The following is a 113,716-nucleotide window of genomic DNA, read 5'->3' as shown; positions in this document are numbered from 1 at the left end:
AGCGGCAAGCGGTAAACAACAACGGACCTGCTTTTAACTTGCAGCTTCAGGCTTGAAGCTTGAAGCTGGGGCACATCCACCACCGTCTCCCAAACACCCCGGAGCCCCCATGAACTTCCACACCCGCAAATGGGTAAAACCCGAAGACCTCAACCCCAACGGCACGTTGTTCGGCGGCAGCCTGCTGCGCTGGATCGACGAAGAAGCGGCCATCTACGCCATTGTTCAGTTGGGCAATCAGCGCGTCGTGACCAAGTACATTTCCGAGATCAACTTTGTCAGCGCCTCGCGTCAGGGCGACATCATCGAACTGGGGATCACCGCCACCGAGTTTGGCCGCACCTCCATCACGCTGACCTGCCAGGTGCGCAACAAGATCACCCGCAAGAGCATTCTCACGGTCGAGAAAATGGTCTTCGTGAACCTGGGCGAAGACGGCCTGCCGGCGCCACACGGCAAGACCGAAATCACCTACGTGAAAGATCAGTTCAAGGAAGATGTGATCAACGAGTGATGGGGCAGAGGGTGAACGCAGGGGGCAGTTGTCTGTAGGAGCCGGCTTGCTGGCGAATGCGCCGGGTCAGCGATGACGATGTTGACTGAACCGACGTGTTCGCCAGCAAGCCGGCTCCTACAATGATCTGCGCATCCCGCCCCCCCCCCCAGGGAACCAGACCCTGTAACACGCTAGGCCGGATGACGCGCCTGCCAGTCCCGCAGCCACTGCAGGCCTTCGCTGGTATCGCCTTTCGGACGGTACTCGCAGCCGACCCAGCCGGTGTAGCCCAGGCGATCAATTTCCTCGAACAGCCACGGGTAGTTCACTTCCCCCACGCTCGGCTCATGGCGGTCCGGCACGCCCGCGATCTGGATGTGGCCGATGCCGGCGAAGTCGCGGCGCAGTTTGCTGGTGACGTCGCCCTCGACGATCTGGCAGTGATAGCAGTCGAACTGCACCCGCAGATTGTCAGCGCCGACTTCTCTAAGCACCGCCTGGCCCTGATCCTGACGGTTGAGAAAGAAGCCCGGAATGTCCCGGGTGTTGATCGGCTCGATCAACACCGTCAGCCCGACCTTTGCCGCCTGTTGTGCGGCGAAGCTCAGGTTTTCCAGGTACACCGCGTGATGCTTCTGGCGCAGGTCTTCACTGGGCAGCAGGCCGGCCATGACGTGAATCCGGTCGTTGCCCAGCACCGCTGCGTAATTCAGTGCTTTCTGAAAGCCGTCGCGAAATTCGCTCTCCCGGCCCGGCAACGATGCAATGCCGCGCTCGCCCTTGGTGAAGTCGCCGGGCGGGGCGTTGAACAGCGCCTGGGTCAGGCCGAAGTCGTCCAGACGCAGCTTGATTTCCTCGGCCTTGAAGTCATACGGAAACAGGTACTCCACGCCCTTGAAGCCGTCACTCGCCGCAGCCGAGAAACGCGCCAGAAAGTCGTGTTGCGGATACATCATGCTGAGGTTGGCAGCGAAGCGAGGCATGGTTATCTCCTAATTGAAGCCGTTAGACGAAAGGCCAGAGCAGCAGCGTCATCAAGAAACCGAGGGTGCCCAGAATGGTCACCAGAAAGGTCCAGGTGCGCAGGCCATCGGCAACGTTCAGGCCCGCCAGTTTGGTGAACATCCAGTAACCGGCGTCGTTGATGTGCGACATTGCCAGACCGCCACCGCCCATGGCCAGGCAGAGCAGGGCCATGTGGTTGGCGCTCAGGTTCAGCGTGGCGATCAGCGGGCTGAGAATGCCGGCCGTGGTCACCAGCGCCACTGTGGTCGAGCCCTGCACGGCACGCAACAGCAGCGTCAGCAGAAAACCCAGCGCGAGGACCGGCAGGCCGGTGTTGCGCAGCGCTTCGGACACGACCGCGCCAATTCCGGTATCCACCAGCACCTTGCCGAACACGCCGCCTGCGCCCGCAATCAAAATCACCATCGCCACGCCCGGCAATGCCGAACCCACGACGTCGGACACCTGATTGCGGCTCCAGCCACGGCGCGAGCCCAGCAACCAGGCGCACAGCAGCGTGTCGATCAGCAGTGCCACCAGCGGCGCGCCGAGAACGGTCAGCACGTTGCGCAGCATTGAGTCGGCCGGCAACATCGTGGTCGCCAGCGTGCCCAGCAGAATCAAAATGATCGGCAGCAAAATCAGCGCGATGATGATGCCTGCCCCCGGCGCCGGCGCTTTTGGCAGGCGTGCCGCCAGGCTGCTGGCGTTTTCTTCAAGACCCAGCTCTTTGGTGTGGGTCGCTTCAGACACCCGCGAGTAATCGTTATTGGCCCAAGCCACCAGGTCTTCGTTGGTAACGTGGGAGCCATACACTTCGCTGCGGATATCGTCGGTCATCGGGTAGACCCTGCGGGTCATGCGCCCGGCAATCAGGTAACCGATCAGGCACAGAATGCCCACCATCGGCAGCCCGAACATCAACACGCGACCCAAGTCCGCACCCAGCTGGCCGGCGGCTGCAACGGCGCCCGGATGCGGCGGCAGGAAGGCGTGTACCGACAGCAACGCTGCGCACATTGGCAGCGCATAAACCAGCAGCGGTTTGCGAGCCGCCCGGGCGACACCGTAGGCTAGTGGCATGAGGATGATCACGCCCACTTCGAAAAACACCGGAATACCGACCATGAAACCCGCGACAGTCAGGGCCAGCGGCGTGCGCCGATTGCCGAAGCGGTTGATCAGCGTCTTGGCCAGCGCCTCGGCGCCGCCGGACAGTTCGATGATGCGGCCGATCATGGCGCCAAGGGCAATGATGATCGCAATGTGGCCGAGGGTTTTGCCCATGCCGCCTTCGATCGTAGCCACCAGGTCGCTCGGTTTAACCCCGGCCACCAGCGCCACGATAATGCTGACCAGCATCAGAGCCACGAACGGTTGAAACTTGTATTTCAGGACTAGAAGCAGCAACAGCGCAATGCCGGCTCCAGCGACGAGCATGAGGAATAAAGGAGTCATGTTGTGTCCCGTTGTTATTGTTTTCCGGCCAAGCCGGTCCGCCGAAAACCGGGAGTCCGGTTTTCGATCCAAACGCCGTTGGGGTTACCAGTTCACGCCGAACGTCTGGCGCAGTTCTTCCAGAGCCGCTGCGTCCAGCGGTTCAGGTTTGGGGTTGCTCATCAGCCAGAGGCGTGCGGTCTCCTCCAGCTCTTCCAGCGCATAAGAGGCCTTGGCGACCGAGCTTTCCCAGATCACCGGGCCGAGTCGTTCGAGCATTACGCCGCGCACGCTGTTCGCCAGCTTCGCCACCTGATCGGCGACGTTCGGCGAGCCGGGACGCTCGTAGGCAATCAAGGGAATGTGCCCGACTTTCATCACCTGATACGGCGTGATGGGCGGGAGGATGTCATCCGGTTTCCAGACGCCGGCCAGTGTCAGCGCGACCAGATGCGTCGAGTGGGTGTGCACCACGCCGCCAACGCCGGGATTGCGGTCGTAGACCTGACGATGCAGGGCCAATGTCTTCGACGGCTTATCGCCGGACACCCATTCGCCGGCCAGATTGACCTTGGCGATGGCATCAGGATCGAGGCGCCCCAGGCACGCGTCCGTTGGCGTGATCAGCCAGCCATCGTCGAGACGCGCACTGATATTGCCTGCGCTGCCCACGGTATAGCCGCGTCCGAACAGCAGACGGCCGATGGTGCAAATCTCTTCACGCTGCTTGTTTTCGGCGCTCACTGAAGGGCTGGTTACGTTGCTCATTGGGCACTCCCTGCCAGTTGCTTGAGGGCTTTGTCGAAAAAGTCGCGGCCACCGAAATTCCCGGACTTCAGCGCCAGGGCCAGAGGCATCGCACCGCTGCTGATGGTCGCTGGAACACCCGGGTCGATCTGCGCGCCGATCTTCAGCAGGCTCACACCCAAGGCCTGAACCACGGCACCGGAGGTTTCACCGCCAGCGACGACAAAGCGTTTCACGCCCGCGTCCAACAGGCCGCTAGCGATCTGCCCCAGCGCGTCTTCGACCAGCGCGCCGGCACGTTCGACGCCGAGCTTTTGCTGCACGGCTTTAACGTCTTCCGGGCTGCTGGTCGCGTAGAACAGCACGGTTTGCCCAGCGTCGCGGGCGAAGGCCAAAGCGTCTGCCACCACCGGTTTGCCTTCAGCGAGTGCCAATGGATCGATGCGCAGAGCCGGCCGGTTAGCCTCAAGCCAGGCGGCAACCTGGCCGTTGGTAGCCACCGACGCGCTGCCCGCCAATACGACTTCGCCGCCGTCGACGTGCTCAAGCTTCGCGGCATCAATGTCACGCAGCTTGCCCGCTTTACGGAAATTGCCTGGCAGACCCAGCGCCAGACCCGAGCCGCCGGTGAGCAGCGGCAGGTCGGCGCAGGCTTCGCCCAGCGTGTACAAATCAGCGTCAGACAGCGCGTCGGCAATCGCCATGACCACGCCGTCTACCCGTAACTCTTTGATGCGAGCACGCACGCCGTCGACGCCTTTGGCGATGCTGTCATAACGCAGCAGGCCAACTTTCTGCGTGGTTTGCGATTGCAGCACGCGCACCAGATTGGCATCGGTCATCGGCGTCAGCGGGTGGTTTTGCATGCCACATTCGCTGAGCAGTTGGTCCTGCACGAACAAATGACCACGGAAGATCGTGCGACCGTTCTCCGGGAACGCGGGGCAGGCCAGGGTGAAGTCGCTGTTAAGCGCCTTGAGCAGCGCTTCGCTGACCTGGCCAATGTTGCCTTTGGCGGTGGAATCGAACGTCGAGCAGTACTTGAAGAAGACCTGCTCACAGCCGCGATCACGCAGCCACTGCAGCGCGGCGAGGGATTCTTCCACCGCTTCTGCAGCGGGCGTGGTGCGGGATTTCAGCGCGATGACGATGGCGTCGGCGTCCAGTTCGGCCAAGCTTTCGGCGCTCGGGATGCCAATGCTCTGCACAGTGCGCATGCCGCCCCGCACCAGCATGTTGGCCAAGTCGGTGGCGCCGGTGAAGTCATCGGCGATGCAGCCCAACAGAGGGCGCGGAGTCGTGGTGCTCATCAGCGTCATCTCAGTTGTTTTCAGGCTTGGCGGTCGGCAGTTCGATGCCCGGGAAAATCTTGATCACGGCAGAATCATCCTCGCGACCAAAGCCAGCGGTAGAGGCTTGCATGAACATCTGGTGGGCGGTGGACGACAGCGGCAGCGGGAATTTGCTGGCGCGGGCGGTATCGAGTACCAGACCCAGGTCTTTGACGAAGATGTCCACGGCCGACAACGGCGTGTAGTCCGCCTTGAGAATGTGCGGCACGCGGTTCTCGAACATCCACGAGTTACCGGCGCTGTTGGTGATCACTTCGTACAGCGCATCGGCATCGACGCCTTCGCGCAGGCCCAGGGCCATGGCTTCGGCGCTGGCGGCAATGTGGACGCCCGCAAGCAGCTGATTGATGATTTTGACTTTGGAGCCCAGGCCGTGGACGTCGCCCAGGCGATAGACCTTGCCCGCCATGCCGTTGAGGATCGCGTCGGCCTTGGCGTAAGAATCAGCCGGGCCGGAGGTCATCATCGTCATCTCGCCAGCAGCTGCCTTGGCCGCGCCCCCGGAGATCGGCGCGTCGAGGTAGAGCAGGCCTTTTTCGGTGAGGCGCTGACCCAGTTCGATAGCGAAGGTCGGTGCGACCGTGGCGCAACCGATGATCAGGCTGCCCGGGCGCAGGGCGGCGACTGCGCCGTTGTCGCCAAACAATACGGTTTCGGTCTGCTCGGCGTTGACAACGACGGTGATGATCACGTCGCAGGCCGCCGCCATGCTTGCAGGAGATTCACAGGCAACGCCGCCTTCGCTGGCGAATTGCTCTGTCACGGCGGCGCGCACGTCACAGGCATGAACGTTGAAGCCGCTGCGCAGCAGGGAGCGCGCTATGCCCAGTCCCATTGCACCCAGCCCAATGACGCCGACATTCTTGTTATCCATGAATCTCTCCTCGGGTGAGCGCCGAAGTTCATCAGCACTCGAACGGTGTTTGTTCTGATCTGTTAAAGATAGTGAACCCGTGATCGGATAATGTGAAGTGCTTTTTTGAATTAACAAAAATTAACATCGACGTGGCTGCACATAAAAAAGCCCTGGCTGGCTGCCAAGGCTTTGATAGGACTACTGGGACGAGGATGGTTGAGTCTGTAGGAGCCGGCTTGCTGGCAAACACGGCTTGTCAGTCACCTTTGCATCGGCGGGTTCAACCACTCGCCAGCAAGCCGGCTCCTACGGATTGAGGGCAATGCCGGTCAGCGAGGCGTGTCCACCGATGCCAGCATCAATTCGACCCCCAGCCCGCGAATGCTGTCCGTAGCACCATGGGCAAGTCGGTCGTCGCTGATGATCGTGTCGAACTGCTCCAGGCCCGCGACCTTGTACATGCCGAACGTGCCGTATTTCGTGCTGGTCGTCAGCAATACCGTGCGCGACGCTGACTGCATCGCCGCTTGCTTGACCTCTACCTTCAGCGCGGAAGGCGTGGTCGTGCCGCGTTGCAGGTCCCACGAACTGGTCGACATGAATGCCACGTCGGTTGCCAATTGCCGCAAGGTTGCGGCGGCCAGCCCGCCGACACAGGATCGATTCGGATGATCCAGCAGCCCGCCGGTGTGAATCACATCCACATGGGTCGCATCGGCGAGGGCGTTGACCACGCCAAAATCGTTGGTGACCACGGTCATGCCCGACAGTGCGACGATGTACGGGACGATTTCCAGCGTGCTGGTGCCGGCGTCCAGGTATACCGTCATCTCAGGGTGCAGCAGGCTGGCGGCCAGTTTCGCCATCGCCTGTTTGTGCGGCAGCTCGACCACGGCCTTGGACTGGTGACTGGGCTCGCTGTGAACCTGGCTGGCGATGCGCACCCCGCCGGTCACCGAATAGGCACGGCCGCTTTGCTCAAGCAGCGCGATGTCGCGGCGAACAGTCATGTGCGAGCAGTCGAACATTTCCATGAGCTGATGCACGCTCAGCACCTGATGCTTGCGCAACTGGCGCAGCATCAACTCCCGGCGCTGATCGGGAATCATCGGCGCTGCGCCACTGAGGGTGGCGTCTTCTTCGCTGGACATGCAGGCTCCTGGGCAACGAAATACAGCCGAGGTCGGCCGCGTGGCTGGCATCTTAGCCAATCGGGATGGCGGTGGCAGTAACGACGAGCAAACTGCGCGCCGGTTGGTTTCAGTGGGACGTCACAGCCAGTTCCACTGAGTGCATGCGATACCTTAGTGGGACCGGCTTTAGCCGGGAAGAGGCCGGAGTGAACGCCGTCAGATTTGCGGTGTACACATGACGCCTTCCCGGCTAAAGCCGGTCCCACGGAGTGCGCGTGATCTAGTGATCCTCACCAGCATGCTGGACCTGCAAGAACCTTTCGACGGGCCGTGGCTCTTAGGCTGTAGATGGGCGTTTTCTATTGAAGCTCAAATTCTAAAAAAGGATGCAGGTATGACCGTCGCGTTTTGGTGTGTGTTGATCGTGATTCTGTTGCCGATAGGGTGCGCTGGTGTTGCCAAGTTCAGCAGCGGCAAGTTCAGTGCACGGCACAATCATGATCCCCGGGACTTTCTCGACCGCCTCGAAGGTCTCCCGCGGCGCGCCCACAACGCGCAGCTCAATAGTTTTGAAGCGATTCCAGGATTTACTGCCGGTGTGATCATTGCCCACGTCGCCGGCGTGGCGCAGTTGGTGACGATCGACGTACTGGCCGTGCTGTTCGTGACCAGTCGCCTGCTCTACATCATCTTTTATCTGGCGGATCTCGCGGCGTTGCGTTCGCTGGCCTGGATCGTCGGTATGGGGCTGGTGATTGCGCTGTTTGGCGTCTCTGTCTGACCGCTCACTATTTCTAAGTTGACGCGATGTGGCAGCAAACACGCGACCTGTGGGAGTGAGCTTGCTCACGAAGAGGCCAGTACAGTCGCTGAGTATTTCGGACTGAACGCCACTTCCCGAGCAGCTCACTCCTCCAGAAAGCAGTAATTGCGCTTAATCGTCGTCCTCGTCCGGCTTGACGTTTTCCAGCTTCTCCTGCTCTTCCTGCAACTCCTTGCGGGACTCGGCCAGCTTGTCTTTACGCTTGTCGATTTTCTCGGGATCGCCCTTGCTCATCGCCTTGTTCAAATCCGCCTGACGACGGCTGACTTCGCGCTTGGCATCCAGCACCTTCTGCTCCTGCTGCTTGAGCAAGTCGGCGTCGGTGCAGTTCGCGGTCACTTCACTCAACGCTTTTTCCAGCCCTGCCTGCCGATTGGTATTGCCAGCGGCCTTGGCGTTTTCGAGCTGAGTGGTGATGTCCTGGCGCTTTGCGGCGCATCCGGACGGCTCCGACGCCTGCTCGGCTGCAAACACCGGCGCGGCCAGAAACCCGCACGCAGTGAATGCAAAAAGGGATGACAGGAATTTCATGAATACTCCTTGAATACAAATAGCCATACGCTCGACACAATCATGTGGCCCTAAAAAGACTAAAAACCTTTGATGCCTTCGTCCCGCAATTGCTTGCTCAAAGCCTGCACCTGCGGGTCTTGGAAAAATGCATGCAGTTGCTGCGCACGTCCCGAGCCAATACCAGGTTCGATTTGCCATTCCTCCACACTTCGTGAGGCCAGGGCCGCCCAGGACTCACCCAGATCAACGCCTGTAGCCGGCGGCAAACCGATGGCCTTGAGCCAGACGACAAACGGCTTTTCTCGTGCGCCCTGGAAACTTGTCAGCAGTTTAGCGCTGCTGCGTTCGCCCAGACCGGGAATGTTAGCAAGCTGCGCACTGTCGAGGGTCATCCAGTCCAGCAAACCATTTAATTGTCCTGCCTGAATCAACTTATCCCACGTGCCCGGTCCTACGCCGTTGAGCACCAACCCCTTCTTCCCACTCAACCATTTCAACCGTTCACGGAACTGGCTTTCGCAGCCCTCAACGGGCTGCCAGCAACTCAGCGAATGAAAATCCTCCACTCGCGGCACATCCAGCGGCGCACGATCAACGCTGCGCGATATCACCTCATCCAGACGCGGAATCGTCAGGCCGGCGAGGCTGATCGCGACCTGATCGCCAGGCCGAATGTCCATTTCCTGCCAGCGCTTAAGCGAGCCCACGCTGATGCGGGCGATCATCCGGTCATCCAGGCGCACCGGTTCGATGTCCAGCACGGGCGTGATCTTGCCACTGCGCCCGACATTGAAATGAACCTTGCGCACCTCGGCCAGCGCCTGCGCAAACGGGTACTTCCAGGCCGCGATCCAGTACGGCGCTTTCGCCTGCCAGCGCTCGGCCGACGGGCGCTCGCCCTGCCGAATGACTACGCCATCGGTGGCAAACGGGAGCGGCGAACGGTACCAGTGCTCGCGCCAGTTCTTTGCCTGAGTGAAGCCCTCCAACGGCTCACTGAAGCGCGCGCTGTCCTCGAAACCCATGGCTCTCAGCCCTGCCAGTCGCTCGGTCATGGCCGACGGACCTTCCGGCCAGTCCCAGACGAACAGCCCGATATTCGCGCCTTCCTGCTCGCTAATCCCGTGACGCGCCAGCAACCCGGCCACTTTGCTGCGAGCGTTCAGACTGCCGGCGTTCGCCTGAACGTGATCTGTCAGCCTCCAATACAGCTCACCCTGCAGGATCACGGTCTTTTCCCACGCGAGATGGCGAGGAATCGCTTCGATCTGGTGAGCATGTCCGGTCCAGTCTTGGCCGAAAACCCCGTCGCCCCGGCTGATGGCGCTCACTAGTTTGCCGTCGACATACACCAGCGTGACCGCCACGCCGTCTACCTTTGGCTGAATCCACAGATCGGTTCGTTCTTTGAGCCACGCCTGAACGGCGGCCTCACCCGGTAATTTGGTCAGGCCGGTGTGAGGGATGGGATGGGCAACGGGACCGCGCGCGGTTTTCAGCGGGTTCAAGGGCGAGGCTGGCATCGCGGCGAAACAGCCGCGCAGATCGGCGAGCCGTTGAACAGATTGGTCGTACAGCTCATCGGCCACCAGAGACACGCCTTGGCGGTGATAGCTGTCGTCCCACTGGGTGATCTGGCTTTGCAGCGCAAGGATCTCGCTTCGGGCTTTTGCCGGTGGCCAGTCGGGGCATGAGGCGGCATTGGCAGCAGTGGAAACGAGGGCGATTAAAGCGCAGGTCATCGCGCGGAGGAGGGGCAGCATCGGAGCGTCCTTGCCGGGGGAGGGACTGCAAGGCTAGGTTTTCTCGATGGGCGTTTCATTGCGCCTTGGTTACCGCGTTTGTCTCGCACCGGTACAGCCAGACCTTTTTTACCACGCCCGGCTGTGTCTTGAGCTAGCTCGTCACGAGTGCAAAATGATGTTTCATCCCAGCACCAGGAAGAGGCACTGCCATGGACCTGTCGACCCTCGCTCTATTCATCCCCGCCTGTTTCGCCCTGAACATGGCGCCGGGCCCGAATAACCTGCTCTCGATCAGCAACGCGTCGCGTTATGGGTTTGGCCGCGCCTGCACCGGTGGGCTTGGTCGGTTGCTGGCATTCGCGATCATGATTGCGCTTGCAGCGGTCGGGCTTACAGCAGTGCTGCATACGTCCGAGTGGCTGTTTCATACGATCAAGATTGTGGGGGCGGCGTATCTGTTCTATCTGGCGTTACAACTGTGGCGAGCGCCATGCGAGGCGCACGATGTCGAAGCCGGCGCGCAGGCCGGCGTGACGAGGCTGGCACGCCAGGAGTTTCTGGTCGCCATTGGCAACCCCAAAGCCATTCTGTTGTTTACGGCGTTTCTGCCGCAATTCGTCGACCGCTCCGGCGTAGTCACTGCTCAGTTCGCACAATTGGGGGCGATGTTTCTGGTGCTGGAATGTATCGCCATCGCGCTTTATTGCTGGATGGGGGTGCATGCGCGTCGGCTGTTTGCCAAGCCCAGTGGCAAGCGTGTGTTCAATCGAGTGTGCGCGGGGTTGTTGGCCAGTGCGGCGTCGTTTTTGCTGGTGGCGCGCCGAAGCTGATCATTCCGTCAGTCGAATGCAAAAAGCCCCTGACGACTTTCATCGCCAGGGGCTTTTCGTTGACTGGGTGCCGCTAAGCGCAATGTACCCTGCGGGTATTACAAACCGGCAGCGGCGCGCAAGGCGTCGGCGCGGTCGGTTTTTTCCCAAGTGAACGTGGTGAAGGTGTCGTCGCCCACGGTCTTGGTTTGCGGCGTGCGGCCGAAGTGGCCGTAGGCTGCGGTTTCCTGGTACATCGGGTGCAGCAGGTCGAGCATGGTGGTGATCGCGTACGGGCGCAGGTCGAAGTGCTCGCGAACAAGCTGGACGATCTTGTCGTCGCTGATCTTGCCGGTGCCGAAGGTGTTCAGCGAGATCGACGTAGGCTGTGCAACGCCAATCGCGTAGGAAACCTGAATCTCGCAGCGCTCGGCCAGGCCGGCAGCGACGATGTTCTTGGCGACATAACGGCCAGCGTAGGCTGCCGAGCGGTCGACCTTGGATGGATCTTTACCGGAGAACGCGCCGCCGCCGTGACGGGCCATGCCGCCGTAGCTGTCGACGATGATCTTGCGACCGGTCAGACCGCAGTCGCCCACGGGGCCGCCGATGATGAACTGGCCAGTCGGGTTGATGTGGAACTGGGTGTCTTTGTGCAGCAATTCGGCCGGCAGCACGTGCTTGACGATCAGCTCCATCACGCCTTCGCGCAGGTCTTTGTACGACACTTCCGGGTTGTGCTGGGTCGACAGAACCACGGCGTCGATGCCCACCACGATGCCGTTTTCATAGCGGCACGTGACTTGGGATTTCGCGTCCGGGCGCAACCATGGCAACAGGCCGGATTTACGGGCTTCGGCCTGGCGGTGTACCAGCTGGTGCGAGAACGCGATCGGCGCAGGCATCAGCTCGGCGGTTTCGTTGCTGGCGTAGCCGAACATCAGGCCTTGGTCGCCAGCGCCCTGATCTTCAGGTTTTGCCCGGTCGACGCCCTGATTGATGTCAGGGGACTGCTTGCCGATGATATTCATCACGCTGCAGGTGGCGCCGTCGAAACCGACGTCGGAACTGGTGTAGCCGATCTCGCAAATCACATCACGAACGATCTGCTCCAGGTCAACCCACGCGCTGGTGGTGACTTCGCCGGCAACAATGGCTACACCGGTCTTGACTAGGGTTTCCACGGCGACGCGCGCCTGCTTGTCCTGGGCAATGATGGCGTCCAGCACCGCATCGGAGATCTGGTCGGCGATTTTGTCCGGATGTCCTTCAGACACGGACTCGGAGGTGAAAAGGGAGTATTCGCTCATCTCGACGGTTTTCCTGATTATTACCGATGGTGAGTGTCGCCAGCCGGTCGCTGAAAATGGCGGACCTGGATCTGGAAACCATTACGTAAGCCTATGTACAGGCTTTCCCCGGGGACCAGCCCCGCAGCGATGGCCCAACGGGCCAGATCTTCCTGTTCGAAGCCTAACCAGAGATCGCCACAGGCCTCCTTGGCCCAGCTCTGGTCATGACTGCACAACTCTGTCACCAGCAGGCTACCGCCCGGTTGCAACAGATTGGCCAATTGTTTGAGCGCTTCGGCGGGCGCGGCGAAATGGTGCAGCACCATATTCAACACCACGCAGTTGCCGGAGATATTAGCGTTGGTCAGTGCATCGGCCAGTTTCAGCTCAACGTTACCCAACGCCCTTTGCGTGCAGATCTTGCGCGCCAGATCGAGCATTTCCGGGCTGTTGTCCAGCCCTGTAACGTGCCGAAAACGCCGCGCCAGATCCGGCAGAAAACCGCCATCCCCGGGCCCGACTTCTATCGCCGTGGCATCGGCGGGAAAGCTCAACTTGTCCAGCAATGACAGCAGGCTGTCGCGGTACTGCGGCAGTCCTGCGATCAGGTCCTGTTGGGCCCGAAATTTCTCCGCAGTGCGTGCGAAGAAGTCCTGACTGGCATTCGCCCGCTGGCGATGCACCAGCCCGATCCGGGTTTGTACATCGTCGGGCAGGCGCAGATTGTCGGCTTCTTCAAGCATCGCCGCGTGCAGCTTGCCGCCGGTGTGTTCGGTGTGGGGCAGGGCGCGTCGATAGAAAATCGCGTTGCCTTCACGCCGCGTCGCCACCAGGTCAGCCTGGGCCAGTACCTTGAGGTGATGGCTCATGCCGGACTGACCGATTGCGAAAATCTGCGCCAGCTCCAGCACGCCAAAGGAATCATTCGACAGCGCACGCAGGACATTCAGCCGCAGCGGATCGCCGCCGGCTTTGCACAGGGCAGCCAGCTCGTCGCATTCATCATGGCTAATGGCAGGCACGCGAAGATTCATAAGGCAGGCAGTCTAGTTATCGACCAAGCTGGTCGCAAGGCCAATATCAAAAAGTTTTGATATTGGTCGATCAGTGGCGACCTCCCGGCGCCGTGATTCTGCCGTTTGCCGTCAGGCGTTGGGTGTGGCGTACGAAAACACGTCAGCGGCAGAGGAAAACACCGATGGCGTGTGATCTGTCATTGCCCCCGGAGGGTGCCTGAGGGAAAATGGCCGCCTTTTTCCGGTCCCACTTTTATCTGCCCCAGGAGATCAGCGATGCCAAGCCGTCGTGAGCGAGCCAATGCCATTCGTGCCCTCAGCATGGATGCCGTGCAAAAGGCCAATAGCGGCCACCCGGGTGCCCCGATGGGCATGGCGGATATCGCTGAAGTGCTTTGGCGCGATTATCTGAAGCACAACCCAGCCAATCCGATGTTTGCTGACCGCGACCGGTTCATCCTGTCCAACGGTCACGGCTCGATGCTGATCTACTCACTGCTGCACCTGACCGGTTACGACCTGTCCATTGAAGACCTGAAAAACTTCCGCCAGCTGCACAGCCGCACCCCGGGTCACCCGGAATATGGCTACACCCCAGGCGTTGAAACCACCACCGGCCCACTGGGTCAGGGTTTCGCCAACGCCGTCGGTTTCGCCGTCGCCGAGAAAACCCTCGCTGCCCAGTTCAACCGTCCAGGCCACAACATCGTTGACCACCACACCTACGTGTTCATGGGTGATGGCTGCATGATGGAAGGCATCTCCCACGAAGTCGCTTCGCTGGCCGGCACGCTGCGCCTGAACAAGCTGGTCGCGTTCTACGACGACAACGGGATTTCCATCGACGGCGAAGTCGAGGGCTGGTTCACCGACGACACCCCGAAGCGCTTCGAATCCTACGGCTGGCTCGTCATCCGCAACGTCGACGGCCATGACGCCGACGAGATCAAAACCGCCATCGATACCGCTCACAAGAGCAACAAGCCGACGCTGATCTGCTGCAAGACCACCATCGGTTTCGGTTCGCCGAACAAGCAGGGTAAGGAAGACTGCCACGGCGCTCCGCTGGGCACTGAAGAAATCGCCCTGACCCGCGCTGCGCTGAAGTGGACCCACGGCCCATTCGAAATCCCGGACGACATCTACAGCGAGTGGAATGGCAAGGAAAAAGGCCTGGCCGTTGAAGCCGAGTGGGACCAGCGTTTCGCTGCCTACTCCGCTGCCTTCCCGACCGAAGCCAACGAGCTGATCCGCCGCATGAGCGGTGAGTTGCCTGCTGATTTCGCCGAGAAATCCGCCGCGTACGTGGCAGAAGTCAACGCGAAGGGCGAAACCATCGCCAGCCGCAAGGCCAGTCAGAATGCCTTGAGCGCCTTCGGTCCGCTGCTGCCTGAATTCCTCGGCGGCTCCGCTGACCTGGCAGGGTCCAACCTGACCATCTGGAAAGGCTGCCGCAGCATCACCGGCGAAGACGCCACCGGCAACTACCTGCACTACGGTGTGCGTGAGTTCGGCATGGGCGCAATCATGAACGGCATCGCCCTGCACGGCGGTTTCGTGCCATACGGCGCGACGTTCCTGATCTTCATGGAATACGCCCGCAACGCCGTGCGCATGTCCTCGTTGATGAAGAAACGCATCATCTACGTATTCACCCACGACTCCATCGGTCTGGGCGAAGACGGCCCGACGCACCAGCCGATCGAGCAACTGACCAGCCTGCGCACCACGCCGAACCTGGACTGCTGGCGCCCGGCTGATGCCGTTGAGTCCGCCATCGCCTGGAAACACGCCATCGAACGTGATGACGGCCCATCGGCGCTGATCTTCTCTCGTCAAAACCTGCAGCATCAGGCACGTGATGCCGAGCAACTGGAAAACATCAACCGCGGTGGCTACGTGCTGCGCGACTGCAGCGGCGAGCCGGATCTGATCCTGATCGCCACCGGTTCCGAAGTCGGCCTTGCTGTTCAGGCTTACGACAAGCTGAGCGCGGACGGCAAAAACGTGCGTGTGGTTTCCATGCCGTGCACAAGCGTTTTCGAAACTCAAAGCGCCGAGTACAAGCAGTCGGTTCTGCCGCTGGAAGTCAGCGCGCGCATCGCCATCGAAGCGGCTCACGCCGACTACTGGTACAAATACGTGGGCCTGGAAGGTCGCGTGATCGGTATGACCACCTTCGGCGAGTCGGCCCCTGCCAACCTGTTGTTCGAAGAGTTCGGCTTCACGCTGGAGAACGTTCTCTCCACAGCTGAAGAGCTGCTGGAAGACTAAGCACCATTGCGTTGCCCTTGTCGGCGCGTGCCTTGTCCTGCGATCTGCTGCCTGTATCTGGCAACAGATCGCGAGGCGCGCCTGCAGGTTCTCTGTACCACTCAAGATTTTGAGAACCCCATGCCTCAGCCACGCCCTTATAAAGTCGCCCTCAATGGTTACGGTCGTATCGGCCGCTGCGTGCTGCGCGCGCTGTGCGAACGAGGTGCGAAGGCTGGCTTCGAAGTGGTGGCAATCAACGACCTGGCCGACATGGCCAGTCTCGAATACCTCACGCGCTTTGACTCCACACATGGTCGGTTCCCCGGCGAAGTGCGGGTCGAAGGCGATTTTCTGCACATTAACGATCACGTCATCAAAGTGTTTCGCAGCGCGACACCGGAAGGCATCGACTGGGGCTCGCTCGATGTGGATCTGGTACTTGAATGCTCCGGCGTCTACAACACGCGTGCCGACGGAGAGCGCTTTCTTTCCGCCCGTGCGCCGCGGGTGTTGTTCTCCCAGCCCATGGCCAGCGAAGCCGATGTCGACGCCACCATCGTCTACGGCATCAATCAGGAAACCCTGACGGGCGAGGAGCGGCTGGTGTCTGCCGCGTCGTGCACCACCAACTGCAGCGTGCCGTTGCTCGACCTGCTGAACCGCGAGCTGGGTCTCGAATACGTGACCATCACCACCATTCACTCGGCAATGAACGATCAGCCAGTGATCGACGCCTATCATCATGAAGACCTGCGCCGTACGCGCTCGGCCTTTCAGTCGATTATCCCGGTGTCCACTGGTCTGGCGCGCGGCATCGAGCGGCTGCTTCCGGAACTTGCCGGCCGAATTCAGGCCAAAGCAGTTCGTGTGCCGACGGTGAACGTCTCGTGCCTGGACATCACGCTGCAGGTCGCCCATGACACCGATGCCGTCGAGGTCAACCGTATCCTGCGCGAGGCCGCTACCCGCGGCCCGCTGAAGGGGCTGCTGGCATACACCGAATTACCGCATGCCAGTTGCGATTTCAACCACGACCCGCACTCGGCCATCATCGATGCCAGCCAGACGCGGGTTTCGGGCCCTCGGCTGGTGAACCTCCTGGCCTGGTTCGACAACGAGTGGGGCTTTGCCAATCGTATGCTGGATGTCGCCGATCACTACCTGCACACCATTCATAAACAATAGTAAAAACAGGGAATGCCCCATGACCGTGTTGAAGATGACCGACCTCGATCTGCAAGGTAAGCGTGTACTGATCCGCGAAGACCTCAACGTCCCGGTCAAAGATGGCGTGGTGACCAGCGATGCACGCATTCTCGCGTCGTTGCCCACCATCAAACTGGCGCTGGAGAAAGGCGCAGCGGTCATGGTCTGCTCACACCTTGGTCGTCCAACCGAAGGTGAGTTTTCCGCCGAGAACAGCCTGAAGCCGGTCGCGGACTACCTGAGCAAGGCGCTCGGTCGTGAAGTGCCGCTGGTCGCGGAATACCTGGACGGTGTCGACGTCAAGGCGGGCGATATCGTGCTGTTCGAGAACGTGCGCTTCAACAAGGGCGAAAAGAAGAACGCTGACGAGCTGGCGCAGAAGTACGCCGCTCTGTGTGATGTGTTCGTGATGGACGCTTTCGGCACCGCCCACCGTGCAGAAGGCTCGACTCACGGCGTTGCCAAATTCGCCAAAGTCGCTGCAGCTGGTCCTTTGCTGGCAGCTGAACTGGACGCACTGGGCAAGGCCTTGGGCAACCCGGCCCAGCCAATGGCGGCCATCGTTGCAGGCTCCAAAGTCTCGACCAAACTGGACGTGCTCAACAGCCTCAGCGAAAAGTGCAATCAGCTGATTGTCGGCGGTGGCATCGCCAACACTTTCCTTGCTGCGGCCGGCCATCCGGTGGGCAAGTCCTTGTACGAGCCGGATCTGCTCGATACCGCTAAAGCCATCGCCGCCAAGGTCAGCGTGCCGTTGCCGGTCGACGTGGTGGTTGCCAAGCAGTTCGCCGCCGATGCCGAAGCCACCGTCAAGCTAATCGCCGATGTGGCCGATGACGACATGATCCTCGACATCGGTCCTCAAACAGCTGCTCACTTCGCCGAATTGCTGAAATCTTCCAAGACTATTCTCTGGAACGGCCCGGTTGGCGTATTTGAGTTCGATCAGTTCGGCGAAGGCACCAAGACGCTGGCTCACGCCATCGCCGAGAGCTCTGCTTTCTCCATCGCCGGTGGCGGCGACACGTTGGCCGCCATCGACAAATACGGTGTAGGCGACAAAATCTCCTATATCTCTACAGGCGGCGGTGCGTTCCTCGAGTTTGTCGAGGGCAAGGTTCTGCCTGCCGTGGAAGTTCTGGAACAACGCGCCAAGGCCTGACCGGCCAAGGTGAAGGGGAGTGAAATGGTCAAGCCATTACCGCTGTTGATCATGGCGGGTTTGCTGGTCGGCTGCGCAAGCAAGCCTGAAGCGGAGACGGCATCGACCGCGGCGCCGGGTTTGCTTCAGGTCAGTTGCTACCAGGCGGGCTGGCAGGCGGAAACCGTACCGATCGTTTACAAGCGTGGCGGGCCTGAAGTCTGGGAAAAATACGAATTCATGCCTGCCGTGGGACCAGTCCCCTGTCATTGATTCTTGGTTGACGGTGTGCCGGAATACAGGAACAGCATTGCCCCTGCCGTGATCGACATCTGTCACGCGATGCAGGGGATTCGGGAGTAGTAATGAAAGGCTTGTTAGCCCTTGCGACACTGATGCTGCTGAGCGGTTGCGCCAGCATGAAGGCTTCGGAACCGGCAGCCCCCTGGACCCATTGGGTCTGCGACAGCAAAGCCGAGATTTTCTGGAAGTATGCCGATGCCGCGAAGAAGGAGGTGGATGTACGCCTCAATCAGAGCGAGCAGGTATTCCGTCTGCAAGCGTCGCCCGGAGCTTCCGGGTCGCTTTACAGTAACGGCGTGCTGGCGTTCGACAACAAAGGCAGCGAAGGCCTGGTCTACTGGGACGCTACCAACGATTTGATCGGTCGTGGCTGCAAGGCGCCGTAAAGGGCCGAGCAGTTCGAGCGAGGCTGCACCGGGGCGATGACTGAACAATCGACCCCTATAATTTGAATAGCCGCCAATACGGCACGCACGATTAACGACCCCACCGGGAGAGAAACAGACAATGGCACTTATCAGCATGCGCCAGATGTTGGACCACGCAGCCGAATTCGGTTACGGCGTCCCTGCATTCAACGTAAATAACCTGGAACAAATGCGCGCCATTATGGAAGCGGCCGACAAGACTGACTCTCCGGTGATCGTTCAGGCTTCGGCCGGTGCGCGCAAATACGCAGGCGCCCCGTTCCTGCGCCACCTGATCCTGGCGGCAATCGAAGAATTCCCGCACATCCCGGTGGTCATGCACCAGGACCACGGCACCAGCCCGGCCATCTGCCAACGTTCCATCCAGCTGGGCTTCAGCTCGGTCATGATGGACGGTTCGCTGCGCGAAGACGGCAAAAGCCCGGCTGACTATGAGTACAACGTTCGCGTGACGCAGGAAACTGTCGCCATGGCTCACGCCTGCGGCGTTTCGGTTGAGGGTGAGCTGGGTGTTCTGGGCTCGCTGGAAACCGGCATGGCCGGTGAAGAAGACGGCGTTGGCGCAGAGGGCATGCTGGATCACAGCCAGATGCTGACTGATCCGGAAGAAGCGGCCGATTTCGTCAAGAAAACCCAGGTGGATGCCTTGGCCATCGCCATCGGCACCAGCCACGGCGCGTACAAGTTCACCAAGCCGCCTACCGGCGACATCCTGGCGATCGAGCGGATCAAAGAGATCCACAAGCGCATCCCGAACACTCACCTGGTAATGCACGGCTCTTCTTCGGTTCCGCAGGAATGGCTGAAAATCATCAACGAGTTCGGCGGCGACATCAAAGAAACCTACGGCGTGCCGGTCGAAGAAATCGTTGAAGGCATCAAGCACGGCGTGCGCAAGGTCAACATCGACACCGACCTGCGTCTGGCGTCCACCGGTGCCATCCGCGAGTTCATGGCGAAGAACCCGAGCGAGTTCGACCCGCGTAAATACCTGGCCAAAACCGTATCGGCCATGCGCGACGTGTGCATCGCCCGGTACGAAGCATTCGGCACCGCTGGCAACGCCTCCAAGATCAAGCCGATCTCTCTGGAGAAGATGTTCGAGCGTTATGCCAAAGGCGAGTTGAACGCCAAAGTGAATTGATCGTTTTCTGATCGATTGCTGAAATGAAGAAGCCCGCAGCGATGCGGGCTTTTTTGTGGCTGTGATCTGCGTTTCTACACGGTATGTCGCCGGCCGGGCAGGGCGATGATCCGCCCGACATACTTTGGCGCCGACTGATCAAGTTGAGCTTCCGAGAGCAGGCGCAACGCCTGCATCGACACTTCACTAAACGGCGCCGATTTCGGCCCATCCGCGAGATCCACATGCAGCAGCATCTGCTCGCTCGCTGCCAGCTCGACATCCCCGTCTGCCTTGTACAGACCGTGGTAAAGCTGCACCCGCTTGCCATCGTGTCCGACGATTTGCGTACGCACTTCCACGGCTTCACCGAGTTTCACCTCGTGCAGGAAGTTGATGTGCGCTTCGAGCGTAAACAGCGAGTGGCCACTGGCATCCCGATCGTCATTGGCAAGGCCGATGCGGTCCATGAAGGCGTCTGTGGCGAAGCTGAAAATCAGCAAATAGAAGGCGTCGCGGAGGTGACCGTTGTAGTCGACCCACTCGGCGAGGACAGGGGTTTTGTAGGTAATGAGCGCGGGCATGGGATCAGTCCAAAGTTATTCGTGGTCAACCGGCGACGTGGCTCTCGCGTATCAATCCTCAAACGCCATTCCATGTTTGGCCTTGGTGGTTTTCACCGCTTCAATCACCGCCAGCAGGCAGTCATCGCGATACCGCTCCAGCGCTGCAATGCTTTGGCTACCGAGCTGATCCGAGGTGCCATCAACCACGTCATCGATCAACTTGTCGGTCAGCTCGGGCGCCGGAAGGTAGGTCCACGGCAACTGCAGCGCCGGGCCGAATTGCGCCATGAAGTGACGCATGCCTGCATCGCCGCCGGCCAGGGTGTAAGTCAAAAATGTGCCCATGAATGACCAGCGCAGGCCGGCACCGAAACGGATCGCGTCGTCGATTTCGCCGGTGGTCGCCACGCCATCGTTGACCAGGTGCAGCGCCTCACGCCACAGCGCTTCCAGCAAGCGATCCGCAATAAAGCCAGGGACCTCTTTGCGCACATGCAGCGGGCGCATGCCCAGTGATGCATAGACTTGAATCGCTGCCTGCACCGCTTCGGGCGCGGTGTTCTTGCCGCCGACCACTTCTACCAGCGGCAGCAGATAAACCGGGTTGAACGGATGGCCCACCACGCAGCGTTCCGGGTGCGTGGCACTTTCGTAAAACTCCGACGGCAGCAGGCCGGAGGTGCTGGAACCAATGATCGCGTCAGGCTTGGCCGCCGCGCTGATCTTGCTGTGCAGATCCAGCTTGAGGTCAAGGCGCTCCGGGGCGCTTTCCTGGATGAAGTCGGCCTCGCGAACGCACTCTTCGATGGTGTCGACGAAGCGCAGACGTTCCTGGGAGGCGCCCGCCGTCAGGCCCTTTTGCTCAAGCGCCGGCCAGGCGTTGGCGACGCGTTTGCGCAGCGCTGCTTCTGCCCCCGGCGCCGGGTCCCAGGCCACGACATCCAGGCCATGAGCCAGCGCGCGCGCCACCCAACCGCTGCCGATGACACCGCTGCCCAAGGCTGCGAATGTTTTAATGGTGGTGATAAAGGTCATATCGGAAACTCGAAAAAGTGTCGGGGACCTTGTGGGAGTGAGCTTGCTCGCGATAGCTGGTTATCTGTGCCAGATGTGTGAATGACACACCGTTATCGCGAGCACGCTCACTCCTACATGGGAGGATTTGCGTGGGGATCAAAACCGCTTCTTCAGCCCCATCTTCACGCGGCCCTCGGCCGGGGTTAGAACCCGGGCGCCCAGGCGGCTGAGGATCTCGCTGGCGCGTTCGACCAGCGCGCCGTTGCTGGCGAGCACGCCTTTGTCGAGCCAGATGTTGTCCTCCAGACCGACCCGCACGTTGCCGCCGAGCAATACCGCCTGCGCGGCCATCGGCATTTGCATGCGGCCGATGCCGAAGGCAGCCCACACCGCGTCGGCGGGCAAGTTGTCGACCATGGCTTTCATCGTGGTGGTGTCCGCCGGCGCCCCCCACGGAATGCCCATGCACAGCTGGAACAGCGGGTTGTCGAGCAAGCCTTCTTTCATCATCTGCTTGGCAAACCAAAGATGGCCGGTGTCGAAAATCTCCAGCTCGGCTTTCACCCCCAGCTCTTGAATTCGCTTGGCCCCGGCCCGCAGTTGCGCGGGCGTGGACACGTAAATCGTGTTGCCATCGCCGAAGTTGAGGGTGCCGCAATCCAGTGTGCAGATTTCCGGCAGCAGCGCTTCGACATGCGCGAGCCGGTTCAGCGGACCGACCAGATCGGTGCCGGGACCGAAATCGGTTGGACGTTCGCCCGGGCCGATTTCCAGATCGCCGCCCATCCCGGCGGTCAGGTTGACGATGATGTCGATGTCGGCTTCACGGATGCGGTCCATGGTTTCGCGGTACAGCTCGACGTCACGGCTGAACTTGCCGGTCTCGGGGTCGCGAACATGGCAGTGCACGACGGTCGCCCCGGCCTTCGCGGCCTCGACTGCGGCAGCGGCAATCTGCTTGGGCGTGATCGGGACCAGGTGGCTTTTCCCGGTCGTGTCGCCAGCACCGGTTAGTGCGCAGGTGATGATGACGTCATGATTCATGGGGGAGGTTCCTTGCAGGCCAGACAATGACGCGGACGTTTGCGGCCCGCTTTTGAGGTGCAAAACTACGCAGCGGCGAGCTTTTCAAAACGCACAGCGGCGACACGGTCTTGCACAGCAGCGACCTGTGCTGTTGCTGCCCATCGGCAAGAGGTGTATTTGATGATCGGGCCCAAGAGGCATGATCATTTCTGAACTCACGTCTCCACCCCAATCGCCCATCTGCTCCGATCCCTAGGAACGCGCCAACGATGTCCCAGGATTTCTACTTTCTGCTCATGCCCGGCTTTTCGATGATGGGCTTCGTGTCGGCGCTGGAGCCGCTGCGCGTCGCCAATCGTTTTGGAGGCGAGCTGTTTCGCTGGCACATCCTGAGCGTCGACGGTGGTCCTGTGATTGCCAGCAACGGCATGTCGGTAAACGCCGACGCCGCGCTTGAGCCGCTGAAAAAGGATGCGACACTGTGGGTGATGGGCAGCGTTGATCCATTGAAGTTTTACACCGGGACACTGGAACACTGGCTGCGCCGGCTGGACCTGGAAGGCGTGGTTCTCGGGGCGATCGACACCGGCAGTTTCGTCCTCGCCCAAGCCGGTCTGTTGGAGGGGTATCGCCTGACCCTGCACTGGGAAGCGCTGGACGCCTTCAAGGAAACCTATCCCCGGCTGCAAGCGACGCAGGAGCTATTCGAGATCGACCGGCGCCGCATCACCTCCGCCGGAGGCACGGCCTCCATCGACATGATGCTTGACCTGATTGGGCAGGCCCATGGCGCGGATATGGCGATCAAGGTGTCCGAGCAGTTCGTCCTCGGGCGCATACGCCAGCGCAAAGACCACCAGCGCATGCAGATCGCCACCCGTTACGGCATCAATAACAAGAAACTGGTACAGGTCATCGGGGTCATGGAGCAGCACACCGAGCCGCCGCTGAGCACGCTGGAACTGGCGGAAGGAATTCAGGTGACGCGGCGTCAGCTGGAGCGGTTGTTTCGTCTGCACTTGAATGACACGCCGAGCAACTTCTACCTCGGCCTGCGGCTGGAAAAAGCCAGGCAACTGCTGCGTCAGAGCGATATGAGCGTGTTGGAAGTCAGCATCGCCTGCGGGTTTGAATCGCCGTCGTATTTCACCCGTAGTTACAGAGCAAAATTTGTGCTGTGCCCGAGGGAGGATCGAGGGCGCACACGCGAGGTGAAGGCTGTTTGATGCTCAATTATGGTGAATTATAGTCGCGACTATAATTCGGTATAAATGACCCGGCGGGCGGCTTTCGTCTTCTTCTTCAGGCTCCGGCTCGTTCAGTAGGACCGGCTTTAGCCGGGAATAGGCCCGGTTGAGCACCCTCAGTTTAAGGTGGTGGCGCCTGACGCCTTCCCAGCTAAAGCCGGTCCTACAGTCGGATTTAACCCCGGCCCACCACCGAGCAAGCGATCGGGTGCAGACCTTTCTACTTGGTCTTCATCAACGCCGAACACGCCGCTTTGTACGCCTCATGCTGATATTTGTTCAACGCCGTCGGCAATTCAAAGCTGTGCTTCTTCATCTGAGCATTAATCGTCTGAGGCGACAGCAGGATGACCTCGCAGTCTTCCAGCAGCTGAAAGATAGTCTCGATCTTGAACGTCGTCGGACCGCCGGCGAACTCGCCTTTCTTGCTGCGCTTTTTGATCGCGATGTGACCAATGCCGTTATCGCGCACGAAGGCCTCGATCTGGCGGGCGAACGCTTTCACGTTGACGGCTTCATCGTCGTCTTCGAGTGCGATCTTTTTGGTCGGCAGTGGAAGGTGTTCGAGCGCGCCGGACGCGCGAGTGGCGACAGCGAAGATGGCCTCGCTGCCTTTGATTTCTACGCCGCAGATGTTCATGTGCATACCTTGAGCTCGGGAAGGGCGTCAGGGTAGCGCATTCGGGATCACTCAGACTGCGCGACGGTGTCCAGATACTCCGATCGTTCGTCGCTGGCGCGGGTCAGGCAATCGTTCTGGTCGATGTTGAACTCTTTGGTGCCAGGCTTGGCCGGGAACACTTCCACTGCGCAGTCCGCGTCACGCAGTTTTTTCCAGGCTTCCTGGGCGGCCTTGAGTTTGGTGGCGAATTCTTCGGCCTGGGCCTTGTTCGCACCGAACTGCGTCTGCACACGCTCAAGCACGTTCTGAACATTCTCTGTCAGCAGCTTCTCCGCCGTGTCGCGGCTGTACACCGAGCACTCAAGCGTCTGCTGATCTTCTTCAACGCCGTCACAAGGGTTCGCGGCCGGGTTGGATGCAGCGTGTGCGCCTGTCGCGAATAGAGCCAGAGCCAGAAACATGGTTTTCATTAGGGCTTTCCGAGTCAGAGATGGATTGGATTCTCGCCCAAGCGCGAGGCAAAGAACAGGTATCAAATGCGGGCTGCAAAAAGCCATGTCGTCCCTTTGTCGTTTCTTGACGCTTTCGGCAATTCCCCTGTCGTTTTTGCACCCGGCTCCTCCAACCCTCAGGCATATGCTGACCCCAAAGCGCCGGCAGACCTTCCGGCCATTAAAGAACCCCAGGGGACCGCCTGATGAGCCCAGCCGAATTACACGCCGACAGCATCGTCATTGACGGGTTGATCATTGCCAAATGGAACCGTGAGCTGTTCGAAGACATGCGCAAAGGCGGCCTGACCATGGCCAACTGCACAGTTTCGGTGTGGGAAGGTTTTCAGCAGACCGTCAACGGCATCGCGTCCAGCCAGAAACTGATTCGTGAAAACAGCGACCTGGTGATCCAGGTGCGCAACACGGCTGACATCCGCAAGGCCAAGGAGCAGGGCAAGACCGGCATCCTTTTCGGCTTCCAGAATGCCCACGCCTTTGAGGACCAGATCGGCTACGTCGAGATCTTCAAACAGCTGGGCGTGGGTATCGTGCAGATGTGCTACAACACCCAGAATCTGGTGGGCACCGGCTGCTACGAGCGCGACGGCGGCCTGTCGGGCTTCGGTCGTGAAATCGTCGCGGAGATGAACCGTGTCGGCGTCATGTGCGACCTCTCCCATGTCGGCTCGAAGACTTCCGAGGAAGTCATCCTCGAATCGAAGAAGCCAGTGACCTACTCCCACTGCCTGCCTTCGGGCCTCAAAGAACACCCGCGCAACAAATCCGACGCCGAGCTGAAGTTCATCGCCGATCACGGCGGCTTTGTCGGCGTGACAATGTTTGCGCCGTTCTTGGCCAAGGGCATCGATTCGACCATCGACGATTACGCCGAAGCCATCGAGTACGTGATGAACATCGTCGGCGAAGACGCCATCGGCATCGGCACTGACTTCACCCAGGGTCACGGCCAGGAATTTTTCGAATACCTGACCCACGACAAAGGCTACGCCCGCCGCCTGACCAACTTCGGCAAGATCATCAACCCGCTGGGCATTCGCACCGTCGGCGAATTCCCGAACCTCACCGAAACCCTGCTCAAACGCGGCCACTCCGAGCGCGTGGTGCGCAAGATCATGGGCGAAAACTGGGTTCGCATTCTGGGCGACGTCTGGGGCGAATAAGCCTCCGGCCACACGCGCCGAGCACTGAATTTTCCCTCTCCCCCTCGCGGAGATGGCATCCACTCGAATTTTTCGGAGTTAAGTTTCCATGGCCAAGATCGCCCCGCAATTGCCAATCGAAGTCGACAGCGAGACCGGTGTCTGGACCTCCGACGCCCTGCCGATGCTGTACGTGCCGCGGCATTTCTTCGTCAATAACCACATGGGCATCGAAGAAGTGCTGGGCGCCGAGGCGTATGCCGAAATCCTCTACAAGGCCGGCTACAAGTCCGCCTGGCACTGGTGCGAGAAAGAGGCCGAATGCCACGGCATCGAGGGCGTCGCGGTGTTCGAGCACTACATGAATCGTCTGTCCCAGCGCGGTTGGGGCCTGTTCAAGATTCAGGACATCGATCTGGAAAAAGGCACCGCCAGCGTCAAGCTCGAGCACTCGGCCTTCGTTTACGTCTACGGCAAAGTGGGTCGCAAGGTTGATTACATGTTCACCGGCTGGTTTGCCGGCGCCATGGACCAGGTCCTGGAAGCCAGCGGCAGCAAAATCCGCACCGTGGCCGAGCAGGTTTACGGCGGATCCGAAGAAGGCCATGACGACGGCCTGTTTGTCGTCAAGCCGTTGTAAGTCGAGGTTTCCGTCATGGCTTTCGAAGCGATGTTTCAACCGATTCAGATCGGTAAATTGACCATACGCAACCGCGTATTGAGTACCGCACACGCCGAGGTCTACGCCACCGACGGCGGCATGACCACCGACCGTTACGTAAAGTACTACGAGGAGAAAGCCAAAGGCGGCATCGGTCTGGCCATTTGCGGCGGCTCGTCCAGCGTGGCCATCGACAGCCCGCAAGGCTGGTGGAAATCGGTCAACCTGGCAACCGACAAGATCATTCCGCACTTCCAGAACCTCGCTGACGCCATGCACAAGCACGGCGCCAAGATCATGATCCAGATTACCCACATGGGCCGTCGCTCCCGTTGGGACGGCGATCATTGGCCGACGCTGATGTCGCCCTCGGGCATCCGCGAGCCTGTACACCGTGCGACCTGCAAGACCATCGAGCCGGAAGAAATCTGGCGGGTGATCGGCAACTACGCCAGCGCGGCAGCGCGCGCCAAGGCCGGTGGTTTGGACGGCGTCGAGCTGTCGGCGGTGCACCAGCACATGATCGACCAGTTCTGGAGCCCACGCGTCAACAAGCGTACTGACGAGTGGGGCGGCAGCTTTGAAAACCGCATGCGTTTCGGCCTGGAAGTGATCAAGGCCGTGCGCAAGGAAGTCGGTCCGGACTTTTGCGTGGGCCTGCGCCTATGCGGCGACGAGTTCCACCCGGACGGCCTCAGCCACGAAGACATGAAGGAAATCGCCAGGTACTACGACCAGACCGGCATGATCGACTTCATCGGGGTGGTGGGATCGGGCTGCGACACGCACAACACCCTCGCCAACGTCATTCCGAACATGAGTTATCCACCGGAGCCATTTCTGCATCTGGCGGCCGGGATCAAGGAAGTGGTCAAGGCGCCGGTCCTGCACGCGCAGAACATCAAGGACCCGAATCAGGCGACGCGCATCCTCGAAGGCGGCTACGTCGACATGGTCGGCATGACCCGCGCGCACATCGCCGACCCGCACCTGATCACCAAGATCAAAATGGGTCAGGTCGACCAGATCCGTCAGTGCGTCGGTGCCAACTATTGCATCGACCGTCAGTACCAGGGTTTGGATGTGCTGTGCATTCAGAACGCCGCGACGTCCCGCGAATACATGGGCGTGCCGCACATCATCGAAAAGACCACCGGTGTGAAGCGCAAGGTGGTGATCGTCGGGGCAGGGCCTGCGGGGATGGAAGCGGCGCGTGTCTCGGCCGAGCGGGGCCACGACGTCACTTTGTTCGAGAAGAAAGACGCCATCGGCGGCCAGATCACCACGGCATCGAAAGCGCCGCAGCGCGATCAGATCGCCGGCATCACGCGCTGGTATCAGCTGGAGCTGGCTCGCCTGAAAGTGGATTTGCGCCTTGGCACGGCGGCAGACATTGCGACCATCATGGACCTGCGTCCGGACGTGGTGGTGCTGGCGGTCGGCGGTCATCCATTCATTGAGCAGAACGAGCATTGGGGCGCGGCCGAAGGGTTGGTCGTCAGCAGTTGGGATGTGCTTGACGGCAAAGTCGCGCCGGGCAAGAACGTGCTGGTCTACGACACCATCTGCGAATTCACCGGCATGTCCGTGGCAGATTTTCTCGCCGACAAGGGTAGCCAGGTCGAGATCGTCACCGACGACATCAAGCCGGGTGTGGCCATCGGCGGCACGTCGTTCCCGACCTACTACCGCAGCATGTACCCGAAAGAAGTGATCATGACCGGCGACCTTATGCTGGAAAAGGTTTACCGCGAGGGCGACAAGTTGGTGGCCGTGCTGGAGAACGAATACACCGGCGCCAAAGAGGAGCGGGTGATTGATCAGGTGGTGATCGAGAACGGCGTGCGTCCTGACGAAGCGCTCTACTACGGGATGAAGGAAGGTTCGCGCAACAAAGGCCAGATCGACATCGACGCCCTGTTTGCGATTCAGCCGCAGCCGTCGTTGAGTCAGCCGGGTGACGGGTATCTGCTGTTCCGCATTGGCGATTGCGTGGCTCAACGCAATACCCATGCGGCGATCTATGACGCACTCAGGCTGTGTAAAGACTTCTAAGATCAGCCTCAAGCGGCAAGTTTCAAGCTGCAGGCAAGAGCAATGGGTGACCGGCTTTTGCTTGCAACTTGTGGCTTGAAGCTTGCAGCTCGAGGGTACCTCGATGTTAAACACCCTTCTTCCCATCCTGCTTTTCGCTGCCCTGGCCCTCGCGGTCCTTGGCGCGCTGCGGCGGGTGAGTCTGTGGCGCAACGGGCGTGCCGCCAAGGTCGATCTGCTCGGCGGATTGCTGGCGATGCCCAAGCGCTACATGGTCGATCTGCACCACGTCGTCGCGCGGGACAAATACATCGCCAACACCCACGTGGCCACGGCCGGCGGCGCGGTGGCGTCGATCGTCCTGGCGATTCTGGTACACGGGCTTGGGTGGCATAACCGGGTCCTCGGTTACGCGCTGCTGCTGGTGTCAGCCGTCATGTTCGTGGGCGCAATCTTCATGTGCCTGCGTCGACGCAATCCGCCGAGTCGGCTGTCGAAAGGCCCGTGGATGCGTCTGCCAAAAAGCCTGCTGGCGTTCTCGGGTTCGTTCTTTATCGTCACGCTGCCCGTTGCGGGCGTACTGCCGGTGAACTTCGGGGGCTGGTTGCTGGCGATCATTCTGGGGATTGGCGTGCTCTGGGGCGTCTGCGAATTGTTCCTCGGCATGACCTGGGGCGGCCCGATGAAACACGCCTTCGCCGGCGCATTGCACCTGGCGTGGCACCGGCGCCCCGAGCGCTTCGGCGGTGGCCGCTCCACAGGGTTGAAGCCCCTCGATCTGGCGGACAACACCGCGCCGTTGGGCGTAGAAAAACCCAAGGATTTCACTTGGAATCAGCTCCTCGGTTTCGATGCGTGCGTGCAGTGCGGCAAGTGCGAAGCTGCCTGTCCTGCCTTCGCCGCCGGCCAGCCGCTGAACCCGAAAAAACTGATACAGGACATGGTCGTCGGTCTGGCGGGCGGCACCGATGCCCACTTCGCCGGCAGCCCTTATCCGTCCCTCGGCGGCCAGGGCAAGCCTATTGGCGAGCATGGCGGCAATCCCCATCAACCTATCGTCAACGGGCTGGTCGACGCCGACACCCTGTGGTCGTGCACGACCTGCCGGGCCTGCGTGGAAGAGTGCCCGATGATGATCGAGCACGTAGACGCGATCGTCGACATGCGCCGGCATCTGACCCTCGAAAAAGGCGCCACCCCCAACAAGGGCGCCGAGGTTCTGGAAAACCTGATCGCGACCGACAACCCAGGCGGCTTCGCGCCGGGCGGACGCATGAACTGGGCGGCCGACCTGAACCTTGACCTCATGAGCCACAAGAAAACCGTGGACGTGCTGTTCTGGGTCGGTGACGGCGCATTCGACATGCGCAATCAGCGCACCTTGCGCGCCTTCGTCAAAGTACTGAAAGCCGCCAAGGTCGACTTCGCCGTGCTGGGGCTGGAAGAACGCGACAGCGGCGATGTGGCCCGTCGTCTGGGAGATGAGGCGACGTTTCAGATGCTCGCCAGACGCAACATCCAGACGCTGGCGCAGTACGAGTTCAAGCGCATCGTCACCTGCGACCCGCACAGCTTTCATGTGCTGAAAAACGAATACGGCGCGTTCGACGGTCACTACGTCGTACAGCACCACAGCACGTATCTGGCCGAGCTGATTGGTAACGGCGCGCTGAATCTGGGCCAGCACACAGGCACCAGCGTCACCTATCACGACCCGTGCTACCTCGGCCGTTACAACGGCGAGTACCAGGCGCCGCGCGATGTGCTGCGTGCGCTGGGCATCGAGGTTAAAGAAATGGTCCGATCCGGATTCCGCTCACGTTGCTGCGGCGGCGGCGGCGGCGCGCCGATTACCGACATTCCCGGCAAACAACGCATCCCGGACATGCGCATGGACGACATTCGCGAGACGGGCGCCGAGCTGGTGGCGGTGGGTTGTCCACAGTGCACCGCAATGCTCGAAGGCGTTGTGGAGCCACGGCCGATGATCAAGGACATCGCCGAGCTGGTGGCTGACGCACTGCTGGAAGATACCGCGCCGGTAAAACCGGCGGCGGCCCGACGTGAACCTGCGGAGGCGCATTAATGAGCGACATTATCCGCCGCGACCCACGTGCTGAATGGATCGCACGAAACCGGCTGCATCCGCTGCACGCTGTCATGCAACCGGCGCAAGCCAGCTGGATGGGCCCGAACGGTGTCCTGCGTAAAAACATGCATGGCGTCGGTTTCATCGGTCCCAACGGCGTCAAACGCATTGATCGAAGCGGGGCTCAACAAGGTGGCGCGACCAAACGCGCCGTAGTTGTTGACGTGCAGTTACCACTGCATCGGATCGCAACGCCTGCTTTTTATGTCGCTGTCGTCCCCGACATGGTCGGCGGCCGGTTGAGCAGCCACGACCGAGACCTGCTGGGCTTGGCCCATGGACTGGCTGGCAACGAGGGCGCTGTCCTGGCGGTGATTTTTGGCGAGCACAAAGAGACGGCGTTCGATATTACGGGCGTTGATCGTCTGTTGATACTGGAAGGCAGTGCGTTCAGTGGTTATTCGCCCGAGCAACGGGTGCAGGGTTTGCGGGCTGTGGATAACCAGTTCGACCCGCATCACTGGTTGCTGCCCGACAGCCGAAACGGTGGGGGAGAGTTGGGACGCCGTTTTGCGGCGAGCCTGGGAGAGCGGCCGTCGACGCGAGTCTGGCAAGTGGCTGGCGAACAGTGCATCGGGCGCGCCGGTGCTGGAGCGCAAGACCTGTTGCGCCCCGTGTCACGCCTTATTCTTGCGGAAGCGGAATGTGCCGAACCTGTCAGTGAAACACGGCATGAAGCGCTGCCCGTGGAGTTATCCACAGCAGTCGCACGCAGCTTGCCGCGCATCGAAGACCTTGGCGCAGTGGCGGTCGATCCGGCACTTATCCCCATGTCTGAAGCTGAATTTATCTTTTCAGGTGGTAATGGGGTCAAGGACTGGCCGCTGTTTCACCGCACCGCCGTCGCATTGGGCGCCACTGAAGGCGCATCCCGGGTGGCGGTGGACGATGGCTTCATGATGCGCGATCGCCAAGTGGGTGCGTCGGGCACCTGGGTCACTGCCAGGGTTTACGTGGCGGTCGGAATTTCCGGCGCGATCCAGCATTTGCAGGGGATCGGCGCCTGCGACAAGGTGGTGGCCATCAATCTCGACCCGACCTGCGACATGATCAAGCGTGCTGATCTGTCGGTGATCGGAGAGAGTTCGTCCATTCTCGAAGCGCTTATGGAAGCGGTCGACACTTACCGAAATGGGGCGAAGCGCGATGCAGCCTGAAATGGGGAGCTCTGTGGATAAAGGCACGCTGCACGTCATCAGCCTCGTCTCCGTCGGCGCGCACCCGACGTCAGGGCGTCCGCGTCGCGCCGAGCAGGACGCCCGCGCGGTTGAATTGGGCTTGCAACTGGCTGGGGATAACTTGCACGTGTTGCATGCGGGTAATGCCGAAGAACCCGCCTTGCGTGGCTACCTGGGTATGGGCGTGGACGAACTCCATGTGCTCGCCCAGCCGCCAGGCGCGGACGCAGTGCCTGGACTAACGGATTACATTCGTGAGTCGGGCGTGCAACTGGTGCTGACCGGCAGTCAGGCCGAGACGGGCGAAGGGTCCGGCATGCTTCCCTATTTGTTGGCCGAAACGCTCGGCTGGCCGCTCGTGGTGGGCCTGGCCGAGGTCGAGTCCATGAGCAATGGCAGCGCCCAGGTGCTGCAGGCGCTCCCCCGAGGTCAGCGTCGCCGACTCAAAGTGCGACTGCCGTTTCTGGCGACTGTGGATAACGCCGCACCAAAACCTCGTCAAAGCGCATACGGCCCGGCGCAACGGGGTCTGCTGGATGTAGAAGAGATCGAGGTGGTCATCGACGAAGTGTTCACCGGCGCTGAACTGACGCCCGCAAAGCCACGGCCAAAACGCTTGAAGGTTATCAAGGCGAAGAGCGGCGCTGATCGCATGAAAGCTGCAACGGCGAAAGCGAGCGGAGGTGGCGGGCAGGTGCTGAAGGGAGTGAGCGCTCAGGAAGGTGCTGCGGCGATTTTGAAGTTGTTGGTGGAGGAGGGGGTGGTTCGTTGAACACGGAAAGGCGCCGCGCTGGCGCCTTTTCTCTGTTCACGTCTGAGGCCTATCCGGTTGCATTTTTCGATTCCTGGCATCTGCATCAACAATCACGACGTCGAAAACCTGCTTAATGACCTGACGTGGTCCCTGTTTCAAACTCCATGCGAAGAACACAAGACACCCAACCAGCAAAGTGAACAAGCCCGAGCCAACGAGGCTCTGCGCGGCTCCCTTCCAGAACCCGGGCCGCGCCATGCGGATGTCGTTGGCGGCTCTGGGAGAGTAAAACGCCGCCAACTCGTCCGTTTCGGTACTTAGCGAGGACTCCAAAAAGTTTGTCGCCAGCCGGGTCGCCTGGGTTCGATAGGCTTCAAGTTGCGAACTGCTATTGCTGATATCGTGAAACGCAGCGAGATCGCAATCTAGCGGATCAGTGCCGTTTCTCTCTTTGAACGCGTGGATATACTCGATTTTTTGCCGTTTATATACCGAGTAGGCCAGTTGGCCGAGTATGTCGTCTTCATCGTTCACTAACTCACTGAAGATGTAGTTGTAGCGCTCTTCGGTCATGTGCAGTCACTCCTGCCGGAGCCTGCGGGAGGCCGATCGGAATGCTTCCCTGATTTCTTCCGTGGTCTTGGGTTTGAAGCTGATAATGCCCAATAATTCTTTGGGCAGAGCAAACGAGGCCCCTTGCTTACGTTTGGATAGCCTGTTGTTCGCCTCAATAACGACTTTGTGTGAGAACGGTGCCCAGCGATCCATAAGCGTGCTCCTTCCTGCCGGGTTGATGTGCGATGAGTGTACCGGGCGGTCCGGGGCTTGGATGTCAGACACTTCCTAAACGTACTCACCCAAATGTCTGTGGAAACATACCCACAATCGCTGTTGATCCGCCTGTGGATAAACTGTTCGCGTATTGCTCCAGCCCTTTGCTGGCGTCGCTCTCAGCCGGCTGGTTGATTTTTGATCGCTCTATCTAGCGGATTACTATGAATTTTTTCCACAGGCCAGTCCTGTTGGCGCGTGCTCTTACCCACATTGTCTGTGAGCGTTCGTGTGGATAAGATGTTCGTGATTCGCTGCAGGCCTTGTAATTCAGGGCGTATAGAGCTCTGGTCGAAATTTAACCAATAACAGCCATCCAGAGCTAATCCGCGCTGCTGGTCAGCTTTAATGAGCGCTTTTCATGCTTTTCCACAGCACTCGGCAGACTTACACACATATGCTGTTGGCGCTTCTGTGGATAACATGTTTGCGGTCGAGGTTTAACCCCTGAATCCGGTCGGTTGAGTGATATGATCAAAAAATGATCATTTATTTTTTTGCTAGCTATCAAAGCAGGCCAGATTGCATGCGGACACGGCCAGCCTCGAACCGATTCCTGTCGCCCAACCAAAACGCATTGCGGGCAAGCGCGCTCCTACAGCTCGAATGTCTGTAGAAGCGCGGTTGCCCGCGACAGTGTCAGTCTAAATCGGACAGAAAAACCCTACTCGTGATTAACCGCCACGCCCTTCAGATAGGAAGCAGGCTCGGCGCCCATGTTTTCCAGCAATTTGGCGCTGTACCAGTCGATAAAATTCACCACGCCGAATTCATAGGTTTTCGAGTACGGCCCCGGCTGGTAAGCGACTGAGTTGATCCCGCGCTGGTTTTCTTCGGCCAGTCGACGGTCCTGGTCGTTGGTGGCGTCCCAGACTTCACGCAGGCGCGCGACGTCGTAGTCCACGCCTTCGACAGCATCCTTGTGCACCAGCCATTTAGTGGTAACGAGGGTTTCTTGCGCGCTGACCGGCCACACGGTGAATACGATGACGTGGTCGCCCATGCAGTGGTTCCACGAGTGGGGCAGGTGCAGGATGCGCATCGAGCCCAGGTCTGGGTTCTGGATGCGGCCCATCAGTTTTTTGCTGCCTTGCTTGCCATCCAACGTCATCGAGACGGTGCCTTTGAGCAGCGGCATGCGCACGATCCGGTTGCGCAGGCCAAAGCTGGCGTGGGCGAACGGGATCTTTTCGGCCTCCCAGGCGGCGGCGGATGCCGCGACGTGGTCCTTGAAAGCCTGGTCGGCGCGCGGGTCAGTGACGTCGTCCCACTCCAGCAAGGTGTTCAGCAGTTCGGGGTGTGAAGCATTGCAGTGGTAGCACTCGCGATTGTTTTCCAGAACCAGCTTCCAATTGGCTTTTTCGACCAGGGTGGTTTGCACCGCCACCTTGGTGTTCTCCATGTCGTACGGTTCCATGTAGTGGTTCAGCGTCTGCAGGAACGCGTCGATGGCGGGAGGGTTGCTGGCCATGCTGATGAAAATGTACCCGCCCGCCACTTTGCAATGCACCGGCTTGAGGCCGAACTGCTTCATGTCGAAGTCCGCACCCATTTCGGTACCGGCATACAGCAGGCGACCATCGAGTTCGTATGTCCACTGGTGGTAAGGACAGACCAGCTTGGCAACCTTGCCTTTTTCCTTGGTGCACAGGCGAGAACCGCGGTGGCGGCAGACGTTGTGGAACGCATTGATCGAGCCGTCCGGTCCGCGCACGACCAGGATCGGGTTCTTGCCGATCTGGAGGGTGAGGAAGTTGCCCTTGGCCGGCACTTCACAGCTCATCCCCGCGATCAGCCATTCTTTCTGAAAAATTTCCTGCATGTCGATTTCAAACAGCCGCTCATCGCTGTAGAAAGGCTGCGGCAGCGAGTAAGTGCGCTCGCGGGTGTGCAGCATCTCAGCAGTCGCCTTGCGCGCGGGTTCCAGCGGATCGCCCAGGCTCAGAGTTGCAGTGACGTCCATCTTTCAAGTCCTCAGGCCGCGCTTGGCGCAGCCTACGAATGTGGCTGATACGGTGGGTGTGTAGCGAATCAAGTGAGGCGGCAAGGTTTCTGACGCGCCGGCCGACAGATAAAAATTCTGTAACGAATTGATGGCGAGTGTGGAGCCGGGCGCGACCTGAACCTTATCCATGGGCGACATGGCCGAATCCGTTTCCGACGGCCCGGCCCCTATAGACCGGGGCTGGTCGCCATAAGTATGTGAATGTCGCTGATAGGTAAATAGGCGGCTCGTGCGTTACGCAGAATCGCCACCATAAGAGGCCGACCGTCGGCCGTGGAGAGTGTGTATGTCCCAGAGTTTCCTCAGCCCGGTCAACACCCAGACGTGGGCCAACGGCCGCCACCTGGTACGGGTCGTCAAAGTGATCCAGGAAACCTGGGACGTGCGCACGTTCTGCTTCATGGCCGACCAGCCGATTCTGTTCTTTTTCAAGCCCGGGCAGTTCGTCACCCTTGAGCTGGAAATCGACGGCGTGCCGATCATGCGCTCGTACACCATCTCCAGTTCGCCCTCGGTGCCCTACAGTTTCTCGATCACGATCAAGCGTGTGCCCGGCGGCAAGGTTTCAAACTGGCTGCACGACACATTGCACGAAGGCCAGGAGCTGGCGGTGCACGGGCCGGTGGGTCTGTTCAACGCCATCGACTTCCCCAATCCGAAAATCCTCTACCTCAGCGGCGGTGTCGGCATCACGCCGGTCATGTCCATGGCGCGCTGGTATTACGACACCAACGCCAACGTCGACATGGTCTTCGTCCACAGCTCGCGCTCGCCCAAAGACATCATCTACCACCGCGAGTTGGAGCAGATGGCGTCGCGAATCAATAACTTCGCCCTGCACATCGTTTGTGAAAAACACGGCCTGGGTGAGCCGTGGGCGGGTTATCGGGGTTATCTGAACCAGAAGATGCTCGAGCTGATGGCCCCGGATTTCATGGAGCGCGAGGTGTTCTGCTGCGGGCCGACGCCGTACATGAGCGCGGTCAAGCGGTTGCTTGAAGCCAACGGTTTCAACATGGCGCAGTACCACGAAGAGTCCTTCGGCGCGACGCCGCCTGAAGCCCGCGCCGACGCAGTGGAACAGGCCGAACAGGCGGCCGATGCGCCGGATGTGGATGTCGCCGACCTGCATCAGGTGGAATTCACCGACACCGGCAAGAGCATTCGCGTCGCGCCGGGCGAAACCGTCCACGCGGCGGCGGCCAAGCTCGGCCTGATGATTCCCAAGGCGTGTGGCATGGGCATCTGCGGGACCTGCAAGGTGATGAAGCTGAGCGGGGAGGTCGAGATGGAGCACAACGGCGGCATCACCGATGACGACGTAGACGAAGGCTACATCCTGGCGTGCTGCAGCGTGCCGAAGGGCGATGTGCGGATTGAGTATTGAGGTCGCGTTCCGTTCCGAGGCGCTGGTGTGATCCAGAGCGAATCGTGACGTGCGGGTCGTGTCATTCACCGATGTGTCTGACACGCCCGAAAGATTGCGGATGTGTTCACGTTTGATCAAAGCCGATGGGTGATCATCAGATCGATAAAAATGTCGTCGTATTACCGCACACCGTTGAATCCAGGCTTTTTGAGATACAGAGTGTTGGCGGAAAAATACAGCATGCTACCGCGCCTGTTTCGTATGACGAAAGAAACAGACAGCGTTTGTTTTTCATCATTCAGTTTCGGTTTCGCGATGTGATGGATATATTCGGTCTTCCCTGATTTTATTTCAACGGTTTCCTCATAGGGTTCTTGTGTTTGAATCCACAGCGTCAATAGATGGCCTGCCGCCCCTTCGGGTAACTGAACAACCAGCGTGGCGAACTCGTGCTCAAGTTCCTCAATCTTTAATATTTTAATAGGAGAGTTTTCTAGCACTTGCGCTTCGCTGACGATGGGGCCTTTAACGCGCTCTGGCTCGAACGCAGTTTTGAGATAGACGCCCTCCTCGGACACGCCGACAATGTCTCCGGCGCTGTTCAGAAGGATATACGTATATGCCAGAGCGATCCCTGCATGGAAAAACAACTCCTTGGGGATATTGAAACGCAGAATTTCGCCGTCCGTCTCAGCAGTCTGGCTACAGTCATACTCAAAGCCTGGAGTCGTCTCATAGACATGGATCATGTCACCCTTGCGGACATCGGGGCAGTCAACTACAAGGGTTGCCCCCTCAGGCGGAAGTTTGTCAACGACGATTGTCTTGATATCGCTTCCAGCACTCGCTGTTGCTTCAAGCACAATAGGCTTAGGTAAAAAACCTGTAGATCTCAGTGCAGTGGCTTCCATGTTAAATCCCTTTATCATCGATACTGTTAAGTGTTTGTTTAAGCCAGAAAAATATTTTCTGTGACCAGTCAACATTAGACCGAGCTATGGTGGAGAGCAACTCTTTAAAATCATTAGATCGGTTAGTCATCGCCACATTCGGAGGTTGATGATTGGAATCAGTCACTTACTCCGTTAGAATTTTTTGCGCTTCAGTTAATTGCGAAATAATCTAAGTTGCAAGGCGGTGCGCCTGTTTGCCAGTTGAATCCACACCCGCATAGTTGGAACGGTTATGTATCGCAAAAAAAAGGGGAGTGCACTTCGTGCGCTCCCCTTTACTGTCGGCTGGAAAGTTACACCTTAAAGCGCGCAACCATACCGTTCAGATCCACGGCCAGACGCGACAGCTCGTTGCTCGCAGCGCTGGTCTGATTGGCGCCGGTGGCGGACTGGGTCGACAGGTCACGGATGTTAACGAGGTTGCGGTCCACTTCCCGAGCAACTTGCGCCTGCTCTTCTGCCGCACTGGCGATGACCAGATTGCGTTCGTTGATTTCCACGACAGCGCTGTTAATGGTGTCCAGCGCCAGACCGGCGCCCTTGGCGATGTTCAGGGTGGACTCAGCGCGCTCGGTGCTACTGCGCATGGAGTTCACGGCTTGCTCGGTGCCGCCCTGGATGCTGCCGATCATGCGCTCGATTTCGCTGGTCGACTGCTGGGTGCGGTGGGCGAGGGCGCGGACTTCATCGGCAACCACAGCAAACCCGCGACCCGCTTCACCTGCACGGGCCGCTTCGATGGCGGCGTTAAGGGCCAGCAGGTTGGTCTGGTCCGCCAGACCGCGAATCACATCCAGCACCTTGCCGATGTCACGGGACTCGTCCGCCAGATTGCCGATCAAGGTGGAGGTGCTCTGCACATCGGTGCTCATGCGCTCAATGGCGCTGACGGTTTCCTGCACCAGATCGCGGCCATCGCTGGCGGACGTGGTGGCATTCTTCGACGCTTCCGAGGTGCTCACAGCATTGCGTGCGACTTCTTCCACGGCACTGGTCATCTGGTTGACCGCGGTGGCGGCCTGTTCGATTTCGTTGTTCTGCTGGGACAGGCCACGGGCGCTTTCATCGGTGACAGCGTTCAGCTCTTCGGCTGCCGAAGCAAGCTGGGTCGCCGAACCGGAAATGCGCTGCAGGGTGTCGCGCAGCTTGGATTGCATCTTCAGCATCGCGGCCAGTAAACGGCCCGCTTCGTCAGTACCGTCCACTGTGATGGTGCGCGTCAGGTCACCTTCGGCAATGTCCTCGGCAGCGTGCAGTGCCGATGCGATAGGTCGGGTAATGCTGTTGGTCAGCAACCAGGCGAACAGCAAGGTCAGCGCAGTGGCAATGATCAGCAGCGTGACAACCATCGTGAACGCGGTCGAGTACTGCTGAGTCGCATTGGCGCTGGCCTGGTTGAGCTGCTGCGTATTCATCTCCACCAGCTTGCCGAGCACTACGTTCATCTGGTCCGAGTTGGTCTGCAGATCGGCGCTGAGCAGGCGGGTCAGTTCGGTCATGTCATTGGCCTGACTCAGCGACTTCATGCGGGTTTCAAGCTGGCGATAGTCGTTGAGCAATTGGACGTACTGGTCGTAGGCCGACTGTTCTTCAGGTGCGGAAATCAGTTTGACGTAGACCGCACGGGCATCGTCAATCTGCTTGTTGCGCATGGCCAACAATTCGGTGGTTTTCTGCAGCGTGTCGGGGTCGCGATTGAGCATGAGCCGATACGACAACACGCGCAGGCGAATGCTGCCCTCGGTCAGCTTATCCAGCGCCTTGATGCTCGGCATGCTGTTGGTCGCCATGACCACATTGGCGTTGTTGATCTTGTTCATCTGCGACAAAGCGAAGATGCCCAGAATCAGCATCAGCAGGCCAATGACGGAAAATCCAAGAAAGGCGCGGGGCGCGATATTCAAATTACGTAGGGACATTACGGTTCCAGGAAGGCCGCGATCCATGCGAGGCGAAAGATAAAAGCGTCAGAGATGCACGGGTTATCGGTCGGCCCCATGGGGACTTGATGCCGCTGGTCTGCGCTGTGCGGTTATGTCGCACCCGCTAATCTGACGAACAGCAGGAACAAGATCGCAGAAACGTAGTCAATCAGGGCCGTTATGCGTTTGCGCAATAGAAGTGATTGAGATGCTTGTTGGTCGGTGTAGTGGCTTGGATGCCCTGATTTCACTGGTAGCTAAAGTGACTTTTCTTTATCGTACGCGCCCTTTGAAATTTGCCTGAGATATCAAAATGTTGGAAGCATCCCTAAGCCAGTTGGAAAAGCTCGTCAGTGACCTGGTGCAACACAATCAGGAGCTGCAGAACACAAACGCGCGACTCACCGAAGAGTTGAAACAAGCCCGGGATGACAACGACAGTCTGCAGCTGAGTCTGATGGAGCAGGAAGAGAAGCAAGGCGCGACGGCTGCGCGCATCCAGGCGTTGGTTGATCGTGCCACCAGCGTCAGCGCGGTTGACGCATGATCACGGATCAGGACGGCGCCAAGGTTATCTCCATCCTTGGCAACGACTACACGATCAAGGCACCTGCCGGGCAAGAGCAGACCTTGATGGATGCGGTCTCGATGCTGAGATCGGCATTGTTTGAAACCAAGCGCAGTTACCCGACGCTGATCGGCGACCGCTTGCTGGTGCTGGCGGCGTTGAACCTGTGTTCAAAGCAGATCGAACTCAAGCAACAACATGCCGAAGCGCTGAGCCGTTACGAAGACAAGGTCAGCGCAACGGTTGAGGTGATCGAAAAGGTGATTGCTCAGAACTGAGCCACTGGTTCAGTCCATCCGCAGGCTGCTGAGGTCATGCAGCCTGCCAGTGACGAGCGAGCTATTTTCAGCTCCCCATCACCAAGCGGATGTCCGCTGCCAGCTCACGCACGCGGGCTTCTTCAGTGTCCCACGAGCACATGAAGCGGGCGCCGCCGTTGCCGATGAACGTGTAGAAGCGCCAGCCCCTGGCGGTCAGCGCGGCAATGGCCGCTTCCGACAGTTGCAGGAACACGCCGTTGGCCTGCACCGGAAACATCAATTCAACGCCCGGAATATCCTTCACCAGATCCGCCAGCAACTGGGCGCAGCGGTTGGCGTGGCGCGCGTGTTTGAGCCAGGCGTCGTTTTCCAGCAAGCCCACCCACGGGGCTGACAAGAAACGCATTTTTGAGGCGAGTTGGCCGGCCTGCTTGCAGCGGTAGTCGAAGTCTTCGGCGAGCTTGTGGTTGAAGAACAGAATCGCCTCGCCCACCGCCATACCGTTTTTGGTGCCGCCGAAGCACAGCACATCAACCCCTGCTTTCCAGGTCAGCTCGGCAGGCGAGCAACCGAGGAATGCGCAGGCGTTGGCGAAGCGGGCGCCGTCCATGTGCAGGTTCAGGCCCAGCTCCTTGCAGGTTTCGCTGATGGCTTTGAGTTCTTCCGGCTGATAAACGCTGCCCACTTCCGTGGCCTGGGTCAGCGTGACCACGCGGGGTTTTGGGTAGTGGATGTCGGCGCGTTTGAGCGCGACTTCACGAATGGAGGCGGGCGTCAGCTTGCCGTTCTCGCTGCGTGCGGTCAGCAGTTTAGAGCCGTTGGAGAAAAACTCCGGTGCGCCGCATTCGTCCGTTTCGACGTGGGCGGTTTCCGAGCAGATGACGCTGTGGTAGCTCTGGCAGAGCGATGACAGCGCCAGGGAGTTGGCTGCCGTGCCGTTGAAAGCGAAAAACACCTCGCAGTCTGTTTCGAACAACTGACGGAATTGATCGGCCGCGCGCGCTGTCCACTGGTCGTCGCCGTAGGCACGCTGGTGCCCGTGATTGGCTTGTTCCATGGCCGCCCACGCTTCGGGGCAGATTCCCGAATAGTTGTCGCTGGCAAACTGCTGGCTTTGGTCTGACATGGCCGCTCCCCTGTAATCGAAGGCTGCGACTGTAACCAAAGTTGATCGGTTTGGTCATGCATTCTTGCGTCAGAAAATTCAGCCAGACAGCGAAGCAATATGACCGAAACGAAATCAATGACCGCACCCGCGCGTGATCGCGCGCTGGACCTGCTCAAGTGGCTGGCGATGCTGAGCATGGTGATGGATCACCTGCGCTACGTCGGCTGGCACGCCAATTGGCTGTACGTGCCGGGGCGGCTGGCGTTCCCGTGGTTTTGCCTGGCGATTGCCGTCAACGTCGTGCGCACTGGCCGGCGCGATATTGGTTCGGCGATCAAGTGGAAATACCTGACATGGCTGGCCGTTTTTTCAGTGATTGCTGAGCTGCCCTATCGCATTTACATGGCCGGTGAGGTCACGACGCTGAATGTATTACCCACGCTGGCGCTGGGTTTGCTGGTTGCGCAAGGCGGATTAAGTCGCTCATGGCCGGCGAGGGGCCTGGGTATCGCTGCCCTGGCGATGGGTGTTCTGTTTGGGCCGCACTTGATGTTCGGCATGTATGGGGTTTTGCTGCCGCTGGCGTTTGTGCTCGTGCTGCGCACCTCTTTATGGCTGGCGATTGTGCCGGGAATCGTCTGTTTATTGAGCAACGAGTGGCCGAAGATCATCGACGGCATGCTGTGGGGCGACCCGATTTCTATCGGTGCGCTGGTGGCTTGTCTGCTGGCGCCGTTGTTGGGGCTGGCAATTCTGCACTGGCGCCCGGCATTTGACGTGTGGCCAATGCGGCGGTGGGCGTACCTGATTTATCCAGTGCATTTTCTGCTGCTGTTCGGGTTGCGGCAGCTAATTGAATGACGGTGAAACGATCGTTCCCTCGCTCTGCGTGGGAATGCATCCACTGACGCTCTGCGTCTCAGCGATGGACGCAGAGCGTCTCGGGCGGCATTCCCACGCGGAGCGCAGGAACGATCATCTGTCGAACTCAGTGATTCAGTGGGACCGGCTTCAGCCGGGAAGAGGCCCGTGTGAGCACCCTCAATTTCGCAGTATCGCTCTAGACAAACCTCCATCCCCGCCCGTATCTTCCGCGTCAGGCCACCGCAGTGGCCAGCGTCGCTCGGACGGTTCCGGGCGCTTACGTCTTCAGAGGTTTCCATGGCAGACCAAGGTTCGCCGCGCCGCTTTGCGCGTATCGATCGACTCCCCCCTTACGTGTTCAACATCACCGCCGAGCTGAAAATGGCTGCGCGTCGTCGTGGTGAGGACATCATCGACCTGAGCATGGGCAACCCCGATGGGGCAACGCCGCCGCACATTGTCGAGAAACTGGTTACCGTCGCCCAACGTGAAGACACTCACGGCTACTCGACTTCGCGTGGCATCCCGCGTCTGCGTCGGGCGATTTCCAGCTGGTACAAGAAACGCTACGACGTCGACATCGACCCTGAAGATGAAGCCATCGTCACCATCGGCTCCAAGGAAGGCCTGGCGCACTTGATGCTCGCCACGCTGGATCAGGGCGACACCGTTTTGGTGCCGAACCCCAGTTACCCGATCCACATCTATGGCGCCGTTATCGCCGGCGCCCAGGTGCGCTCCGTGCCACTGGTGCCAGGCGTGGACTTCTTCGCCGAGCTGGAGAAAGCCATTCGCGGCTCGATCCCCAAACCGAAGATGATGATTCTGGGTTTCCCGTCCAACCCGACCGCTCAATGCGTCGAGCTGGATTTCTTCGAGCGCGTCGTTGCCCTCGCCAAACAGTACGACGTGCTGGTGGTTCACGACCTGGCCTACGCCGACATCGTCTACGACGGCTGGAAAGCCCCGTCGATCATGCAGGTGCCCGGCGCCAAGGACATTGCGGTGGAATTTTTCACCCTGTCCAAGAGTTACAACATGGCGGGCTGGCGGATCGGCTTCATGGTCGGCAACCCGGAATTGGTCAACGCCCTGGCGCGGATCAAGAGCTATCACGACTACGGCACGTTCACGCCGCTGCAAGTGGCCGCCATTGCCGCGCTGGAAGGTGATCAACAGTGCGTGCTCGACATCGCCGAGCAGTATCGCCAACGCCGTAACGTGCTGGTCAAAGGTCTGCATGAGTTAGGCTGGATGGTCGAGAACCCGAAAGCGTCGATGTACGTCTGGGCCAAGATACCCGAAGCGTACGCGCACCTGGGATCGCTGGAATTCGCGAAAAAGCTGCTGGCCGAAGCCAAGGTCTGCGTGTCGCCCGGTGTCGGTTTTGGTGAATACGGCGACGACCACGTTCGCTTTGCGCTTATCGAGAATCAGGACCGCATCCGTCAGGCCGTGCGGGGTATTCGTAGCATGTTCCGGGCTGACGGATCGGTTACGCAAAAAAACTGAATACCGTCACTCAGTTGCCGAGGTCATGACGGGACCTCGGCACATCCGGTAGCGGCATATGCTTGAGAATCGGTGATGAGGGTAATTCGGCATGTGTGGTGATGCCATAGACGACCGATAGTTTATTGGAACTGTTCTCTACATAGTAATCACCGGGCGCGTCACATCGAATTGCTTCAGCTTCCGTAACAGTTTTTGAGTAGCTGCGCCCTTCAACGGTACGGATGTTCACTGACACTTGGCGGTCATCAGACACTCTGAAAGTTCTGTCCATCACAATGTCTTCTTCAGTAGGACTTACGTAAAAAGTCGTGCCTTTTGGAAGATACAGCGCAAGGTCGGATTCGACGGACTCCGGTGCCGCGATGGGGGGTAGTTCCCATAAATAAATATCGGCTTCCACTTCTGCGTCCGGATAGGAAATGATCTTGAGAATGACCGAATAGTACCCGCCGTCCTGATGAACGATGTCTTGGGGTGTCGCATAAAGCCTGGCATCGCCCACTGCAACTGTGGCCGAAAGAACTACATCCGAATCTTCGACGTAGACGGCAATCAGCGCCTCAAACTCGCTCAGTTCCCGAATAATCCTCAGTTTGACCGAGCCTTCTATATCCACCGTATGAAACACGCCTTGAGTCAGAAAGAGCAGCAGCTCCGTAGCGGGTCCCTGCCGACAGACGTTTTTCCCCCTTAGCTTTTTCCATAACTGCGGAGTTAGCGTATGCGACCTTGCGATTGTGCCCATGATCATTCCCTTGAGTGAATAAGTGAGAAGTGGGTGGCTGGCATTCCGTTGGCCTAAAAAGTAAACCCGTCGTCGCTATTTGAATATTGTCATTGTTGACAGCGTTCATGACCGTTGGTCTTAGGTGTGCGGGGGGTGATGATTCTCGGCAAGATCGAGACCTAGGGGCAGCTGAATTCCAAATCGGTCTGACTTAACGACAAACTCTCCCTGCAGTCGCAGGGAGAGTTTGGGTCGCGTATTTTATATCATTAGATCAACTTTTTAATTTTTTCTGGCCTGATGGAGAGCAGTCACTTCTCGGTTTGCCAGTTTGTCCAGTTCACTTTTAATTCGACTGTGGCGGTGTCGTTAGATGCATCGAAAATGACTTTTTTGCCGACAACGTCGAATGAGTTCCAAAGGTCGGTATGTTGGACTGCATCGCCGACCTGTACCGTAAAATAGAACGCGTCGGCGACTGGGGCAGCTGTAGAATTTTTGCTCACCACTTTCTTCATCGTTCCGTTTACGCTGGTTTTACCGTCCTCTCGGATCCGGAAGGAAACAGCTACCTCTCCATTCCCTGTGTTGTAGAAGAACTCTCTTGAGACGACGGTTCCAGTGCCTCCTTCTGAGCCTCCTACCCACTGGTATACGTCACCAGGATAAACATTAAGCAAAGCCTGATTGAGAGGAATGGGCCCTTTTGTAAAGGTTTCTTCCGGTTTTTTGTTGATATTAGCCATGTTGTAATTCCTTTTAAGTTTACACAGAGCTTAACATTCAGGCGTAATGAGTCTGATGTTAGGCATTCGGTAGTATTTGAGGAAAGTCGCCACGTTCATAATTTCAAGGGCTACTTACCCGTCACTGTGCTGCACTGGTAAGTTAGGCGTATGCACGCCTTGTTGCTACTGTCACAAATGACAGGTTTTGCTACCGCTGGTCGTAGTGCGCATTTAGGATCAAGGGATAAGCATGGGTCTAATTGCGACATTCGCTGAACTAAAACTCCCTGCCTCGACCGCGATTTCTTTGTCTGACACGCGCTCCTACAGAAAGCTGCGGCAACAGCTCATTTATTCCTCCCCGCCAACCCATGTCGTAAACGCGCCTTTGTGTGGCGTGCGTAGGCATCTGGGCAGCCAGCGTCAGCCATACCATCGTGGCCAAAGGGCAGTTCAAGGCCCTGTCGATCATTCAGGCGCCGCGCCGCCGCTGGGAGAACCGCGATGTTCAGCAAGCAAGACCAGATCCAGGGTTATGACGATGCACTGTTGGCGGCGATCAGTGCCGAAGAGCAGCGTCAGGAAGACCATATCGAGCTGATCGCCTCGGAGAACTACACCAGCAAGCGTGTGATGCAGGCCCAGGGCAGCGGCCTGACCAACAAATACGCCGAGGGTTATCCCGGCAAGCGTTACTACGGCGGTTGCGAGCATGTCGACAAAGTCGAGCAACTGGCGATCGATCGCGCCAAGCTGCTGTTTGGCGCCGACTACGCCAATGTCCAGCCGCATTCCGGTTCTTCGGCCAACAGCGCGGTTTATCTGGCATTGCTGCAAGCGGGCGACACCTTGCTGGGCATGAGCCTGGCCCATGGCGGTCACCTGACCCACGGTGCCAAAGTGTCTTCATCGGGCAAGCTGTACAACGCCGTTCAATACGGTATTGACGTTACCACTGGCCTGATCGATTACGACGAAGTCGAGCGACTGGCCGTCGAGCACAAACCGAAGATGATCGTTGCCGGTTTCTCGGCCTACTCCAAAACCCTGGATTTCCCGCGCTTTCGTGAGATCGCCGACAAAGTGGGCGCGCTGCTGTTCGTTGACATGGCCCATGTGGCCGGTCTGGTCGCCGCCGGTTTGTACCCGAACCCGCTGCCGTACGCCGATGTGGTCACCACCACTACCCACAAAACTCTCCGCGGCCCCCGTGGCGGGTTGATCCTGGCCAAGGCCAACGAAGAGATTGAGAAAAAGCTCAATTCAGCTGTGTTCCCGGGTGCCCAGGGTGGTCCATTGATGCACGTGATTGCCGGCAAGGCCGTGTGCTTCAAGGAAGCCATGGAGCCCGGTTTCAAAGCCTATCAACAGCAAGTGATTGATAACGCCCAGGCCATGGCGCAGGTGTTCATTGATCGCGGTTACGACGTCGTGTCGGGCGGGACCGACAATCACCTGTTCCTCGTCAGCCTGATTCGTCAGGGCCTGACCGGGAAAGACGCCGACGCGGCGCTGGGTCGAGCGCACATCACCGTCAACAAGAACGCCGTGCCGAACGATCCGCAATCGCCGTTCGTGACGTCGGGCCTGCGCATCGGCACACCCGCTGTGACCACGCGCGGTTTCAAAGTTACCCAGTGCATCACGCTGGCAGGCTGGATCTGCGACATCCTCGACAACCTCGGCGACGCCGATGTCGAGGCCAATGTTGCCGACCAGGTCGCCGCGCTGTGCGCCGATTTCCCGGTTTACCGCTGAGTCAGGAGTCGCACCATGCAGCATTACTCGGGCTTCGGCCTCTTTAAACACTCCCTCAGCCACCACGAAAACTGGCAGCGCATGTGGCGCACGCCCACCCCGAAAAAGGTCTACGACGTCGTGATTGTCGGCGGCGGCGGGCACGGTCTGGCGACGGCGTACTACCTGGCCAAAGAGCACGGCATCACCAATGTGGCCGTGGTTGAAAAAGGCTGGTTGGGCGGCGGCAATACCGCGCGCAACACCACCATCGTGCGCTCCAACTATCTATGGGACGAATCCGCGCACTTATACGAACACGCGATGAAACTGTGGGAAGGCCTGTCTCAGGACATCAACTACAACGTCATGTTTTCCCAGCGCGGCGTTTACAACCTGTGCCACACCCTGCAGGACATGCGTGATTCCGAGCGCCGCGTCAGCGCCAACCGCCTCAACGGTGTTGACGGCGAGCTGCTCAACGGCAAGCAAGTGGCTGAAGAAATTCCGTATCTCGACTGCTCGAAAAACACCCGTTACCCGATCATCGGCGCAACGGTGCAGCGTCGCGGCGGTGTCGCGCGTCATGACGCCGTGGCCTGGGGCTATGCCCGCGCCGCCGATGCGTTGGGCGTGGACTTGATTCAGCAGACCGAAGTGACCGGCTTCCGCAAGGAAAACGGCGTGTGCATCGGCGTCGAAACCAACAAGGGCTTCATCGGCGCCAAGCGCGTCGGTGTGGTGACTGCCGGCAACTCTGGCCACATGGCCAAGCTCGCCGGTTTCCGTCTGCCGGTGGAATCCCATCCGCTGCAAGCGCTGGTGTCTGAGCCGATCAAGCCCATTATCGACAGCGTGATCATGTCAAACGCCGTACACGGCTATATCAGCCAGTCCGACAAGGGCGACCTCGTGATCGGGGCCGGGATCGACAGCTGGATCGGCTATGGCCAGCGCGGCTCGTACCCGGTGATCGAGCACACCATTCAGGCCATCGTCGAGATGTTCCCGGTGCTCTCGCGGGTGCGCATGAACCGCCAGTGGGGCGGCATCGTCGACACCACGCCGGACGCCTGCCCGATCATTTCCAAAACGCCGGTGCCGAACATGTTCTTCAACTGCGGTTGGGGTACCGGTGGCTTCAAGGCCACGCCCGGCTCGGGCAACGTGTTTGCCGCCAGTCTGGCGAAAGGCGAAATGCACCCGCTGGCCAAGCCCTTCTCAATCGACCGGTTCCACAACGGCGCATTGATCGATGAACACGGCGCTGCAGCCGTAGCCCACTAACAGAGGACTTTTCCCATGTTGCATATCTTCTGTCCTCACTGTGGCGAACTGCGCTCCGAAGAGGAATTCCACGTCTCCGGTCAGGCCCACATCCCGCGTCCACTCGACCCGGCTGCCTGCACCGACGAAGAGTGGGGCGACTACATGTTCTTCCGCGACAACCCGCGCGGTCTCCACCACGAGTTGTGGATTCACGCGGCGGGTTGCCGGCAGTATTTCAACACCACGCGTGACACCGTGACCTACGAGATTCTCGAAACCTATCCGATCGGCACGCAGCCGCAGTTCGTCAATCCAGCGCCCGCGATCAGAAAGGGAGAACAGGTATGAGCCAGTCCAATCGCCTGCCCAACGGCGGCCGCATTGATCGCAGCAAGGTCCTGAATTTCAACTTCAACGGTCAGACTTATCAAGGCTTTGCAGGCGACACACTGGCCGCAGCCTTGCTCGCCAACGGCGTCGACATCATTGGCCGCAGCTTCAAGTATTCCCGTCCTCGCGGCATCTTTGCGGCAGGTTCGGAAGAGCCGAATGCCGTGCTGCAGATCGGCGCCACCGAAGCCACGCAGATTCCCAACGTGCGCGCCACGCAACAGGCGCTTTATCCGGGCCTCGTTGCGACCAGCACCAACGGCTGGCCGAGCGTGAATACCGACATGATGGGCATTCTCGGCAAGGTCGGCGGCAAGCTGATGCCCCCGGGCTTCTACTACAAAACCTTCATGTACCCGCAATCGTTCTGGATGACCTACGAGAAGTACATCCGCAAGGCAGCGGGCCTGGGGCGCTCGCCGACCGAGCTGGATCCGGACACCTACGACAACATGAACCAGCACTGCGATGTGCTGGTGGTCGGCGCCGGCCCAGCAGGTCTGGCCGCCGCACTGGCCGCTGCGCGCAGCGGTGCTCGGGTCATCCTGGCGGACGAGCAGGAAGAATTCGGCGGCAGCCTGCTGGACAGCCGCGAAAGTCTGGACGGTAAACCGGCAGCGGAATGGGTAGCGACGGTGGTGGCCGAACTCAAAGGCCTGCCCAACGTGACCCTGCTGCCGCGCGCCACGGTGAACGGCTATCACGACCACAATTTCCTGACCATTCACGAGCGGCTGACCGATCACTTGGGCGATCGCGCGCCGATTGGCCAGGTGCGTCAGCGCATGCACCGGGTTCGCGCCAAGCGCGTGGTGCTGGCGACCGGCACCCACGAGCGTCCACTGGTTTACGGCAACAACGATGTGCCGGGCAACATGCTGGCCGGCGCGGTCTCCACTTACGTGCGTCGATATGGCGTGGCGCCGGGCAAGAAACTGATCCTGTCGACCAACAATGATTACGCCTATCGCGTGGCGCTGGACTGGCTTGACGCCGGCCTGCACGTGGTCGCCGTTGCCGACGCGCGTCACAACCCGCGCGGTGCGTTAGTGGAAGAAGCCCGCGCCAAAGGCATTCGTATTCTGACCGGCAGCGCCGTGGTGGAAGCCCGTGGCAGCAAGCGCGTCAGTGCCGCCCGCGTGGCCGCCATCGACGTCAAAGGCCACAAGGTCACCAGTCCTGGCGAATGGCTCGAGTGCGATCTGGTCGCCAGCTCCGGTGGCTACAGTCCGATCGTTCACTTGGCTTCGCACCTCGGCGGCAAGCCGGTCTGGCGCGAAGACATCCTCGGTTTCGTGCCGGGCGAAGCGCCGCAGAAACGCGTCTGTGTCGGTGGTGTGAATGGCGTTTACGCCCTCGGCGACTCGCTGGCCGACGGTTTTGAAGGCGGTGTTCGTGCCGCCAGTAAAGCCGGTTTCAAACCGGTCGAAGGCGTACTGCCCAAAGCCCTGAGCCGGGTGGAAGAACCGACCTTGGCGCTGTTCCAGGTCCCGCACGAAAAAGGCACTGCGCGGGCGCCGAAGCAATTCGTCGACCTGCAGAACGACGTCACCGCAGCGGCCATCGAATTGGCAACTCGTGAGGGTTTCGAGTCCGTCGAGCACGTCAAACGCTACACGGCGCTGGGTTTCGGTACGGACCAGGGCAAGCTCGGCAACGTCAACGGCCTGGCCATTGCGGCACGCTCGCTGAACGTGTCGATCCCGGAAATGGGCACCACCATGTTCCGCCCGAACTACACGCCGGTGACCTTCGGCGCCATCGCAGGCCGTCACTGCGGCCACGTCTTCGAGCCTGTGCGCTTCACCGCGCTGCACGCCTGGCACGTCAAGAACGGCGCCGAATTCGAAGACGTCGGGCAGTGGAAGCGCCCGTGGTATTTCCCGAAAGCCGGTGAAGACATCCACGCCGCCGTGCGCCGCGAATGCAAGGCCGTGCGCGACAGCGTCGGCCTGCTGGACGCATCGACGCTGGGCAAAATCGACATTCAAGGCCCGGATGCACGGGAGTTTCTGAACCGCATCTACACCAACGCCTGGACCAAACTCGATGTGGGCAAGGCGCGTTACGGCCTGATGTGCAAGGAAGACGGCATGGTCTTCGACGACGGCGTCACCGCCTGCATCGCCGATAATCACTTCATCATGACCACCACGACCGGCGGCGCTGCCCGCGTGCTGCAGTGGCTGGAAATCTATCAACAGACGGAGTGGCCGGACCTGAAGGTGTACTTCACGTCCGTCACCGACCACTACGCAACCCTGACCCTGTCGGGCCCGAACAGCCGCAAGCTGCTCAGCGAAGTGACCGACATCGACCTTGGCCGTGAAGCGTTCCCGTTCATGACCTGGAAAGAAGGCCTGGTGGGCGGTGTGCCGGCGCGGGTGTTCCGGATTTCGTTCACCGGCGAGCTTTCCTACGAAGTGAACATCCAGGCCGACTACGCCATGGGCGTTCTGGAAAAAATCGCCGAGGCCGGCAAACAGTACAACCTGACCCCGTACGGCACTGAAACCATGCACGTCCTGCGGGCCGAGAAGGGCTTCATCATTGTCGGCCAGGACACTGACGGCTCGATGACCCCGGACGATTTGAACATGGGCTGGTGTGTCGGCCGCACCAAGCCGTTCTCGTGGATCGGCCAGCGCGGCATGAACCGTGAGGATTGTGTGCGGGACGAGCGCAAGCAGCTCGTCGGCCTGAAGCCGATTGATCCGAACAAGTGGCTGCCTGAAGGCGCGCAACTGGTGTTTGATCCGAAGCAGTCGATCCCGATGAAGATGGTTGGCCATGTGACGTCGAGTTATGCGGCGAACTCGCTGGGCTATTCGTTCGCGATGGGTGTGGTGAAGGGCGGGCTGAGGCGCATGGGTGAGCGAGTGTTTGCGCCACTGGCGGATGGGTCGGTGATCGAGGCCGAGATTGTGTCCTCGGTGTTCTTCGATCCGAAGGGTGATCAGCAGAACGTGGAGTGATCACCCGGAACACCGCACACCTTGCGCTCACTGAAACAACAGAATTCAACACAGGTGCTCTATGACCACAGCCAACGTTTACCAACAGCGGCCAGCGACCGACGCCAAAGCCGAGTCGCCGCTGTTTCATGCTGACCTTCAAAGCCTGATCGGCAAAGGTCGCAGCAATCCGGGCGTGTTGTTGCGGGAGAAAAAGCTGCTTGGCCACCTGACCATCCGTGGCAATGGGCACGATCCGGCATTCGCGGCGGGCGTGCACAAGGCGCTGGGCATGGAATTGCCGGGCGCGCTGGCGCTGGTCTCAAGCGGCGATAGCTCGATCCAGTGGCTTGGCCCGGATGAGTGGTTGCTGATCGTGCCGACTGGTGAAGAATTCGCCGTCGAGCAGAAGCTGCGCGAGGCGCTAGCCGGTTTGCACATCGCTATCGTCAACGTCAGCGGCGGGCAATCGCTGCTGGAGCTGACCGGGCCCAATGTGCGCGAAGTGCTGATGAAGTCCACCAGCTACGACGTGCACCCGAACAACTTCCCGGTGGGCAAGGCCATCGGCACGGTGTTCGCCAAATCGCAGCTTGTGATCCGTCGTACGGGTGAGGAGACCTGGGAATTGGTCATCCGCCGCAGTTTTGCCGATTACTGGTGGCTGTGGCTGCAGGACGCGAGCGCGGAGTATGGTTTGGGCGTTGCTGCCTGATTTGATCGTTGCCACCCTCAGCGTGGTAACGCCGCCCGTGACGCTCTGCGTCCTTCGATGGACGCCGAGCGTCCTGAACTGCATTCCCACGCAGAGCGTGGGAACGATCAAGGAATACCTATGAGCCGCGCCCCCGATACCTGGATTCTGACCGCCGACTGCCCCAGCGTGCTGGGCACGGTGGACGCGGTGACGCGTTACCTCTTCGAGCAGGGCTGTTACGTCACCGAGCATCACTCCTTCGATGACCGGCTATCCAGCCGCTTTTTCATCCGCGTCGAGTTTCGCCAGCCGGAGGGGTTTGACGAGTCGTCCTTCCGTGCAGGCCTTGCCGAGCGTGGCGAATCGTTCGGCATGATCTTCGAGCTCACCGCCCCGAATTACCGCCCAAAAGTGGTGATCATGGTGTCCAAGGCCGACCACTGCCTCAACGATCTGCTCTACCGACAGCGCATCAATCAGCTGTCGATGGACGTGGTCGCCGTGGTTTCCAATCACCCGGACCTCGAACCGTTGGCGCGCTGGCACGACATTCCCTACTACCATTTCCCCCTCGACCCCAACGACAAACCGGCGCAGGAAGCCAGGGTAATGAAGGTGATCGAAGACACCGGCGCCGAACTGGTGGTGCTTGCCCGCTACATGCAAGTGCTGTCGCCGGAGCTGTGCCGCAAGCTCGATGGCAAGGCGATCAACATTCATCACTCGCTGCTGCCGGGCTTCAAGGGTGCCAAGCCGTATCACCAGGCCTACAACAAGGGCGTGAAACTGGTCGGCGCGACGGCCCATTACATCAACAACGACCTCGACGAAGGGCCGATCATCGCCCAGGGCGTCGAAGTGGTAGATCACAGTCACTACCCCGAAGACTTGATCGCCAAGGGCCGCGACATCGAAGGCCTGACCCTGGCGCGCGCGGTGGGATACCACATTGAGCGACGGGTTTTTCTCAACGCCAACAGAACCGTGGTGTTGTAGGGGGTAGTTGCAAGCTTCAAGCTTCAAGCCGCAAGAGGAAAAGCGGCGTCACTCGCAACACGTTTCGGGCCCATATAGTGGCAGCAGCGCTTTTGCTTGCTGCTTGAAGCTTGCGGCTTGAAGCTCACTGACTCACCCAATCAATAACAAATAGAGAGGTGACATGTATGTCTGGTAATCGTGGTGTGGTGTATCTCGGCGCAGGCAAGGTCGAAGTACAGAAAATCGACTATCCCAAGATGCAGGACCCGCGCGGCAAGAAGATCGAGCACGGGGTGATCTTGCGCGTGGTTTCCACCAACATTTGTGGTTCCGATCAACACATGGTGCGTGGGCGAACGACAGCCCAGGTCGGCCTTGTACTGGGGCACGAAATCACCGGTGAAGTGATCGAGAAGGGCAGCGATGTCGAGAACCTCAAAATCGGCGATCTGGTGTCCGTGCCGTTCAACGTTGCCTGCGGCCGTTGCCGCTCCTGCAAAGAGCAACACACCGGCGTCTGCCTGACCGTCAACCCGGCCCGAGCCGGCGGTGCCTACGGCTACGTCGACATGGGCGACTGGACCGGCGGCCAGGCCGAATACGTGCTTGTGCCGTACGCCGACTTCAACCTGCTCAAACTCCCTGATCGTGACAAGGCGATGTCGAAGATCCGCGACCTGACCTGCCTCTCTGACATCCTGCCCACCGGCTACCATGGCGCGGTGACTGCCGGCGTTGGCCCGGGCAGCTCGGTGTACATCGCCGGTGCAGGTCCGGTGGGTCTTGCCGCTGCCGCATCAGCACGCTTACTCGGCGCGGCAGTCGTAATCGTCGGTGACGTCAATCCGGTGCGTCTGGCCCACGCCAAGGCCCAGGGTTTCGAGATCGCCGACCTGTCCAAAGACACCCCGCTGCACGAGCAGATCGCCGATCTGCTGGGCGAACCGGAAGTGGACTGCGCCGTCGACGCTGTGGGCTTCGAAGCACGCGGCCACGGCCACTCGGGCGCCAAGGCCGAGGCACCGGCCACCGTACTCAACTCGCTGATGGGCGTGGTGCGCGTCGCCGGCAAGATCGGCATTCCTGGCCTGTATGTGACGGAAGACCCGGGCGCCGTGGACGCTGCCGCCAAGGTCGGCGCGCTGAGCATTCGTTTCGGCCTGGGCTGGGCAAAATCCCACAGCTTCCACACCGGCCAGACACCGGTCATGAAGTACAACCGTCAACTGATGCAGGCGATCATGTGGGACCGCATCAACATCGCCGATGTGGTGGGCGTGGAAGTCATCAGCCTCGACGACGCCCCGCGCGGTTACGGCGAGTTCGACGCTGGCGTGCCGAAGAAATTCGTCATCGATCCACACAAACTGTTCAGCGCCGCATGATTCTCTGACCCTTACAAAAGGCGACCTTCGGGTCGCTTTTTTTATACCTGACGTAGGCTTCTAGCCCGGCGTTTGTAGGGCGTTTCTGAAAATGCCTGAGGCGCGTTTGAATCCCGTTCCCGCTGGTTTCAGCTGTCTTTTCTCCGTGCTATTTGTCCGGCCCGTTTATCAGCTGGCGAGTCATGCATGTTTGTCTGGTGGGTCAGAACCTCGATTTATTTCCTCGTCACAATGCCGCTCTTTGTCCTGCCTGCAACGCTGGCCAGTGCCCACCTGGAGCCCTTTCCGTCGGGCTGGGCCTCGTCGGAGTTGTTCTTTGAAAATCCCAACGACTGCATCTGGGCCGGAATCGCGCCGCTTACCGCCACCATGTGCGCGTGGCGCCGACCTACCGTGAGCTGGCGGACTGTGAGGCTGACTTCACGCCGGGTGAGTGTTTCGCTGCCGACGTCTCCCGGCTCTGGTCGCCCTGGTTGTCCGGTTTCGCGATCATCACCCAGGTTCAGCTGACATCCATGGGAGCCAGCCCCGATCCTCAGGTACGCCTCTTCAGTGAGCCGCTTTATCGAGGCGCCGATCATCAGGGCGGCACGCGCTTGATCAGCCTGCGCGAGAAGCTCCGCAACGGTGAGCATTTCGATAAGGCGTTCATTCGCCACCGGCTCCTGGAGGCGGGCTCGACGGCTGCGGATCAACGGCTGGCGCGGACCTTCGAGCCGCAGCGGCTGTTTTACGTCCGCTAACCCTGACGGCCTGCGTGGAACTTCCCTTCGAGGGGCGGTCCAACGCGTGTTTACCCGGCTACGGCCGGTCCCCCGGCAAACGAGGTTGTTGCGATGAAAGTTTCACTGAAAAACGTACGCGGTGCTGCGCTGGCGAGCCTGATAGCGCTGGCCGCCACGCCGGTCTTCGCCTTCAATCTGAATGACGCCGCCAACGCGGTTGCCAATGCTACCGGCGGCCAGCAAAAGGCAACGGCCGCGCCTGAGGCCGCCGGGCTGCTGAACACGCTGGGCACGCAATTGAACGTCACGCCGGAGCAAGCGGTGGGCGGCACCGGCGCCTTGTTGGGGCTGGCCAAGAACAAACTCGCTGGCAACGACTATTCGCAACTGAGCAAATCAGTGCCCGGCCTGGATCAATTGGCCGGCAACTCGGCCCTGGGTAGCCTGAGTGGTCTGGGCGCACTGTTGGGTAATTCCGGGAGCAGCAGCTCTGCCCTGGATAGCGCGCTGGGCAATGTGCAGAGCATGGGCGACGTGAACAAGGCATTCAGCGCGTTGGGCATGAACAGCAGCATGGTCAGCCAGTTCGTGCCGGTGATCCTGCAATACCTTGGTCAGCAAGGCGCCGGCGGTTCAGCGTTGCAGGCGTTGAGTGGCGTCTGGGGCGCCAAGTAATTGAGTTGCCGCGCCCCTGCAAAAGGGGCGCTTGTTGCCAAGAAGTGGTGCTAGGAAATCAGGCCGCGTAACTCGGCAATTCGCGCATCCTTCTCTTCCCACAGCCGGTTGACCCAGTCCTGCACATACACGCGGAACACCGGGTCATTCTCGTAATCGCCCTGCCACAGCGCAGGGTCGAGTTCGCGGGTCTTGATGTCGACGATCACCCGCGGCACCCGTCCTGATATCAAGTCCCAGAACCCGGGAATTCGTGCGCTCGGATAGACCACCGTCACATCGAGCACCGCGTCCAGTTGCTCACCCATCGCCGCCAGCACGAATGCGACGCCGCCTGCCTTGGGCTTGAGCAGATGGCGGTACGGCGAAGCCTGTTGGGCTTTCTTCGCCGGCGTGAAGCGTGTGCCTTCCAGGTAATTCACCACGGTCACGGGCTGACGTTTGAACAGCTCGCATGCCTCGCGGGTGATTTCCAGATCCTTGCCCTTGAGCTCTGGATGCCTGGCGAGAAACGCTTTGGTGTAGCGCTTCATGAACGGGTAGTCGAGCGCCCACCACGCCAAGCCTAGAAACGGCACCCAGATCAGTTCTTTCTTGAGGAAGAATTTGAAGAACGGCGTACGCCGATTCAGCGCCTGCACCAACGCCGGAATATCCACCCAGGACTGATGGTTGCCGATGACCAAGTAAGAAGTGTCGCCACGCAGGCCTTCATCGCCGCGGATTTCCCACTGGGTTGGCAGGCAAATTTTGAAGATCAGCTTGTTGATTTCACACCAGGTCTCCGCGATCCACATCACTGCTGCCGAGCAGTTGTCGCGCATCTCGCTCTGGAACACCAACTTGAGCAGCGCAAAGACCATCAACGGGCCGATCAGCACCAGCGTATTGAGCAAAAGCAGCAGCGTGACGGCAATTCCGGTAAGCAGGTGACGCATAAGGCACTCGCGGTCGACAGGGTGGCGCGCAATGATAAGCAGGCCGGGCGGTTGGCGCAAAATCCCTGGCGATACCGACGAATGTTTCACGCCGCTTTCGGTACGCTCGGCATTGCCTGCACCGCGACTGCCCGGTGCTCCAGTCCCGGCGCGAACCATCGGCAAAGTGACGGTCTAAACCGGGCACACGCTTCGCCCATTCATCACGAGGAATCAAATCCGTGAAATCCCTTCTGGCGCTTATGTCTTTGCTGGCGTTGCCTGTCATGGCTGCCGAACCGACGTTGTACGGCCGTTACGAATACATCCAGGTCTCGGAGATCGGCGAGACGTTCAAAGCCAAGATGGACACCGGCGCGTTGACCGCATCGCTATCGGCCAAGGACATCGAACTGTTCAAGCGCGATGGCGATGACTGGGTGCGTTTCCGTCTGGCGACCAAAGATGCCGACAGCAAAGTGTATGAGCACAAGGTTTCGCGCATCAGCCGGATCAAGGGCCGTTCCGAGGGCGACGATGATGAAGAGCCGGCCGATCCCACCAAGCGCCCGGTTGTTGACCTCGAACTATGCCTGGGCAGCGTGAAGCGCACCGTGGAGGTCAACCTCGTCGACCGCAGCCACTTCAACTACCCCTTGCTGATTGGCGCCAAGGCCCTGCGCGAATTCGGCGCGGCGGTTAATCCGGCCCGTCGTTATACGGCGGACAAGCCTGAGTGCTGATGGGAGATCTCCCGTCGTCCAGGCGACGCGCTGTCTTGCAGCAAACACACCCCCTATGGGCGTGAGCTTGCTCACGAAACGGCGATTCAGGCGCCAAAGAATGCAGCGGCCGTCTCCGCGCCCTTCGCGGGGAAGCTCGCTCCCACAGCATCGAGGCGGACTCGAGATTTCGGCCGCGCGGTTGGGCTTATGGGCGTGACCGGGGTGGCGTTCCACATTGCTCACGCAGGCGGCTGAGTCTCCAGCATAGACGGCCGCTGACTGACTTCGTCATACCAGTTTGCCAATCGCGGGTAGCTGCTGCGCCAGCCCAGATTCGGCTGGCGGAAATCCAGATAGCCCACCGCACAGGCCACGCTGATCGATGCGACGTCGAAATGCGTACTCAATTCAGTGATGGCTTCGGCCTCGAAATAGGCCAGGGTGCGGGCGATTTTCTCTTGTTGGGCGTCGAGCCATTCCGACCAATGTTTCTCCTCTGGCCGCAGGAAGGTCTCGTACCGAATGAGCAATGCAGCGTCCATGAGGGCATCGGCCAGTGACGCGAGCGTCAATCGCCGCCAGCGCGCCGAGCCTTCCTTGGGAATGAGGGGGTTGCCGACATGTTGTTGGTCCAGGTAGTCGAGAATCACCCGGCTGTCATGGATCACGTTACCGTCGGCCAGGCACAGCGCCGGAATTTTCCCGCACGGATTGTCGCGACAGACTTCAGCGTCGGGGCTGACGGGGGTGAGCGCAACCGCCTTGAGACTCACCCGGCTTGCCTGTCCGGTTTCATGAAGCAAGATCAGTACCTTGCGCGCGAATGGCGAAGCGGCGTTGTAATACAGCGTCATGCTGGGCGCAGACATGGGCATTCCTCTGATCGGCCTGGGCCCCCAGACTAGTGAGGGCCGGGACGCTGCGCAATATCCTGAGTCAATGCCGGGCCGATTTGCAAAGGCCTGGACATAAATGTCAGACCGTCGGGACCCCCTCTACCGAATCAGTCGATGCGCTGCCGGACTGCGCCGAAGGTGTGCCGGTCAACAGCGGCTTGGCAACAAACCAGATGATCGTGGCGGCGATGAGATCGAAAGCGGCCAGCGCCACGAACAGTGGGCTGTAGCCTACCTTGGTGACCATGATCCCAAGCACCAGCGTGAACAATGCCGCGCCGAGAAACCCGAACATGCCACCTAGACCGGTTGCCGTGCCCACTTCGTTCTTGCCGAAGGAGTCCGACGTGATGGCGTACAAGGCGCCCGACAGCGTCTGGTGCGCAAAACCGCCCGCGCACAGCAGTGCGATGGCGACATAAGGGCTGTCCACCAGACCGATGCAGCCCGGACCGATCATGCACAGCGAGCCCAGGACCATTACCATCTTGCGCGATGTCAGCAGCGACACGTTGAAATGCTTGTAGAAAAACGGGCTCAGGTAACCGCCCAACACGCAGCCGATGTCGGCGGCGAGAAACGGCAGCCAGGCAAACATCGCGATTTCCTTGATGTTCATGTGGCGCTCGGTCATCAGGTACAGCGGAATCCAGGCGTTGAAGGTCTGCCATGCCGGCTCCGACAGCATGCGGGCCGAGGCGATTGCGTAGAAATTGCGGGTGCCGACGATCTTCTTCCAGCTGGCGTGCTTGGTGGGCGCGTCCTTCAGGTGGGATTCCTGACCCGCGAGAATGTAATCGCGCTCCTCATCGCCCAGCAGACGCTGATTGCGCGGGTGCTTGTAGAAGAACAGCCAACCAGCGCTCCACAGCAGGCCCAGCCCGCCGACGATGATGAACGCGATCTGCCAGCCGCTGTGCAGAATCGCCCAGACCACGAGGGGAGGGGCCAGCAACGCACCGATCGACGAACCGATGTTGAACCAGCCGATGGCGACCGAGCGCTCTTTGGCGGGAAACCATTCAGTCGTTGCTTTGATCGCCGCCGGAAAACCTGCCGCTTCAGTGATGCCCAGCAAGCTGCGCAGGAACGCCAGACTCTGCCAGCCGGTGGCCATGGCTGCTGATGCGCACGCCACCGACCAGGCGATTGCGAACACTGCAAAGCCGATTTTGGTGCCAATGGCGTCGATCACATAGCCGGCAACCGGCTGCATGAAGGCATAGCCCATCTGCCACGCGATGACGACGTGCGAGTACTGTTCGGTGGAAATGTTCAGCTCGCTCATCATGGTGGGAGCGGCGACGGAGAGGGTGTTGCGTGCGAGATAGTTGACGATCAGGCCGCCGGTTATCAGCGCGACCATCCACCAACGGATGCCTTTGATTTTCATCGAGTCCACTCTGGGTATTGTTTTTATTTAGCGGCGATCGTTATACGTCGTCGTATGACTCGATTTAGTCAAAGGCACGTTTTGTTGTCAATTGAAATACTGCTGAGCGCTGATTATATTTCTGAATGTAACGGGCCTGTAACGACACTGATCCGTCAGCGACCGCGCCTAGGCTAAATTGGGGCGTTTTGGGAGGGGTGGCCTGGACTCGGCGCATGAGCAATGAGGGGTCGGCTATTCAGAAGTCGTATGACGACATCGAACATCGGCGGGGGAGGTCCCGCCGATGTTGTGCAGTAGAGGGTTGGCTGTGATTAAACCCGCTTGCGCGCCATCAGCCCTTTGCAACTAAGCCAGGCCGGGATCGCCATGCCGATCCACGACAGCACGTCCCATGCGCCGTCGCCCAGCAGCGCCGCAAACAGGCCGATCGCTGTCAGCAGTGCAATCCAGCCCGGTTTGGCGAAAGTCTTCCAGAATGCAGAGTGTTTTTTGTGTCGGGTCATGCGACTTCCGCCTCTACGGCCACTGCCTTCGCGACGGCGACAGCGGCGCGGCGGCGGACCCACCACAGGTACAAGCCACTGCCGAGGACGAGGATCGTCAGCACATCGAGCGCGGCCCAGAGGATTTTCATCGGCATGCCGCCGTAGTCACCGAAGTGCAGCGGTTGCGACAACAGAAGTGCGTCCATGTACCACGGGCGTCCCAGCGTTGCGGTCACGTGCAGATCCTGAGCGTCGATCAGGACAGGGGTCAGCAGGTGGGAGGTCAGGTGCGTGTCGCCTTTCATGAACACCGCGTAATGATGCTCGCTGGAAAAGCGCGAGCCGGGAAAGGCTATGAAGCTCGGCTCGGCGCCGGGGACGGTGGTCTTCGATATCTCGATCAGCCGGGTGGCTGGTCCGCGCTCGGCCAGAGGAGGGGCGTCTTTGTATGGCGCGATCATGGTCATCAGCGCGTCGGTGCGCCATTGCGCGATCACCAGATCGGCGCAGGCATTAAGCACGCCGGTCAGGCCGACGACAATGGCCCAGGTCAGCGTGACGACGCCGATCAGGTTGTGCAGATCAAGCCAGCGCACCCGCGTGGATTTATTCGGCCGCACCGTGGCGAAATCCAGACGTCGCATGAAGGGTGCGTACAGCACGACGCCGGAAACGATCGCCATGACAAACAGCAGGCCCATGAACGCCAGCAACAGTTTGCCCGGCAGCCCCGCGTACATGTCCACATGCAAGCGCAGCATGATCATCATGAAACCGCCATTGGCATTCGGGGTTTCCATCGCTTCGCCGGTGCGCGCGTCGATCATGAAACTGTGGGATTCGTTCGGGTCGCCGCCGGCAGTTTTGCCCATGATGGCGTAGACGCCGTTGGGGTCATCGTCGTCCCAGCCGAAGTACTGCATCAGGTCGCCGGGGCGGTGGGCTTCGGCTGAGCGGACCAGTTGTTCGAGGTCGAGATGCGGAGTGCCGGCGGGCATTTCTTTGAATTCCGGCGCATCGCCCGTCAGGTGAGCGATCTCGTGACTGAAGATCAGTGGTAAGCCGGTGATTGCCAGCATCAGCAGGAATGCCGTGCAGATCAGGCTGGTCCACGTGTGGATGAAAGACCAGCGGCGGATGGTTTGGCTTTTCATGTGGAAATCCGGAGTAGGCGAAAGCAACAAAGGCCGCTGTATGGGAGCGGCCCTTGTTTCAGGTAATGAGAGTTTAAACGATTACCATTTGTAGTCTACGCTCGCGAGCACTGTGCGGCGGTCGCCGTAGTAGCAGTAGAAGCCGTCGCAGGTGGAAATGTATTCCTTGTCGAAGACGTTGTTGGCGTTGACCGACACGCTCACGCCCTTGAACGACGTGTTCATGCGGCCGAGGTCGTAATGCACGGCGGCGTCGTAGACGGTGTAGGCGTTGCTGTGGCCGTAGTTGGAGTCGGCGACAAAACCGTAACTTCCTATTGCAATGTTGTCGGTTTCGCCAATGTACCGCGCGCCAAAGCCCAGGCCGAAACCGTCTAGCACGCCGTTGTGCCAGGTGTAGTCACCCCAGATCGCCGCCTGATTTTCAGGCGTGAGTGGCAGCGGACGATTCTTGTCCAGCGGGTCGGTGACCTTGGTCATCTTGCTGTTGGCGTAGGTGTAGGACGCCGTCACTTTCAGGTTGTCGGTGACATTGCCCACCGCTTCCAGCTCGAAGCCACGCACCTTTGCTTCGCCCAGAGGACGCTGCACGCCAAGGGTATCGCTGAGCACGATGTCGCGACGGGTCAGGTCGTACGCGGCCGCAGTGAAGATGATGTTGCTGCCCGGCGGCTGGTATTTAAGACCCACTTCGTACTGCTTGCCCGTCCCTGGCTGAAACGCTACGCCATTGGCGCCGCCTTGCTCGGCCTGGAATGACTCGGCATACGAAATGTACGGCGTGAAGCCGGAATCGAAGACGTAGCTGAGGGCGGCGTTGCCGGTGAACGCGCTGTCGGTGCGGTCATCGGATTGATCGGTGTTGTAGAACTTCGATTCGGTCTTGAGCAGGTCCTGGCGCCCGCCCAGGGTCAGACGCCAGTTATCCAGGGCCAGTTGGTCCTGAATATAGACGCCGACGTCCTGGGTTTTCTGGTTGTAATCCTGAAACGCGCTGTAGGCGACGTTGCTGAAGTCCTGCCCGTAAATCGGGTTGGCGATGTTGCTGGTCGGCGCGGCGCCATACTGCCATTTGTAGTTGTGATTCAGACGCTGATAGTCGAGCCCCAGCAGCACAGTGTGTTTAAGAGCGCCCGTGTCGAAGTCGGCTTGCAGGTTGTTGTCCAGCGCGAACTGGGAAATGTCCTCGTTCACGACGTTGGCGCCGCGTTGGACGGTGCCATCATCGCTGACCGAACCGAAGAAGCCACCGGCCGTGATCCCCTGAAAGGACAGGTCGCTCTTGGTGTAGCGGACGTTCTGCTTGAACTGCCAGACGTCGTTCAGACGATGCTCGAAGGCATAGCCCAGCGCGTAATAGGTTTTGTCGTAGAACTCCCAGTCCGGATCGCCGAGGTTTTCGTGGTACTTCACGCGGCCTACGGCCGACGGGTATTTGGTGCCCTGGATCGGCAAAAACTGGCTGGTGATGCCGGTATCGTCGCGATTGAACTGGCTGAGGAAGGTCAGCTTGGTGTCCGGGTCGATGTTCCAAGTCAGGCTCGGCGCGATGTTGTAACGCTTGTCATCGATGTGATCCACCGAGGTGCCGCTGTCGCGCACGACGCCGCTGACGCGGTACTCGAAATTGTCGGCGTCGTCGATCTTGCCGGTGCTGTCGAAGCTGATCTGCTTGCGATTGTAAGTGCCGACCTGAACCTGCACTTCGTGGCTGGCTTCGGCTTCAGGGCGACGACTGACCATGTCGAGCATGCCGCCCGGCGGGGTCTGACCGTAAACCGAAGACGCCGGCCCACGCAGGAGGGCGATGCGCTCCAGGTCCCAGGTTTCCATCTTCGGCATCACGTAGGCGCCTTTGGGCAGCGGCAAGCCGTCGAGGAATTGGGTGGGTTCAAAACCGCGGACCTTCAGCCATTCGGCCCGGCTGTCGCTGCCGTAACTGCTGGCGACCACGCCCGGCATGTAGCGAACGGCGTCGTCGATGTTCTGTACTGCGCGATCCTGCATCTGCTGCCGGGTCGCGACCGAGATCGAGCGCGGTGCTTCAACCAGTGCGGTGTCGGTCTTGGTGCCCGCTGCGGTGCGACTCGCGGCATAGCCCTGCGCCGGGCCCCACGCGCTTTCGAAACTTTCCTGACTGCCTTGAATGCTGGTGGCCGGTAATGCCATCGCACCTTCAGGCGCAGCCACGAGGGTGTAGGTGCCCGCCGTGGTCAGGTTCAATTGCAAGCCGGTGCCACGCAGCGCCTGCCCCATCGCGCCTGATGCGTCGAATTGACCCTGAACCGGCGCCGACGCACGGCCCGCGGCGAGCGCCGGATCCAGCGACAGGGCCAGGCCCGCCTGACTGGCAATCTGCGTCAGCGTCGTCGACAACGGCGCGGCCGGCAGATTGTAGGCGTGCACGCTGGACGCCTGGGAAGCGGCCATCAGCGGCGCACTGAGCATCGGTGCGGCAGTGGCGACGGCGATAGCCAGGAGACTCGGTCGCAGAAGGGTTTGAAGCGTGCGGGACATGAACGGCACCTCGAAGGAAATGGTTCTCAATGCCTATGTGCCGAACGAGATCTGAAAAGTGATAGGGCCGGGCGAAAATAAGTCGCACTCGCTCGCGGGCCTTTATTTAGAGGGCTGTATTTACAGCGCAGTCGTCGGCTTTTTCTCGCTGCGGACCACCGTCACCCACCACGGCGTACGCGCTTCGATCTGCACGGGTAGCGTGGGCGTCAGTGCCTTGAGCGCCAGGTCGGTGTTGGTCAGCGGAAAGCTGCCGGTGATGCGAAGGTCCGCAACGTCTTTCGCTACGCCGAGATGGCCTTGGCGATAACGGGCAAGTTCCGCAACCACGTCGTCCAGGCGAGCGTTATCAACCACCAGCATGCCGCGCATCCAGGCGCCGGTACCGGGTGCGAGGGCCAGCATGGGACCGAGGCTGTTGCGATGAATCAACATCTGCTGGCCTTCGTGCAGCACCAGTTCGTGGGTGGAAGCCTGCGGATGAGCGGCGACGGCTGATTGCAGCACGCTCAACAGCGTGCCATCAGCCTGCCGTTTGACGAGAAACTGCGTGCCCAGGGCGCGCATCTGCCCTTCCGGGGTTTCGACGATGAACGGACGCGCGTCGCTGTGGCTCCCGGTCTCCACGAAGATTTCGCCTTCCTGAAGCACGATCCGTCGCTGTGTGTCATCGAACCGCACGTCCAGCGCGGTGTGGGTATTGAGCCGGATAAGGGTGTTATCCGACAGGCGAATGGTGCGTTGCTCACCGGTGGCGGTACGCAGATCCGCGAGCCAGTAATCCACCGGCAGCAGGCGATCCCCCAAAAACACCGTCAAGCCCAGCGCCAGCGCGAAGCCTGCAACCCCGCGGCCCAGCTTGCGCAACCGCACGCCGATACCATCACGGGACCGCAAAAGCGCCGAACGTGCTGGGCCGGTGGTGCCGGCGAAACGTTGATCGACCATCCCGAGCTGCATCCAGGCGCGGGCATGCTCGTCGCTGGCGGCGTACCACTTGGCAAACTCTTCGCGCTCGACCTCGCTGCCTCGACCGCAATCCAGGCACAGCTGCCAGGCAATGGCGGCGTCCAGCACGGGGGATGAAACAGGTCGGGTGGAAATACGGCTCATGTTGGCTCGCCATACAGCGCGATGTAGCACTGGCGCAAACCCTGCGCCAGATACTGACGCACGCGGGGTACGGAAACGCCGAGCTTTGTGGCGATCTCCGCGTGGGGCATCCCGTCCAGGCGGTTGTACAAAAAGGCGGCGCGCGCTTTGCTGGAGAGCTTGCCCAGCAGGCGATCAATGGCTTTGAGGTCATCGAGAATCAGTTGCTGCTCTTCCAGCGAAGGCTGCTCCGCCTCTGGAATCAGCATCAGCTCGTCCAGATACGCCTGCTCCAGCGCGGCCCGGCGAAAGTGGTCGAACAACAAGCCTTTCGCGATCGAGACCAGAAAGGCCCGGGGCTCGCGGGGTTCAAGCAATTGCTCGCGGCCCAGCAGGCGAATGAACGTGTCCTGGCTCAAGTCTTCGGCGCGATGGGGGCAAGCCACGTTGCGTCGGAGCCAACCCAGCAGCCAGCCGCGGTGGTCGCGATAAAGCGTTCCGACGAGCTGCTGCTGGGGACTTTGAAGTGACGACACAACCGCACCGAGGAGAACAAAGGGGCTAACGAGAATTGTTCGCGATTGTGTCAGAGCCGCCCAATGCTGGCAATTGGTCCTTGTAGGAACAAGCCGAACGGTTGATGTACGAATCGACCATTAGATCTGTAAGGCGAGACGGGATGCGGAGGCTGGCGCAGAGGATGGATGCTAAAACGAGTGCGATTGCTGCTGCCGTCGCCATTTCGCCACACCTTGCTCAAGTTGTGCGGGGGTTTCTATTCCTTGTCGCCTGGCGTGGCTGAACAGGATCATTGCGAGCTCTGCGGTCACCAGGGCATCGGCGCTGGCGTGATGACGCTCTTCGGCGTGAAGCCCGAAGAATCGCGTCCAGTCGTCCAGGCCTGCCTGACGCAAATTCGCGTTCGGGCAAATGAAGGGCGCGATGTGAGCGACATCAATGAAGGGGTGCAGCAGGCGATAGCCCAGGCTTTCCTTTAATGCACGCCCCAGCATGTGTTCGTCGAACGCCGCGTGAAACGCCAGCAGCGGGCTGTCACCCACGAACGCCATGAAATCCAGCAGTGCTTCGACCGGCTCGCTGCCTGCGGCAATTGCCGTGGGCCCTAGGCCGTGAAGCAACACGCTGGGGCTGAGTTTGTGATCGGTGCGCATCAGCGTGCGCTCGAACTGCTGCCCCAGATCGATCGCGCCATCTTCGATGACAACCGCGCCGATCGACAGCACTTCGTCTCGCTGCAGATTCAGCCCACTGGTTTCAAGATCGAGAACCACCCAGCGTTGCTGGCGCAGCGTGTTCTGATCCAACGCGCCGGGCCCGGGCAGGGCGCGCAGGCGTTGTAGCTGTTCAGGCGTGAGTTCAGGGGCGACGGCGCGTCTGTGTGGCTTGAGCCAGCGGAACAAATTCATGATCAGTCGCTTACAGTTGGTAGCGCACGGTGAGGCTGGTCTGCAGCCGCTGCGCCTGGCGGAACGACTCACGCAGAATGCGTCGGTCCAGATGATTGAGCACATCCGGGTCGATGCGATTGGAGTACGGCAGGTTTTGCCGGTTCTGCTGCTGATGCTGCTGCATACGGGTTTGCTGAATGAAGTGGTAGGCCTCCTCATACGCCGCACCGTCCAGCGGGTCGATAACCTCCTTGGCCACCAGCTGCCGCAGCCTTTCCAGGGTGTTGCTGGCCTCGACGCCGTTGGCCAGCGCCAGCAACCGCGCGCCGTCGACAAATGGCGTCAGGCCCTGGGTTTTCAGATCCAGCGTGTCTTTTTCGCTGCCTTTGCGGGCGACCACGAAATCCTTGAAACGGCCCACCGGCGGGCGTTGACGCAGGGCGTTGTCGGCCATCATGCGCTGGAACAACGCGTTGTCTGCCACCTGGGCAAGAATGCTCTGACGCAATTGATCGCCGCCGCTTTCATCGCCCCAGACCACGCGCAGATCGAAATAGATGGAAGACGACAGCAGGTTCTCCGGCGTGGCTTCGCGAATGAAGGAGCCGAATCGCCGCGCCCATTCGATACGCGACAGGCACAGCTGCGGATTGCTCGCCATGATCCCGCCCTTGCACAGGGCAAATCCGCACACCGCCAGGCTTTGATTGATCCGCTCGGCGATGGGCAACAACCGACCGCGGATTTCGGCGGCCTCGGCGGCATCCCCGGCCTCGAACAGAATGCCGTTGTCCTGATCGGTGTACAGCGTCTGCTCGCGCCGGCCCTCGCTGCCGAAACACAGCCAGCTGAACGCGATGCCGGGATCGCCTTTTTCTTCAAGCGTGAGCTCGATGACGCGGCAGACCATGTGGTCGTTGAGCAGGGTGATGATCTGGGTGATCTGCGTGGACGAGGCGCCGTGGGCGAGCATTCGGTCGACCAGTTGGACGATGTCGCCGCGCAGGTTGGCCAGCGAATCGATGCGCGGCGCGCTGCGGATGGTGCGCGCAAGATGCACCAGATCCACACGCTGCAGCGAGAACAGGTCGCGCTCGGACACCACGCCGCACAGGCGCTGATCCTTGACCAGACACACGTGAGCGATATGCCGCTGAGTCATGGCAATGGCTGCGTCAAACGCGCTGGCGTCCGGGCTCAGATAAAACGGCGCCTGAATCATGCTGCGCTCAATGGGTTGGCCGAAGTCGGCGTTGACGTCCGCAACGACCTGACGCAAATCGCGCAGCGTGAAGATGCCCAGCGGCGCCTTGGCCTCATCCACGATCACAATGCTGCCGACCTGTTGCTCGTCCATCTGCCGCACGGCCTCGCGCAGCGGCGTATCGGGGGAGCACGTCACCGGATGACGCATCGCCAGTTCACCCAGCCGCGTGTTCAGCGAATATTGGGTGCCGAGTGTTTCCACCGCCTTCTGCTTTACTTGCTGATTCACCTGATCGAGCAGGCTGCTGACGCCGCGCAGAGCGAAGTCGCGGAATTCATTGGAGAGCGCGAACAACTTGATGAAGGCTTGCTTGTTCAGCTGCAGGCAGAAGGTGTCTTCGGCCGCCAGATGTTCGGTCCGCGTGGCGCGTTCGCCGAGCAGCGCGGCGAGGGGAAAGCACTCGCCCGTGGTGATTTCGAACGTGGTCTCGGTGCCGCCTTTTGCCGAGTGAGGGCGCTCACCCACCACGCGCCCTTGTTTGACGATGTAAAAATGTTCTACTGGCCCATCGCTAGGCTTGATGATGCTCTCGTCTGTAGCGTAGAAACGCAGGTGACACTGCTCGACAAGGTAGGCCAGATGGGCGTTTTCCATCTGGTTGAACGGCGGGAATTTTTGCAGAAACTGCATCGTGCCGTGGATGTTCTGCAGAACGGCTGTTTTGCCTGCCTGGGTAAAAGCGTCCGCTTTGCTCATGACCGATACCGCTTGTTTTTATTGACCCCATGGTCGACCGCTTATCGGGCAGTGCCCATTGGACGTAAGTCTTAGGTGACTGCAAAGGCGTTGAATCGCATCGAACCAAGGTGTAATACCGCAGCGATGCAGTTGGCACGAGGCTTTAAGGGCCCGGCATGAAGCCGACAGGATGTGCAGCGTATCAATCGTTTGCGCTGTCAGAATTGAAGTCGACAGGAAGATGAGACGGGTATGTTCGATCACAGTATTTTGAGTGATGAAGAGCGCGAAGCCCTCAATGAGGTAATGCTCGCGCCTGCATCCCAATCGCCACAACGGGTGTTGATCGTCGATGACGACAAGGATGCTCGGGAAGTTCTGGCCGAAATTCTCAGTCTCAATGACATCAGCTGCATCACCGCCGCCGGCGGCACCAGCGCCATGCATTTGCTGCAGACCCGGCCGTCCATTGCGCTGCTGATCACCGACCTGCGCATGGCGCCGTGCGACGGGCTGGACCTGATCCGTCGCGTGCGTGAATCGGACCGTGCGGAGTTGCCGATCATTATCGTGTCCGGCGACGCCAATGTGCGCGACGCCATCGACGCCATGCACCTGAGCGTGGTGGATTTTCTGCTCAAGCCGATCAACACCAAGCAGCTGTTGCGGCTGGTGAAGCGGGAACTGGAAATGGCCTGATAACGCCGCCTTCGGGCTGCGTTTTGCCATAAAAAGTTGTGCAATAAAAAAGGCGGTCTCCACTTAACTGGACACCGCCTTTTTGTTTGGGCGCTGATTACGCGGCGTGTTTCGCCTTGAATTCCCGACGGCGACGGTGCAGGACCGGCTCGGTGTAGCCATTGGGCTGCCGCGTGCCTTCGATCACCAGCTCAACCGCTGCCTGAAACGCGATGTTGCTGTCGAAGTCCGGCGCAAGCGGGCGATACAGCGCATCACCTGCGTTCTGACGGTCCACCACCGGCGCCATGCGCTTGAGACTTTCCATCACCTGCTGCTCGCTGACGACACCGTGGCGCAGCCAGTTGGCAATGTGCTGGCTGGAGATCCGCAGCGTGGCACGGTCCTCCATCAGGCCGATGTCGTTGATGTCCGGCACCTTCGAGCAGCCTACGCCCTGATCGATCCAGCGCACCACATAACCGAGGATGCCCTGTGAGTTGTTGTCCAGCTCGTTTTGAATCTCTTCGGCTGTCCAGTCGGTGTCCGGCGCCAGCGGAATGGTCAGGATGTCGTCGACCGAGGCCGGCGGGCGCTGGGCCAGTTCAGCCTGACGCGCGAACACATCGACCTTGTGGTAATGAAGTGCATGCAGCGCCGCGGCGGTAGGCGACGGAACCCAAGCGGTATTGGCGCCGGCCAGTGGGTGGGCGATTTTCTGTTCGAGCATCGCGGCCATCAAGTCAGGCATCGCCCACATGCCTTTGCCGATTTGCGCGCGCCCTTGCAGGCCGCATTTCAAGCCGATATCGACGTTTGAATTTTCATACGCGCCGATCCACTTCTCAGCCTTCATCTGCGCCTTAAGCACGACAGGCCCCGCTTCCATGGACGTGTGAATCTCGTCGCCGGTGCGGTCCAGGAAGCCCGTGTTGATGAACACCACACGCTCGCTTGCCGCCTGAATGCAGGCCTTGAGGTTGATCGTGGTGCGACGCTCTTCGTCCATGATTCCGACTTTCAGCGTGTTGCGCGGCAGGTTCAGCACAGCCTCAATGCGCCCGAACAACTCGTTGGTGAATGCCACTTCTTCCGGGCCGTGCATCTTCGGTTTGACGATGTACACCGAGCCCGTGCGGCTGTTGGCGCGGGAGGTATTGCCCTTGAGGTTGTGGATGGCCGCGAGGCTGGTCAGCAGGCCGTCAAGAATACCTTCCGGGACTTCGTTGCCCTGATTGTCGAGGATTGCATCGATGCTCATCAGGTGACCGACGTTGCGCACGAACAACAGAGAACGGCCATGCAGCGTGACGGGTTCACCGGTGGGTGAGGTGTAGACGCGGTCGGCGTTCATCGTACGGGTGAAGCTCGTACCGCCTTTGGAGACTTCTTCGGACAGATCACCCTTCATCAGCCCGAGCCAGTTGCGGTATACGATCACCTTGTCATCGGCGTCGACGGCGGCGATGGAATCTTCGCAATCCATGATGGTGGTCAGCGCCGCTTCCATGAGCACGTCTTTGACGCCGGCCGGATCGGTCTGGCCGACCGGGCTCGTCGCGTCGATCTGGAGTTCGAAGTGCAGGCCGTTGTGCTTGAACAGCAGCGCAGTCGGCGTCGAGGCGTCGCCCTGGAAGCCGATCAGCTGAGCATCATCGCGCAGGCCGGTATTGCTGCCGCCCTTGAGGCTGACGATCAACATGCCGTCGACCAGTTTGTAGCCGGTCGAGTCAACATGGGAGCCCGCCGACAGCGGGGCGGCTTCGTCCAGAAACGCTCGGGCGAAGGCAATGACTTTGTCGCCGCGCACCCGGTTGTAGCCCTGGCCCTTTTCCGCGCCGCCCGCTTCGCTGATGGCGTCGGTGCCGTACAGCGCGTCATACAGCGAGCCCCAGCGGGCATTCGAAGCATTGAGCGCAAAGCGTGCGTTCATCACCGGCACCACCAATTGCGGGCCGGCCATGCGAGCGATTTCTTCATCGACGTGTTGTGTGGTGATCTGGAAGTCCGGCGGTTCCGGCAGCAGATAGCCGATTTCCAGCAGGAACGCCTTGTAGGCGGCTGCGTCGTGGGCGTTGCCGGCATTGGACTGATGCCAGGCGTCGATACGCGCCTGGAATTCATCTCGTTTGGCGAGCAGGGCTTTGTTCTTGGGCGCGAGCTCGTGGATGAGCGCATCGGCACCGGCCCAGAATGCAGCGGCGTCGAGGCCGGTTCCAGGAATGGCTTCGTTGTTCACGAAATCCAGCAGGACGTTGGCGACCCGCAGGCCACCGACTTGAACGTGTTCAGTCATTGCTTGCCTCACTCTGCTCAGCTATCTGCGCTTCAATCACGAGCGCTTTCTTGTTAAAGCCATCGACGTCACTGCGAGCCCTTCCAGAACATGCCGGTACGGGCGGCTGGGCGGGGCGGCGGGCACCTGAAGTAAAGCGCGGAAACAGGTTTTGGCCTTGCAGGAACATCGGATCAGGCCTGGATTCGACATCTATGTAGTGAACGCGAAGCGATACTACATGATGAGTTGCGGCGTGAAAATCAGACTGAAAGTGCACCGAGCGACCGAAGTTAGGCACTCGGTCACGCAGCGGTGTTGGATGTTCTCAAAGAACGTACAGATTGTTCCAGATAATTATAAGAATCGTACACAAAAATTCCTGAAGCAGTGACGCCACTGCGCGCCGGGTAGACGTGCCTATACTCCCTGCAATCCATGGGACGTGCTATTAAACAGGTCTCAGTCGCTGCGGATAAAAGGAGTCGTTTGTGGATCATCTTATCGTCACTGTGTCAGCGCCGGACAAGCCAGGCGTGGTCGAGCAGCTCGCGGCATGCATTGCCGATCACGGTGGCAATTGGCTGGAAAGCCGTATGTCACACATGGCCGGGCAGTTCGCCGGGATCCTGCGGGTCAGCGCGCCGGTCGACGCGCATCCGCCCCTGCGCAGCGCGCTGGAAGGGCTTTCGGCAAAAGGCATCCGCGTCCTGTTCGCCGAAGTCCTTCCGGAATCCTTGCCGGAGTGGCGGCCCATCACCATGGAGCTGGTGGGCAATGATCGATCCGGGATCGTGCGCGACGTCACTCGCGTGCTGACCGAGCAAGGCGTCAACCTGGAGCATCTGGTGACCAGCGTGGAGCCAGCACCCATGAGCAGCGAAACGCTGTTTCGCGCCCATGCCGAGTTGGGATTGCCGATGGATCTTTCACTGGATGTGCTGCAACAGCGGCTGGAAACCCTGGCGGATGACCTGATGGTGGAACTGCATTTGCCGACGGACGAGTAAACAATGTCGCCGCTGTAGGCTCTGCCTTTTAGAAGGCCTGCAGCGAATTACCCTATTCCATCAGGCCTGGGCGCGTCTGCGCAGGGAGCGCCAGGCGTCGACGCTGTAGATGATCAACCCGGACCAGATGAAGGCGAAGGTTACCAAGGTGGCCGAGGCCATGTGTTCGTCGTACAGCACAACCGCCAGGGCCAGCACGAGCGTCGGCGCGATGTACTGCAAAAAGCCCAGCGTCGCGTAGGGCAAATGCCTTGCTGCGGCGTTGAAACACACCAGCGGCACGAGGGTCACCGGACCGGCCGCCGCCAGCCAGAGTGCCTCGGATGTGGTCCAGAATTCCGGCTGTGCGCTGTGGGCCAGCGGGTTGAAAATCAGCCAGCCCACGGCCAGCGGCACCAGAATCCAGGTCTCCACCACCAGCCCGGGCAACGCAGCCACGGGCGCTTTTTTGCGAATCAGGCCGTAGAAGCCAAAGGTGAACGCCAGCGCGAGCGACACCCACGGCAGACTGCCCACTTGCCAGACCTGCTGAAGCACACCGATCAACGCCAGCATCACCGCGACCCATTGCAACGGCCGCAGTCTTTCACGCAGCAGCACCATGCCGAGCATCACGTTGATCAGCGGGTTGATGAAGTAGCCCAGGCTGGCTTCGACCATGTGGTTGTTGTTCACGGCCCAGACGTAAATCAGCCAGTTAGCGGCGATCAGCGTGCCGCTGCAGGCGAGAATGGCGAGGCGTTTAGGGTTATCCCGCAGCTCTTGCCACCAGCCGGGATGCTTCCAGACCAGCAGCAGAAGCGAACCGAAGATGGCCGACCAGATCGCCCGATTGACGATGATTTCCAGCGAAGGAACGCTCGCCAGCACCTTGAAGTAAATCGGAAACAGCCCCCAGATGATGTAGGCGCTCAGGCCCAGAATGTACCCGCGTCGCGGGTTGGCAGCTTGCATGGGTGGTCCTTCGGCAAGTTTTTTTGTTGTGGTGTCCTGCAGCGTATTCAGCGTTTCAGAACAGCTTCAGCGGCTCCTCGTTCAGCGCGGACAACTGCTCGCGCAGCGCCAGCACCTGGTCACCCCAATAGCGTTCGGTGCCGAACCAGGAAAAGCTGTGGGGGAACGCAGGATCGTCCCAACGACGCGCCAGCCAGGCGCTGTAATGCAACAGGCGCAGTGCGCGCAGCGGTTCGATGAGCGCCAGTTCACGGGGATCGAAATCGTGAAACTCGTTGTAGCCGTCCATCAATTCCGACAGCTGACTCAGGCAGTCCTGACGATCACCCGCGAGCATCATCCAGACGTCCTGCACCGCCGGGCCCATGCGGCAGTCGTCGAGATCGACGATGTGGAAGATGTCGTCGCGGGTCATCATGTTGCCGGGGTGGCAATCGCCGTGCATGCGGATGTTCTGATGGGGCGTGGCGGCGTAGACGTCTTCGACGCGCTTGAGCAGGTCTTTTGCAACGGACTCATAGGCGGGCAGCAGGCTGCGCGGAATCACGTTGTTGTCCAGCAGGTAGTTGAGCGAGTTGTGGCCGAAGTTCTGCACGCCGAGGGCTTCGCGGTGCTGGAACGGGCGCGTGGCGCCGACGGCATGAATGCGCCCCAGCAACTGGCCGAGACGGTAGAGCTGTTCAAGATTGCCGGGCTCTGGCGCGCGACCGCCACGACGGGGAAAGAGGGTGAAACGAAAACCGGCGTGCTCGAACAAGGTCTCGCCGTTATGGACGAGGGGCGCGACGACCGGGATTTCGACGTCGGCGAGTTCGGCGGTGAAGCTGTGCTCTTCGAGAATGGCTTCGTTGGTCCAGCGATCGGGCCGGTAGAACTTGGCAATCAGCGGCTGCTGTTCATCGATGCCGACCTGATAGACGCGGTTCTCATAGCTGTTGAGCGCGAGAATACGGGCGTCGGTGACAAAGCCGATGCTCTCGACGGCGTCCAGCACCAGGTCAGGTGTAAGTGTTGCGAACGGGTGGGCCATGCTAACTCCTGCGCGCAGCAGGCTGCCGCGTCGGGCCAGTCATGGTAACTCAGGCGTGTTACACCTGACACAGCGCGTTACACCCGTTGCCGTTGATTCAGTGGAATCCCCATCCCGCCGATTGCCTCTTTTGCGGGATGGGGAAGCGCGCTCGTTATGCGCCGATCACGCCGCCATCCTCACGCGTGATCACCATCACCGATGACCTCGGCTTGCCGTTCGGCAAGTGCTCGGGGAAGGTCGAACCGCCGTTTTCACCAGGGTGCTGAATGCCGACGAACAGGGCTTTCTGATCGGGCGCGAAGCTGATGCCGGTTACTTCACAGCCTACTGGCCCGACCATGAACCGGCGGATCTCTCCGCTTGCAGGGTCGGCGCACAGCATCTGGTTATTGCCCATGCCTGCGAAGTCGCCGGCATTGGTGGAGTCGCCATCCGTCAGAATCCACAGCCGCCCGGCCACGTCGAAGCCCAGGCCATCCGGGCTGTTGAACATGTTCTGCGGATTGATGTTGTTTGATCCACCCAGGGGCGTACCGGCATGCACGCCCGGGTTGCCGGCGACCACAAACAAGTCCCACGCAAAGTCCATGGCGGCGGCATCTGACCCGGTTTCCTGCCAGCGCAGAATCTGCCCGTACTGGTTTTTCGCCCGGGGGTTCGGACCGCCGACCGGCTGGCCTTCATCGCCGCGCTTGATGTTGTTGGTCAGTGTGCAATAGACCTGGCCGTCCTTGGGGCTGACGACGATCCACTCGGGCCGGTCCATGCGCGTCGCTTTCACCTGGCTCGCCGCGAGGCGCGCATGAATCAGCACTTCAGCCTGATTGGCGAAACCACTGGCCGCGTCGATGCCGTTCTTGCCGTGGCTCAGTTCAATCCACTTGCCCTGGCCTTTCGGGTGATCGGGATTGCTGTCGCCAGCGTCGAACTGCGCCACGTACAGCGTGCCGTGGTCGAGGATGTCGCGGTTGGCCTTTGGGTTCTTGTGATCAACCTTGTCCCGGCTGATGAATTTGTAGATGAACTCGCCGCGCTCATCGTCGCCCATGTACACCACGATGCGGCCGTCCTTGGTTTCGGTCAGCGCAGCGTTTTCGTGCTTGAAGCGGCCCAGGGCGGTGCGTTTGACCGGCGTGGATTTCGGATCGAACGGGTCGATCTCCACCACCCAGCCATGGCGGTTGGGTTCGTTGGGGTTTTTCGCGACGTCAAAGCGCGGGTCGTGCAGGTGCCAGTTCACTTCCTTGCTGGCGGCCGTCACACCATAGCGTTTGGTCGCGGCGTCGAAGGTCTGTGCCGGATCGCTGCTGCCGAAGCAGTCGGTGAAGTTCTCTTCGCAGGTCAGATAGGTGCCCCACGGCGTCTTGCCGTTGGCGCAGTTCTGGAAGGTCCCGAGGACGTTCTTGCCGGTCTTGTCCGCGGCGGTCTTCAGCCATTCATGGCCGGCAGCCGGGCCGCTCAGGTGAATCGGCGTATTGCCGTGAATGCGCCGGTTGTATTTGGAGCCTTGCACGAACGTCCACTGCTGCCCCTCGCGCTTGACCTCAATCACCGACACACCTTCGCTCGCCTGGGCCTTGTGCACGTCTTCGGCGGATTGGGGGTCTTTGCCGTGATCGAAGAGGTAGCGGTAATTGGTGTATTCGTTGTTGATCGCCATCAGTGCGCGGCCGGCGGTCTCCGGCTTGTCACCGGGGAAGGTAAACAAGCTCATGCCGTCATTGTTGTCGCCGAATTGCAGCTCCTGCATCTTCGCCGTGCCTTTGCCGCTGGGGTCAAATGCCGGGCCGTTGGTGTGCAGCGGCTGGCCCCAACTGATCAGGACCGAGGAACGATAGCCGGGCGGCAGACTGATGCTGTCGGCGGTGGAAGAGGGGATGCTGTCGAAGCCAAGCAGCGTGCTGTTGGCGGCGCTGACACTGGCGGCCATCACGCTGCGGCTGAGCAGGTTGCCCCCGAGAAACATCGCTGCGCCGCACAGGGCGCCCGCGCTGATGAATCCGCGTCGGGTCAGGCCAACCATGTTTTCGAGGTCGGTGGATTGGTTATCTTTTAATAGCGTCATCACGGGCTCCCTGCGGTTTAGGGCGAAACCCTATGCAGTTCGAATGACGTTATTGTGTCGGTCAGATGACGAGTCGGGCGTCGGGCTTGCGTGCAGCGGCGCTTAAAGCGGCGTGCCGAGCAGAATATTCGAGGGCGCAAATTGAACCTTAACCTCACCGCCGACCTTTAGCTGCAAGGCGTGCAGCCGGTCCGCGTCGACCACGGCGCAAAGGATTTGATGGCTGGGAAGAACGATTCTGACTTCGCTCGGGCCATCCTCGGCATTGAAAATTTGCTCGATTTTCCCGGTGAGGCAATTGTGTCCGGTTGTTTCAGGCTGCTCGGGCGCCAGTAACGCCAGCCAGCCGGCCTTGATCAGGGCGAACACATCCGTTCCGATCTCAAGCCCCAGTCGCAGGGTGCTGTCGTGGGTGATCAGCGCCTCGATCGACAAGCCGCCCGCGAGCTGCAACGTGATCATGTCGTTGCGGCCCTGAGAACGAACGCCGCTGACCTGACCATGCAGCTGATTGCGCGCGCTGGTGCGCAGCATCAAGCGGCTGAGCAAGGCGAGGTCATTGGACTCCTCCGACGTTTCCAGCAGTTGGGTCTGCAACGCCTGCAAGCGCTGATAAAGCCGCAGCACCCGCTCGCCTTCGGCCGACAATTTCGCGCCGCCGCCCCCTCGACCGCCGACGCTGCGCTCGACCAGCGGTTGCTGCGCCAGGTTGTTCAGCTCATCAATGGCGTCCCATGTCGCCTTGTAGCTCAGCCCTGCGCTCTTTGCTGCACGGGTGATCGAACCCTGCTCGGCAATGTGCTGCAACAGCGCAATGCGATGGGGGCGACGAACCATGTGCTGGGTGAGGGACGGCGGTAGTGACATAGGGGGTCGGATGCGCTGAGAGTGATGACGCCGGAGTGTAAGGCAAAACGGCTCACGCCCAAATGCCGAGGTTTCTTAACCTCCCGGCCCTTAGTGCCCTGGCTTCGGCGTTCTTGCCAGGCAATACACGTCCACCGATTTTGCGCCGGCCTTGAGCAACAGTTCTGCCAGTGCGTTGGCTGTTGAGCCGGTGGTGAGGACGTCATCAATCAGCGCGAGGTGCTTGCCGCCAATCGGCGTCGCGTCCTTCAGCGCAAAGGCGGACGCCAAGTTGCGCTTTCTGGCTTTCGCATCCAGGCCCTGCTGCGAGGGTGTTTCCTTTACACGGCCAATCACGCGCTCATCGACGGGTAAGTCCAGTCGCGCACCGAGCCAGTTCGCCAGCATCGCCGCTTGATTGAAGCCCCTCTGACGCAACCGCTTTTTGGCCAGTGGCACCGGGACAAGAACGTCGGGTCGTCGCAGGCCTTCATTGAAGCGGTGGTGCAGGGTTTCGCCCAACAGCTCCGCCAGTAGTCGGCCGAGCGGCCATTTGCCCTGATGCTTGAAGCGTGTGACCAGCGCGTCGATCGGGAAGTCGTAAAGCCACGGAGCGACAACTTCATTGAAGGCCGGAGGCTGGCGATTGCAGGCGCCACAGGTCAGACCGGACATCGGCATGGGCAATGCGCATCGGTCGCACTGGTCAATCAGCCAAGGCAGTTCGCGTTCACAGGGCACGCAGATCCCAGTGGTGGAATCAGTCGCTTCATCGCACAGCAAACATTTCTGTGCGTTTTTTAACCAGATGTAAACCTCGCGCCCGTTATGCGGTTGACAGCGCATGTCGCTTCCTTAAATATGCCGAACATCCGTGTTGCGCCTGTGGGCTTTCCGGTTTTGCCGCTGGGCAAAGCCGCCCGGGTCATCGTTCAGAAAACATCAAGGAGCCGCCCATGAGCGCCAGCATCAATGCCAACCTGCGTCACGACTGGAATCTAGCCGAGGTCAAGGCGCTGTTCACACAGCCATTCAATGACCTGCTGTTTCAGGCGCAAACCGTGCACCGCGCTCACTTCGACGCCAACCGCGTGCAGGTCTCGACCCTGCTGTCGATCAAAACCGGCGCCTGCCCGGAAGACTGCAAGTACTGCCCGCAATCGGGCCACTACAACACAGGTCTGGAAAAAGAAAAGCTGATGCAGGTCCAGCAAGTGCTGGAAGAAGCCGCACGCGCCAAGGCCATTGGTTCGACCCGTTTCTGCATGGGGGCGGCGTGGAAACACCCGTCGGCCAAAGACATGCCCTACGTGCTGGAGATGGTCAAAGGCGTCAAGGCCATGGGCCTGGAAACCTGCATGACCCTTGGCAAGCTGGATCAGGACCAGACCCAGGCGCTGGCCGCCGCAGGCCTTGATTACTACAACCACAACCTCGACACCTCGCCGGATTTCTACACCAGCATCATCACCACCCGCACCTACAGCGATCGCCTGCAGACCCTGGCGTACGTACGTGATTCGGGGATGAAGATCTGCTCCGGCGGCATTCTGGGCATGGGCGAATCCCTGGACGACCGCGCTAATCTGCTGATCCAGCTGGCCAACCTGCCAGAGCACCCGGAATCCGTACCGATCAACATGCTGGTGAAAGTGGCCGGTACGCCGCTGGAAAACGCCGAGGATATCGATCCGTTCGATTTCATCCGCATGCTGGCCGTCGCGCGCATCCTGATGCCGCAATCCCACGTGCGTCTGTCCGCCGGCCGCGAAGCCATGAATGACCAGATGCAGGCCCTGGCGTTCTTCGCCGGCGCCAACTCGATCTTCTACGGCGACAAACTGCTGACCACCGCCAACCCGCAGTCCGACAAGGACATGCAGCTGTTCTCGCGTCTGGGCATTCAGCCAGAAGCCCGGGAAGAGCACTCGGACGAGGTGCATCAGGCCGCCATCGAACAAGCGCTGATCGAGCAGAAAAGCAGCGAGCTGTTTTACGACGCGGCTGTTTGAATCTTCATCAGTGGCTTGACTCGAGGCCTGCATGTCCTTTGATCTGAACGCACGTCTCGCTGCCCGTCGTGCCGAGCACCTGTACCGTCAGCGGCCCTTGCTGCAAAGCCCGCAGGGCCCTGAAGTCATTGTCGACGGCAAGAAGCTGCTGGCGTTCTGCAACAACGATTACATGGGGCTGGCCAATCACCCCGAAGTCATCGCGGCCTGGCAAGCCGGCGCCGAGCGTTGGGGCGTTGGCGGTGGCGCTTCGCATTTGGTGATTGGTCACAGCACGCCCCATCACGCCCTCGAAGAAGCACTCGCAGAGTTCACCGGGCGGCCCCGCGCGCTGCTGTTTTCCAACGGCTACATGGCCAACCTCGGCACCGTCACCGCGTTGGTCGGGCAGGGCGACACCGTGTTGGAAGATCGCCTCAATCATGCTTCTTTGCTTGATGCCGGCCTGCTCAGCGGCGCGCGTTTTTCCCGCTACCTGCACAACGATTGCGACAGCCTTGCCACCCGCTTGGACAAAGCCGTCGGCGACACGCTGGTGGTTACCGACGGCGTATTCAGCATGGACGGCGACGTCGCTGACCTATCCGCGCTGGCCAAGGCCGCCAAAGCCAAAAACGCGTGGCTGATGGTCGACGATGCTCATGGTTTCGGCCCACTGGGTGCAAGCGGTGCAGGCATAGTCGAACACTTCGGCTTGGGCATCGATGACGTTCCGGTGCTGATCGGCACGCTGGGCAAATCCTTCGGCACGGCGGGCGCATTCATCGCGGGCAGCGAAGAGTTGATCGAAACCCTGATCCAGTTCGCCCGCCCCTATATCTACACCACCAGTCAGCCGCCAGCGCTGGCGTGCGCAACGCTGAAAAGCCTCGAACTGCTGCGCACCGAACACTGGCGGCGTGAGCACCTGGCGGCACTCATCAAGCAGTTTCGCGCTGGCGCTCAAGCCCTCGGCCTGGCGCTGATGGACAGTTTCACGCCCATCCAGCCAATCCTGATTGGCGACAGCGGGCGCGCGTTGCGGCTGTCGCAGTTGCTGCGAGAGCGCGGCGTGATGGTCACCGCCATTCGGCCGCCGACGGTGCCTGCGGGCGGCGCGCGTTTACGCGTGACATTGTCCGCCGCCCACAGCGAAGCGCAGGTGCAGCTATTGTTGAATGCACTGGAGCAGTGTTTTCCGCTGCTGGGCGTAGACGAATCTTCGGAGCTGAACCATGCGTGATCAGTTGATCCTGTTGCCCGGTTGGGGTCTTGGCGTTTCTCCTCTGGAACCACTGGCGGCGGCGCTGCGCGGACTCGACGAGCATTTGCGGGTCGTCATCGAACCCTTGCCGGACATGGACACTGACAGCCTCGACGAATGGCTTGATGAGCTGGATTCGACAATGCCCGACAACGTCTGGCTTGGCGGCTGGTCGCTGGGTGGCATGCTCGCCGCCGAACTGGCTGCGCGCAGGGGCGAGCGCTGCTGTGGGCTGGCGACGTTTGCCAGTAATGTCTGCTTCGTGGCCCGCAGCGAGTGGCCCAACGCGATGCCACAAACGGATTTCGACGCGTTCATTGCCGGTTGCAAGGCCGACCTGGACGCAACGCTCAAGCGCTTCACCCTGTTATGCGTGCAAGGCGCCGAAGAGCCACGGCCGCTGTCGAGACAACTGAAAGCCTGCGCGCCCCACGGCACCAGTGCCGGTTTGATCGAAGGCCTGAAGCTGCTCGAGCAAATGGACACGCGCAAAGCGCTGCAAGGGTTTCGCGGTCCTCAATTGCACCTGTTCGGCGGTCTAGACGCGTTGGTGCCCGCTGAAGCATCGGCTGATTTGCTTTGCCTCCAGCCTGACATCGAAGTCGGCGTGATCGAGCAGGCCAGTCACGCTTTTATTCTGGAAAACCCGCACGGCGTCGCCGCTGCAGTTCATGCGTTTTTACACGAGTCCGGTGATGACTGATCTTTCCCACTGCGCGGTGCTGAAGGCCGTGAAACAGCAACAGGCATCCGGGCAACACACCCTGCCTGACAAGCGTCAGGTGGCGGCGTCCTTCTCGAAGGCCGCGGTGAGTTACGACAGCGTGGCCGACTTGCAGCGCGCCGTCGGCACCGAGCTGATGACGCGACTGCCAGCCTTGGCGCCCTCTCGCTGGCTGGACCTGGGCAGCGGCACCGGTTGCTTCAGTCGCGCGCTGGCGCAGACGTTTCCTGAGAGCGAAGGCGTTGCGCTCGACATCGCCGAAGGCATGCTGCGTTATGCACGCCCGTTAGGGGGCGCCACTCATTACGTGTCAGGCGACGCGGAGCATCTTCCGCTGCGCGACGCGAGCGTCGATCTGATGTTCTCTAGCCTGGCGGTGCAATGGTGCCCGGATTTTTCCGCGGTGCTGAGCGAAGCGCGTCGTGTGCTGAAACCGGGCGGCGTGTTCGCTTTTGCCAGCCTCTGCGTCGGGACGCTGGTTGAACTGCGCGACAGCTGGCAGGCGGTGGACGGCATGGTCCACGTCAACCGCTTCCGCGAGCGCGAGGACTATCAACGCCTCTGCGCGGACAGTGGTCTGAGCGTGCGCAGCCTCGAAGTCCTGCCCCACGTGCTGCACTATCCCGACGTGCGCAGCCTGACCCACGAGCTCAAGGCATTGGGTGCGCACAACATCAATCCGGGTCGCCCGGGAGGCCTGACCGGCCGCGCGCGAATTCAGGCTTTGATGGAGGCGTACGAAAGGTTTCGTCAGGAAAAAGGCCTGCCCGCCACGTATCAGGTGGTGTACGCCGTCTTGGCGAAGCCTGACATTGATTAAAAAATGATCTATTAGTCAGCGTCCGTCAAACGGGCGCTATAGTAAGCAGGCAATAGTTTGAAATATCTGAACGGATGGTCGCCACGATGAGCGCTGCGTATTTCATCACGGGAACCGACACCGACGTTGGCAAGACCACCATCGCCACAGGGCTTCTGTACGCGGCGCGGCAGTCGGGGTTGAGTACGGCGGCGGGCAAGCCCGTGGCTTCAGGGTGCGACGTCAAACCCAAAGGTCTGCGCAACTCGGACGCCGTCGCCCTGCGTGCCGAATGTTCGATCCAACTGACCTACAACGAAGTCAATCCGGTGGCCTTCGAGCCAGCCATCGCGCCCCATCTGGCCGCACGGGAGGCGGGTGTCGCCCTGACCGTGCAGTCCTTGCTCGGCCCGATGCAGCATATCCTCGACAAGCAGGCCGACTTCACGCTGATCGAAGGGGCTGGCGGCTGGCGCGTTCCACTGGCCGATCAGGCCAATCTGTCTGACCTGGCCATCGCGCTGAAGCTGCCGGTGATTCTCGTGGTAGGCGTGCGGCTGGGCTGCATCAGTCATGCATTGCTGTCCGCTGAAGCGATCGCCAACGACGGTCTGCAACTGGCGGGCTGGGTGGCGAATATCATCGATCCCAAAACGTCACGGCTTGAGGAAAACCTCGCCACGCTCGCGGAGCGTTTGCCAGCGCCGTGTCTCGGTCGCGTGCCGTTCATGAAGAAGGCAACCGCGGAGATGATCGCCGAGCACCTGCATCTGGAGCTGTTGGACTAGCGAGTAATGAGTCGCTGAGTGTGAGGCGCGTAACAAGGCTTAATGCCACTAGTCGCTTCGCAGAGTAATCCAGTCGCTTTGCTGCTTTAATCGCTGTGTTCGCTACGAACAGAGGATCGTGCTTATGCAAATCTCACTGAACAACACACTGTACCCAGGCCTCAGCGCAATGCAGGTCGGGCAGGGCCGTGTCGATCAGGCTGCAACCCAGTTGGCCAGTCCCGCCACCGAGGTGTCAGGGCGCAGTCAGTCTTCGGATTTCCAGCTGGAGCGCCTGCGCTCTGTGGACCGTCCGCAACGCTCCGACATGGCCACCAATGTTGTCGAGCTGACCCAAGGCCGTATTCAAGTCCAGGCTGGCGTGAGAGTCGAAAAAGCCAGCGACGAAATGCTTGGCACGCTGATCGATACCTTCGCCTGATTTGCATTCTCTCGTGCGCTGCGGCGCACGTCGCTGCATGCCACTCTCCTGAATAACGCCTCATTCACGTGCCCATCCTGCGCGCGCTTCAGCCTTTGTTACCCCGACGTTTTCTAGACTCAACGTTCCGGTCTTGACCGCGTGGCGTCGTCTACGCACGCCTGCGAGTTGCCCGCATCAGGTGATGAAAGGCGCTGGACGTCGCTTGACAAGGTATAGGCGTAAACGTATGTTTCAAACACCTGTTTGATCGCCGCGTGAACCCAAGCGTCGGCGTCGGGGCAATGCCCCACAGTGACCACACGGTCATCCAATTCCAGGATTCACCAGCAGAGGTTTATCGCTATGCCTGACTACAAGGCCCCCTTGCGTGATATTCGCTTCGTCCGTGACGAGCTGCTCGGCTACGAAGCGCACTATCAGAGTCTGCCAGCATGCCAGGACGCCACGCCTGACATGGTTGACGCCATTCTCGAGGAAGGCGCCAAGTTTTGTGAGCAGGTTCTGGCCCCGTTGAACCGTGTGGGTGACATCGAAGGCTGCACCTGGAGCGAGTCCGGCGTAAAAACGCCGACCGGTTTCAAGGAAGCCTACAAGCAGTTCGTGGAAGGCGGCTGGCCGAGCCTGGCCCACGACGTCGCCCATGGCGGTCAGGGTCTGCCCGAGTCGCTGGGTCTGGCGGTCAGTGAAATGGTCGGTGAAGCCAACTGGTCGTGGGGCATGTACCCAGGCCTGTCCCATGGCGCGATGAACACCATCTCCGAGCACGGCACCCCTGAGCAGCAGGACGCCTACCTGACCAAGCTGGTCTCGGGCGAGTGGACCGGCACTATGTGCCTGACCGAACCTCACTGCGGTACCGACCTGGGCATGCTGCGCACCAAGGCCGAGCCTCAGGCTGACGGTTCGTACAAAGTGTCCGGCACCAAGATCTTCATTTCCGCTGGCGAACACGACATGGCCGATAACATCGTCCACATCGTGCTGGCCCGCCTGCCCGATGCGCCTGCCGGCACCAAAGGCATTTCCCTGTTCATCGTGCCGAAATTCGTGCCGGCCGCTGACGGCAGCGTCGGCGAGCGCAACGCTGTGAATTGCGGTTCGCTGGAACACAAGATGGGCATTCACGGCAACGCCACCTGCGTGATGAACTTCGACGGCGCCACCGGTTACCTGATCGGCCCGCCGAACAAAGGCCTGAACTGCATGTTCACCTTCATGAACACCGCACGTCTGGGCACGGCGCTGCAAGGTCTGGCCCACGCCGAGATCGGTTTCCAGGGCGGCCTGAAATACGCCCGTGAACGTCTGCAGATGCGCTCGCTGACTGGCCCGAAGGCGCCGGAGAAAGCCGCTGACCCGATCATCGTTCACCCCGACGTACGTCGCATGCTGCTGACCATGAAGGCCTTCGCCGAGGGGACTCGCGCGATGGTGTACTTCACCGCCAAGCAGGTCGACATCGCCAAGTACAGCGACGACGCCGAAGCCAAGAAGCAAGCTGACGGCCTGTTGGCGTTCATGACCCCGATCGCCAAAGCGTTCATGACCGAAGTCGGTTTCGAAGCCGCCAACCACGGCGTCCAGGTCTACGGCGGCCACGGCTTTATTGCCGAGTGGGGCATGGAGCAGAACGTTCGCGACGCGCGTATTGCCATGCTGTACGAAGGCACCACCGGTATTCAGGCGCTCGATCTGCTGGGTCGTAAAGTGCTGATGACTCAGGGCGAGGCGCTCAAGGGCTTCACCAAGATCGTCCACAAGTTCTGCCAGTCGCAGGAAGGCAATGAAGCGATCAGCGAATTTGTGACACCGCTCGCTGCGTTGAACAAAGAATGGGGCGAACTGACCATGAAGGTCGGCATGGCCGCCATGAAAGACCGTGAAGAAGTCGGTGCCGCTTCGGTGGATTACCTGATGTATTCCGGTTATGCCTGCCTGGCTTACTTCTGGGCTGACATGGCTCGTGTGGCAGCCGAGAAACTGGCGGCCGGCACCAGCGAAGAAGCCTTCTACACCGCCAAACTGCAGACAGCGCGCTTCTACTTCCAGCGCATCCTGCCGCGCACCCGCACTCACGTGGCAACCATGCTGTCGGGCGCCAGCAACCTGATGGACATGAACGAAGAACACTTCGGCCTGGCTTACTAAGTCACCGGAAGCGTTTCACTCAAGCCGCTTGTCCTCAGGGACAAGCGGCTTTTTTGTGCCTGGCCGATTTTGCCTCAAGGCCAGGCACATTCTTCCTCATCCTATGCAGGGCGCGGCCGATACAGGCACAATGCCATTTAATCAGCGCTCGCATCTTTCGGTGAGGAGATAGCCCTTTTGCTGCGCCCCTCTGCCGCACGGCTCAGTCATTTTTTACCCTCTCTGGCCTTGCTGATTGCCGGACTGGCGGCCGCGTACGTGAAAGACCTCAACGTCTTCTTCACCTCACTCTTCAACGTGCTGCCCACTCTGGTGCTGTTGCTGGGCGGCGCGTATTGCGGCGTTTACAAGCGGCAGCGTGAACTGTTCCTGATGATCACGGTGTACATCGCCTATTTCCTCCTCGACACGCAGACCGATTACTACCGCGATAACGGCAAGGTCCGAGAGGACGCTGCCGTGGTGTTTCATCTGTGCTGCCTATTGCTTCCGGTTATGTTTGGCCTGTTTGCCGCGTGGGAAGAGCGGACCCATCTGTTCCAAGACCTTGTCGCTCGGGTGGCGGTACTGGTCGCCGTCGGCAGCGTCGCGCTGGGACTCGAACAGAGCTTTCCCGCCGGGCTGCTGGCCTGGCTCGCCGACATCCGCTGGCCGGCGCTGCACGGAGACTGGATGAGCCTGATCCAGTTGTCTTACGTGACGTTTTTCATCGCGTTCGCCGTGTTGATCACGCAATACCTCTATAAGCCGCGCCCGCTGCATGCCGCACAACTGGTGGGGTTGCTCGGGATGTTCTGGGCGTTGCCGAAAACCTTCATCCTGCCGTTCACCCTGAACATCATGTGCAGCCAGGTGATGTTGATGATCGCGGCGGCGGTCGCGCACGAGGCCTACCAAATGGCGTTCCGCGACGAGCTGACCGGGCTGCCCGGCCGACGCGCGCTCAATGAGCGGATGCAGCGGCTGGGCCGCAATTATGTGCTGGCGATGAGCGACGTCGATCATTTCAAGAAATTCAACGACACCCACGGCCACGACGTCGGCGACCAGGTGCTGCGTTTGGTGGCCAGCAAATTGTCGAAGATCACCAACGGTGGCGGGCGCGCCTATCGCTATGGCGGTGAAGAATTCGCCATCGTGTTTGCCGGCAAAACCCTGGAAGAGTGCATGCCGCATCTCGAAGTCATCCGGGAAACCATCGCCAGCTATCAGATTCAGCTGCGCAATCAGGACAATCGGCCGAATGACGACCTGCAAGGGCGCCAGCGTCGGGCAGGGTCCCAGGCTTCAGCGGTATCGGTGACGGTCAGCATTGGTGTGGCCGAGCGTCTTCTCGAGCATCGCAATCCGGAAGAAGTCCTCAAATCCGCCGATCAGGCACTGTATGCCGCCAAAGGCGCCGGCCGTAATTGCGTCATCAGTCATGCACAAACGAGCAAGCGCGGTGCTGTTCGCATGGCGGCCGCTGGCTAGGTCAACCTTTTTTAATCACTAGACAAACCCACTCGCGGTCGCAAGCGGGCATGGGCCTGACTGTCATTCGGTCGTGACCGAAAAACAAATAATAGTCACGCGTTGACCCTATGTGTCGCAAATGGTGTTCAGGTACACTCGTCCCACTGACACACCGGCGCCGCAATATCCCTGCGGCGCCGCTCCTCCCCGAGTTCTTTGCCGCTGAAACGAGGTTTGCCATGGCTGACTACAAAGCGCCCTTGCGCGATATGCGCTTCGTCCTCAATGAAGTGTTCGAAGTCTCCCGACTTTGGGCCACGCTGCCCGAATTGTCTGAAACCGTGGACGCCGAGACCGTCGAGGCGATTCTCGAAGAGGCGGGCAAAGTCACTGGCAGATCCGTTGCACCCCTGAGTCGCGCAGCCGATGAAGAAGGCTGTCACTGGAACGATACCGTCGTCACCACACCGGCAGGCTTCATTCAGGCGTACAAAACGTACGCTGAAGGGGGCTGGGTCGGCGTCGGCGGCAATCCGGAATTTGGCGGTATGGGCATGCCCAAAGCAGTGTCTGCCCAGGTCGAAGAGATGGTCAACTCCGCGAGCCTCGCGTTCGGGCTGTACCCGATGTTGACGTCCGGCGCCTGCGTTTCGATCAACACCCACGCCAGCGAAGCGTTAAAGACCAAATACCTGCCGAACATGTATGCCGGGGTATGGGCCGGTTCAATGTGCCTGACCGAAGCTCACGCCGGTACCGACCTCGGGATCATCCGCACGAAAGCGGAGCCGCAGACCGACGGGTCCTACAAGATCAGCGGGACTAAAATCTTCATCACCGGCGGCGAGCACGACCTCACCGAGAACATCATCCATCTGGTCTTGGCCAAGCTGCCGGACGCACCGGCAGGGCCGAAGGGCATTTCGCTGTTCCTCGTGCCGAAGATCATGGTCAACGACGACGGCAGCCTGGGTGAGCGCAACACGGTGTTCTGCGGGTCCATCGAGCACAAGATGGGCATTCAGGCGTCGGCCACCTGTGTGATGAACTTCGATCAGGCCGAGGGCTATCTGATCGGCGAGCCGAATAAAGGTCTCGCGGCGATGTTCACCATGATGAACTACGAGCGACTGGGCGTCGGCATTCAAGGCCTGGCGTCCGGCGAGCGTTCGTATCAGAACGCGATCGAGTACGCCCGCGACCGTCTGCAAAGCCGGGCCCCGACAGGCGCGCAGTCCAAAGAAACCGTGGCCGACCCGATCATCGTTCACCCCGATGTGCGTCGCATGCTGTTGACGATGAAGGCGCTGAACGAAGGCGGTCGAGCGTTCTCCACGTACGTGGCCATGCAACTGGACACCGCCAAGTACAGCGAAGACGCCGATGTGCGTCAGCGCGCCGATGCGTTGGTCGCGCTGCTTACCCCGGTCGCCAAAGCCTTCCTTACCGACATGGGCCTGGACACCACTGTGCACGGTCAGCAGGTGTTCGGCGGTCACGGCTACATTCGCGAGTGGGGTCAGGAGCAACTGGTGCGTGATGTGCGCATCACCCAGATCTACGAAGGCACCAACGGCATTCAGGCACTGGACCTGATGGGGCGGAAGATCGTCGCCAGCGGCGGAGCGTATTACAAGCTGTTTTCCGACGAGGTCCGTCAATTCATCGCGTCGTCTGACAGTTCGCAGTCTGAGTTCACCAAGCCGTTGGCCGCAGCACTGACTACACTGGACGAATTGACCGGCTGGGTGTTGGACCGGGCGCGCAGCAACCCGAATGAAATCGGTGCCGCGTCCGTTGAGTATCTGCATGCGTTCGGATACACAGCCTACGCCTACATGTGGGCGATGATGGCAAAAGCCGCCTGGGGCAAAGAGGCTCAAGAAGATTTCTACGCCGGCAAGCTGGGCACTGCACGGTTTTATTTTGCGCGGCTGCTGCCGCGAATTCAGTCACTTTCGGCGTCGGTCACGGCAGGCAGCGAGTCGCTGTATCTGTTGGAGGCGTCACAGTTCTGACACTGCGGAAACCATGTAAGCATTTGCTTACATGACGTGATGGCAATCGGCTCTATCGCTTTAGTGGATCCAAGTTTAATCTACACACATGGACGTCGCGCAGGATGCGCAAACAGATAACAGGGACACGTAAGGGATTGCCTGCCAGGACGGCGGGAAGAAATGGAAGTCATGGGAAACAGTCTGGAAAACCTCGCTTAGGCGGGGTTTTCTTTTTTCTGCGTTTTGAAAAAGTGCGATGCCATCGGCCGCTTCGCTTGGGGCGCCTGCGAGAAGGTAATGGCTTGAGGACGTCCGCTGCGGAACCCCTGTAGTGGCTCAAGGTCGATTAGCTGTGCGGCCCTCTTCTATTGGGCCACTTAATCAGGAGCTCCACCCATGGACATCATTCGCATCATCATCGCCATCCTGCTGCCACCCCTGGGCGTGTTCCTGCAAGTCGGCTTCGCCGGTGCTTTCTGGCTGAACATCCTGCTGACCCTGCTGGGCTACATCCCGGGGATCATCCATGCGATCTACATCATTGTCAGTCGCAAGTAACGCGATCCGCTAAACACCGCGCTTCCCGTCTCAGGTCAGCTGACATAAAGTCCGGCGTCGGACTTTATGATCAGGAAGGTCAGGGATGGACGTTGTTTCAGGATTGCTCGCCGCTCTGTTCTGGGGCGGCACAGACTTTCTGGTAGGGCTCAATGCCCGTGCGGTAGGGGTCAGGCGAGCGGTTTACTTCGGTCAGGCGCTTGGCTTCCTGATCATGTGCACCCTGTTGCTGTGCTACCCGGCTTTCATCTCCAAATCATTCTCCGCCCCTTGGCCTGTGTGGCTTCTAGGTGTGCTGGCCTCGGTTTTCACGGTCAGCGGCGCACTGGCCCTATCCAAAGCGTTCGCGCTCGGCAAAGCTTCAATTGTGGCCCCTCTGGTGACGTCGTACGGCGTCTTCACCACCCTGTTGTCGTGGGCGAGCGGCGAGCAGATATCAATGACACAGCTGCTGTTGATCGCCCTGTGTGTACTGGGAGTCGTTCTGTCGAGCATCACGGCAGGCGATGATTCCACGGCGAAAACGCACAACCGGGAAGCGATTGCCTATGTATTGGGCGCTGCCTTGCTGTACGGATCGAGCTTCTGGATGCAGGGTCGCTTCACACTGCCTGCATTGGGGCCCGTCACCATGCTCTGGCTGGGGTATCTGGTCGGCCTCACCGTTTTGTTGCCGATGATTTTGCGGATGAAAGACGCCCTTAAGCTCCCGCCTGCACGCGCCGGGGCAACCCTTGTAGCCGCGAGTCTGCTCAACCTGGGTGGGTTCTCTGCGTTCTCGTATGGCGCAATGATCGGGTCGATTTCCGTGGTCACCGTCATCAGCACCCTGTCGGGCGGGATCGCCGCCGTGCTCGGTTTTCTGTTTTTCAAGGAGCGGCTCAGCGCCATTCAGGTCTGCGGTGTAGGGCTGGTATTGATCGGCGCCGTGGCGCTGCACGTGTATGGATGAAGGAAGCACGAAATCGCGAATCAAACCTGTCGATATCGCAGCCCCGACGGGTAGTGAACGACTTGTGGGAGCGAGCTTGCTCGCGAAGACGCCAGTACACCCGCTAAATCCTCGGCGGTTGAAATGCCTTCTTCGTGAGCAAGCTCACTCCCACAGTGTTGGCTATGGGAGTCTGTAGCGGACACGCCCAGCGCCTGACACCTCAACCATCAATCACCTTCCGGTAGAACGCCCACTCAGTCTCCAGTGCGTGGGCGAGATTGGCTGCTTTGCGGAAGCCGTGGCGTTCGTCGGGGTAGAAGTGTCCTTCGGCCGGGATGCCGTTTTCCAGTAACGCCTTGAGCATGTCGCGGGTCTGGGCTGGGACGACCACGGCGTCGAGTTCGCCCTGGAAGAAAATCACAGGAACCTTGATCTGATCGGCATGCAGCAGCGGCGTGCGCTCCCGGTAGCGCGCCATGTCGACATCGGGGTCGCCGATCAGCCAGTCCAGGTAATCCGCTTCGAACTTGTGCGTGGCTTCCGCCAGTGCCAGCGGATCGCTCACCCCATACAGGCTCGCGCCCGCGCGGAACACATCCTTGAAGGCCAATGCGCACAGCGTCGTATAGCCACCTGCACTGCCGCCGCGGATGAATGCGTTTTCCGGATCGATCAAACCCTGATTGCCCAGGTATTCCACCACTGCGCAGGCGTCTTCGACGTCGACAACGCCCCATTCCAGAAACAGCGCCTGACGATACGCTCGGCCGTAACCGGTGCTGCCGCGATAGTTGAGGTCAGCGACGGCGAAGCCCCGTTGGGTCCAGAACTGAATGCGCGGGTCCAGTGCGGGATAGCAGGCGGAGGTCGGGCCGCCGTGGATGAACACCACCAGCGGCGGCTTGTCGTCGCCATTCATGGCCGGATAGAAATACCCGTGCGCTTCGCTCGAGCCGCTCGGATAACGCAGGGTTTGCGGCTGGCTGATACGCTCGACGGGGAGGGGGCTCACGCCGCCGGCCAGCACCTGAACGCGCTTGTCAGCACGGCTGATGGCAATCACCGCAGAAGGGCTGACGGGCGACGCTGCGATGCAATAGAGGTAGTCCGCGTCTACCGCGAGGCTTCTGAAACGGCTGTAATCGCCGCTGAAATCTTCAACTGAACCCTGCGCCGAACGCATGCCGAGCAGACCTTTGCCGTCCTCGAACCAAGCGGCGAGGTAAGCGCCATCACTCAGCGGCGCCCAGGTCGACGCGCCCAGTTGCCACGGCGCCGAAGCGTGATCGGCAGCGGCGGCAGGCAGCGCTCCAAAACCATCCAGCGTCTCAACCCACGGCTGCCAAAATCCGGCGCGGTCGGTTAGGCAATACAGGCGGCCAGCCTCATCAAAGCGGGGCTGCTGCAGCGATTCCAGCCCCAGCCCGCCCGCGAGGCAGTACGGCCGGCCCCACGCGAGATCGGCCTGGCGTTCGACGCTCATGAGTCGCGTAGACGTCCACGGTTGATGGGGCCGCCACCACTCTATCCACACCAGGCGATTGCCATCCGGACCGACGGTGGGCGATGCATAAAAATCGGCGCCTTCGGCCAGTACCTGCCGGCGGCCGTCAGCGACGTCGATCGCGACCAGCCGGTGAGTGTCCTTATCCTCCTCAACCGCCAGAATCTGCCCACGCGCATAGCGGACATCTCCGAAGAGCTTATCGCCCTGGGTCAGGGGTTGAGGTGTTTGGGAATCGAAGGGCTGGAGGTAAATCTGCTGGTCCGCTTCGTTGACGAACACCACAGCATCGTCAGTCAGGCAGAACGACCCGCCGCCGTATTCATACACCCGGCTGCGCACGCTGAAACCCTCGGGCGTCAGGCAAACGGTCGCGCCGTCGTGCCAGCACCAGATGCGTGTGGCGGCATCCTGCGGGCGGAATTCACTCCAGAAAAGCCCCGCAGGGCTGACGCTGAGTTCGGCGAAATCGGTGCCTGCCGCCACAGCCTGGGCGGCAGAAAGAAGGTCAGGACTTGGCGATGAGGCGTGAGTTTCGTTCATTGCGGAAGGCCAGTTGCTCAATGGTCTGGCTAGCATACTCGGCTTCATCACGGGCCTGGGTGATCAAGTGATGCTGCGGCGACTTGCTGCACACCGGGTCCGTGTTGCTTGCATCGCCGGTGAGCATGAACGCCTGACAGCGGCAGCCACCGAAGTCTTTTTCCTTCTCGTCGCAGGAGCGGCAAGGCTCTGGCATCCACTCGTAACCGCGAAAGCGATTGAAGCCGAACGACTCGTACCAGATGTGCTGCATGGTGTGATCGCGCACGTTGGGAAACTGGATCGGCATCTGCCGCGCGCCATGGCACGGCAGCGCAGTGCCATCCGGCGTCACGGTCAGGAACAGATTGCCCCAGCCGTTCATGCAGGCTTTTGGGCGCTCTTCGTAGTAATCGGGGGTGACGAAAATCAGCTTCACCGGGTGATTTTCAGCGGCGAGCTTGACCCGGTATTCGTTAGTAATGCGCTCGGCGCGCACAAGTTGGTCTTTGGTTGGCAGCAAACCGACGCGATTCAGGTGCGCCCAGCCGTAGAACTGACAGGTCGCCAGCTCCACGAAGTCCGCTTCCAGCGCCACACACAGCTCGATGATCTTGTCGATCTTGTCGATGTTGTGCCGGTGGGTCACGAAGTTGAGGACCATCGGGTAGCCATGCTTTTTCACAGCGCGGGCCATTTCCAGCTTCTGCGCGAAGGCTTTTTTCGAGCCGGCGAGCATGTTGTTCACTTGCTCGTCGCTGGCCTGGAAACTGATCTGGATGTGGTCCAGCCCGGCTTCCTTGAAGTCGATGATCTTCTGCTCGGTCAGGCCGATGCCGGAAGTGATTAGGTTGGTGTAGAAGCCCAGCCGCCGCGCTTCGGCAATCAGCTCCGCCAAGTCCTGGCGCACCAAGGGCTCGCCCCCTGAGAAGCCGATCTGCGCCGCGCCCATTTGCCGGGCTTCGGCCATGACCTTGAACCACTGCTCGGTGGTCAACTCCTGCCCCTGCTTGGCAAAGTCCAGCGGGTTTGAGCAATACGGGCATTGCAGCGGGCAGCGATAGGTCAGCTCGGCGAGCAGCCACAGCGGCAGCCCGACCGGGGGCGTGGGCGGAATGTAGACGTCGGACTGCGTGTTCACTAAGTCAGGCAAATTCGATCCAGAGCTCTGCACGGGCGACCTCCATGAATTGCTCGACGTCAGTGCCGAGCTCGGGAACGCCGGGGAATTTTTCGTCGAGCAGCGCAATGATCGCGCCGACGCTGCGCTGACCATCGATCAAACCGCCAATCGCGCTCGCGCTGTCGTTGAGCTTGATCATGCCTTCAGGGTAAAGCAGCACGTGACCGTTTTGCGCGGGCTCGAACTGGAAACGATAACCGCGGCGCCAGTTGGGCACCTGTTCGCGATTGAAGCTCATAGGGCGATTCCTTTGTGCCAGACGCGTTGGTCGGTCACGCTGTGATAGGGCGGTCGGTTCAGCTCGTAGGCCATGCTCATCGCATCGAGCATGCTCCACAAAATGTCGAGTTTGAACTGCAGAATTTCCAGCATGCGCTCTTGGCCTTCCCGCGTGGTGTAGTGCTGCAGCGTGATCGCCAGACCATGCTCGACGTCGCGGCGGGCCTGGCCCAGGCGGGTGCGGAAGTATTCGTAGCCGGTCGGGTCGATCCACGGATAGTGCTGCGGCCAGCTGTCCAGACGCGACTGATGGATCTGCGGCGCAAACAGCTCGGTCAGCGAACTGCTCGCCGCTTCCTGCCAATTGGCGCGACGGGCGAAGTTGACGTAGGCATCGACCGCAAATCGTACGCCGGGCAGGACCAGTTCCTGCGAGCGAAGCTGGTCAGGATCCAGACCCACGGCCTGGCCCAGACGCAGCCAGGCTTCGATACCGCCGTCTTCGCCGGGTGCGCCGTCATGGTCGAGCAAGCGCTGAATCCACTCGCGGCGGATTTCCCGGTCCGGGCAGTTGGCCAGGATCGCGGCGTCTTTCAGCGGGATATTCACCTGATAGTAGAACCGATTGGCGACCCAGCCCTGAATCTGCTCGCGGGTCGCGCGCCCTTCGTACATCGCCACATGAAAGGGGTGATAGATGTGGTAATACGCGCCCTTTGCACGCAGGGCCTGTTCGAATTCAGCGGGGGACAGCGGCGTTGCATCGTTCATGTCGGCAGTTCTCGTCAAGAATTTCCGCAGATCCCGTGGGCGTGAGCTGCTCACGAAGGCGATCTACCTGTGCCTCATCGGCTGGCTGACCTGACACCTTCATGAGCAAACTCACCCTACAGTCGGTTATTCAGCGTTCTTAAAGCTCGATGCTCATCCCGTCGAATGCCACTTCGACGTTCCGCCGCGCCAGTTCAGCGCGCTCGGGCGAGTCTTCGTCGAGGATAGGGTTGGTGTTGTTGATGTGGATAAGCACCTTGCGCTGTTGCGGCAGCTTTTCCAGCACTTCGAGCATGCCGCCGGGGCCATTTTGCGCCAGATGACCCATCTCCGTCCCGGTGCGGGTGCCGACGCCACGGCGCTGCATCTCATCGTCGTCCCACATCGTGCCGTCGACCAACAGGCAGTCGGCGCCGCTCATCTTCTCCATGAGGGCGTCATCGACTTTGCCCAGGCCCGGCGCGTAGAACAGTTTGCCGCCCGTGCTCAGGTCCTCGACCATCAAGCCGATGTTGTCGCCCGGGTGCGGGTCGAATCGGTGTGGCGAGTAGGGCGGTGCCGCGCTGCGCAGTGGAAATGGCGTAAAGCGCAGGTTCGGACAGGCGGGAATGACAAAGCTGCCTTCCAGCTCGATGCGATTCCAGGCCAGGCCGCCATTCCAGTGTTTGAGCATGTTGAACAGCGGGAAACCGGTGCTCAGGTCCTCGTGAACCATGTCCGTGCACCAGACTTGATGCGGGCAGCCCTCACGCAGGCTCAGCAAACCGGTGGTGTGGTCGATCTGGCTGTCCATCAGAATGATCGCGCTGATCCCGGTGTCGCGAAGGCCGCGATTGGGCTGCATTGGGGCAAAACCCTGGAGCTGGGCGCGGATGTCGGGAGAGGCGTTGCACAAGATCCAGTTCACACCGTCGTCCGACAGCGCGATGGACGACTGGGTGCGCGCGTGCGCCCGCAAGCTGCCGTCGCGAAAGCCTGCGCAATTGACGCAGTTGCAGTTCCACTGAGGGAAACCACCGCCGGCGGCGGAACCGAGAATCTGGATGTGCATGTAAACCCCGTAGCGACGGGCCAGGCCGGCCCTGAATCAGAATCGCGTTAATAAAAAAGCCCCGGCGAACCGAGGCTTCTCACCGCGCAACAATCAACGGCTTGCGAAGTACATGGTGACTTCAAAGCCGATACGCAGATCAGTGTAAGCAGGTTTAGTCCACATAATTGACTCCTTCTGGGTTAGTGCAGCGGTGGGTGAGTACATTCGTTAGTGCTCCTGCGAGCGGAGACGTTCAAATGCTTAGGGGGCTATGTTACTAAAATTATCGAACGGCCAATGATGAAATATCCGATAAAGATCCTTGCACAACGGGCAATGATCGGCGGTTTGCGAGCGATGACCTGTGCGGGCTAGAGCGGACTGGCACGGTTTGACAGGCACAGGCGGGCGCTGTCCGGATGTGCCAGCCGATGGGCGGCTTCAAGCAAAGCGTCCTGCCGAAGATGTGCAAGGGAATGTTGCAGGCGGGTGCAGTAATCAGTGCCGTGGCCTGCCAAGTGCGCTTGCCAGAGGAGTTCGGCTGCTTGCAGGTGCTCCATGTCAGCCGTTTCGAGTTGGTCCCGCAGGATCTTTCCCTGCGCGGGGAGGTCTGCGGCGTTGATCAATGCCGGCAGACCCTCGATGAAGGTCTCGATGTGCGCAACGAGTTGTTCCGCGCTCGCGCTAGGGGATTGCACGCCAAACAGGAGACCTCCATGCCCGGCGATCTGTCGGAAACCGCTGAAGACGGCGTAGCCCAGTTGCAGCTCGACACGCAGGCGCTGGTAGAACGGGGCCTGCATCAGCTGTGCGAAGAGTCGCCACGTGGCGTCCTCGTCGAGAGAGTGGGAGGGCGTTGGGTAGAAGATCAGCAGCGCATTTTCAGAAGATTCTGACGGTTCGATTTTCCACTGTGTGCCTGTGGTCCGAGGTACCGTGAGAGGTGAATGCTCCGGGAGACCGGGGATGAGCCGAGCGGCGTGACTCAAGGCATCTCGCTCTGAGGGTGTAAAGCCCGTGGCAAACCCTGTCCAACTGGCATCAGCCCACACGCGCTGCAGGTCGTCGGTTTGCGGGGTGACTGTGTTGTTCAAATAATGATCAGGCAACGTCTTCAACAGCTGACGGATCGGGATAACGGCCGGTTCATCAGCTGGCGTACCGTAACGCGCCAGGGCCTGAGCAACCGGCTGGCCAAGCAAAAGCAGCGCCTGTTCCTGTACGGCGGGCAACGGCTCCGCCATACCTGAGACTTTCAGCTGCCAGAACCTGCCGTAGGCACTGAATGCCAGCGTGACACCCGCTTGACTGGCTTGGGCCGTCAGCGGTTTCAGGCTTTCCTCCAACATTCGCGCAAGCTTGGGCTGCGCAGTAACGAGCGTCCATCGTAGGTACAGCGCGGCCTCGCCGTTTGCTGGCAGCGCACTGCTGAATGTCAGCTTGGCCAAGGGCAAGGTCGGCGTAGTGGATGCCGTTGCGGGTTTCAGAAATGGATTGGGCTCAGGCAACCGCCACCCAACGCTGGATGTGTCACACGCCAAGGGCTCGGCTCGCGTCCGTAACAGCGCCGCGGGTGTGAGCTGGCTGAGCAGCGCATCAACCGCCTCTATCGACAGACCCGCCGCATCAGGTTCAGCGCTGTAATACCGCGCCAGCGACAGCGCACCGCTGACGGCCAGCCGCCGCTGTTCCAGCCGCTCGTATTCTTCGATCAACTGACGGTAATGAGATTTGAAGAAGGCGAGCCAGCTGAAAACCAGTGCTGGTACATGCGATGACGCGTCGGGAGGCGTTGCAGCCAACACGAACGCGACGTCGACTAATGCCTGACCGGCAAATTCATACATGACCTCGGCCTTCAGCGACTCAATCAACCCTTGTTCGCGCAGCTCCGCCACCAGCCCACCTGCTTGCCCGTCATTCATCCAGGTACAAAGAAAGGCAGCAGCCTGCTCCTGTCCGACCGGTAAGCCTTCGCACGCAAACGTCAGATGCATCCGACGCTGATCAGCCTCACCGATCGGCTTAGGTTCATCAGTGAGCAGCGCAGGCGGTCGCTGTTGCTCAACCCGGCTGCCCTGACCGAAATACCCGCCAAACTGCGTGGCCAATTTCTCCAGTTCATCAAGCGATTGAGGCCCCGCGAGGCTCAGCGTCATCTGCCCGGCCTGATAAAACCGTCGATAGAACGCCTTCAGCGCATCCTGAAACCCCTGACGCGGAACCGGAAGGCTGAAGCGATTCCCTGCATGAAACCAACGCAACGGATGCAAGGCCGACAAAGGCTGCAGGCGTTTCAGCAGATCACGAGAGGCATGGTCCCGCGACCAGGCGATGAATTCCGCGTGCAGCACCTCCCGTTCTCGCAACTGATCGGGAATCGTCATGCGTGGATGGGCGAGCATTTCGCACAGCCGCTCAAGACCGTCGGCGAACACGGCCCGCGGCAGTTCGAAGAAAAAGTCGGTGGTGCGCTCGCGTGTGCTGGCGTTCACTTGCCCGCTGTGGCGCTGCACGAACGCCATTAGCGTTTCGTCAGCCCCAAAGCGCTCGGTGCCGAGAAAGAACAAATGCTCAAGGAAATGCGCCAGCCCCGGCCAGCGGGGCGAAACATCATGACTGCCTGCCGCGACCCGCAATGCCGCAGCGCAACGCTTCGAACGTGGGGCCGAAACCAGCACCACGTTCAAGCCGTTGGACAGGGTCAGGGATCGTTGGCTGATGGGGTTGGGCATGGCGCTTGTGATGTTGGATGACTGAGCCGCCATGCTAGCGGATAACGGGCGTGCAGGTGTGGGACGTGCTCAGTGGCGACGTCGGATGATGACCTTACGGCTTTCCCAGCCCCGAATAAAACCCTGGCCGGCGATCCTTGAAATAGGTATTGATCGTTTGGGATTCGCTCATCGCGTCACGGTCCAGATCTGCCGTCACCAAGGTCTCATCCTGACCGGCAAGGCCGATTTGTCGACCGTCCGGCGCGCAGACACTGCTCAAGCCGCAGTAATGGATATCGCCCTCGCTGCCGCAGTAATTGGCATAAACCAGGTAGCACTGGTTCTCGAAGGCGCGGGCCCGCACGGTGACTTCCGCGACGAAATCGTAGGGCGCCATATTTGCGGTCGGTACCAGAATCAGGTCTGCGCCGGCCAAGGCCAGACGCCGCGTGTTCTCGGGAAACTCGACGTCGTAGCAGATCAGAAATCCGAGCTTCCAGTCCCCAAAATCCACCACCGGAAAGTGCTCATCACCTGCGCTGAACATCGCGTTGTCCAGTTCGCCGTACAGATGGGTCTTACGGTAATTGCAGAGCCGAACACCTTGCGCGTCGATCAACTGCACCGCGTTGTAAACCTGACCGTCGCCACTCAGCTCCGGGTAGCCGTACAGAATCGCGATACCGGTTGCTTGAGCGATCTCGGCAATCCTCAACGCAGCCGGGCCGTCGCTCGCTTGCGCCAACTCCCGCGCGGTCTGGGCGCCAATGTTGTAGCCGCTGAGAAACATCTCGGGCAAGACCAGCAGCGATGCACCCTGCGCCGATGCCTCGACCGCCTGAGCTTCCAGGCGCCGAAGATTGGCGCTGACATCGAGGGGCAACGGCGGGCATTGGTAGAGGGCGACGCGCATAGTGACTTCCTTACTCAGGCAAAACGATCGGGCCGATCTCGTGAAACACGTCGCCAGGCCCTGGGTTCTCGGCGTGAGTCTTGCCGCCGAAGTGGGTCATGATGCCCCACACCGCGTTCAGCGAGGTCTGCACGGCGCCTTCGACCCAGGCGGGTGTCCAGGACACGTCGTCACCGGCGATGAAAATGCCGCGTTGCTCGTCAGGCATCTCCTTCTGCATGAAGTGCGCGTACATCCGCTGGTTGTAGCGGTAGTGACCCGGCAGCGCGCCTTTGAAAGCACCGAGGAAGTGCGGGTCGGATTCCCACGACACGGTGATCGGATCTCCGATGATGCGCGCGGCGATATCGACCTTCGGGTAGATCTTTTTCAGCGACCCGAGCGCTAGACTGACGCGTTTTTCCACGGGATGCGGCAGCATTTTCAGCGCGTCGCTCATCCACGAGTACGACAGGCAAATCACCCCCGGCTTCTCGACGCCGTTGGAATAGGTGCCGTTATCGAACAGATAAGTGCCACGGGTCAGGCGATCGGTCAGGGTCATGCTCATCAGGTCGCGGCCGGTTTCCGGGTCTTTATCCTTCCAGAACGGCCGGTCGACCATGACGAAGGTTTTCGACGACTGCATATAACGCGTGCGGTCCAGTGCCATCCACATTTTCTGCGAGAACAGCGACTCTTCGCACTCGATCTGCGTGGTCAGCAACCAGCTCTGGCACGTCGCCAGAACCGCATCGTAATGGCGAACATCGCCCAGATTGTCGGTGACCGCGAACTGGCCGTTGGCGGCGCGGCTGATGCCCTTGACGCCCGTGCGCGGGGCGCCACGGTGCAGCGTTGAGAGGCTGGTGCCCTCGGGCCAATGCACGCAACGCTCGGGGGTGTGGCGCCAGATGCCGATAGGCACTTGCCCGACGCCGCCGACGATCAGGTGCTGGTGATCGTCGCAGTTGGTCATGACCACGCGGAAGATCTCCAGCATCGAGTTCGGGAAGTCCGAGTCCCAGCCACCGGTGCCGAAGCCGACCTGACCAAACACTTCGCGGTGATAGAACGACAGTTTGGCGAAGGCTTCCGACGTGGCGACGAAGTCATAGAACGTGCGGTCGTCCCACAGCGGTACCAGCTTGTTCCACAACGCTTTGAGCCGAGGCACATCGCGGTCGCGGATGGCTTGCTGAATGTCGGCAAACTGCGAGCCGGCCTCCAGCGCGTCGGCCCAGGCGTCGGCGACTTCCTGAAACAGCGCAGGCAAGTCCGACAGTTTCTGTGCGTAGTGGGTGCTGCCTTCCAGGTCAATCACTGTGCTGCCGGAGGCAGCCGTCAGCGGGTTGGGGAAGGGCTTGGATTCCAGGCCGAGCTTGTCGACGTAGTGATAAAAGGCGGTGGAGGAGACCGGGAAGCGCATGCCGCCCAGTTCGGCGATGATGCCTTCAGCGCCTTCGAACTGTTGCGAGCGCAGACGGCCGCCCATTTTGGAGGCTTCGTAAACGACGGGTTTTAGCCCCAGCTTCATGAGCTCATAAGCCGCCACCAGCCCCGCGATACCTGCGCCGACGATCGCCACTTCTTTACCGAGGTTTTCCGTCGGAATGCTGCCGAGGCCCGCCGGGTGTTCGATCCAGTCATCGAAGGCGAACGGGAAGTCCGGGCCGAAAATCGTGATCGGTTTCTTTCCGTTGGCGGGGTGGCGATTATTCTTCATGACTGACCTTGTTCGACTGCGGCGCGAAAGTGGACAAGTCTAGATAACAGTTGGGACGTTATTAAGACGCAGAGTGTTGTCGATGTGTCGAGAATACCGGCAAAGTGACGAAGCGCTTCGTCATATTGTCAGAAGCGGTCAGTTCAGGACGGCTGCCCTCGGTCTATCTTGCTGCTCAGAATGATGGACGTGGTGGTTTTCTCGACGCCATCGACACTGCCGATCAGATCAAGCATCTGATCCAGCTGCTCCGGCGAATCCGTGCGCAGCCACGCCACGTAATCGAATTCGCCGCTCACGGCACACAACTGTTGCACCTGCGCCAGCGCACTCAGCCGCCGCAGCACTTCCTTGCCCGAGCGGGGCTGCACGGTGATCCCGACATAGGCCTGCAGCCCGCCATCCACCAGCCGCTGACCCAGACGCACGCCATAGCCGGTGATGACCTTGGCTTTTTCCAGGCGCGCCAGTCGCGAGGTCACGGTGGTGCGCGCAATGCCCAATTGCCGAGCCAGATTAGCGACCGGTTCCCGGGCATTGATTTGCAGCGCGGCGATCAGTTTGCGGTCGATGTCATCGATTGCTGGGGGGCGGGTGTCAGGCAAGGGTGTATCTCCTTCGGCAAGCGGGGCATGTTAGGAGATTCCGTGGGGGTTGGGGTGATATTCGAATGGCAAGGCGACGCGAAAGATCAGGCATTCTACGTCGCTCATCCAGCAGGGATGGGCGCCAGAAAACCTGCGTCGGTCATGTAGGACTTTTCTGCGCTGTAAGGCTTTTGTCATTCTTCTGTCACCCCTGGCGTGCCTAAATTCCCTCCCTACCCCTTTGAATCCACGCCGGGAGCCTCGTCATGACTCTGGATTTGTCTGAAACCGCCCGCTACATCCAGGCCGATATCCTCGACAGCTTCGACGAAGAACTGGAAATGGAGTACGACGACGCGCGCCTGGATGGCTTGCTGGCCGATCTGGGCGAGGAGGTACCCAAAGGGATTGATCGCCGCCTGTACTTCCGCGAGCTGCTGCGCCTGCAAGGCGAACTGGTGAAACTGCAGGACTGGGTGGTGAGCCAAAAGCTCAAGGTAGTCGTGCTGTTCGAAGGCCGGGATGCGGCAGGTAAGGGCGGTGCGATCAAGCGCATCACTCAGCGGCTCAATCCGCGGGTGTGCCGTGTGGCTGCACTGACCGCGCCGAGTGAACGCGAGCGCACGCAGTGGTACTTCCAGCGCTATGTCGCGCACCTGCCCGCCGCCGGCGAAATGGTGCTGTTCGACCGCAGCTGGTACAACCGGGCCGGGGTCGAGCGGGTCATGGGCTTCTGTGATGACGAGGAGTACGAAGAGTTTTTCCGCACCGTCCCAGAGTTCGAAAAAATGCTGGTTCGCTCGGGCATCATCCTGATCAAGTACTGGTTCTCCATCACCGACGACGAGCAATACCGGCGCTTTCTGATGCGCATCCATGACCCGCTGAAACAGTGGAAGCTGTCGCCGATGGACCTTGAGTCCCGCCGTCGCTGGGAGGACTACACCAACGCGAAAGAAGAAATGCTCACCCGTTCCCACACCGACGTCGCGCCGTGGTGGATCGTCGAGGCCGACGACAAGAAACGCGCGCGCTTGAATTGCATTCATCACCTGCTGGAGCAGATCCCGCGCGGCGACACCGAGACACCACAGGTGGTGTTGCCGGAGCGCGAGTACAACGCCAATTACCTGCGTGCGCCGGTACCGCGTGAGATGGTCGTTCCGGCGGTTTATTGATCCTCCGCCGGTTTTTGATTAGAGCGCTGGCGTGGTTCAGATCTTCCACGCCGGCGCTGTTTTCGACAGACGCTGCTGCAGGCTTTCGAGATTTTGCGTGAACTGGCGGGTCATCAACTGATAGCCCAGCACCTCGGTCGACGCGGTCGGAACGTCAGGCCCGACGGTCAAGCTCTCGGTTGGCCGCTGCAAACGCTCAGTTGCACCGGTCTGCAGCGCGCGGGCCATACCGATCAGCATGCGACGGATTCGCCGTTGCTCCGCCGTCACCCCTGTACTGCCAGTGTCTGCCGGACGCAGGTTCGAAAGAATCTCGAGGATGCTCAGGCACATGCGGTAGTGGCGCTGAATGGCGTCCAGTTCAACGATCGATATCTTTACTTCCTTGGACACCGACGGCATCAGCGAGCGCAACTGCAACAGCGTCGCGCCCATTCGCGCAGTCAACTTCACGTGCTCGTCTGCGGTGATCGACTGCCCGCTGGCGATGCGGTCGTAAGCCAGCGCACAGTCCCGCAGGCCACTGGCCAGGTTGTAGCGCCACGAATACACGGCATACAACGGCAGCGCGAAAGAAAACGCCAGAGCGAGGGCGATGCCGATCAAGATGTCCACCGTCCGCCACAACCCGTCCGTGATCGGGTTATCACCGTGGCCCGCCACGATAAACAGGGTGATGGCCGACAACAGCGCCGTGTAACCACCCTTGCCAATGGCGTGATACGCAAAGAAACCGCAGATCAGCGACATGACCACGTACGTCAGCAATGGCATGCCCAAGTAGCTTTCCTGCGCCACGACTGCCAGGCCCAGTGCCGCGCCTATCAAAGTCCCGTAAGCGCGCTCCACCGACTTCTTGCCGATATTGCCGTGGTGCTGCAACCCGCCAATCACGATCAGCATCGTCACCGATGCCCACTCCCCGTGGGGCAGATGAAAACCGGTCGTCAGCAGTATCGACACCACCAGTCCGACCACGATTCGGCCGGCGTGGATGTAGCGGGCATGGCGATAGCGGCGGTAGGGGTCCAGAAGCGGACGCAGCACGCGGCGAAGCCAAGAGGGAAGCGAGGCTGTGTTCATGGGGTTACAGACCATGGGGATGATGAATATATCCGAAGCCCGGCAAATGCGGCGCGTCACCACCCTCGTGCGTGGTTCATTCACAAAATCATCACATGTGAGATGTTGCGTATATCAATACTTGCGCGTAGGGTGCGTTGCTATCACATGTGATGTTCAGGAAAGACTTCAATGGCTCGGAAAACTTCAACCGACTACATGCGCGAAATGCGCGCTCGGCTGACGGCTGCCGGGTACGTGAAACGAGAGCTGTACGTACTTCCGGAAAACGCGGAGGTATTGAGAGATATCGAAAAGGTGCTACGCCAGCCCTACCTGGGTAACCGGATCAAACTGGAGGGATTCATGACTGAGAATACCAATTGGACGATCGACACCCTTCACTCGGCGTTCGCCGAGCTGGACGTGGTCAAGAATAACGACATCAAGCTGACCCTCATTCAAGGCGCTGAGCCGAGTCTGAGCCTGGTGATGAACCAGTTCGGTGGCTTGCCCATCATCATCGCCATCGCGGGCGACCAGATCCTGGTTGATTCCGTCCTGGTCTACGCCTCTCAGGTCAAAGACCCACAGTCTTTCAACGAGACGGTGCTGCGCAGTCGGGACCTCTTCCCACTGTCGTCGATCGGCATCGAGACCATGCCAAATGGCGAAACCGTCTACAGCATGTTCGGCGCTCTTAGCGCGGCCTCTTCGCTGACGGTCATCGTCCACGAAGTCCTCACGCTGGCAGACAACGTGATTCGTGCGGCTGATGCCTACGAAGACCTTCTAACAGTTGATTCACAGTAATCGGGAGACACATCAATGAGCCTTTGGAAAAAAATGGTCACAGCGCTGCGTGGTGGGGCTTCCGAGGTGGGTGAAGCCATCGTCGATGCTCAGGCACTGCGAATCCTCGATCAGGAAATCCGTGACGCCGATGCCTCCATGCTCGCGGCGCGCAACCAGCTGATCCAGATCAAAGCCAAGCACAAGCTCTCGCTGCAGCGCGTCGAAGAGCACGACAAGAACATCGCCAACTGGGAGCAGAAAGCGCTCGCCGCGATGAATAAAGGCGAAGAAGCCCTCGCCCTCGAATGTGCCGAGAAAGTGGCCGAGCTGACGGCTCTGCGCGATCAAGAAAAACTCGCGGCCGATCAGTTCGGCGTCCATGTGGCGAAACTGACCGCACAGGTCATCAAGGCCGAAAGCCAGATCAAAGGCCTGCGTCAGCAGACCGATATGGCCAAAGCCCGTGACAGCGTGCAAAAGGCGCAGATCAACGCCGCTGCTGCAACGGGCGGCGCCAATGGCCGACTCGAAACCGCAGTGGGTTCGCTGGCTCGTATCAAGCAGCGTCAGGATGAACAGGACGCCAGGCTTGAAGCGGCCGATGAGCTGACCGAGGCTGCCAACGGCGGCGATCTGGAGCGTCGTCTTCAGGATGCCGGGATTGGCTCGAAAACCGGCGGCGCAGCTGACGTTCTCGCCCGTTTGAAAGCACAAAGCCAGAGCGGTAACGCTGGGCAATAAGCCGTTCAACAGAGGCAGCCGGATTTCCGGCTGCCTTTTTTCGGTTTCAGTTTTTTAGGCTCCAGCGGTGTACAGATGAATATCGGAAATGGACTACGAACGATACTCTGCCTTGCCGCTGTGATGATCGTTGTGCAGATGGTTAACTCCCTGACCGCCAATAGCCTGCTGTCCCATGGCCTGGTACCCAGAACATCGTCCGGCCTGCAAGGCATCGTTTTCTCCCCGTTTTTGCATGGATCGGTCCGTCACCTGCTGAGCAATCTTCTGCCTTTTGTGGTGCTGAGCTGGCTGGTCGCAACCGAGGGGCTTCAGCGATACGTACGCGTGGTGCTGCTCATCGTTGTGCTCGGCGGGCTGATGGTCTGGGTGGTCGGTCGTCCGGTCATCCATGTGGGCGCCAGCGGTCTGATCTTCGGCTTGTGGGCGTATCTGCTGGCCCGGGCGTGGTATCAGCGCAGTCTGGCAAGTTTCGCGATTGCACTGGTGACCCTGCTGGGCTACAGCGGATTGATTTTTGGCTTCATTCCGGTCCCGGGTGTATCGATTGAGTCACACCTGTGTGGCGCGCTTGCCGGTATTGTGACGGCCTGGTTAATGCACTCACGGCGGCTTGTCGAGCGAGGTCCGGCGCAGTGAGTGGCACAACTTTTTACATCGCCTCGGCGCGAATTCAAGGAGATGAGACATGAGCTGGATCAAACGCGCGTTAGGCCTGGAGTCGCCCATTCCACCGGCCGGCTCCAACCCCTCCGCCAATGCGGCCCTGGCTAATCCGCTCGGGCTCGCTACCGGTCGTATGCTGGACCTCGATGACTCGCTCAAGCTGATGCTCGACGGCCATTCGGAACTGGTGGTTCCTGACGAAGAAGTGGTCTGGTCAGTGGGGCAGGTCGATCTGGGGCAATCGGTTCGTCTGGTGCGCTTCTACTTCGAGGACGAAGATTACTGGCTGCAAGTCATGATGAACGGGCCTGCCGCTGAAGACGTCCAGGACATCATCCTGTTCGGCTACAGCAGCGTCGTCACGATCAACAGCGAGGCGGAGCTCAAGCGCCTCGTGGGGCCTGAGTCCAGCGTCGGTCTGCCGGTGTTCGAACATGACGGCTGGGAGTACGGGCGTCAGTGGGGCACGGAAGAAGGCCAGACCGAGCTCACGCCCATGGACGAGCAGGTCGTCAGCCCTGACGGTGCGTACCGCATCAAACACCTGAGCATGTTGTACGCGCGGGACACGGGCCTGGTGGACCGACGCGAATTTTTGTTGCTGTCTGTCGAGGAAGACGAGGAGGGCGTTGTCTCCTTCACCACGTCGGTCGGCGTGACCCTGCAGTCCACTGATTTCACCGTCATTTAAAAGGAAGTAAAAATGCTTGAAGCGCTTCGTATGTCCGTCAGCTTCCAGTCGTTGCTGAGTTTTGTGGTCTACATCATTGTGGCCGGCGGGTTGTTCGCATTGTTTCAGATGGCCTACACACGTCTGACGCCGCACAAGGAGTTCGCCCAGATTCGTGAGGGCAATGTAGCTGCGGCTGTCGCCCTGGGCGGTGCGCTCATCGGTTTCGCCCTGCCTGCCAGCAACGTCATCACCTACAGCATCAGCGTACTGGATGTGGTGATCTGGGCAGTCATTGCGGCAGTCGTACAGTTGCTGGCGTTTACCGCGACCAGCATGGTCCTCAAGGATCTTTCCGCACGCATCACCCGAGGCGAGCTTGCTGCGGCGATCTATGCCGCCAGCGTCTCGATCAGTGTCGGTTTTCTCAACTCGGCCTGCATGACGCCGTCGACCTGATCGCCTGTTATCGAAAGGAGTTATCGATGAGACGTAGTTCCCTCAAGCTGGTCCTGGCCAGCACCCTGCCGCTGGCGATCAGCGCGTGCAGCAAGTCCGACACTGTGGAAGTTTCCGCGCAGCAGACCTACCCGTCGGTACAAGCCTGTGTCGATCAGAAAGTCCCGGTCGATGTCTGCTCGGACGCCTACATGAGCGCGCTGGCGGAGCACCGCCGCGTAGCCCCGACCTACGACGACAAGACAGCCTGCGAAGCAGATTTCGTCCCTGATTACTGCCAGCAGAATGCCGATGGCAAATTCACGCCCAAGCTCGGGGGCTTCCAGCTGGAAGTTTCCGGTGAGCTTCCCAAGTCACAGGTCGACGCAGCGAAGGCGCAGGCCGAGCAGTCGGGTGGCGGCGGTGGTGGCTTTGGTTCCGGGGTAAACGGATTCCTGATGGGCATGCTCGTCAGCAACATGGTCAACGGATTCACTGGCGGCGGCGGTCGTTACTACTCCCAGCCGATTTACCAGGAGCGGGACTCCCGAGGGGGTTACCAGACGTCCACATTGTCGCGCCAGATCGAGCGGGGCAAGACCTTCGGCAACTCCACTCAGGCGCGAACCAGCTCGACCGGGACTTACAGCAAAAGCACCCTGGGCCGCAATTCATCGGTCTCGTCTTCCGTTTCCCGTGGCGGTTTCGGCAGCCAGGCCACCGCTCGCAGCGGGTGGGGTGGCAAAAGCAGCGGCTCAAGCTTCGGCGGCTAACAGGGACGTTACCCATGAAAAGGATCAGCATCCAGGAACGTCCTGACTGGCGCCAGACAGCCGAGCGTGAAGGGTTTAACTTTCACACCATCGACGGCGAGCGCTACTGGGATGAGCGGGCCTACTACCAGTTCACCGAAGCGCAGATCACACGCGACATTGAGGCGCCGACTCAAGAGCTTCATGCCATGTGCTTGGACATCGTGGAGAAGGTCGTCGAGAGCGAAGAGCTGCTGACTCGGCTGGCTATTCCGGATACGTTCTTCGACCTGGTCCGCACCTCATGGAAGGAAGGCCACCCGCATCTGTATGGCCGCTTTGACTTCAGCTATGACGGCGTGAACCCGGCCAAACTGCTGGAAGCCAACATGGACACACCTACGTCAGCGTATGAGGCGGGCGCATTTCAGCTCATCTGGCTTGAAGAGCAGATCCAGCGCGGCGTATTGCCGGCCCACGCTTCACAGTTCAACTCGATGGCGGAAGACCTGGTCCGGGCTTTTGCGGCAATCAGGGAGGGCGGGGCTTTCTACTTCTCGTGCATGTCAGGCTCGATAGAAGACAGGGGTACGACCGAATTCCTGCGCAAAATGGCCGAGCACGCCGGCATCGAAACCCGCCACATCGACATCGAAGACATCGGCCTGAATGCCAACGGCCGATTCGTCGATCTCGAAGGCCGCTGGATCGAACGTATCTTCAAGCTGCACGCCTGGGAGCATGTCTTCCATGAGCCCCACGGCCAGGCCATCCCGCAGTGCGACACGCAGTTCATCGAGCCTGCCTGGAAGGCGATCATCTCCAACAAAGGCATCCTGCCGTTGCTTTGGGAATTCAATGAAGGGCATCCCAATCTGCTACCGTCCTTCGTCGATAAGTACCCGCAATCTGCAGTGCCAAAGGGCTGGGTGCGCAAGCCATACTTTTCCCGCGAAGGCGCCAACATCGAAATTCGCACGCCGACTGATCAAGTCATTTTCGAAGACGGCCCTTACAACGATGCGCCCTACATCCTTCAGGAATTCGCGCCGTTGCCTCGTTTTGGCGACAGCTACACGCTGATCGGATCGTGGGTGGTGGGGGATATGGCTTCGGGGATCGGGATTCGTGAAGACGACAGTTTGATCACCAAAGACAGCAGCCGGTTTTTGCCGCATGTGGTGATTGATTGAGGTTGTGATGAGCCCGGCGGTATGTACCGCGCAAGAACGAAAAAGCCGCGCAATGCGCGGCTTTTTATTTGGTGGGCCCACACGGACTCGAACCGTGGACCAAGGGATTATGAGTCCCCTGCTCTAACCAACTGAGCTATAGGCCCTCAGTAGGCCGCGGATTATAACGACGGTTTACGCGCTGTGCCATCCGAAACGTCTGAAACGGTTGTACGAAGAAATGTCGCACTGAATTGCTCCGCGCGCAGGGGCAGGCTGACGAGGTAGCCCTGAATTTGTTCGCAGCCTTCGTCTGCCAGGAATTGCTGCTGGTCGAGGGTTTCGACGCCTTCTGCGATGACTGTCAGTTGCATGCTGCGTCCCAGCGCAATGATCGCGCGCACAATCGCCGCATCGTGGGGGTCATCAGGCAAGCCGCGCACGAACGATTGGTCGATCTTGAGGATGTCCAGCGGCAGGCGCTTGAGGTAACTGAGCGATGAGTAGCCGGTGCCAAAGTCGTCGATGGCCAGTTGTACGCCTAGTGTTTTTAGGCGATGCAGGACGGAAAGCGCCTCTTCGGTCTGCGACATGATGAAGTTTTCAGTGATTTCCAGTTGTAGACAGCCAGGTTGTAACTGTTGCTGAAGCAGCAGTCGTTCGACCTTGTTGACCAGATTGGGCTGACGCAATTGAGCGCCGGCAAGGTTTACCGACAGCGGGCCAAACACATCGTAGCGCTGGTTCCACTCGTGCAATTGCTGGCAGGCCGTATCGAGCACCCACTCGCCGATCTGCAGGATCATGCCGTTTTCTTCTGCGAGCGGGATGAACCGCTCGGGTGGGACGTCGCCAAAGGTGGGGTGGAACCAGCGTATCAGCGCTTCGGCGCCGACCAACCGGTGTGTCAGCAAACTGATTTTGGGTTGGTAAGAAAGGGTGAACTCGTTACGCTCGATAGCGCGCCGCAGCTCCTGTTCCAGAGCAATCCGCTCGCTGGCCTGAGCGGTCAGATCGCGGGTGTAGTGCTCGACCCGGTTGCGCCCCTTGGCCTTCGACCGATACATCGCCGCGTCGGCATTCTTGATCAGCGTGGCGACGTCCGCTCCGTCTGTGGGAAAAAGCGCGCTGCCGATGCTGGTGCTCATGAAGAACTCGTGATCGCCCGCCTGAAACGGCGCCGAAAAACTGTTGAGCAGCTTGGTGGCGACGACTTCGGCGTCGGTCGGATTTTGCAGGCCCGGCAACAGGATGATGAATTCATCGCCACCGAGCCGCGCGACGGTGTCGATGTCGCGCAGGTTCTCCTTCAGGCGCACCGCAATGCTTTTTAATAGCAGGTCACCAACGGGGTGGCCGAGGCTGTCATTGATGTGTTTAAAACGATCCAGGTCCAGAAACAACACCGCGCCGAGGCTGTAGGCCGCTCTTGAGTGGGTCAGCGCGGCGTGCAGTCGGCTTTCAAACAGCGTCCGGTTCGGCAGGCCGGTCAACGGGTCGTGGTGCGCCTGGTAGTCGAGGCGGGCCTGAGCCTGCTTCAGGCTTGAGATATCAGCGAACACCGCAACGAAGTGGGTGATGAACTTATCGCGATTGCGCACAGCGCTGATGGTCAGCCAGCTCGGATAGATCTCACCATTCTTGCGCCGGTTGCTGATCTCGCCCTGCCAATGACCCTCTGCGGTCAGTTGGTACCACATGGCGGCGTAGAACGCGCTGTCGTGAAGTCCGGATGCCAGCAATCGCGGCGTGTCGCCGAGCGCTTCCTGTTCGCTGTAGCCGGTGATCTCGCTGAAGGCCCGGTTGACTGCGTTAATCCGCTGTCGGGTGTCGGTGATCAAGACGCCTTCCGCTGTGCTTTCGAATACCGTCGCGGCCAGTTGCAACTTTTCCTGCATCTGATGGCGGTCGGTGATGTCACGCGCGATGGTGAGCATGCAGTCCTCACCGGCAATCGGCAGCGGTCGCGCGGAAATCTCGCACAGGCGGATCTGACCATCCCTGCGACGGATGTGGCTGGTAAAGTCCTTCACAAAGCCGTCGCGCCTCAACTGCTCGAGCAGTTGCTGTCGCTCGTTCAGGTCTACCCAAATGCCCAGGTCAAGGGTGGTACGGTCCAGCGATAGCGAGCTGTGATAACCAGTGATGCGGCTGAAACCGTCGTTCACCTCCACCAGCAATCCGTCGTTTTGCCGTGTGATCAGCAGGCCGTCGGGGGAGGAGTGGAATGCCTTGGCGAACTTCTCTTCGGACATCTGCAGCTGTTGCTGGGCCTCTTTGAGCGGCGTGATGTCCCTCACCACGACAACCACTGCGGCAGTGGAGTCCAGGTCGAAGGGCTCGGCTGACAGAAGCCCGGTGAACAGACGGCCGTCGCTGCGCCGAAACGGCATTTCCAGATTGCGGATGCTGCCCCTTTGAAGGCGTTGCAGCAGACTGTGGCCGATGTCGGGAATGCCCCAGATATTCAGCTCGGAGGGCACGCGCCCTACCACGTCGTCCAGGCTGACGCCGATTTGCTCTACAAAAGCCGGATTGGCCTCCAGAAAGCAGCCGTCGGAAAGACGCGCGATGACCAGCATGTCAGGGCATTGCGCGAACACCGAGGCGAATTTCCCTTCCGACAGGCGCAGAGCTTCTTCGGTCTGCTTGGCTTCGCTGATGTCGATCATCAGCCCGCGCATCAAGGGTTCTTGGCCATAGCCGATCATGCTCACAATGTCGCGGATCCAGACCACCCTGCCGTCGGCACTCAGGACTCGATAATCGACACTGTGATCGTTGCCCTCCGCCACCTCGCGGTCGCAGTAGGTCTGTGCGTAGTCGACGTCTTCCGGATGAACGATGCTCCGCCAGAATCCGGGCCTCCGCCACTGGTGCAGCGGATACCCCAACAAATCCTGCGCGTGCGGTGAGACGTAGTTGTAGGAGTAGTCGTGAGTATTGGCTTCCCACGCGATGGCCGAAAGGCTTTCGATCATCCCGCGATAGTGGTATTCGCTGCTGCGCAGCTCCTGCTCAAGGGCAATTCGGCGAGAGATTTCCGAGCTGAGGCGACGGTTGATCCGCACCACAATGGCCAGCACCGTTATCAGAACCAGCAGCCCGGGAAGTCCGATCAGCAAAAACTCGTGCCAGAGCTTGCTGCGCTCGCTGGAGTGAGTGACCGCCTGCGATAGGGGTGGAGAATCGTCCAGTCCGATTAATTCCTCAGGTTGGCGGCGTTGATCGATACCTGCGAATCGGTTGCTGATCAAGTGAGTGGGCGAATGCAGGCTTACGCCGGGTGCACTCCCAGGTTCAGCATCCTCGCCGGGCAGCCACTCTTGATGGATCGCCTGCCTGTTTTGGCCATCGCCAAGCACCGTCTGGGCGCTGATTGCAGCGGGGGCGAGCAAGCACAAGAGAGCAATGGCCGGCATCCAGATCATGGCAGCCTCGGTGATTCATGGATGAGAATCAATCGAGTGTAGCCGCGCTGGACAACAGTGGCACTCTGCCGGAAATTTATTCCTTAAAACGCAAAACCCCCAGCAATGCCGGGGGTTTTGGTACGACGTGTCGCTTACTCGTCGAGGAACGAACGCAGGTGTTCGCTTCGCGTAGGGTGACGCAGTTTGCGCAACGCCTTGGCTTCTATCTGACGGATACGCTCACGGGTAACATCGAACTGCTTACCGACTTCCTCAAGGGTGTGGTCGGTGTTCATGTCGATACCGAAACGCATACGCAGTACCTTGGCTTCACGGGCGGTGAGGCCCGACAGCACTTCGCGCGTCGCTTCTTTCAAGCTCTCAACCGTGGCGACATCGATTGGCGACTGCATGGTCGAGTCTTCGATGAAGTCGCCCAGATGCGAGTCTTCGTCGTCACCGATCGGGGTTTCCATGGATATCGGCTCTTTAGCGATCTTCAATACCTTGCGGATCTTGTCCTCAGGCATTTCCATGCGTTCGCCCAGCTCTTCCGGCGTCGGCTCGCGACCCATTTCCTGCAACATCTGACGGGAAATACGGTTGAGCTTGTTGATCGTCTCGATCATGTGCACCGGAATACGGATGGTGCGTGCCTGGTCAGCGATCGAGCGAGTGATCGCCTGACGAATCCACCAGGTGGCGTACGTCGAGAACTTGTAACCACGACGGTATTCGAACTTGTCCACCGCCTTCATCAAACCGATGTTGCCTTCCTGGATCAGATCGAGGAATTGCAGGCCACGGTTGGTGTACTTCTTGGCGATCGAGATCACCAGACGCAGGTTGGCTTCAACCATTTCTTTCTTCGCGCGGCGGGCCTTGGCCTCACCGATCGACATCCGACGGTTGATGTCCTTGATTTCCAAAATGGTCAGGCCGGT

The 113,716-nt window shown here is 60.1% G+C and carries 102 protein-coding genes, 1 tRNA gene and 3 pseudogenes (1 of these 106 running past the window's edge); 52 read left to right on the top strand and 54 right to left on the bottom strand.

Annotated features, from left to right (window positions below; translation table 11 throughout):
- The first annotated feature begins 109 nt into the window (after window positions 1–109).
- On the top strand, window positions 110–514 hold the full coding sequence (locus FX982_RS06080) for an acyl-CoA thioesterase (RefSeq protein WP_133775566.1): 405 nt from the start codon (window positions 110–112) through the stop codon (window positions 512–514).
- A gap of 173 nt (window positions 515–687) precedes the next feature.
- Here FX982_RS06080 and otnI read toward each other — a convergent pair whose 3' ends face one another.
- The 6 genes from otnI to FX982_RS06050 all read right to left on the bottom strand — a co-directional run bounded on the left by otnI (window position 688) and on the right by FX982_RS06050 (window position 7,044).
- Window positions 688–1,479, bottom strand: coding sequence for a 2-oxo-tetronate isomerase (gene otnI / locus FX982_RS06075; RefSeq protein ID WP_172609994.1), 792 nt, complete (start codon window positions 1,477–1,479; stop codon window positions 688–690).
- Window positions 1,480–1,501: 22 nt separating this feature from the next.
- Window positions 1,502–2,959, bottom strand: coding sequence for a GntT/GntP/DsdX family permease (locus tag FX982_RS06070; RefSeq protein ID WP_172609993.1), 1,458 nt, complete (start codon window positions 2,957–2,959; stop codon window positions 1,502–1,504).
- An 84-nt stretch (window positions 2,960–3,043) separates the two neighbouring features.
- Window positions 3,044–3,706, bottom strand: coding sequence for a 3-oxo-tetronate 4-phosphate decarboxylase (gene otnC / locus FX982_RS06065; RefSeq protein ID WP_172609992.1), 663 nt, complete (start codon window positions 3,704–3,706; stop codon window positions 3,044–3,046).
- The gene (gene otnK, locus FX982_RS06060; RefSeq protein WP_172609991.1) at window positions 3,703–4,995 is read right to left on the bottom strand and encodes a 3-oxo-tetronate kinase; all 1,293 of its coding nucleotides are present in this window, start codon (window positions 4,993–4,995) and stop codon (window positions 3,703–3,705) included. Before otnK ends, otnC begins: the two co-directional genes overlap by 4 nt.
- A 10-nt stretch (window positions 4,996–5,005) precedes the next feature.
- The gene (gene ltnD / locus FX982_RS06055) at window positions 5,006–5,911 is read right to left on the bottom strand and encodes an L-threonate dehydrogenase (protein WP_172609990.1); all 906 of its coding nucleotides are present in this window, start codon (window positions 5,909–5,911) and stop codon (window positions 5,006–5,008) included.
- 311 nt (window positions 5,912–6,222) lie between these two features.
- Entirely contained in the window at window positions 6,223–7,044 is an 822-nt protein-coding gene (locus FX982_RS06050; protein ID WP_172609989.1) for a DeoR/GlpR family DNA-binding transcription regulator, read from the bottom strand.
- Between the two features lie 376 nt (window positions 7,045–7,420).
- Between FX982_RS06050 and FX982_RS06045 the strand changes: the two genes are divergently transcribed.
- Window positions 7,421–7,807, top strand: a complete 387-nt coding sequence (locus tag FX982_RS06045) for an MAPEG family protein (RefSeq protein WP_172609988.1) — start codon at window positions 7,421–7,423, stop codon at window positions 7,805–7,807.
- A 153-nt stretch (window positions 7,808–7,960) separates the two neighbouring features.
- On the opposite strand, the gene FX982_RS06040 is transcribed toward FX982_RS06045, so the two are convergent.
- On the bottom strand, window positions 7,961–8,380 hold the full coding sequence (locus FX982_RS06040; RefSeq protein WP_172609987.1) for a DUF1090 domain-containing protein: 420 nt from the start codon (window positions 8,378–8,380) through the stop codon (window positions 7,961–7,963).
- A gap of 59 nt (window positions 8,381–8,439) precedes the next feature.
- Window positions 8,440–10,125, bottom strand: coding sequence for an NAD-dependent DNA ligase LigB (gene ligB / locus FX982_RS06035; RefSeq protein ID WP_172609986.1), 1,686 nt, complete (start codon window positions 10,123–10,125; stop codon window positions 8,440–8,442).
- Window positions 10,126–10,316: 191 nt separating this feature from the next.
- Between ligB and FX982_RS06030 the strand changes: the two genes are divergently transcribed.
- Entirely contained in the window at window positions 10,317–10,937 is a 621-nt protein-coding gene (locus FX982_RS06030) for a LysE family translocator (protein ID WP_172609985.1), read from the top strand.
- 98 nt (window positions 10,938–11,035) lie between these two features.
- Here FX982_RS06030 and metK read toward each other — a convergent pair whose 3' ends face one another.
- Both metK and FX982_RS06020 read right to left on the bottom strand, forming a co-directional pair.
- Window positions 11,036–12,226 carry a methionine adenosyltransferase gene (gene metK / locus FX982_RS06025; protein WP_172609984.1) on the bottom strand — a complete coding sequence of 397 codons (1,191 nt, stop codon included), beginning with the start codon at window positions 12,224–12,226 and terminating at the stop codon, window positions 11,036–11,038.
- Window positions 12,227–12,246: 20 nt separating this feature from the next.
- Window positions 12,247–13,242 carry an ArsR/SmtB family transcription factor gene (locus FX982_RS06020; protein WP_172609983.1) on the bottom strand — a complete coding sequence of 332 codons (996 nt, stop codon included), beginning with the start codon at window positions 13,240–13,242 and terminating at the stop codon, window positions 12,247–12,249.
- A 258-nt stretch (window positions 13,243–13,500) separates the two neighbouring features.
- Between FX982_RS06020 and tkt the strand changes: the two genes are divergently transcribed.
- From tkt to fba, 6 genes are all read left to right on the top strand, one after another.
- Window positions 13,501–15,498: a transketolase gene (gene tkt / locus FX982_RS06015; RefSeq protein WP_172609982.1), complete on the top strand. Its 1,998-nt coding sequence runs from the start codon at window positions 13,501–13,503 to the stop codon at window positions 15,496–15,498.
- Window positions 15,499–15,618: 120 nt separating this feature from the next.
- On the top strand, window positions 15,619–16,665 hold the full coding sequence (epd, locus tag FX982_RS06010; RefSeq protein WP_172609981.1) for an erythrose-4-phosphate dehydrogenase: 1,047 nt from the start codon (window positions 15,619–15,621) through the stop codon (window positions 16,663–16,665).
- A gap of 19 nt (window positions 16,666–16,684) precedes the next feature.
- Window positions 16,685–17,848, top strand: coding sequence for a phosphoglycerate kinase (locus tag FX982_RS06005; protein ID WP_172609980.1), 1,164 nt, complete (start codon window positions 16,685–16,687; stop codon window positions 17,846–17,848).
- Window positions 17,849–17,872: 24 nt separating this feature from the next.
- On the top strand, window positions 17,873–18,100 hold the full coding sequence (locus tag FX982_RS06000; protein WP_122536455.1) for a hypothetical protein: 228 nt from the start codon (window positions 17,873–17,875) through the stop codon (window positions 18,098–18,100).
- A 92-nt stretch (window positions 18,101–18,192) separates the two neighbouring features.
- Window positions 18,193–18,516: an MliC family protein gene (locus FX982_RS05995; RefSeq protein WP_122536456.1), complete on the top strand. Its 324-nt coding sequence runs from the start codon at window positions 18,193–18,195 to the stop codon at window positions 18,514–18,516.
- 121 nt (window positions 18,517–18,637) lie between these two features.
- Window positions 18,638–19,702 carry a class II fructose-bisphosphate aldolase gene (fba, locus tag FX982_RS05990; RefSeq protein WP_037018967.1) on the top strand — a complete coding sequence of 355 codons (1,065 nt, stop codon included), beginning with the start codon at window positions 18,638–18,640 and terminating at the stop codon, window positions 19,700–19,702.
- Window positions 19,703–19,776: 74 nt separating this feature from the next.
- On the opposite strand, the gene FX982_RS05985 is transcribed toward fba, so the two are convergent.
- The 3 genes from FX982_RS05985 to FX982_RS05975 form a co-directional block, all read right to left on the bottom strand.
- The gene (locus FX982_RS05985; RefSeq protein ID WP_172609979.1) at window positions 19,777–20,265 is read right to left on the bottom strand and encodes a thioesterase family protein; all 489 of its coding nucleotides are present in this window, start codon (window positions 20,263–20,265) and stop codon (window positions 19,777–19,779) included.
- Window positions 20,266–20,316: 51 nt separating this feature from the next.
- On the bottom strand, window positions 20,317–21,282 hold the full coding sequence (locus FX982_RS05980) for an L-carnitine dehydrogenase (RefSeq protein ID WP_172609978.1): 966 nt from the start codon (window positions 21,280–21,282) through the stop codon (window positions 20,317–20,319).
- Window positions 21,283–21,420: 138 nt separating this feature from the next.
- Window positions 21,421–22,308 carry a 3-keto-5-aminohexanoate cleavage protein gene (locus FX982_RS05975; RefSeq protein WP_172609977.1) on the bottom strand — a complete coding sequence of 296 codons (888 nt, stop codon included), beginning with the start codon at window positions 22,306–22,308 and terminating at the stop codon, window positions 21,421–21,423.
- A 251-nt stretch (window positions 22,309–22,559) separates the two neighbouring features.
- On the opposite strand from FX982_RS05975, the gene FX982_RS05970 reads away from it, so the two are divergent.
- Complete coding sequence (locus FX982_RS05970) at window positions 22,560–23,516, top strand: GlxA family transcriptional regulator (RefSeq protein ID WP_172609976.1); 957 nt, start codon at window positions 22,560–22,562, stop codon at window positions 23,514–23,516.
- Window positions 23,517–23,757: 241 nt separating this feature from the next.
- Here FX982_RS05970 and FX982_RS05965 read toward each other — a convergent pair whose 3' ends face one another.
- Both FX982_RS05965 and FX982_RS05960 read right to left on the bottom strand, forming a co-directional pair.
- On the bottom strand, window positions 23,758–24,177 hold the full coding sequence (locus tag FX982_RS05965; RefSeq protein WP_172609975.1) for a DUF3010 family protein: 420 nt from the start codon (window positions 24,175–24,177) through the stop codon (window positions 23,758–23,760).
- A 47-nt stretch (window positions 24,178–24,224) separates the two neighbouring features.
- Entirely contained in the window at window positions 24,225–24,629 is a 405-nt protein-coding gene (locus tag FX982_RS05960; protein WP_065991249.1) for a lysozyme inhibitor LprI family protein, read from the bottom strand.
- A 227-nt stretch (window positions 24,630–24,856) separates the two neighbouring features.
- On the opposite strand from FX982_RS05960, the gene FX982_RS05955 reads away from it, so the two are divergent.
- The 6 genes from FX982_RS05955 (at window position 24,857) to etfB (ending at window position 32,607) form a co-directional block, all read left to right on the top strand.
- On the top strand, window positions 24,857–25,834 hold the full coding sequence (locus FX982_RS05955; protein WP_172609974.1) for a dipeptidase: 978 nt from the start codon (window positions 24,857–24,859) through the stop codon (window positions 25,832–25,834).
- Between the two features lie 88 nt (window positions 25,835–25,922).
- Window positions 25,923–26,453: a 4-vinyl reductase gene (locus FX982_RS05950; RefSeq protein WP_065991251.1), complete on the top strand. Its 531-nt coding sequence runs from the start codon at window positions 25,923–25,925 to the stop codon at window positions 26,451–26,453.
- 15 nt (window positions 26,454–26,468) lie between these two features.
- Window positions 26,469–28,529, top strand: coding sequence for a dimethylglycine demethylation protein DgcA (gene dgcA / locus FX982_RS05945; RefSeq protein ID WP_172609973.1), 2,061 nt, complete (start codon window positions 26,469–26,471; stop codon window positions 28,527–28,529).
- Window positions 28,530–28,632: 103 nt separating this feature from the next.
- Complete coding sequence (dgcB, locus tag FX982_RS05940; RefSeq protein WP_172609972.1) at window positions 28,633–30,594, top strand: dimethylglycine demethylation protein DgcB; 1,962 nt, start codon at window positions 28,633–28,635, stop codon at window positions 30,592–30,594.
- On the top strand, window positions 30,594–31,814 hold the full coding sequence (gene etfA, locus FX982_RS05935) for an electron transfer flavoprotein subunit alpha (protein ID WP_172609971.1): 1,221 nt from the start codon (window positions 30,594–30,596) through the stop codon (window positions 31,812–31,814). The genes dgcB and etfA overlap by 1 nt, the downstream gene beginning before the upstream one ends.
- Complete coding sequence (etfB, locus tag FX982_RS05930) at window positions 31,804–32,607, top strand: electron transfer flavoprotein subunit beta (RefSeq protein ID WP_172609970.1); 804 nt, start codon at window positions 31,804–31,806, stop codon at window positions 32,605–32,607. The genes etfA and etfB overlap by 11 nt, the downstream gene beginning before the upstream one ends.
- Window positions 32,608–32,643: 36 nt before the next feature.
- Here the strand turns inward: etfB and FX982_RS05925 are convergent, their stop codons facing one another.
- The 3 genes from FX982_RS05925 to gbcA all read right to left on the bottom strand — a co-directional run bounded on the left by FX982_RS05925 (window position 32,644) and on the right by gbcA (window position 35,383).
- Window positions 32,644–33,162, bottom strand: a complete 519-nt coding sequence (locus tag FX982_RS05925; protein ID WP_172609969.1) for a hypothetical protein — start codon at window positions 33,160–33,162, stop codon at window positions 32,644–32,646.
- A 6-nt stretch (window positions 33,163–33,168) separates the two neighbouring features.
- Entirely contained in the window at window positions 33,169–33,357 is a 189-nt protein-coding gene (locus FX982_RS05920; RefSeq protein WP_172609968.1) for a hypothetical protein, read from the bottom strand.
- A 727-nt stretch (window positions 33,358–34,084) separates the two neighbouring features.
- On the bottom strand, window positions 34,085–35,383 hold the full coding sequence (gbcA, locus tag FX982_RS05915) for a glycine-betaine demethylase subunit GbcA (protein WP_172609967.1): 1,299 nt from the start codon (window positions 35,381–35,383) through the stop codon (window positions 34,085–34,087).
- Window positions 35,384–35,711: 328 nt separating this feature from the next.
- Here gbcA and gbcB point away from each other — a divergent pair, with 328 nt between their 5' ends.
- The gene (gene gbcB / locus FX982_RS05910; protein ID WP_172609966.1) at window positions 35,712–36,812 is read left to right on the top strand and encodes a glycine-betaine demethylase subunit GbcB; all 1,101 of its coding nucleotides are present in this window, start codon (window positions 35,712–35,714) and stop codon (window positions 36,810–36,812) included.
- Window positions 36,813–36,973: 161 nt separating this feature from the next.
- On the opposite strand, the gene FX982_RS05905 is transcribed toward gbcB, so the two are convergent.
- From FX982_RS05905 to FX982_RS24715, 3 genes and pseudogenes are all read right to left on the bottom strand, one after another.
- A complete protein-coding gene (locus FX982_RS05905) occupies window positions 36,974–37,705 on the bottom strand; it encodes a hypothetical protein (RefSeq protein ID WP_172609965.1) in 732 nt (243 codons plus the stop codon).
- A 335-nt stretch (window positions 37,706–38,040) separates the two neighbouring features.
- A pseudogene (locus tag FX982_RS24720) lies at window positions 38,041–38,640 on the bottom strand (methyl-accepting chemotaxis protein); the annotation flags it as partial.
- A gap of 303 nt (window positions 38,641–38,943) precedes the next feature.
- A pseudogene (locus FX982_RS24715) lies at window positions 38,944–39,600 on the bottom strand (MCP four helix bundle domain-containing protein); the annotation flags it as partial.
- A 382-nt stretch (window positions 39,601–39,982) separates the two neighbouring features.
- Between FX982_RS24715 and FX982_RS05895 the strand changes: the two are divergent.
- Window positions 39,983–40,216: a hypothetical protein gene (locus tag FX982_RS05895; protein ID WP_172609963.1), complete on the top strand. Its 234-nt coding sequence runs from the start codon at window positions 39,983–39,985 to the stop codon at window positions 40,214–40,216.
- A complete protein-coding gene (locus tag FX982_RS05890; RefSeq protein WP_172609962.1) occupies window positions 40,213–40,515 on the top strand; it encodes a cell division protein ZapA in 303 nt (100 codons plus the stop codon). Before FX982_RS05895 ends, FX982_RS05890 begins: the two co-directional genes overlap by 4 nt.
- Before the next feature lie 67 nt (window positions 40,516–40,582).
- Here FX982_RS05890 and FX982_RS05885 read toward each other — a convergent pair whose 3' ends face one another.
- Complete coding sequence (locus tag FX982_RS05885) at window positions 40,583–41,623, bottom strand: threonine aldolase family protein (protein WP_172609961.1); 1,041 nt, start codon at window positions 41,621–41,623, stop codon at window positions 40,583–40,585.
- 117 nt (window positions 41,624–41,740) lie between these two features.
- Here FX982_RS05885 and FX982_RS05880 point away from each other — a divergent pair, with 117 nt between their 5' ends.
- Both FX982_RS05880 and alaC read left to right on the top strand, forming a co-directional pair.
- On the top strand, window positions 41,741–42,466 hold the full coding sequence (locus FX982_RS05880) for a TraX family protein (protein WP_254074878.1): 726 nt from the start codon (window positions 41,741–41,743) through the stop codon (window positions 42,464–42,466).
- A gap of 300 nt (window positions 42,467–42,766) precedes the next feature.
- Entirely contained in the window at window positions 42,767–43,981 is a 1,215-nt protein-coding gene (alaC, locus tag FX982_RS05875; RefSeq protein ID WP_172609959.1) for an alanine transaminase, read from the top strand.
- A gap of 10 nt (window positions 43,982–43,991) precedes the next feature.
- Here the strand turns inward: alaC and FX982_RS05870 are convergent, their stop codons facing one another.
- Entirely contained in the window at window positions 43,992–44,729 is a 738-nt protein-coding gene (locus FX982_RS05870; protein ID WP_172609958.1) for a hypothetical protein, read from the bottom strand.
- Window positions 44,730–45,022: 293 nt separating this feature from the next.
- The gene (locus FX982_RS05865; protein WP_172609957.1) at window positions 45,023–45,457 is read right to left on the bottom strand and encodes a hypothetical protein; all 435 of its coding nucleotides are present in this window, start codon (window positions 45,455–45,457) and stop codon (window positions 45,023–45,025) included.
- A 486-nt stretch (window positions 45,458–45,943) separates the two neighbouring features.
- Between FX982_RS05865 and glyA the strand changes: the two genes are divergently transcribed.
- From glyA to FX982_RS05820, 9 genes are all read left to right on the top strand, one after another.
- On the top strand, window positions 45,944–47,197 hold the full coding sequence (glyA, locus tag FX982_RS05860) for a serine hydroxymethyltransferase (RefSeq protein ID WP_172609956.1): 1,254 nt from the start codon (window positions 45,944–45,946) through the stop codon (window positions 47,195–47,197).
- Between the two features lie 15 nt (window positions 47,198–47,212).
- On the top strand, window positions 47,213–48,463 hold the full coding sequence (locus FX982_RS05855; protein ID WP_065991270.1) for a sarcosine oxidase subunit beta family protein: 1,251 nt from the start codon (window positions 47,213–47,215) through the stop codon (window positions 48,461–48,463).
- A 15-nt stretch (window positions 48,464–48,478) separates the two neighbouring features.
- Window positions 48,479–48,793: a sarcosine oxidase subunit delta gene (locus FX982_RS05850; RefSeq protein WP_065991271.1), complete on the top strand. Its 315-nt coding sequence runs from the start codon at window positions 48,479–48,481 to the stop codon at window positions 48,791–48,793.
- Complete coding sequence (locus FX982_RS05845; RefSeq protein ID WP_172609955.1) at window positions 48,790–51,810, top strand: sarcosine oxidase subunit alpha; 3,021 nt, start codon at window positions 48,790–48,792, stop codon at window positions 51,808–51,810. The genes FX982_RS05850 and FX982_RS05845 overlap by 4 nt, the downstream gene beginning before the upstream one ends.
- Before the next feature lie 61 nt (window positions 51,811–51,871).
- Complete coding sequence (locus tag FX982_RS05840) at window positions 51,872–52,504, top strand: sarcosine oxidase subunit gamma (RefSeq protein WP_172609954.1); 633 nt, start codon at window positions 51,872–51,874, stop codon at window positions 52,502–52,504.
- Window positions 52,505–52,624: 120 nt separating this feature from the next.
- Complete coding sequence (purU, locus tag FX982_RS05835) at window positions 52,625–53,482, top strand: formyltetrahydrofolate deformylase (RefSeq protein ID WP_122536486.1); 858 nt, start codon at window positions 52,625–52,627, stop codon at window positions 53,480–53,482.
- Between the two features lie 167 nt (window positions 53,483–53,649).
- Window positions 53,650–54,849: a formaldehyde dehydrogenase, glutathione-independent gene (gene fdhA, locus FX982_RS05830; protein ID WP_122536487.1), complete on the top strand. Its 1,200-nt coding sequence runs from the start codon at window positions 53,650–53,652 to the stop codon at window positions 54,847–54,849.
- 377 nt (window positions 54,850–55,226) lie between these two features.
- Window positions 55,227–55,592: a DUF1190 domain-containing protein gene (locus tag FX982_RS05825; RefSeq protein ID WP_172609953.1), complete on the top strand. Its 366-nt coding sequence runs from the start codon at window positions 55,227–55,229 to the stop codon at window positions 55,590–55,592.
- Window positions 55,593–55,685: 93 nt separating this feature from the next.
- Window positions 55,686–56,249: a DUF2780 domain-containing protein gene (locus FX982_RS05820; protein WP_172609952.1), complete on the top strand. Its 564-nt coding sequence runs from the start codon at window positions 55,686–55,688 to the stop codon at window positions 56,247–56,249.
- Between the two features lie 50 nt (window positions 56,250–56,299).
- Here FX982_RS05820 and FX982_RS05815 read toward each other — a convergent pair whose 3' ends face one another.
- Window positions 56,300–57,187, bottom strand: a complete 888-nt coding sequence (locus FX982_RS05815; RefSeq protein ID WP_172609951.1) for an acyltransferase — start codon at window positions 57,185–57,187, stop codon at window positions 56,300–56,302.
- 221 nt (window positions 57,188–57,408) lie between these two features.
- Between FX982_RS05815 and FX982_RS05810 the strand changes: the two genes are divergently transcribed.
- Window positions 57,409–57,909 (top strand): ATP-dependent zinc protease family protein, encoded by a 501-nt coding sequence (locus tag FX982_RS05810; protein WP_172609950.1) that lies wholly within the window; start codon window positions 57,409–57,411, stop codon window positions 57,907–57,909.
- A gap of 221 nt (window positions 57,910–58,130) precedes the next feature.
- On the opposite strand, the gene FX982_RS05805 is transcribed toward FX982_RS05810, so the two are convergent.
- The 9 genes from FX982_RS05805 to FX982_RS05765 all read right to left on the bottom strand — a co-directional run bounded on the left by FX982_RS05805 (window position 58,131) and on the right by FX982_RS05765 (window position 68,803).
- Window positions 58,131–58,760 carry a glutathione S-transferase family protein gene (locus FX982_RS05805; protein WP_172609949.1) on the bottom strand — a complete coding sequence of 210 codons (630 nt, stop codon included), beginning with the start codon at window positions 58,758–58,760 and terminating at the stop codon, window positions 58,131–58,133.
- Window positions 58,761–58,866: 106 nt separating this feature from the next.
- Entirely contained in the window at window positions 58,867–60,180 is a 1,314-nt protein-coding gene (locus tag FX982_RS05800) for an MFS transporter (protein WP_172609948.1), read from the bottom strand.
- A gap of 314 nt (window positions 60,181–60,494) precedes the next feature.
- Window positions 60,495–60,686, bottom strand: a complete 192-nt coding sequence (locus FX982_RS05795) for a hypothetical protein (RefSeq protein ID WP_122536496.1) — start codon at window positions 60,684–60,686, stop codon at window positions 60,495–60,497.
- Entirely contained in the window at window positions 60,683–61,822 is a 1,140-nt protein-coding gene (locus tag FX982_RS05790; protein ID WP_172609947.1) for a PepSY-associated TM helix domain-containing protein, read from the bottom strand. Before FX982_RS05790 ends, FX982_RS05795 begins: the two co-directional genes overlap by 4 nt.
- A gap of 81 nt (window positions 61,823–61,903) precedes the next feature.
- Window positions 61,904–64,339, bottom strand: coding sequence for a TonB-dependent siderophore receptor (locus tag FX982_RS05785; protein WP_172609946.1), 2,436 nt, complete (start codon window positions 64,337–64,339; stop codon window positions 61,904–61,906).
- A gap of 120 nt (window positions 64,340–64,459) precedes the next feature.
- On the bottom strand, window positions 64,460–65,452 hold the full coding sequence (locus FX982_RS05780; protein WP_172609945.1) for a FecR family protein: 993 nt from the start codon (window positions 65,450–65,452) through the stop codon (window positions 64,460–64,462).
- Window positions 65,449–65,967, bottom strand: a complete 519-nt coding sequence (locus tag FX982_RS05775; protein ID WP_172609944.1) for an RNA polymerase sigma factor — start codon at window positions 65,965–65,967, stop codon at window positions 65,449–65,451. The genes FX982_RS05780 and FX982_RS05775 overlap by 4 nt, the downstream gene beginning before the upstream one ends.
- Window positions 65,968–66,138: 171 nt before the next feature.
- Window positions 66,139–66,858 carry a 3'-5' exonuclease gene (locus FX982_RS05770; protein WP_172609943.1) on the bottom strand — a complete coding sequence of 240 codons (720 nt, stop codon included), beginning with the start codon at window positions 66,856–66,858 and terminating at the stop codon, window positions 66,139–66,141.
- A gap of 10 nt (window positions 66,859–66,868) precedes the next feature.
- The gene (locus FX982_RS05765; protein WP_172609942.1) at window positions 66,869–68,803 is read right to left on the bottom strand and encodes a putative nucleotidyltransferase substrate binding domain-containing protein; all 1,935 of its coding nucleotides are present in this window, start codon (window positions 68,801–68,803) and stop codon (window positions 66,869–66,871) included.
- Between the two features lie 234 nt (window positions 68,804–69,037).
- On the opposite strand from FX982_RS05765, the gene FX982_RS05760 reads away from it, so the two are divergent.
- Window positions 69,038–69,484, top strand: coding sequence for a response regulator (locus tag FX982_RS05760; protein WP_163022123.1), 447 nt, complete (start codon window positions 69,038–69,040; stop codon window positions 69,482–69,484).
- A gap of 97 nt (window positions 69,485–69,581) precedes the next feature.
- Here FX982_RS05760 and FX982_RS05755 read toward each other — a convergent pair whose 3' ends face one another.
- Window positions 69,582–71,759, bottom strand: a complete 2,178-nt coding sequence (locus FX982_RS05755; protein WP_172609941.1) for a malate synthase G — start codon at window positions 71,757–71,759, stop codon at window positions 69,582–69,584.
- 470 nt (window positions 71,760–72,229) lie between these two features.
- Between FX982_RS05755 and FX982_RS05750 the strand changes: the two genes are divergently transcribed.
- Entirely contained in the window at window positions 72,230–72,748 is a 519-nt protein-coding gene (locus tag FX982_RS05750; RefSeq protein ID WP_172609940.1) for a glycine cleavage system protein R, read from the top strand.
- Between the two features lie 60 nt (window positions 72,749–72,808).
- Here the strand turns inward: FX982_RS05750 and rarD are convergent, their stop codons facing one another.
- The 5 genes from rarD to FX982_RS05725 form a co-directional block, all read right to left on the bottom strand.
- On the bottom strand, window positions 72,809–73,702 hold the full coding sequence (gene rarD, locus FX982_RS05745; protein WP_172609939.1) for an EamA family transporter RarD: 894 nt from the start codon (window positions 73,700–73,702) through the stop codon (window positions 72,809–72,811).
- A gap of 55 nt (window positions 73,703–73,757) precedes the next feature.
- A complete protein-coding gene (locus FX982_RS05740) occupies window positions 73,758–74,732 on the bottom strand; it encodes a serine/threonine protein kinase (RefSeq protein ID WP_172609938.1) in 975 nt (324 codons plus the stop codon).
- 154 nt (window positions 74,733–74,886) lie between these two features.
- Window positions 74,887–76,800 (bottom strand): PhoX family protein, encoded by a 1,914-nt coding sequence (locus tag FX982_RS05735; RefSeq protein ID WP_172609937.1) that lies wholly within the window; start codon window positions 76,798–76,800, stop codon window positions 74,887–74,889.
- 102 nt (window positions 76,801–76,902) lie between these two features.
- Entirely contained in the window at window positions 76,903–77,667 is a 765-nt protein-coding gene (locus FX982_RS05730; protein WP_172609936.1) for a TOBE domain-containing protein, read from the bottom strand.
- Between the two features lie 90 nt (window positions 77,668–77,757).
- The gene (locus FX982_RS05725) at window positions 77,758–78,492 is read right to left on the bottom strand and encodes a ComF family protein (RefSeq protein ID WP_172609935.1); all 735 of its coding nucleotides are present in this window, start codon (window positions 78,490–78,492) and stop codon (window positions 77,758–77,760) included.
- A gap of 110 nt (window positions 78,493–78,602) precedes the next feature.
- Here FX982_RS05725 and bioB point away from each other — a divergent pair, with 110 nt between their 5' ends.
- From bioB to FX982_RS05670, 11 genes are all read left to right on the top strand, one after another.
- The gene (gene bioB, locus FX982_RS05720; protein ID WP_172609934.1) at window positions 78,603–79,658 is read left to right on the top strand and encodes a biotin synthase BioB; all 1,056 of its coding nucleotides are present in this window, start codon (window positions 78,603–78,605) and stop codon (window positions 79,656–79,658) included.
- A gap of 31 nt (window positions 79,659–79,689) precedes the next feature.
- The gene (gene bioF, locus FX982_RS05715) at window positions 79,690–80,880 is read left to right on the top strand and encodes an 8-amino-7-oxononanoate synthase (RefSeq protein WP_172609933.1); all 1,191 of its coding nucleotides are present in this window, start codon (window positions 79,690–79,692) and stop codon (window positions 80,878–80,880) included.
- Window positions 80,873–81,604 (top strand): alpha/beta fold hydrolase, encoded by a 732-nt coding sequence (locus FX982_RS05710; RefSeq protein WP_172609932.1) that lies wholly within the window; start codon window positions 80,873–80,875, stop codon window positions 81,602–81,604. Before bioF ends, FX982_RS05710 begins: the two co-directional genes overlap by 8 nt.
- A complete protein-coding gene (bioC, locus tag FX982_RS05705; protein WP_172609931.1) occupies window positions 81,597–82,445 on the top strand; it encodes a malonyl-ACP O-methyltransferase BioC in 849 nt (282 codons plus the stop codon). The genes FX982_RS05710 and bioC overlap by 8 nt, the downstream gene beginning before the upstream one ends.
- 86 nt (window positions 82,446–82,531) lie before the next feature.
- On the top strand, window positions 82,532–83,212 hold the full coding sequence (gene bioD / locus FX982_RS05700; protein WP_074886878.1) for a dethiobiotin synthase: 681 nt from the start codon (window positions 82,532–82,534) through the stop codon (window positions 83,210–83,212).
- Window positions 83,213–83,336: 124 nt separating this feature from the next.
- Complete coding sequence (locus FX982_RS05695; RefSeq protein WP_122536514.1) at window positions 83,337–83,633, top strand: pyrroloquinoline quinone biosynthesis protein PqqE; 297 nt, start codon at window positions 83,337–83,339, stop codon at window positions 83,631–83,633.
- A 345-nt stretch (window positions 83,634–83,978) separates the two neighbouring features.
- Entirely contained in the window at window positions 83,979–85,784 is a 1,806-nt protein-coding gene (locus FX982_RS05690; RefSeq protein WP_122536515.1) for a phenylacyl-CoA dehydrogenase, read from the top strand.
- Between the two features lie 177 nt (window positions 85,785–85,961).
- Window positions 85,962–87,257: a GGDEF domain-containing protein gene (locus FX982_RS05685; protein WP_172609930.1), complete on the top strand. Its 1,296-nt coding sequence runs from the start codon at window positions 85,962–85,964 to the stop codon at window positions 87,255–87,257.
- Window positions 87,258–87,478: 221 nt separating this feature from the next.
- A complete protein-coding gene (locus tag FX982_RS05680; protein ID WP_172609929.1) occupies window positions 87,479–89,257 on the top strand; it encodes an acyl-CoA dehydrogenase C-terminal domain-containing protein in 1,779 nt (592 codons plus the stop codon).
- Between the two features lie 378 nt (window positions 89,258–89,635).
- Entirely contained in the window at window positions 89,636–89,797 is a 162-nt protein-coding gene (locus FX982_RS05675) for a YqaE/Pmp3 family membrane protein (protein WP_037019089.1), read from the top strand.
- An 85-nt stretch (window positions 89,798–89,882) separates the two neighbouring features.
- Entirely contained in the window at window positions 89,883–90,749 is an 867-nt protein-coding gene (locus FX982_RS05670) for a DMT family transporter (protein ID WP_172609928.1), read from the top strand.
- Window positions 90,750–90,951: 202 nt separating this feature from the next.
- On the opposite strand, the gene FX982_RS05665 is transcribed toward FX982_RS05670, so the two are convergent.
- From FX982_RS05665 to FX982_RS05620, 10 genes are all read right to left on the bottom strand, one after another.
- The gene (locus FX982_RS05665; protein WP_172609927.1) at window positions 90,952–92,778 is read right to left on the bottom strand and encodes a S9 family peptidase; all 1,827 of its coding nucleotides are present in this window, start codon (window positions 92,776–92,778) and stop codon (window positions 90,952–90,954) included.
- Window positions 92,744–93,931 carry a pyrroloquinoline quinone biosynthesis protein PqqE gene (gene pqqE, locus FX982_RS05660; protein ID WP_172609926.1) on the bottom strand — a complete coding sequence of 396 codons (1,188 nt, stop codon included), beginning with the start codon at window positions 93,929–93,931 and terminating at the stop codon, window positions 92,744–92,746. The genes FX982_RS05665 and pqqE overlap by 35 nt, the downstream gene beginning before the upstream one ends.
- Window positions 93,903–94,178, bottom strand: coding sequence for a pyrroloquinoline quinone biosynthesis peptide chaperone PqqD (gene pqqD, locus FX982_RS05655; protein WP_122536521.1), 276 nt, complete (start codon window positions 94,176–94,178; stop codon window positions 93,903–93,905). The genes pqqE and pqqD overlap by 29 nt, the downstream gene beginning before the upstream one ends.
- On the bottom strand, window positions 94,175–94,930 hold the full coding sequence (gene pqqC / locus FX982_RS05650; protein WP_065991310.1) for a pyrroloquinoline-quinone synthase PqqC: 756 nt from the start codon (window positions 94,928–94,930) through the stop codon (window positions 94,175–94,177). Before pqqC ends, pqqD begins: the two co-directional genes overlap by 4 nt.
- Before the next feature lie 139 nt (window positions 94,931–95,069).
- Window positions 95,070–95,981 carry a pyrroloquinoline quinone biosynthesis protein PqqB gene (pqqB, locus tag FX982_RS05645; RefSeq protein WP_172609925.1) on the bottom strand — a complete coding sequence of 304 codons (912 nt, stop codon included), beginning with the start codon at window positions 95,979–95,981 and terminating at the stop codon, window positions 95,070–95,072.
- A 93-nt stretch (window positions 95,982–96,074) separates the two neighbouring features.
- Window positions 96,075–96,146: a pyrroloquinoline quinone precursor peptide PqqA gene (pqqA, locus tag FX982_RS05640; protein ID WP_008365141.1), complete on the bottom strand. Its 72-nt coding sequence runs from the start codon at window positions 96,144–96,146 to the stop codon at window positions 96,075–96,077.
- Window positions 96,147–96,334: 188 nt separating this feature from the next.
- Complete coding sequence (pqqF, locus tag FX982_RS05635; RefSeq protein ID WP_172609924.1) at window positions 96,335–98,698, bottom strand: pyrroloquinoline quinone biosynthesis protein PqqF; 2,364 nt, start codon at window positions 98,696–98,698, stop codon at window positions 96,335–96,337.
- Between the two features lie 94 nt (window positions 98,699–98,792).
- On the bottom strand, window positions 98,793–99,593 hold the full coding sequence (locus FX982_RS05630; protein WP_172609923.1) for a carbon-nitrogen hydrolase family protein: 801 nt from the start codon (window positions 99,591–99,593) through the stop codon (window positions 98,793–98,795).
- Window positions 99,594–99,603: 10 nt separating this feature from the next.
- Window positions 99,604–101,298: a flavin monoamine oxidase family protein gene (locus FX982_RS05625; RefSeq protein ID WP_172609922.1), complete on the bottom strand. Its 1,695-nt coding sequence runs from the start codon at window positions 101,296–101,298 to the stop codon at window positions 99,604–99,606.
- A 143-nt stretch (window positions 101,299–101,441) separates the two neighbouring features.
- Complete coding sequence (locus FX982_RS05620; RefSeq protein WP_172609921.1) at window positions 101,442–101,903, bottom strand: Lrp/AsnC family transcriptional regulator; 462 nt, start codon at window positions 101,901–101,903, stop codon at window positions 101,442–101,444.
- A 248-nt stretch (window positions 101,904–102,151) separates the two neighbouring features.
- Here FX982_RS05620 and ppk2 point away from each other — a divergent pair, with 248 nt between their 5' ends.
- The gene (ppk2, locus tag FX982_RS05615) at window positions 102,152–103,063 is read left to right on the top strand and encodes a polyphosphate kinase 2 (protein ID WP_172609920.1); all 912 of its coding nucleotides are present in this window, start codon (window positions 102,152–102,154) and stop codon (window positions 103,061–103,063) included.
- 36 nt (window positions 103,064–103,099) lie between these two features.
- On the opposite strand, the gene FX982_RS05610 is transcribed toward ppk2, so the two are convergent.
- Window positions 103,100–104,146 (bottom strand): FUSC family protein, encoded by a 1,047-nt coding sequence (locus FX982_RS05610; RefSeq protein WP_172609919.1) that lies wholly within the window; start codon window positions 104,144–104,146, stop codon window positions 103,100–103,102.
- Window positions 104,147–104,317: 171 nt separating this feature from the next.
- Here FX982_RS05610 and FX982_RS05605 point away from each other — a divergent pair, with 171 nt between their 5' ends.
- The 7 genes from FX982_RS05605 (at window position 104,318) to FX982_RS05575 (ending at window position 109,380) form a co-directional block, all read left to right on the top strand.
- Window positions 104,318–104,938, top strand: a complete 621-nt coding sequence (locus FX982_RS05605; protein WP_172609918.1) for a YjfI family protein — start codon at window positions 104,318–104,320, stop codon at window positions 104,936–104,938.
- Between the two features lie 15 nt (window positions 104,939–104,953).
- Window positions 104,954–105,661: a PspA/IM30 family protein gene (locus tag FX982_RS05600; RefSeq protein ID WP_172609917.1), complete on the top strand. Its 708-nt coding sequence runs from the start codon at window positions 104,954–104,956 to the stop codon at window positions 105,659–105,661.
- Between the two features lie 75 nt (window positions 105,662–105,736).
- On the top strand, window positions 105,737–106,300 hold the full coding sequence (locus tag FX982_RS05595) for a rhomboid family intramembrane serine protease (RefSeq protein WP_122536531.1): 564 nt from the start codon (window positions 105,737–105,739) through the stop codon (window positions 106,298–106,300).
- Between the two features lie 49 nt (window positions 106,301–106,349).
- The gene (locus FX982_RS05590) at window positions 106,350–107,018 is read left to right on the top strand and encodes a DUF2491 family protein (RefSeq protein ID WP_172609916.1); all 669 of its coding nucleotides are present in this window, start codon (window positions 106,350–106,352) and stop codon (window positions 107,016–107,018) included.
- Window positions 107,019–107,030: 12 nt separating this feature from the next.
- A complete protein-coding gene (locus FX982_RS05585; protein ID WP_122536533.1) occupies window positions 107,031–107,456 on the top strand; it encodes a DUF350 domain-containing protein in 426 nt (141 codons plus the stop codon).
- Window positions 107,457–107,482: 26 nt separating this feature from the next.
- Complete coding sequence (locus FX982_RS05580) at window positions 107,483–108,208, top strand: DUF1190 domain-containing protein (RefSeq protein WP_172609915.1); 726 nt, start codon at window positions 107,483–107,485, stop codon at window positions 108,206–108,208.
- A 14-nt stretch (window positions 108,209–108,222) separates the two neighbouring features.
- Window positions 108,223–109,380: a glutathionylspermidine synthase family protein gene (locus tag FX982_RS05575; RefSeq protein WP_172609914.1), complete on the top strand. Its 1,158-nt coding sequence runs from the start codon at window positions 108,223–108,225 to the stop codon at window positions 109,378–109,380.
- Window positions 109,381–109,449: 69 nt separating this feature from the next.
- Here the strand turns inward: FX982_RS05575 and FX982_RS05570 are convergent.
- From FX982_RS05570 to rpoD, 3 genes and pseudogenes are all read right to left on the bottom strand, one after another.
- Window positions 109,450–109,526: transfer RNA gene (locus FX982_RS05570), tRNA-Ile, on the bottom strand.
- A 15-nt stretch (window positions 109,527–109,541) separates the two neighbouring features.
- A pseudogene (locus FX982_RS05565) lies at window positions 109,542–112,484 on the bottom strand (EAL domain-containing protein); the annotation flags it as partial.
- Window positions 112,485–112,924: 440 nt separating this feature from the next.
- Window positions 112,925–113,716, bottom strand: the 3' portion of a protein-coding gene (rpoD, locus tag FX982_RS05560) for an RNA polymerase sigma factor RpoD (protein ID WP_172609913.1). The gene runs 1,053 nt beyond the window's last position; 792 of the gene's 1,845 nt are visible here — the last part of the coding sequence; the start codon falls outside the window, past its right edge; it ends in the stop codon at window positions 112,925–112,927.

Source organism: Pseudomonas graminis, assembly GCF_013201545.1.
GTDB lineage: Bacteria > Pseudomonadota > Gammaproteobacteria > Pseudomonadales > Pseudomonadaceae > Aquipseudomonas.
Note: the sequence above shows the minus strand (reverse complement) of the source record. Positions and strands in the feature narration are given on the sequence as shown.

What these genes read in the sequence shown, in the direction of transcription:
- FX982_RS06080 (WP_133775566.1), top strand. Translation starts at nt 110, where the DNA reads ATGAACTTCCACACCCGCAAATGGGTAAAACCCGAAGACCTCAACCCC.
- otnI (WP_172609994.1), bottom strand. Translation starts at nt 1,479, where the DNA reads ATGCCTCGCTTCGCTGCCAACCTCAGCATGATGTATCCGCAACACGAC.
- FX982_RS06070 (WP_172609993.1), bottom strand. Translation starts at nt 2,959, where the DNA reads ATGACTCCTTTATTCCTCATGCTCGTCGCTGGAGCCGGCATTGCGCTG.
- otnC (WP_172609992.1), bottom strand. Translation starts at nt 3,706, where the DNA reads ATGAGCAACGTAACCAGCCCTTCAGTGAGCGCCGAAAACAAGCAGCGT.
- otnK (WP_172609991.1), bottom strand. Translation starts at nt 4,995, where the DNA reads ATGAGCACCACGACTCCGCGCCCTCTGTTGGGCTGCATCGCCGATGAC.
- ltnD (WP_172609990.1), bottom strand. Translation starts at nt 5,911, where the DNA reads ATGGATAACAAGAATGTCGGCGTCATTGGGCTGGGTGCAATGGGACTG.
- FX982_RS06050 (WP_172609989.1), bottom strand. Translation starts at nt 7,044, where the DNA reads ATGTCCAGCGAAGAAGACGCCACCCTCAGTGGCGCAGCGCCGATGATT.
- FX982_RS06045 (WP_172609988.1), top strand. Translation starts at nt 7,421, where the DNA reads ATGACCGTCGCGTTTTGGTGTGTGTTGATCGTGATTCTGTTGCCGATA.
- FX982_RS06040 (WP_172609987.1), bottom strand. Translation starts at nt 8,380, where the DNA reads ATGAAATTCCTGTCATCCCTTTTTGCATTCACTGCGTGCGGGTTTCTG.
- ligB (WP_172609986.1), bottom strand. Translation starts at nt 10,125, where the DNA reads ATGCTGCCCCTCCTCCGCGCGATGACCTGCGCTTTAATCGCCCTCGTT.
- FX982_RS06030 (WP_172609985.1), top strand. Translation starts at nt 10,317, where the DNA reads ATGGACCTGTCGACCCTCGCTCTATTCATCCCCGCCTGTTTCGCCCTG.
- metK (WP_172609984.1), bottom strand. Translation starts at nt 12,226, where the DNA reads ATGAGCGAATACTCCCTTTTCACCTCCGAGTCCGTGTCTGAAGGACAT.
- FX982_RS06020 (WP_172609983.1), bottom strand. Translation starts at nt 13,242, where the DNA reads ATGAATCTTCGCGTGCCTGCCATTAGCCATGATGAATGCGACGAGCTG.
- tkt (WP_172609982.1), top strand. Translation starts at nt 13,501, where the DNA reads ATGCCAAGCCGTCGTGAGCGAGCCAATGCCATTCGTGCCCTCAGCATG.
- epd (WP_172609981.1), top strand. Translation starts at nt 15,619, where the DNA reads ATGCCTCAGCCACGCCCTTATAAAGTCGCCCTCAATGGTTACGGTCGT.
- FX982_RS06005 (WP_172609980.1), top strand. Translation starts at nt 16,685, where the DNA reads ATGACCGTGTTGAAGATGACCGACCTCGATCTGCAAGGTAAGCGTGTA.
- FX982_RS06000 (WP_122536455.1), top strand. Translation starts at nt 17,873, where the DNA reads ATGGTCAAGCCATTACCGCTGTTGATCATGGCGGGTTTGCTGGTCGGC.
- FX982_RS05995 (WP_122536456.1), top strand. Translation starts at nt 18,193, where the DNA reads ATGAAAGGCTTGTTAGCCCTTGCGACACTGATGCTGCTGAGCGGTTGC.
- fba (WP_037018967.1), top strand. Translation starts at nt 18,638, where the DNA reads ATGGCACTTATCAGCATGCGCCAGATGTTGGACCACGCAGCCGAATTC.
- FX982_RS05985 (WP_172609979.1), bottom strand. Translation starts at nt 20,265, where the DNA reads ATGCCCGCGCTCATTACCTACAAAACCCCTGTCCTCGCCGAGTGGGTC.
- FX982_RS05980 (WP_172609978.1), bottom strand. Translation starts at nt 21,282, where the DNA reads ATGACCTTTATCACCACCATTAAAACATTCGCAGCCTTGGGCAGCGGT.
- FX982_RS05975 (WP_172609977.1), bottom strand. Translation starts at nt 22,308, where the DNA reads ATGAATCATGACGTCATCATCACCTGCGCACTAACCGGTGCTGGCGAC.
- FX982_RS05970 (WP_172609976.1), top strand. Translation starts at nt 22,560, where the DNA reads ATGTCCCAGGATTTCTACTTTCTGCTCATGCCCGGCTTTTCGATGATG.
- FX982_RS05965 (WP_172609975.1), bottom strand. Translation starts at nt 24,177, where the DNA reads ATGAACATCTGCGGCGTAGAAATCAAAGGCAGCGAGGCCATCTTCGCT.
- FX982_RS05960 (WP_065991249.1), bottom strand. Translation starts at nt 24,629, where the DNA reads ATGAAAACCATGTTTCTGGCTCTGGCTCTATTCGCGACAGGCGCACAC.
- FX982_RS05955 (WP_172609974.1), top strand. Translation starts at nt 24,857, where the DNA reads ATGAGCCCAGCCGAATTACACGCCGACAGCATCGTCATTGACGGGTTG.
- FX982_RS05950 (WP_065991251.1), top strand. Translation starts at nt 25,923, where the DNA reads ATGGCCAAGATCGCCCCGCAATTGCCAATCGAAGTCGACAGCGAGACC.
- dgcA (WP_172609973.1), top strand. Translation starts at nt 26,469, where the DNA reads ATGGCTTTCGAAGCGATGTTTCAACCGATTCAGATCGGTAAATTGACC.
- dgcB (WP_172609972.1), top strand. Translation starts at nt 28,633, where the DNA reads ATGTTAAACACCCTTCTTCCCATCCTGCTTTTCGCTGCCCTGGCCCTC.
- etfA (WP_172609971.1), top strand. Translation starts at nt 30,594, where the DNA reads ATGAGCGACATTATCCGCCGCGACCCACGTGCTGAATGGATCGCACGA.
- etfB (WP_172609970.1), top strand. Translation starts at nt 31,804, where the DNA reads ATGCAGCCTGAAATGGGGAGCTCTGTGGATAAAGGCACGCTGCACGTC.
- FX982_RS05925 (WP_172609969.1), bottom strand. Translation starts at nt 33,162, where the DNA reads ATGACCGAAGAGCGCTACAACTACATCTTCAGTGAGTTAGTGAACGAT.
- FX982_RS05920 (WP_172609968.1), bottom strand. Translation starts at nt 33,357, where the DNA reads ATGGATCGCTGGGCACCGTTCTCACACAAAGTCGTTATTGAGGCGAAC.
- gbcA (WP_172609967.1), bottom strand. Translation starts at nt 35,383, where the DNA reads ATGGACGTCACTGCAACTCTGAGCCTGGGCGATCCGCTGGAACCCGCG.
- gbcB (WP_172609966.1), top strand. Translation starts at nt 35,712, where the DNA reads ATGTCCCAGAGTTTCCTCAGCCCGGTCAACACCCAGACGTGGGCCAAC.
- FX982_RS05905 (WP_172609965.1), bottom strand. Translation starts at nt 37,705, where the DNA reads ATGGAAGCCACTGCACTGAGATCTACAGGTTTTTTACCTAAGCCTATT.
- FX982_RS05895 (WP_172609963.1), top strand. Translation starts at nt 39,983, where the DNA reads ATGTTGGAAGCATCCCTAAGCCAGTTGGAAAAGCTCGTCAGTGACCTG.
- FX982_RS05890 (WP_172609962.1), top strand. Translation starts at nt 40,213, where the DNA reads ATGATCACGGATCAGGACGGCGCCAAGGTTATCTCCATCCTTGGCAAC.
- FX982_RS05885 (WP_172609961.1), bottom strand. Translation starts at nt 41,623, where the DNA reads ATGTCAGACCAAAGCCAGCAGTTTGCCAGCGACAACTATTCGGGAATC.
- FX982_RS05880 (WP_254074878.1), top strand. Translation starts at nt 41,741, where the DNA reads ATGACCGCACCCGCGCGTGATCGCGCGCTGGACCTGCTCAAGTGGCTG.
- alaC (WP_172609959.1), top strand. Translation starts at nt 42,767, where the DNA reads ATGGCAGACCAAGGTTCGCCGCGCCGCTTTGCGCGTATCGATCGACTC.
- FX982_RS05870 (WP_172609958.1), bottom strand. Translation starts at nt 44,729, where the DNA reads ATGGGCACAATCGCAAGGTCGCATACGCTAACTCCGCAGTTATGGAAA.
- FX982_RS05865 (WP_172609957.1), bottom strand. Translation starts at nt 45,457, where the DNA reads ATGGCTAATATCAACAAAAAACCGGAAGAAACCTTTACAAAAGGGCCC.
- glyA (WP_172609956.1), top strand. Translation starts at nt 45,944, where the DNA reads ATGTTCAGCAAGCAAGACCAGATCCAGGGTTATGACGATGCACTGTTG.
- FX982_RS05855 (WP_065991270.1), top strand. Translation starts at nt 47,213, where the DNA reads ATGCAGCATTACTCGGGCTTCGGCCTCTTTAAACACTCCCTCAGCCAC.
- FX982_RS05850 (WP_065991271.1), top strand. Translation starts at nt 48,479, where the DNA reads ATGTTGCATATCTTCTGTCCTCACTGTGGCGAACTGCGCTCCGAAGAG.
- FX982_RS05845 (WP_172609955.1), top strand. Translation starts at nt 48,790, where the DNA reads ATGAGCCAGTCCAATCGCCTGCCCAACGGCGGCCGCATTGATCGCAGC.
- FX982_RS05840 (WP_172609954.1), top strand. Translation starts at nt 51,872, where the DNA reads ATGACCACAGCCAACGTTTACCAACAGCGGCCAGCGACCGACGCCAAA.
- purU (WP_122536486.1), top strand. Translation starts at nt 52,625, where the DNA reads ATGAGCCGCGCCCCCGATACCTGGATTCTGACCGCCGACTGCCCCAGC.
- fdhA (WP_122536487.1), top strand. Translation starts at nt 53,650, where the DNA reads ATGTCTGGTAATCGTGGTGTGGTGTATCTCGGCGCAGGCAAGGTCGAA.
- FX982_RS05820 (WP_172609952.1), top strand. Translation starts at nt 55,686, where the DNA reads ATGAAAGTTTCACTGAAAAACGTACGCGGTGCTGCGCTGGCGAGCCTG.
- FX982_RS05815 (WP_172609951.1), bottom strand. Translation starts at nt 57,187, where the DNA reads ATGCGTCACCTGCTTACCGGAATTGCCGTCACGCTGCTGCTTTTGCTC.
- FX982_RS05805 (WP_172609949.1), bottom strand. Translation starts at nt 58,760, where the DNA reads ATGTCTGCGCCCAGCATGACGCTGTATTACAACGCCGCTTCGCCATTC.
- FX982_RS05800 (WP_172609948.1), bottom strand. Translation starts at nt 60,180, where the DNA reads ATGAAAATCAAAGGCATCCGTTGGTGGATGGTCGCGCTGATAACCGGC.
- FX982_RS05795 (WP_122536496.1), bottom strand. Translation starts at nt 60,686, where the DNA reads ATGACCCGACACAAAAAACACTCTGCATTCTGGAAGACTTTCGCCAAA.
- FX982_RS05790 (WP_172609947.1), bottom strand. Translation starts at nt 61,822, where the DNA reads ATGAAAAGCCAAACCATCCGCCGCTGGTCTTTCATCCACACGTGGACC.
- FX982_RS05785 (WP_172609946.1), bottom strand. Translation starts at nt 64,339, where the DNA reads ATGTCCCGCACGCTTCAAACCCTTCTGCGACCGAGTCTCCTGGCTATC.
- FX982_RS05780 (WP_172609945.1), bottom strand. Translation starts at nt 65,452, where the DNA reads ATGAGCCGTATTTCCACCCGACCTGTTTCATCCCCCGTGCTGGACGCC.
- FX982_RS05770 (WP_172609943.1), bottom strand. Translation starts at nt 66,858, where the DNA reads ATGAATTTGTTCCGCTGGCTCAAGCCACACAGACGCGCCGTCGCCCCT.
- FX982_RS05765 (WP_172609942.1), bottom strand. Translation starts at nt 68,803, where the DNA reads ATGAGCAAAGCGGACGCTTTTACCCAGGCAGGCAAAACAGCCGTTCTG.
- FX982_RS05760 (WP_163022123.1), top strand. Translation starts at nt 69,038, where the DNA reads ATGTTCGATCACAGTATTTTGAGTGATGAAGAGCGCGAAGCCCTCAAT.
- FX982_RS05755 (WP_172609941.1), bottom strand. Translation starts at nt 71,759, where the DNA reads ATGACTGAACACGTTCAAGTCGGTGGCCTGCGGGTCGCCAACGTCCTG.
- rarD (WP_172609939.1), bottom strand. Translation starts at nt 73,702, where the DNA reads ATGCAAGCTGCCAACCCGCGACGCGGGTACATTCTGGGCCTGAGCGCC.
- FX982_RS05740 (WP_172609938.1), bottom strand. Translation starts at nt 74,732, where the DNA reads ATGGCCCACCCGTTCGCAACACTTACACCTGACCTGGTGCTGGACGCC.
- FX982_RS05735 (WP_172609937.1), bottom strand. Translation starts at nt 76,800, where the DNA reads ATGACGCTATTAAAAGATAACCAATCCACCGACCTCGAAAACATGGTT.
- FX982_RS05730 (WP_172609936.1), bottom strand. Translation starts at nt 77,667, where the DNA reads ATGTCACTACCGCCGTCCCTCACCCAGCACATGGTTCGTCGCCCCCAT.
- FX982_RS05725 (WP_172609935.1), bottom strand. Translation starts at nt 78,492, where the DNA reads ATGCGCTGTCAACCGCATAACGGGCGCGAGGTTTACATCTGGTTAAAA.
- bioB (WP_172609934.1), top strand. Translation starts at nt 78,603, where the DNA reads ATGAGCGCCAGCATCAATGCCAACCTGCGTCACGACTGGAATCTAGCC.
- bioF (WP_172609933.1), top strand. Translation starts at nt 79,690, where the DNA reads ATGTCCTTTGATCTGAACGCACGTCTCGCTGCCCGTCGTGCCGAGCAC.
- FX982_RS05710 (WP_172609932.1), top strand. Translation starts at nt 80,873, where the DNA reads ATGCGTGATCAGTTGATCCTGTTGCCCGGTTGGGGTCTTGGCGTTTCT.
- bioC (WP_172609931.1), top strand. Translation starts at nt 81,597, where the DNA reads ATGACTGATCTTTCCCACTGCGCGGTGCTGAAGGCCGTGAAACAGCAA.
- bioD (WP_074886878.1), top strand. Translation starts at nt 82,532, where the DNA reads ATGAGCGCTGCGTATTTCATCACGGGAACCGACACCGACGTTGGCAAG.
- FX982_RS05695 (WP_122536514.1), top strand. Translation starts at nt 83,337, where the DNA reads ATGCAAATCTCACTGAACAACACACTGTACCCAGGCCTCAGCGCAATG.
- FX982_RS05690 (WP_122536515.1), top strand. Translation starts at nt 83,979, where the DNA reads ATGCCTGACTACAAGGCCCCCTTGCGTGATATTCGCTTCGTCCGTGAC.
- FX982_RS05680 (WP_172609929.1), top strand. Translation starts at nt 87,479, where the DNA reads ATGGCTGACTACAAAGCGCCCTTGCGCGATATGCGCTTCGTCCTCAAT.
- FX982_RS05675 (WP_037019089.1), top strand. Translation starts at nt 89,636, where the DNA reads ATGGACATCATTCGCATCATCATCGCCATCCTGCTGCCACCCCTGGGC.
- FX982_RS05670 (WP_172609928.1), top strand. Translation starts at nt 89,883, where the DNA reads ATGGACGTTGTTTCAGGATTGCTCGCCGCTCTGTTCTGGGGCGGCACA.
- FX982_RS05665 (WP_172609927.1), bottom strand. Translation starts at nt 92,778, where the DNA reads ATGAACGAAACTCACGCCTCATCGCCAAGTCCTGACCTTCTTTCTGCC.
- pqqD (WP_122536521.1), bottom strand. Translation starts at nt 94,178, where the DNA reads ATGAGCTTCAATCGCGAACAGGTGCCCAACTGGCGCCGCGGTTATCGT.
- pqqC (WP_065991310.1), bottom strand. Translation starts at nt 94,930, where the DNA reads ATGAACGATGCAACGCCGCTGTCCCCCGCTGAATTCGAACAGGCCCTG.
- pqqB (WP_172609925.1), bottom strand. Translation starts at nt 95,981, where the DNA reads ATGCACATCCAGATTCTCGGTTCCGCCGCCGGCGGTGGTTTCCCTCAG.
- pqqF (WP_172609924.1), bottom strand. Translation starts at nt 98,698, where the DNA reads ATGCCCAACCCCATCAGCCAACGATCCCTGACCCTGTCCAACGGCTTG.
- FX982_RS05630 (WP_172609923.1), bottom strand. Translation starts at nt 99,593, where the DNA reads ATGCGCGTCGCCCTCTACCAATGCCCGCCGTTGCCCCTCGATGTCAGC.
- FX982_RS05625 (WP_172609922.1), bottom strand. Translation starts at nt 101,298, where the DNA reads ATGAAGAATAATCGCCACCCCGCCAACGGAAAGAAACCGATCACGATT.
- ppk2 (WP_172609920.1), top strand. Translation starts at nt 102,152, where the DNA reads ATGACTCTGGATTTGTCTGAAACCGCCCGCTACATCCAGGCCGATATC.
- FX982_RS05610 (WP_172609919.1), bottom strand. Translation starts at nt 104,146, where the DNA reads ATGAACACAGCCTCGCTTCCCTCTTGGCTTCGCCGCGTGCTGCGTCCG.
- FX982_RS05605 (WP_172609918.1), top strand. Translation starts at nt 104,318, where the DNA reads ATGGCTCGGAAAACTTCAACCGACTACATGCGCGAAATGCGCGCTCGG.
- FX982_RS05600 (WP_172609917.1), top strand. Translation starts at nt 104,954, where the DNA reads ATGAGCCTTTGGAAAAAAATGGTCACAGCGCTGCGTGGTGGGGCTTCC.
- FX982_RS05595 (WP_122536531.1), top strand. Translation starts at nt 105,737, where the DNA reads ATGAATATCGGAAATGGACTACGAACGATACTCTGCCTTGCCGCTGTG.
- FX982_RS05590 (WP_172609916.1), top strand. Translation starts at nt 106,350, where the DNA reads ATGAGCTGGATCAAACGCGCGTTAGGCCTGGAGTCGCCCATTCCACCG.
- FX982_RS05585 (WP_122536533.1), top strand. Translation starts at nt 107,031, where the DNA reads ATGCTTGAAGCGCTTCGTATGTCCGTCAGCTTCCAGTCGTTGCTGAGT.
- FX982_RS05580 (WP_172609915.1), top strand. Translation starts at nt 107,483, where the DNA reads ATGAGACGTAGTTCCCTCAAGCTGGTCCTGGCCAGCACCCTGCCGCTG.
- FX982_RS05575 (WP_172609914.1), top strand. Translation starts at nt 108,223, where the DNA reads ATGAAAAGGATCAGCATCCAGGAACGTCCTGACTGGCGCCAGACAGCC.